General features: G+C 70.7%; 100 protein-coding genes and 1 tRNA gene (1 of these 101 only partly in view). 69 read left to right on the top strand and 32 right to left on the bottom strand.

Annotated features, from left to right (window positions below; all coding sequences use genetic code 11):
* The 5 genes from ACX9GQ_RS04555 to ACX9GQ_RS04575 form a co-directional block, all read left to right on the top strand.
* Positions 1-326 carry the 3' end of an ABC transporter substrate-binding protein gene (locus tag ACX9GQ_RS04555; RefSeq protein WP_459628350.1) on the top strand. Its footprint begins 928 nt before the window's first position, so only the last 326 of its 1,254 coding nucleotides appear in the window; its start codon lies off the left edge, out of view; its stop codon occupies positions 324-326.
* 64 nt (positions 327-390) lie between these two features.
* A complete protein-coding gene (locus tag ACX9GQ_RS04560; protein WP_459628351.1) occupies positions 391-1,272 on the top strand; it encodes a carbohydrate ABC transporter permease in 882 nt (293 codons plus the stop codon).
* Positions 1,265-2,098, top strand: coding sequence for a carbohydrate ABC transporter permease (locus ACX9GQ_RS04565; protein ID WP_459628352.1), 834 nt, complete (start codon positions 1,265-1,267; stop codon positions 2,096-2,098). The genes ACX9GQ_RS04560 and ACX9GQ_RS04565 overlap by 8 nt, the downstream gene beginning before the upstream one ends.
* An 89-nt stretch (positions 2,099-2,187) precedes the next feature.
* On the top strand, positions 2,188-3,171 hold the full coding sequence (gene lipA, locus ACX9GQ_RS04570; RefSeq protein ID WP_459628353.1) for a lipoyl synthase: 984 nt from the start codon (positions 2,188-2,190) through the stop codon (positions 3,169-3,171).
* A gap of 4 nt (positions 3,172-3,175) precedes the next feature.
* Entirely contained in the window at positions 3,176-3,658 is a 483-nt protein-coding gene (locus tag ACX9GQ_RS04575; protein ID WP_459628354.1) for a type II toxin-antitoxin system RatA family toxin, read from the top strand.
* Positions 3,659-3,660: 2 nt separating this feature from the next.
* Here ACX9GQ_RS04575 and ACX9GQ_RS04580 read toward each other — a convergent pair whose 3' ends face one another.
* Both ACX9GQ_RS04580 and ACX9GQ_RS04585 read right to left on the bottom strand, forming a co-directional pair.
* Positions 3,661-4,155, bottom strand: a complete 495-nt coding sequence (locus tag ACX9GQ_RS04580; RefSeq protein WP_459628355.1) for a CinA family protein — start codon at positions 4,153-4,155, stop codon at positions 3,661-3,663.
* Complete coding sequence (locus ACX9GQ_RS04585) at positions 4,155-5,381, bottom strand: bifunctional 2-C-methyl-D-erythritol 4-phosphate cytidylyltransferase/2-C-methyl-D-erythritol 2,4-cyclodiphosphate synthase (RefSeq protein WP_459628356.1); 1,227 nt, start codon at positions 5,379-5,381, stop codon at positions 4,155-4,157. The genes ACX9GQ_RS04580 and ACX9GQ_RS04585 overlap by 1 nt, the downstream gene beginning before the upstream one ends.
* Positions 5,382-5,525: 144 nt before the next feature.
* On the opposite strand from ACX9GQ_RS04585, the gene dusB reads away from it, so the two are divergent.
* The 3 genes from dusB to ntrC are packed head-to-tail and all read left to right on the top strand — an operon-like array spanning position 5,526 to position 9,147.
* Positions 5,526-6,575: a tRNA dihydrouridine synthase DusB gene (gene dusB, locus ACX9GQ_RS04590; RefSeq protein ID WP_459628536.1), complete on the top strand. Its 1,050-nt coding sequence runs from the start codon at positions 5,526-5,528 to the stop codon at positions 6,573-6,575.
* Positions 6,572-7,684, top strand: coding sequence for a two-component system sensor histidine kinase NtrB (locus tag ACX9GQ_RS04595; RefSeq protein ID WP_459628357.1), 1,113 nt, complete (start codon positions 6,572-6,574; stop codon positions 7,682-7,684). The genes dusB and ACX9GQ_RS04595 overlap by 4 nt, the downstream gene beginning before the upstream one ends.
* Before the next feature lie 11 nt (positions 7,685-7,695).
* Positions 7,696-9,147 (top strand): nitrogen regulation protein NR(I), encoded by a 1,452-nt coding sequence (gene ntrC, locus ACX9GQ_RS04600; RefSeq protein WP_459628358.1) that lies wholly within the window; start codon positions 7,696-7,698, stop codon positions 9,145-9,147.
* Positions 9,148-9,157: 10 nt separating this feature from the next.
* Here the strand turns inward: ntrC and ACX9GQ_RS04605 are convergent, their stop codons facing one another.
* The 3 genes from ACX9GQ_RS04605 to purM form a co-directional block, all read right to left on the bottom strand.
* A complete protein-coding gene (locus ACX9GQ_RS04605; protein ID WP_459628359.1) occupies positions 9,158-9,310 on the bottom strand; it encodes a hypothetical protein in 153 nt (50 codons plus the stop codon).
* 121 nt (positions 9,311-9,431) lie between these two features.
* Positions 9,432-10,097: a phosphoribosylglycinamide formyltransferase gene (gene purN, locus ACX9GQ_RS04610; RefSeq protein WP_459628360.1), complete on the bottom strand. Its 666-nt coding sequence runs from the start codon at positions 10,095-10,097 to the stop codon at positions 9,432-9,434.
* Positions 10,094-11,164: a phosphoribosylformylglycinamidine cyclo-ligase gene (purM, locus tag ACX9GQ_RS04615; RefSeq protein WP_459628361.1), complete on the bottom strand. Its 1,071-nt coding sequence runs from the start codon at positions 11,162-11,164 to the stop codon at positions 10,094-10,096. The genes purN and purM overlap by 4 nt, the downstream gene beginning before the upstream one ends.
* A 108-nt stretch (positions 11,165-11,272) precedes the next feature.
* On the opposite strand from purM, the gene ACX9GQ_RS04620 reads away from it, so the two are divergent.
* From ACX9GQ_RS04620 to ppx, 5 genes are all read left to right on the top strand, one after another.
* Positions 11,273-11,809: a CDP-alcohol phosphatidyltransferase family protein gene (locus tag ACX9GQ_RS04620; protein ID WP_459628362.1), complete on the top strand. Its 537-nt coding sequence runs from the start codon at positions 11,273-11,275 to the stop codon at positions 11,807-11,809.
* A gap of 31 nt (positions 11,810-11,840) precedes the next feature.
* A complete protein-coding gene (locus ACX9GQ_RS04625) occupies positions 11,841-12,938 on the top strand; it encodes an AI-2E family transporter (protein WP_459628363.1) in 1,098 nt (365 codons plus the stop codon).
* Positions 12,939-12,956: 18 nt separating this feature from the next.
* Positions 12,957-13,655: a P-loop NTPase family protein gene (locus ACX9GQ_RS04630; RefSeq protein WP_459628364.1), complete on the top strand. Its 699-nt coding sequence runs from the start codon at positions 12,957-12,959 to the stop codon at positions 13,653-13,655.
* 79 nt (positions 13,656-13,734) lie between these two features.
* On the top strand, positions 13,735-15,951 hold the full coding sequence (locus tag ACX9GQ_RS04635) for an RNA degradosome polyphosphate kinase (protein ID WP_459628365.1): 2,217 nt from the start codon (positions 13,735-13,737) through the stop codon (positions 15,949-15,951).
* A 76-nt stretch (positions 15,952-16,027) separates the two neighbouring features.
* Entirely contained in the window at positions 16,028-17,560 is a 1,533-nt protein-coding gene (gene ppx / locus ACX9GQ_RS04640) for an exopolyphosphatase (RefSeq protein ID WP_459628537.1), read from the top strand.
* Positions 17,561-17,567: 7 nt separating this feature from the next.
* Here ppx and ACX9GQ_RS04645 read toward each other — a convergent pair whose 3' ends face one another.
* Together ACX9GQ_RS04645 and rnd are read right to left on the bottom strand one after the other, a co-directional pair.
* Entirely contained in the window at positions 17,568-18,755 is a 1,188-nt protein-coding gene (locus tag ACX9GQ_RS04645) for an acyltransferase family protein (RefSeq protein ID WP_459628366.1), read from the bottom strand.
* 276 nt (positions 18,756-19,031) lie between these two features.
* Positions 19,032-20,177, bottom strand: coding sequence for a ribonuclease D (gene rnd / locus ACX9GQ_RS04650; RefSeq protein WP_459628367.1), 1,146 nt, complete (start codon positions 20,175-20,177; stop codon positions 19,032-19,034).
* A 156-nt stretch (positions 20,178-20,333) separates the two neighbouring features.
* Here rnd and aspS point away from each other — a divergent pair, with 156 nt between their 5' ends.
* Together aspS and ACX9GQ_RS04660 are read left to right on the top strand one after the other, a co-directional pair.
* Positions 20,334-22,106, top strand: a complete 1,773-nt coding sequence (gene aspS / locus ACX9GQ_RS04655; protein WP_459628368.1) for an aspartate--tRNA ligase — start codon at positions 20,334-20,336, stop codon at positions 22,104-22,106.
* Between the two features lie 4 nt (positions 22,107-22,110).
* Entirely contained in the window at positions 22,111-22,887 is a 777-nt protein-coding gene (locus ACX9GQ_RS04660) for an FkbM family methyltransferase (protein WP_459628369.1), read from the top strand.
* 9 nt (positions 22,888-22,896) lie between these two features.
* Here ACX9GQ_RS04660 and ACX9GQ_RS04665 read toward each other — a convergent pair whose 3' ends face one another.
* The gene (locus ACX9GQ_RS04665) at positions 22,897-23,997 is read right to left on the bottom strand and encodes a glycosyltransferase family 4 protein (protein WP_459628370.1); all 1,101 of its coding nucleotides are present in this window, start codon (positions 23,995-23,997) and stop codon (positions 22,897-22,899) included.
* A gap of 152 nt (positions 23,998-24,149) precedes the next feature.
* Between ACX9GQ_RS04665 and ACX9GQ_RS04670 the strand changes: the two genes are divergently transcribed.
* Together ACX9GQ_RS04670 and ACX9GQ_RS04675 are read left to right on the top strand one after the other, a co-directional pair.
* Positions 24,150-25,226 (top strand): acyltransferase family protein, encoded by a 1,077-nt coding sequence (locus ACX9GQ_RS04670; protein WP_459628371.1) that lies wholly within the window; start codon positions 24,150-24,152, stop codon positions 25,224-25,226.
* A 93-nt stretch (positions 25,227-25,319) separates the two neighbouring features.
* Positions 25,320-27,611, top strand: coding sequence for an NADP-dependent malic enzyme (locus ACX9GQ_RS04675; RefSeq protein WP_459628372.1), 2,292 nt, complete (start codon positions 25,320-25,322; stop codon positions 27,609-27,611).
* Positions 27,612-27,649: 38 nt separating this feature from the next.
* Here the strand turns inward: ACX9GQ_RS04675 and ACX9GQ_RS04680 are convergent, their stop codons facing one another.
* Both ACX9GQ_RS04680 and erpA read right to left on the bottom strand, forming a co-directional pair.
* Entirely contained in the window at positions 27,650-29,620 is a 1,971-nt protein-coding gene (locus ACX9GQ_RS04680) for a hypothetical protein (protein ID WP_459628373.1), read from the bottom strand.
* A gap of 106 nt (positions 29,621-29,726) precedes the next feature.
* Positions 29,727-30,080 (bottom strand): iron-sulfur cluster insertion protein ErpA, encoded by a 354-nt coding sequence (erpA, locus tag ACX9GQ_RS04685; RefSeq protein ID WP_459628374.1) that lies wholly within the window; start codon positions 30,078-30,080, stop codon positions 29,727-29,729.
* 104 nt (positions 30,081-30,184) lie between these two features.
* Between erpA and ACX9GQ_RS04690 the strand changes: the two genes are divergently transcribed.
* The 14 genes from ACX9GQ_RS04690 to ACX9GQ_RS04755 all read left to right on the top strand — a co-directional run bounded on the left by ACX9GQ_RS04690 (position 30,185) and on the right by ACX9GQ_RS04755 (position 44,087).
* Positions 30,185-31,411: a deoxyguanosinetriphosphate triphosphohydrolase gene (locus tag ACX9GQ_RS04690; RefSeq protein WP_459628538.1), complete on the top strand. Its 1,227-nt coding sequence runs from the start codon at positions 30,185-30,187 to the stop codon at positions 31,409-31,411.
* Between the two features lie 71 nt (positions 31,412-31,482).
* Positions 31,483-33,240 carry an arginine--tRNA ligase gene (argS, locus tag ACX9GQ_RS04695; RefSeq protein ID WP_459628375.1) on the top strand — a complete coding sequence of 586 codons (1,758 nt, stop codon included), beginning with the start codon at positions 31,483-31,485 and terminating at the stop codon, positions 33,238-33,240.
* A 151-nt stretch (positions 33,241-33,391) separates the two neighbouring features.
* Positions 33,392-35,107 (top strand): SPOR domain-containing protein, encoded by a 1,716-nt coding sequence (locus ACX9GQ_RS04700; RefSeq protein ID WP_459628376.1) that lies wholly within the window; start codon positions 33,392-33,394, stop codon positions 35,105-35,107.
* Positions 35,108-35,183: 76 nt separating this feature from the next.
* Positions 35,184-36,203 carry a beta-N-acetylhexosaminidase gene (nagZ, locus tag ACX9GQ_RS04705; protein WP_459628377.1) on the top strand — a complete coding sequence of 340 codons (1,020 nt, stop codon included), beginning with the start codon at positions 35,184-35,186 and terminating at the stop codon, positions 36,201-36,203.
* Between the two features lie 51 nt (positions 36,204-36,254).
* Entirely contained in the window at positions 36,255-37,037 is a 783-nt protein-coding gene (locus tag ACX9GQ_RS04710; protein ID WP_459628378.1) for a segregation and condensation protein A, read from the top strand.
* 18 nt (positions 37,038-37,055) lie between these two features.
* Positions 37,056-37,847, top strand: a complete 792-nt coding sequence (gene scpB, locus ACX9GQ_RS04715; protein WP_459628379.1) for an SMC-Scp complex subunit ScpB — start codon at positions 37,056-37,058, stop codon at positions 37,845-37,847.
* Positions 37,844-38,947, top strand: coding sequence for an ABC transporter ATP-binding protein (locus tag ACX9GQ_RS04720; protein WP_459628380.1), 1,104 nt, complete (start codon positions 37,844-37,846; stop codon positions 38,945-38,947). Before scpB ends, ACX9GQ_RS04720 begins: the two co-directional genes overlap by 4 nt.
* A gap of 66 nt (positions 38,948-39,013) precedes the next feature.
* Positions 39,014-39,253, top strand: a complete 240-nt coding sequence (locus ACX9GQ_RS04725; RefSeq protein WP_459628381.1) for a twin-arginine translocase TatA/TatE family subunit — start codon at positions 39,014-39,016, stop codon at positions 39,251-39,253.
* An 87-nt stretch (positions 39,254-39,340) separates the two neighbouring features.
* Positions 39,341-39,919 carry a Sec-independent protein translocase protein TatB gene (gene tatB, locus ACX9GQ_RS04730; protein WP_459628382.1) on the top strand — a complete coding sequence of 193 codons (579 nt, stop codon included), beginning with the start codon at positions 39,341-39,343 and terminating at the stop codon, positions 39,917-39,919.
* Positions 39,916-40,713, top strand: a complete 798-nt coding sequence (gene tatC, locus ACX9GQ_RS04735; protein ID WP_459628383.1) for a twin-arginine translocase subunit TatC — start codon at positions 39,916-39,918, stop codon at positions 40,711-40,713. Before tatB ends, tatC begins: the two co-directional genes overlap by 4 nt.
* A 66-nt stretch (positions 40,714-40,779) precedes the next feature.
* Positions 40,780-40,980, top strand: a complete 201-nt coding sequence (locus ACX9GQ_RS04740; RefSeq protein WP_459628384.1) for a hypothetical protein — start codon at positions 40,780-40,782, stop codon at positions 40,978-40,980.
* A gap of 365 nt (positions 40,981-41,345) precedes the next feature.
* Positions 41,346-42,635 (top strand): serine--tRNA ligase, encoded by a 1,290-nt coding sequence (gene serS / locus ACX9GQ_RS04745; protein ID WP_459628385.1) that lies wholly within the window; start codon positions 41,346-41,348, stop codon positions 42,633-42,635.
* Entirely contained in the window at positions 42,635-43,402 is a 768-nt protein-coding gene (gene surE, locus ACX9GQ_RS04750; RefSeq protein WP_459628386.1) for a 5'/3'-nucleotidase SurE, read from the top strand. The genes serS and surE overlap by 1 nt, the downstream gene beginning before the upstream one ends.
* Positions 43,403-43,424: 22 nt before the next feature.
* On the top strand, positions 43,425-44,087 hold the full coding sequence (locus tag ACX9GQ_RS04755) for a protein-L-isoaspartate(D-aspartate) O-methyltransferase (protein WP_459628387.1): 663 nt from the start codon (positions 43,425-43,427) through the stop codon (positions 44,085-44,087).
* A gap of 150 nt (positions 44,088-44,237) precedes the next feature.
* Here the strand turns inward: ACX9GQ_RS04755 and ACX9GQ_RS04760 are convergent, their stop codons facing one another.
* On the bottom strand, positions 44,238-44,552 hold the full coding sequence (locus ACX9GQ_RS04760; RefSeq protein WP_459628388.1) for a hypothetical protein: 315 nt from the start codon (positions 44,550-44,552) through the stop codon (positions 44,238-44,240).
* 16 nt (positions 44,553-44,568) lie between these two features.
* Here ACX9GQ_RS04760 and ACX9GQ_RS04765 point away from each other — a divergent pair, with 16 nt between their 5' ends.
* Positions 44,569-45,552 (top strand): peptidoglycan DD-metalloendopeptidase family protein, encoded by a 984-nt coding sequence (locus ACX9GQ_RS04765; RefSeq protein ID WP_459628389.1) that lies wholly within the window; start codon positions 44,569-44,571, stop codon positions 45,550-45,552.
* Positions 45,553-45,627: 75 nt separating this feature from the next.
* Here ACX9GQ_RS04765 and ACX9GQ_RS04770 read toward each other — a convergent pair whose 3' ends face one another.
* Positions 45,628-46,527, bottom strand: a complete 900-nt coding sequence (locus ACX9GQ_RS04770; protein WP_459628390.1) for an ATP-binding protein — start codon at positions 46,525-46,527, stop codon at positions 45,628-45,630.
* Between the two features lie 288 nt (positions 46,528-46,815).
* Here ACX9GQ_RS04770 and yajC point away from each other — a divergent pair, with 288 nt between their 5' ends.
* The 5 genes from yajC (at position 46,816) to ACX9GQ_RS04795 (ending at position 51,097) form a co-directional block, all read left to right on the top strand.
* Positions 46,816-47,142 carry a preprotein translocase subunit YajC gene (gene yajC, locus ACX9GQ_RS04775; RefSeq protein ID WP_459628391.1) on the top strand — a complete coding sequence of 109 codons (327 nt, stop codon included), beginning with the start codon at positions 46,816-46,818 and terminating at the stop codon, positions 47,140-47,142.
* Between the two features lie 73 nt (positions 47,143-47,215).
* Positions 47,216-48,829 (top strand): protein translocase subunit SecD, encoded by a 1,614-nt coding sequence (gene secD / locus ACX9GQ_RS04780; protein ID WP_459628392.1) that lies wholly within the window; start codon positions 47,216-47,218, stop codon positions 48,827-48,829.
* Positions 48,830-48,842: 13 nt separating this feature from the next.
* Positions 48,843-49,835 carry a protein translocase subunit SecF gene (gene secF / locus ACX9GQ_RS04785; protein ID WP_459628393.1) on the top strand — a complete coding sequence of 331 codons (993 nt, stop codon included), beginning with the start codon at positions 48,843-48,845 and terminating at the stop codon, positions 49,833-49,835.
* Positions 49,832-50,218 (top strand): Mth938-like domain-containing protein, encoded by a 387-nt coding sequence (locus tag ACX9GQ_RS04790; protein ID WP_459628394.1) that lies wholly within the window; start codon positions 49,832-49,834, stop codon positions 50,216-50,218. The genes secF and ACX9GQ_RS04790 overlap by 4 nt, the downstream gene beginning before the upstream one ends.
* A gap of 3 nt (positions 50,219-50,221) precedes the next feature.
* Positions 50,222-51,097 (top strand): phytoene/squalene synthase family protein, encoded by an 876-nt coding sequence (locus ACX9GQ_RS04795; RefSeq protein ID WP_459628395.1) that lies wholly within the window; start codon positions 50,222-50,224, stop codon positions 51,095-51,097.
* A 54-nt stretch (positions 51,098-51,151) separates the two neighbouring features.
* On the opposite strand, the gene trmFO is transcribed toward ACX9GQ_RS04795, so the two are convergent.
* The 3 genes from trmFO to uvrA form a co-directional block, all read right to left on the bottom strand.
* Complete coding sequence (trmFO, locus tag ACX9GQ_RS04800) at positions 51,152-52,573, bottom strand: methylenetetrahydrofolate--tRNA-(uracil(54)-C(5))-methyltransferase (FADH(2)-oxidizing) TrmFO (RefSeq protein WP_459628396.1); 1,422 nt, start codon at positions 52,571-52,573, stop codon at positions 51,152-51,154.
* 219 nt (positions 52,574-52,792) lie between these two features.
* Positions 52,793-52,948, bottom strand: coding sequence for a DUF1127 domain-containing protein (locus ACX9GQ_RS04805; RefSeq protein ID WP_459628397.1), 156 nt, complete (start codon positions 52,946-52,948; stop codon positions 52,793-52,795).
* Positions 52,949-53,723: 775 nt separating this feature from the next.
* Complete coding sequence (gene uvrA, locus ACX9GQ_RS04810) at positions 53,724-56,648, bottom strand: excinuclease ABC subunit UvrA (protein WP_459628398.1); 2,925 nt, start codon at positions 56,646-56,648, stop codon at positions 53,724-53,726.
* Between the two features lie 292 nt (positions 56,649-56,940).
* On the opposite strand from uvrA, the gene ssb reads away from it, so the two are divergent.
* The 3 genes from ssb (at position 56,941) to ACX9GQ_RS04825 (ending at position 59,969) form a co-directional block, all read left to right on the top strand.
* Positions 56,941-57,456, top strand: coding sequence for a single-stranded DNA-binding protein (ssb, locus tag ACX9GQ_RS04815; RefSeq protein ID WP_459628399.1), 516 nt, complete (start codon positions 56,941-56,943; stop codon positions 57,454-57,456).
* A gap of 490 nt (positions 57,457-57,946) precedes the next feature.
* Complete coding sequence (locus ACX9GQ_RS04820; RefSeq protein WP_459628400.1) at positions 57,947-58,780, top strand: DUF2189 domain-containing protein; 834 nt, start codon at positions 57,947-57,949, stop codon at positions 58,778-58,780.
* A gap of 70 nt (positions 58,781-58,850) precedes the next feature.
* Positions 58,851-59,969 carry a M20 family metallopeptidase gene (locus tag ACX9GQ_RS04825; protein ID WP_459628401.1) on the top strand — a complete coding sequence of 373 codons (1,119 nt, stop codon included), beginning with the start codon at positions 58,851-58,853 and terminating at the stop codon, positions 59,967-59,969.
* A gap of 3 nt (positions 59,970-59,972) precedes the next feature.
* Here the strand turns inward: ACX9GQ_RS04825 and ACX9GQ_RS04830 are convergent, their stop codons facing one another.
* Entirely contained in the window at positions 59,973-60,602 is a 630-nt protein-coding gene (locus ACX9GQ_RS04830) for a MarC family protein (RefSeq protein WP_459628402.1), read from the bottom strand.
* A 136-nt stretch (positions 60,603-60,738) separates the two neighbouring features.
* Here ACX9GQ_RS04830 and ACX9GQ_RS04835 point away from each other — a divergent pair, with 136 nt between their 5' ends.
* Together ACX9GQ_RS04835 and gyrA are read left to right on the top strand one after the other, a co-directional pair.
* Positions 60,739-61,134 carry a DUF2306 domain-containing protein gene (locus ACX9GQ_RS04835; RefSeq protein WP_459628403.1) on the top strand — a complete coding sequence of 132 codons (396 nt, stop codon included), beginning with the start codon at positions 60,739-60,741 and terminating at the stop codon, positions 61,132-61,134.
* 136 nt (positions 61,135-61,270) lie between these two features.
* Positions 61,271-64,051 (top strand): DNA gyrase subunit A, encoded by a 2,781-nt coding sequence (gene gyrA, locus ACX9GQ_RS04840; protein ID WP_459628404.1) that lies wholly within the window; start codon positions 61,271-61,273, stop codon positions 64,049-64,051.
* Positions 64,052-64,744: 693 nt separating this feature from the next.
* Here the strand turns inward: gyrA and ACX9GQ_RS04845 are convergent.
* Positions 64,745-66,532 carry a potassium/proton antiporter gene (locus ACX9GQ_RS04845; protein ID WP_459628405.1) on the bottom strand — a complete coding sequence of 596 codons (1,788 nt, stop codon included), beginning with the start codon at positions 66,530-66,532 and terminating at the stop codon, positions 64,745-64,747.
* Between the two features lie 148 nt (positions 66,533-66,680).
* Here ACX9GQ_RS04845 and coaD point away from each other — a divergent pair, with 148 nt between their 5' ends.
* From coaD to mfd, 7 genes are all read left to right on the top strand, one after another.
* Entirely contained in the window at positions 66,681-67,199 is a 519-nt protein-coding gene (gene coaD, locus ACX9GQ_RS04850) for a pantetheine-phosphate adenylyltransferase (protein WP_459628406.1), read from the top strand.
* A 32-nt stretch (positions 67,200-67,231) separates the two neighbouring features.
* A complete protein-coding gene (locus ACX9GQ_RS04855) occupies positions 67,232-67,795 on the top strand; it encodes a peptidylprolyl isomerase (RefSeq protein WP_459628407.1) in 564 nt (187 codons plus the stop codon).
* Positions 67,796-67,811: 16 nt separating this feature from the next.
* Complete coding sequence (locus tag ACX9GQ_RS04860; RefSeq protein ID WP_459628408.1) at positions 67,812-68,279, top strand: peptidylprolyl isomerase; 468 nt, start codon at positions 67,812-67,814, stop codon at positions 68,277-68,279.
* 573 nt (positions 68,280-68,852) lie between these two features.
* Positions 68,853-69,944, top strand: a complete 1,092-nt coding sequence (gene queA / locus ACX9GQ_RS04865) for a tRNA preQ1(34) S-adenosylmethionine ribosyltransferase-isomerase QueA (protein WP_459628409.1) — start codon at positions 68,853-68,855, stop codon at positions 69,942-69,944.
* Positions 69,941-71,074, top strand: coding sequence for a tRNA guanosine(34) transglycosylase Tgt (gene tgt / locus ACX9GQ_RS04870; RefSeq protein WP_459628410.1), 1,134 nt, complete (start codon positions 69,941-69,943; stop codon positions 71,072-71,074). Before queA ends, tgt begins: the two co-directional genes overlap by 4 nt.
* Positions 71,075-71,511: 437 nt before the next feature.
* On the top strand, positions 71,512-71,808 hold the full coding sequence (locus ACX9GQ_RS04875) for an FAD assembly factor SdhE (protein WP_459628411.1): 297 nt from the start codon (positions 71,512-71,514) through the stop codon (positions 71,806-71,808).
* A gap of 32 nt (positions 71,809-71,840) precedes the next feature.
* Positions 71,841-75,395, top strand: coding sequence for a transcription-repair coupling factor (mfd, locus tag ACX9GQ_RS04880; RefSeq protein WP_459628412.1), 3,555 nt, complete (start codon positions 71,841-71,843; stop codon positions 75,393-75,395).
* 52 nt (positions 75,396-75,447) lie between these two features.
* Here the strand turns inward: mfd and ACX9GQ_RS04885 are convergent, their stop codons facing one another.
* Genes ACX9GQ_RS04885 through ACX9GQ_RS04895 form a run of 3 tightly spaced genes read right to left on the bottom strand, consistent with a single transcriptional unit; the run spans position 75,448 to position 79,253 of the window.
* Positions 75,448-76,122: a DsbA family oxidoreductase gene (locus ACX9GQ_RS04885; RefSeq protein WP_459628413.1), complete on the bottom strand. Its 675-nt coding sequence runs from the start codon at positions 76,120-76,122 to the stop codon at positions 75,448-75,450.
* 28 nt (positions 76,123-76,150) lie between these two features.
* Entirely contained in the window at positions 76,151-77,404 is a 1,254-nt protein-coding gene (locus ACX9GQ_RS04890) for a hypothetical protein (protein ID WP_459628414.1), read from the bottom strand.
* Between the two features lie 46 nt (positions 77,405-77,450).
* Positions 77,451-79,253, bottom strand: coding sequence for an extracellular solute-binding protein (locus ACX9GQ_RS04895; protein ID WP_459628415.1), 1,803 nt, complete (start codon positions 79,251-79,253; stop codon positions 77,451-77,453).
* 241 nt (positions 79,254-79,494) lie between these two features.
* On the opposite strand from ACX9GQ_RS04895, the gene ACX9GQ_RS04900 reads away from it, so the two are divergent.
* Positions 79,495-80,286 carry an invasion associated locus B family protein gene (locus tag ACX9GQ_RS04900; protein WP_459628416.1) on the top strand — a complete coding sequence of 264 codons (792 nt, stop codon included), beginning with the start codon at positions 79,495-79,497 and terminating at the stop codon, positions 80,284-80,286.
* 351 nt (positions 80,287-80,637) lie between these two features.
* On the opposite strand, the gene hspQ is transcribed toward ACX9GQ_RS04900, so the two are convergent.
* The 3 genes from hspQ to ACX9GQ_RS04915 all read right to left on the bottom strand — a co-directional run bounded on the left by hspQ (position 80,638) and on the right by ACX9GQ_RS04915 (position 83,098).
* Positions 80,638-80,967 (bottom strand): heat shock protein HspQ, encoded by a 330-nt coding sequence (gene hspQ, locus ACX9GQ_RS04905; RefSeq protein WP_459628417.1) that lies wholly within the window; start codon positions 80,965-80,967, stop codon positions 80,638-80,640.
* 91 nt (positions 80,968-81,058) lie between these two features.
* Entirely contained in the window at positions 81,059-82,099 is a 1,041-nt protein-coding gene (locus ACX9GQ_RS04910; RefSeq protein ID WP_459628418.1) for an HpcH/HpaI aldolase/citrate lyase family protein, read from the bottom strand.
* A gap of 87 nt (positions 82,100-82,186) precedes the next feature.
* Positions 82,187-83,098 (bottom strand): lysophospholipid acyltransferase family protein, encoded by a 912-nt coding sequence (locus ACX9GQ_RS04915; protein WP_459628419.1) that lies wholly within the window; start codon positions 83,096-83,098, stop codon positions 82,187-82,189.
* 210 nt (positions 83,099-83,308) lie between these two features.
* On the opposite strand from ACX9GQ_RS04915, the gene ACX9GQ_RS04920 reads away from it, so the two are divergent.
* Positions 83,309-84,271: an AEC family transporter gene (locus ACX9GQ_RS04920; protein ID WP_459628420.1), complete on the top strand. Its 963-nt coding sequence runs from the start codon at positions 83,309-83,311 to the stop codon at positions 84,269-84,271.
* Positions 84,272-84,274: 3 nt separating this feature from the next.
* On the opposite strand, the gene ACX9GQ_RS04925 is transcribed toward ACX9GQ_RS04920, so the two are convergent.
* A complete protein-coding gene (locus ACX9GQ_RS04925; RefSeq protein WP_459628421.1) occupies positions 84,275-85,441 on the bottom strand; it encodes a UbiH/UbiF family hydroxylase in 1,167 nt (388 codons plus the stop codon).
* 430 nt (positions 85,442-85,871) lie between these two features.
* On the opposite strand from ACX9GQ_RS04925, the gene ACX9GQ_RS04930 reads away from it, so the two are divergent.
* A complete protein-coding gene (locus tag ACX9GQ_RS04930; RefSeq protein WP_459628422.1) occupies positions 85,872-86,714 on the top strand; it encodes a DUF2182 domain-containing protein in 843 nt (280 codons plus the stop codon).
* Positions 86,715-86,858: 144 nt separating this feature from the next.
* A complete protein-coding gene (locus ACX9GQ_RS04935; RefSeq protein ID WP_459628423.1) occupies positions 86,859-87,596 on the top strand; it encodes a CDP-alcohol phosphatidyltransferase family protein in 738 nt (245 codons plus the stop codon).
* A 4-nt stretch (positions 87,597-87,600) separates the two neighbouring features.
* On the opposite strand, the gene ACX9GQ_RS04940 is transcribed toward ACX9GQ_RS04935, so the two are convergent.
* Positions 87,601-89,304, bottom strand: coding sequence for a SulP family inorganic anion transporter (locus ACX9GQ_RS04940; RefSeq protein WP_459628539.1), 1,704 nt, complete (start codon positions 89,302-89,304; stop codon positions 87,601-87,603).
* Between the two features lie 148 nt (positions 89,305-89,452).
* Between ACX9GQ_RS04940 and ACX9GQ_RS04945 the strand changes: the two genes are divergently transcribed.
* The 5 genes from ACX9GQ_RS04945 (at position 89,453) to ACX9GQ_RS04965 (ending at position 95,423) form a co-directional block, all read left to right on the top strand.
* Positions 89,453-90,424, top strand: a complete 972-nt coding sequence (locus tag ACX9GQ_RS04945) for a quinone oxidoreductase family protein (RefSeq protein ID WP_459628424.1) — start codon at positions 89,453-89,455, stop codon at positions 90,422-90,424.
* A 292-nt stretch (positions 90,425-90,716) separates the two neighbouring features.
* Positions 90,717-92,264 (top strand): ABC transporter ATP-binding protein, encoded by a 1,548-nt coding sequence (locus ACX9GQ_RS04950; protein WP_459628425.1) that lies wholly within the window; start codon positions 90,717-90,719, stop codon positions 92,262-92,264.
* The gene (locus ACX9GQ_RS04955) at positions 92,254-93,318 is read left to right on the top strand and encodes an ABC transporter permease (RefSeq protein WP_459628426.1); all 1,065 of its coding nucleotides are present in this window, start codon (positions 92,254-92,256) and stop codon (positions 93,316-93,318) included. The genes ACX9GQ_RS04950 and ACX9GQ_RS04955 overlap by 11 nt, the downstream gene beginning before the upstream one ends.
* 1 nt (position 93,319) lies before the next feature.
* Complete coding sequence (locus tag ACX9GQ_RS04960) at positions 93,320-94,234, top strand: ABC transporter permease (protein WP_459628427.1); 915 nt, start codon at positions 93,320-93,322, stop codon at positions 94,232-94,234.
* A 118-nt stretch (positions 94,235-94,352) separates the two neighbouring features.
* Positions 94,353-95,423, top strand: coding sequence for a BMP family ABC transporter substrate-binding protein (locus tag ACX9GQ_RS04965; RefSeq protein ID WP_459628428.1), 1,071 nt, complete (start codon positions 94,353-94,355; stop codon positions 95,421-95,423).
* A 203-nt stretch (positions 95,424-95,626) separates the two neighbouring features.
* Here ACX9GQ_RS04965 and ACX9GQ_RS04970 read toward each other — a convergent pair whose 3' ends face one another.
* Positions 95,627-96,310 carry a CatB-related O-acetyltransferase gene (locus tag ACX9GQ_RS04970; RefSeq protein ID WP_459628429.1) on the bottom strand — a complete coding sequence of 228 codons (684 nt, stop codon included), beginning with the start codon at positions 96,308-96,310 and terminating at the stop codon, positions 95,627-95,629.
* 50 nt (positions 96,311-96,360) lie between these two features.
* Positions 96,361-97,677 (bottom strand): 30S ribosomal protein S12 methylthiotransferase RimO, encoded by a 1,317-nt coding sequence (gene rimO / locus ACX9GQ_RS04975; protein ID WP_459628430.1) that lies wholly within the window; start codon positions 97,675-97,677, stop codon positions 96,361-96,363.
* Between the two features lie 146 nt (positions 97,678-97,823).
* On the opposite strand from rimO, the gene ACX9GQ_RS04980 reads away from it, so the two are divergent.
* The 5 genes from ACX9GQ_RS04980 to ACX9GQ_RS05000 all read left to right on the top strand — a co-directional run bounded on the left by ACX9GQ_RS04980 (position 97,824) and on the right by ACX9GQ_RS05000 (position 104,125).
* Positions 97,824-99,359, top strand: a complete 1,536-nt coding sequence (locus ACX9GQ_RS04980) for an OpgD/OpgG family glucan biosynthesis protein (protein ID WP_459628431.1) — start codon at positions 97,824-97,826, stop codon at positions 99,357-99,359.
* A gap of 159 nt (positions 99,360-99,518) precedes the next feature.
* Entirely contained in the window at positions 99,519-100,526 is a 1,008-nt protein-coding gene (locus ACX9GQ_RS04985) for a BMP family protein (RefSeq protein ID WP_459628432.1), read from the top strand.
* Between the two features lie 19 nt (positions 100,527-100,545).
* Positions 100,546-102,117, top strand: coding sequence for an ABC transporter ATP-binding protein (locus ACX9GQ_RS04990; protein WP_459628433.1), 1,572 nt, complete (start codon positions 100,546-100,548; stop codon positions 102,115-102,117).
* A complete protein-coding gene (locus ACX9GQ_RS04995; RefSeq protein WP_459628434.1) occupies positions 102,114-103,184 on the top strand; it encodes an ABC transporter permease in 1,071 nt (356 codons plus the stop codon). The genes ACX9GQ_RS04990 and ACX9GQ_RS04995 overlap by 4 nt, the downstream gene beginning before the upstream one ends.
* The gene (locus ACX9GQ_RS05000) at positions 103,181-104,125 is read left to right on the top strand and encodes an ABC transporter permease (protein ID WP_459628435.1); all 945 of its coding nucleotides are present in this window, start codon (positions 103,181-103,183) and stop codon (positions 104,123-104,125) included. The genes ACX9GQ_RS04995 and ACX9GQ_RS05000 overlap by 4 nt, the downstream gene beginning before the upstream one ends.
* Before the next feature lie 6 nt (positions 104,126-104,131).
* Here the strand turns inward: ACX9GQ_RS05000 and kynA are convergent, their stop codons facing one another.
* From kynA to kynB, 3 genes are read right to left on the bottom strand one after another with little or no spacing between them, the layout of a single operon-like run.
* Complete coding sequence (gene kynA, locus ACX9GQ_RS05005) at positions 104,132-104,980, bottom strand: tryptophan 2,3-dioxygenase (RefSeq protein WP_459628436.1); 849 nt, start codon at positions 104,978-104,980, stop codon at positions 104,132-104,134.
* 17 nt (positions 104,981-104,997) lie between these two features.
* Positions 104,998-106,233, bottom strand: coding sequence for a kynureninase (gene kynU / locus ACX9GQ_RS05010; RefSeq protein WP_459628437.1), 1,236 nt, complete (start codon positions 106,231-106,233; stop codon positions 104,998-105,000).
* Positions 106,230-106,874 carry an arylformamidase gene (kynB, locus tag ACX9GQ_RS05015; protein ID WP_459628438.1) on the bottom strand — a complete coding sequence of 215 codons (645 nt, stop codon included), beginning with the start codon at positions 106,872-106,874 and terminating at the stop codon, positions 106,230-106,232. The genes kynU and kynB overlap by 4 nt, the downstream gene beginning before the upstream one ends.
* Positions 106,875-107,109: 235 nt before the next feature.
* Between kynB and ACX9GQ_RS05020 the strand changes: the two genes are divergently transcribed.
* A complete protein-coding gene (locus ACX9GQ_RS05020) occupies positions 107,110-107,430 on the top strand; it encodes a hypothetical protein (RefSeq protein WP_459628439.1) in 321 nt (106 codons plus the stop codon).
* Between the two features lies 1 nt (position 107,431).
* Complete coding sequence (locus ACX9GQ_RS05025; RefSeq protein WP_459628440.1) at positions 107,432-108,652, top strand: serine hydrolase domain-containing protein; 1,221 nt, start codon at positions 107,432-107,434, stop codon at positions 108,650-108,652.
* 7 nt (positions 108,653-108,659) lie between these two features.
* Here ACX9GQ_RS05025 and ACX9GQ_RS05030 read toward each other — a convergent pair whose 3' ends face one another.
* Positions 108,660-108,809 carry a hypothetical protein gene (locus ACX9GQ_RS05030; RefSeq protein WP_459628441.1) on the bottom strand — a complete coding sequence of 50 codons (150 nt, stop codon included), beginning with the start codon at positions 108,807-108,809 and terminating at the stop codon, positions 108,660-108,662.
* A gap of 319 nt (positions 108,810-109,128) precedes the next feature.
* Between ACX9GQ_RS05030 and ACX9GQ_RS05035 the strand changes: the two genes are divergently transcribed.
* Together ACX9GQ_RS05035 and ACX9GQ_RS05040 are read left to right on the top strand one after the other, a co-directional pair.
* On the top strand, positions 109,129-109,281 hold the full coding sequence (locus ACX9GQ_RS05035; protein WP_459628442.1) for a hypothetical protein: 153 nt from the start codon (positions 109,129-109,131) through the stop codon (positions 109,279-109,281).
* 156 nt (positions 109,282-109,437) lie between these two features.
* Positions 109,438-110,526 carry an aromatic ring-hydroxylating dioxygenase subunit alpha gene (locus ACX9GQ_RS05040; protein WP_459628443.1) on the top strand — a complete coding sequence of 363 codons (1,089 nt, stop codon included), beginning with the start codon at positions 109,438-109,440 and terminating at the stop codon, positions 110,524-110,526.
* Between the two features lie 192 nt (positions 110,527-110,718).
* On the opposite strand, the gene ACX9GQ_RS05045 is transcribed toward ACX9GQ_RS05040, so the two are convergent.
* Positions 110,719-110,808: transfer RNA gene (locus ACX9GQ_RS05045), tRNA-Ser, on the bottom strand.
* A 163-nt stretch (positions 110,809-110,971) separates the two neighbouring features.
* Here ACX9GQ_RS05045 and ACX9GQ_RS05050 point away from each other — a divergent pair.
* Together ACX9GQ_RS05050 and ACX9GQ_RS05055 are read left to right on the top strand one after the other, a co-directional pair.
* Complete coding sequence (locus ACX9GQ_RS05050; protein WP_459628444.1) at positions 110,972-111,448, top strand: hypothetical protein; 477 nt, start codon at positions 110,972-110,974, stop codon at positions 111,446-111,448.
* 56 nt (positions 111,449-111,504) lie between these two features.
* A complete protein-coding gene (locus ACX9GQ_RS05055; protein WP_459628445.1) occupies positions 111,505-111,924 on the top strand; it encodes a hypothetical protein in 420 nt (139 codons plus the stop codon).
* Positions 111,925-111,973 lie beyond the last annotated feature (49 nt).

Genomic DNA, 111,973 nt, shown 5'->3' on the forward strand with positions numbered 1-111,973 from the left:
AGGAGCTGGTGTGGAAGCTCATCCAGCTGGCCGCGACGCCGAAGTGGCAGGGCCAGTACGTGCTGATGTCCGCTTCGCCTGCGCCGCGCCGGGACTCGCTGCCAGCGGACGCGGCGCAGAAGCTCCCGCACCTCAAGCTCGTGATGGATTCCGCCGCGACCGCGGTGTCGGTCTTCCCGACGCAGCCGGCGCTCATGGAGAGCTACAACGAGTACGCGACCATCTTCGGCCGTGCGATGCTCAAGTTGCAGTCGACGCAGGACCCGACCGAGAAGGTCCTCGGCGACCTGCAGAAGGAACTGGAGCGCGCCGTGCCGCTGAAGTGACGGCGGGTTCGGCGAGGGGGCCCGCCCCTTGGCGCGCTCCGCAATCCCATCCAGCGGACGCGGCATGAGGCCGCGCCGGGAGACCGTCATCGCGTGGGGCCTGCTCACGCCGGCGCTCGTGCTGGTGGCGGGGCTCGTCGCCTATCCGCTGTACAGCATCGTCGCCACGAGCCTGAGGGTCGGCCGCGCGCCCAACATCGCGCGGCTCGACCGGCTCCCCATCGGCCTCGGGAACTTCGAGCGGGCGCTCACGGACGAGGTGGTGTGGGCGGCGGCGGGGCGGACTGCGTTCTTCGCCGTCGGGGTGATCGGGCCGGCCTTCCTGATCGGCCTCGGCCTCGCGCTGCTCCTGAACCGCGACTTCCCGGGCCGTCGCGTCGTGCGCAGCCTGATGCTCTTGCCCTGGGCCGTGCCGGGCGTCGTGGCCGCCATCTCGTTCTTGTGGATGTTCGACGCGTCCTACGGCGTCGTGAACGCCGGGCTGCGTGGCCTCGGCTGGGGCGGCGGCGACATCGCTTGGTTCACGGAAGCGCGGACCGCGCCGTGGGCGGTGCTGCTGCCCGCGATCTGGAAGTGCTTTCCCTTCTTCGTGCTGACCCTGCTCGCCGCGCTCCAGTCGATCCCCGTGGCGCTCTACGAGGCGGCACGGATGGACGGGGCCGGGCGCCTCCAGCTCTTCCGCTACGTCACGTGGCCCGGCATCCGCGGCGCGGCGGCGTTGTCGCTGGTGCTGCAGACGCTGTGGGTGGTGAAGGACTTCGACATCATCTTCGCCACGACGGGGGGAGGGCCCTCGCGCGCGACCCAGACGCTCTCGCTGCTGGTCTACGAGGAGGCCTTCCAGTTCTTCAGGCTCGGCATGGCGTCCGCCATCGGCCTCATCCTGCTGGCCGGATGTGCCGTGCTGTCGTGGCTCAGCCTTCGCCGGGAGCCGGCCCATGGCTGACAGGCGCCGCCGTCTCCTGCTCCTCCTCGGCGCGCTGGCCGCCATGGGCATCGCGCTCTTCCCGATCTACTGGATGGTGCTCACCTCCGTGCTGCCGACGAGCCTGATGCTGTCGCGCTCGCCGCCGATCCTCCCGCCCGTCTCGGCGATGTCGTGGGACGCCTACGCCACGGTGCTCCTGCGCAAGCCGCTGCTGACCTGGATCGCCAACAGCACCCTCGTGATGCTCGGCACGCTGGCGGTGACGCTCGTCGCCTCCGCCATGGCCGGCTATAGCCTGTCGCGCTACCGAACGGCGGCGCAGCGGGCGATGGGCCTCGGGCTGCTGCTCAGCAAGATGCTGCCCGGCGCGCTGGTGGTGATCCCCTTCTTCATCCTGTTCTCGACCATCGGGCTGATCGAGACGCGCCTCGGGCTCGTGCTCGCCAACAGCGCGGTCGCCGTGCCCTTCGCCACCTGGCTGCTCAAGGGGTTCTTCGACGCCATCCCGCGGGAACTGGAGGAGGCGGCCTTCCTCGACGGCTGCAACGAGATCGGCGCCTTCCGCCACGTCGTCCTGCCGCTGTCGCGGCCCGGCATTGCCGCCTGCGCGGCCTACGTCGCGATCGTGACCTGGTCGGACCTCGTCTTCGCCCGCACGCTGATGAGCAAGCCCGACAACTGGCTCGTCACCGTGGGGCTCCAGTCTTTCACCGGCGAGTATCTCGTCGAGTGGTCGAGCCTGATGGCCGCCGCGACCCTCTCGGTGCTGCCGATGCTGGTCCTGTTCGTCCTGCTGGAACCCTTCCTCGTGAAGGGAATGACGCAGGGCGCCATGGCCAATTGATCCGCTTGCAACCATCGTCGCGCCTTGTCCGGGGCGCCGAAAGTGACTAGTTCCGTGGGACCCGGCGGCGCCCGGGCGAGGAGACCGCGATGGCCCTGCTGATCGACACGCTTGGACCCGACCCGCGCAAGTCGGGCGACGGCGAGGCGAAGCCCCGCCACCCGGAGAAGGCCCATCGCCCCGACCAGCCCGTGCTGCGCAAGCCCGACTGGATCCGCGTCAAGGCGCCGGGCTCCCCGCAATGGGCGGAGACGCACCGCATCGTGCGCGACAACAAGCTCGTGACGGTGTGCGAGGAAGCCGGCTGCCCCAACATCGGCGAGTGCTGGGAGAAGAAGCACGCCACTTTCATGATCATGGGTGACACGTGCACGCGCGCCTGCGCCTTCTGCAACGTCAAGACGGGCCTGCCGGCGCCGCTCGACGCGGGCGAGCCGGACAGCGTCGCCCGCGCCGTCGCCAAGCTCGGGCTGTCGCACGTCGTCATCACCTCTGTCGACCGCGATGATCTCGCCGACGGCGGGGCGGAGCACTTCGCGCAGGTGATCCGCGCCATCCGCCGCGACAGCCCCGGCACCACGATCGAGGTGCTGACGCCCGATTTCCTGCGCAAGGACGGGGCGCTGGAGGTGGTGGTCGAGGCGCGGCCCGACGTGTTCAACCACAACCTCGAGACGGTGCCGTCGAACTACCTGACCGTGCGCCCCGGCGCCCGCTACTTCCACTCCATCCGCCTGCTGCAGCGCGTGAAGGAGCTCGACCCGACCATCTTCACCAAGTCCGGCATCATGGTCGGCCTCGGCGAGAAGCGGAACGAGGTGTTGCAGCTGATGGACGACCTGCGCTCGGCCGACGTCGACTTCCTCACCATCGGCCAGTACCTGCAGCCGACGCGCAAGCACCATCCGGTCGTCGGCTTCGTCACGCCGGACGAGTTCAAGTCCTACGAGACGATCGCGCTGACGAAGGGGTTCCTGCTCGTCTCCTCCTCGCCGCTGACGCGCTCGTCGCACCACGCGGGCGAGGATTTCGCGAAGCTGAAGGCGGCGCGGCTCGCCCGGCAGGCGCGCTGACCGCATGCCGAGCTTCCGTTCCACGCGCCGGGTCCGGCACAGCGCGTCCGACATGTTCGACCTCGTGGCGGACGTGGAGAAGTACCCGCTGTTCCTGCCGCTGTGCGAGGGTCTCTCCATCCGCCGCCGCTCGCGTACCGACGAGGGCGTCGAGGTGCTCGTGGCGGAGATGACGGTCGGCTACAAGGCCATCCGCGAGACCTTCACGAGCCGCGTCACGCTGGACCGACCGCGCCTGAAGATCCTCGTCGAGTATGTCGACGGGCCGTTCCGGCACCTGGAGAACCGCTGGAGCTTCACGACCGTCGACGGCGCCTGCGACGTCGGCTTCTTCATCAACTACGAGTTCCGCAGCCGCACGCTGGGCTTGCTGATGGGCGCCATGTTCGAGCGCGCCTTCCGCAAGTTCTCCGAGGCGTTCGAGGAGCGGGCCGACCTCGTCTACGGGGTCGGCGGCCGGCGGATCGCCTCCCAGCCTGCCCCCTGACGTCAGCCTGACGCCTGCTCGATCAGGTCGAGCGCGTCCCGGAGCGCCGCCTCGCGGATGCCGGCCCGGCCGAGGTCGCCGTAGCGCCTTTCGAGATGCAGCGTTGCGCCACTCCGTCGCGCCGCCGCGAGGTGGACGAGGCCGACGGGCTTCTGGGGGCTGCCGCCGCCGGGGCCCGCGATGCCTGTCAGGGCCACGGTGACGCCGGCTCTGGAGCGGGCCAGCGCCCCTTCCGCCATGGCCCGGGCCACCGGTTCGCTCACGGCGCCATGCGCCGCGATGACCGCGGCGGGCACGCCGAGCATGTCGGTCTTGGCCTCGTTGGAGTAGGTCACGAACCCGCGGTCGACGACATCCGACGAGCCCGGGATGGCGGTGAGGGCCCCGGCGACGAGGCCGCCGGTGCAGCTTTCGGCTGTGGCCACCATTAGTCCGCGCGTGCGCAGGTGGCCGAGAAGGGCGGCGACGCGGGCTTCGAGACCTGGATCGTCCAGCATCACTGCGGCTCCTCGTCGACGACGCGGGGCAGTTCGATGGTCGCCGTCGCCTGAGCGACGATGCCCTCGCGCCGGCCGGTGAAGCCCATCTGCTCGGAGGTCGTCGCCTTCACGGCGACGCGGGACGGGGAGATTCCGCAGATCTGGGCGATCCGTGCGCGCATGGCCTCCCGGTGCGGGCCGATGCGCGGGGCCTCGCAGACGACCGTGACGTCGACGAGCACGAGGCGCCCGCCGCGCCGGCGCATGCGCTCGACGGCGAAGGCGAGGAAGCGGTCGGACGAGGCGCCCTTCCACTGCGGGTCGCTGGGCGGGAAGTGCTGGCCGATGTCGCCGTCGACCAGCGCGCCGAGCACCGCGTCCGTGATCGCGTGCAGGACGACGTCGGCGTCCGAGTGGCCGAGGACGCCGCGATCGTGCGGAATCTGCAGGCCGCCGAGGGTGACGAAGGTGCCATCGGTGAAGGCATGGACGTCGAAGCCGGAGCCGACGCGGGTCTCTGTCATGCCTGTGCTCCCGGCGAGGCGGCGCTCGCCCTCGGCGATGTCGGCCGTCGTGGTGATCTTGGTGTTGCCGGGATCGCCCTCGACGACGACCACGGTTTCGCCCACCCATTCCATGATGGCGGCGTCGTCGGTGAGGGTCGTGACGCCGGCGGCCGCCGCGCGGCGATGGGCGTCGACAAGGCGGGTGAAGGGGAAGCCCTGCGGCGTCTGGACTGCGCGCAAACGGCCGCGCTCGGGCGTCTCGGCGATACGCCCATCCGCCTCCACGCGCTTGATCGTGTCCGTCACCGCGATTCCCGGGATGGCGCCGCCCCGCGGGGCCGCCGCCATGACGGCCGAGACCGTCGCGGGCGTGACGAAGGGGCGGGCGGCGTCGTGGATCAGGACGATGCGCGGGACAGGGGCGAGGCGCTCCAGCGCCTCGAGCCCCGCGCGGACGGACGCCTGGCGGGTGGCACCGCCTGCAACCGGTTGCACGAGCCGCTTCCGGACGCCGGCCGGAAGGTCGGTGACCGCCGCGTCGTACAGGGCCGCGTCGGCAGGATTCCAGACGACGAGCAGCGGTCCGCCTGGAACAGCCCGCGCCATCGCCTCGATGCTGCGGGTGAGGATCATCCGGCCGGCGAGGCGGAGGTACTGCTTGGGGACGGCGCCGCCGACGCGTTCGCCGCGTCCGGCGGCGACAAGGATCACGGCGACGTCGGAAAGGGGATTGTCCATCGCCTTCGTGTCGCGCAACTCGCCCGGCCGGTCAAATGGCGCGTGTTCCCACTGCCGGCCCTGTCGAATTGCCGCGTCAGCGCTTGTTGTTGCGCTGCAAAAAAAGACTAAGATAAAGGCACTGCGTGTTCGTGCTGAAAAATGATGCAATATCCCCCTGAGCCTGCCGGACGGCGTGACACCGGCTCCGCCCCGGCCCTGTTGATCGGCGACGTGCCCATCGACGGGCGGGCCTTTCTCGCGCCGATGTCGGGCGTGACCGACGCCGGCATGCGCCGGATCGCGCGCCGCTTCGGCGCGTCGCTGGTCGTCTCGGAGATGGTCGCTTCGGACGAGCTCGTGAAGGGCTCGGCGGAGGCGCGGCTCAGGGCCGAGGGGGAGGGGATCGACCCCCACGTCGTCCAGCTTGCGGGCTGCGATCCCGCATGGATGGCGGAGGCCGCGCGCGTGGCCGAGGGCGCGGGGGCCGCGATCATCGACATCAACATGGGCTGCCCGGCGAAGAAGGTGACGGGCGGCATGGCGGGCTCCGCGCTCATGCGCGACCTCGACCATGCGCTCTCGCTCATCGAGGCCACCGTGGCGGCGACATCGCGGCCGGTCACGGTGAAAATGCGCCTGGGCTGGGACGAGAACAGCCTGAACGCGCCCGAACTGGCACGCCGCGCCGAAGCGGCGGGGGTGAAACTGGTCACCGTTCACGGACGCACCCGCTGCCAGTTCTACAAGGGCCAGGCGGACTGGTCTGCCGTCCGCCGCGTGCGCGAGGCGACGCGACTTCCGCTCGTCGTGAACGGCGACGGGAGTTCGCTGGCCGACGCCCGTGCCATGCTGGCGGCCTCGGGGGCGGACGCGGTGATGATCGGGCGGGCAGCGACCGGTCGGCCGTGGCTGGTCGGCGCCATTGCGCGCGGCTTGCGCGGCGGCGCTGCTGCGGCGGACGAGCCGGACTTCGGCCTGCGCGCGGCGGCCGCCGCGGAGCACTACGAGTCCCTCCTCTCCGCCTACGGGATCGACGTGGGGGTCCGCCATGCCCGCAAGCACCTCGCGGCCTATGCGGACGATGCCGCCGCGTCCGGCCTCGCCGTTCCGGAGGCGCTGCGCCGCATGCTCGTGACCAGCGTGGCGCCGCGGGAGGTCCTCGACGGTCTCGCGCGCCTCTACGATCCGTCCCGACGGGAACTTGCCGCATGAACACTGTCGCGCCGATCGCCTCCGCCGACGCGATCCTCAACGCGCTGCCACTCCCGGTGCTCCAGGTCGACGAGCGCAATCGCGTCATCGAGGCCAACGCCAGCGCCGAGAGCTTTTTCCAGGCGTCGCGCTCCGTCCTGCGGCGCAACCGCCTCGCGGACCTGCTGCCGTTCGGATCGCCGGTCATCGCGCTCGTCGACGAGGCGCGCCGGCGCGGCGGCAGCATGAACGAGTACCGGGTCGACATCGGCACGCCGCGCACCGGGACGGACCGGATTGTCGATGTTTTCGTCACCCCGACGGGCGAAGGTGACCAATCCATGGTCATCATGCTTCAAGAACGGACGATTGCCGAAAAAATAGACAGACAACTGACGCATCGTGGAGCAGCGCGATCCGTGGGCGCGCTGGGGTCCATGCTGGCGCACGAGATCAAGAACCCGCTGTCGGGCATCCGTGGCGCCGCCCAGCTTCTCGAGGGTGGCCTCGGCGACGGCGACCGGATGCTCACCCGCCTCATCATCGACGAGACCGACCGCATCGTGAAGCTCGTCGACCGGTTCGAGCACTTCGCCGACGGGCGGCCGGTCGAGCGGGAGGCCGTCAACATCCATGCCGTGCTGGAGCACGTGAAGCGACTGGCCGGCAGCGGCTTCGCCCGACACATACGCCTTATCGAATCCTATGATCCGTCGCTGCCTCCGGTCTGGGCGAACCGTGACCAACTGGTGCAGGTGTTCCTCAACCTGGTGAAGAACGCGGCCGAGGCGATCGGGCCGGACGCGCTCGACGGGGAGATCGAGCTCACCACCGCCTTCCGCCCGGGCGTGCGCATCAGCGTGCCGGGCTCTCCCGACCGCGTGAGCCTGCCGCTGGAGTTCTGCGTCCGGGACAACGGCCCCGGCGTGCCGCCAGACCTCATGCGCAACCTCTTCGATCCGTTCGTCACGACCAAGGCCTCGGGCAGTGGCCTCGGTCTTGCAATGGTTGCGAAAATCGTGGGCGACCACGGAGGTGTCGTCGAATGCGAGTCCCTGCCCCGCAGGACCACGTTCCGCGTGCTGATGCCGATGCACGCGGCTCGTGACGGCCGCGCCTCCGAAGCATAGAGGTCCATTACATGGCCAATGCCACCATTCTCGTGGCCGATGACGATGCAGCGATCCGGACGGTTCTGAACCAGGCCCTCGCGCGGGCGGGCTACGAGGTCCGCTCCACCGGAACCGCGTCCGGGCTCTGGCGCTGGGTCGCGGCCGGCGAGGGCGACCTCGTCGTCACCGACGTGGTGATGCCGGACGAGAATGCCTTCGACGTCCTGCCGCGGATCAAGAAGCTCAGGCCCGACCTGCCGATCATCGTCATGAGCGCCCAGAACACGTTCATGACCGCCATCAAGGCGTCGGAACGCGGCGCCTACGAGTACCTGCCGAAGCCGTTCGACCTGAAGGAGCTGATGGCCATCGTGGCCCGGGCCCTGTCGCGGCCCAAGGCGCCGGTGACGGCGCCCCAGAGCGAGCATCCGGACGACATCCCGCTCGTGGGCCGCTCGCCGGCCATGCAGGAAATCTACCGGGCACTCGCCCGCCTGATGCAGACGGACCTGACGGTGATGATCACCGGCGAGTCCGGGACCGGCAAGGAACTGGTCGCCCGCGCGCTTCACGACTACGGCAAGCGCCGCAAGGGCCCGTTCGTCGCCGTGAACATGGCCGCGATCCCGCGCGATCTCATCGAGAGCGAGCTGTTCGGCCACGAGAAGGGCGCCTTCACCGGGGCGTTGCAGCGCGCCTCCGGCCGCTTCGAGCAGGCGGAAGGCGGCACGCTCTTCCTCGACGAGATCGGCGACATGCCGATGGAGGCACAGACGCGCCTTCTGCGCGTGCTGCAGCAGGGCGAGTACACCACCGTGGGCGGCCGCACGCCTATTCGCACCAACGTGCGCATCGTCGCCGCCACCAACAAGGACCTGCGGATCTCGATCCAGCAGGGGCTGTTCCGAGAGGACCTGTTCTTCCGGCTGAACGTCGTGCCGCTGCGCCTGCCGCCGCTGCGCGAGCGGGCCGAGGACGTGCCCGACCTCGTGCGGCACTTCTTCGCGCTCGTCGAGAAGGAGGGCCTGCCGCGCAAGCAGATCGACGGCGAGGCGCTCGAGCGGCTGAAGAAGTACCGCTGGCCGGGCAACGTCCGCGAGCTCGAGAACCTCGTTCGGCGGCTTGCCGCCCTCTATCCGCAGGAGACGATCGGCGAGGCGCAGATCGAGGCCGAACTGGCCGAGCCGTCGCTCTCGCCCTCGGGTCTGGTGAAGGCGGACGCCCATCCCCACGAGGACACGCTGTCGGGCTCGGTCGAGCGGCATCTCGCCGACTACTTCGCCCAGTTCAAGGGCGACCTGCCGCCGCCCGGGCTCTATCACCGCATCCTGAGGGACATCGAGGAGCCCCTGATCGGCGCCGCGCTGGCGGCGACGCGGGGCAACCAGATCAAGGCCGCGGAGCTGCTCGGGCTCAACCGCAACACGCTGCGCAAGAAGATCAGGGACCTGGAGATCCAGGTGATCCGCAGCAGCCGCTGAGGCGCCTCGATCAGCGGATGATGGTGGGCAGCTTCGCCTTGTAGACGGCGACGCGCGGCTCCGGCCGCGGCGTGCTGAGTCCGTCGATGACGAGATAGAGGCCCAGCGTCACCGCGAGCATCGCGCAGAGCAGGGCACCGAAGGACGATCTGCTGCCGGTCATGGGGGACCCCGAATCGCGTCGTTTCATGGGTCCAGTTCCGCCTCCAATGCCGGCGGAACCTTGACCTGATCCGTGCGCGATCGTGGCGGGTCTGCCACAATCCGGACGTTCCGACCGCGCCTCAGGCGCCGGGAGACGGTGCGATCAAGGGTGGACCGGCGTAGCCGCCATCGGCGAGGACGACGCGGCCTTCGACGAGCCTGGCACGGCCCGATGCGACCAGTGCCAATCCATGCGGGTAGAGCCTGTGCTCGGCTGAGAGCACCCGCGCGGCCAGGGTGTCCGCGGTGTCGTCGGGAAGCACCGGCACGGCGGCCTGGGCGATGATGGGTCCGGCGTCGAGTTCCGGCACCACGTAATGAACCGTCGCTCCGTGGATGCGGACGCCGGCCTCCAGCGCCCGCTCGTGGGTGTGCAGGCCCCGGAACGACGGCAGCAATGAGGGGTGGATGTTGAGAAGCCGCCCGTCCCACCGGCCGATCAGCCATGGGGTCAGCACCCGCATGAAGCCGGCGAGGCAGACGAGGTCGGCCCGCGCGTCCTCGAGATGGCGCTGGATCGCGTGCTCGAAGCTTTCCCGATCGGCATGGGCCTTGTGGTCGACGACCGCCGTCGCGACCCCCGCGGCCGCAGCGCGGTCGAGGCCTGCGGCGCCGGGCCGGTTGGAGAGCACGAGGACGGGTTCGGCGGGAAAAGCCGGGTCGCGAGCCGCATCCAGCAGGGCCGTCATGTTCGACCCGCGGCCGGAGATCAGGATGGCGACGCGCCGCCGCCCGGTGCCGCTCATAGGCTGAGCGAGCCGACCGTCACCACGGCGGGGCCGCCGTCGCGGGGGATGACGGAGCCGAGCCGGACCGGTTTCTCGCCGGCCGCCTGCAGCGCCGCCTCGACTTCGTCCGCGCGGGGGGCGGCCACGACGGCGACCATCCCGATGCCGCAGTTGAAGGTTCGCAGCATCTCCGCCTCGGCGACGCCGCCGGCCTGCGCCAGCCAGCGGAAGACCGGCAGCACGGGAATGCGGGCGAGGTCGAGCCGGACCGCGACCTCGGCCGGCAGGACGCGGGGGATGTTGTCGGGAAAGCCGCCGCCGGTGATGTGGGCCAGCGCCTTGATGCCGGAGGTGGCGCGAAGGGCCGCGAGGAGCGGCTTCACGTACAGCCGCGTCGGCTCGAGCAGCGCGTCCGCCAGCGAGCGCGACGGATCGAAGGGCGCGGGATCGGCGAGCTTCGCACCGCTCGCCGCGACGATGCGCCGGACGAGTGAGAAGCCGTTGGAGTGGACGCCGGAGGAGGGCAGGCCGAGCACGACGTCGCCCGGCAGCACGTCCGGGCGGGGCAGCATCGTCCCGCGCTCGGCGGCGCCGACGGCAAAGCCGGCGAGATCGTAGTCGCCGGCCTTGTAGAGGCCCGGCATCTCGGCGGTCTCGCCGCCGATCAGGGCGCAGCCCGCCTCGACGCAGGCCTGGGCAATGCCCTTCACCACCTCGGCCCCCACGGCGGGCTCCAGCTTGCCGGTCGCGAAATAGTCGAGGAAGAACAGCGGCTCGGCGCCCTGCACCACGAGGTCGTTGACGCTCATGGCGACGAGGTCGATGCCGATCGTGGCATGGCGGCCGCTCTCGATGGCGATCATCACCTTGGTGCCGACGCCGTCGTTGGCGGCGACCAGGACCGGATCCTTGAAGCCGGCGGCGCGCAGGTCGAAAAGGCCGCCGAAGCCGCCGATCTCGGCGTCGGCCCCCGGGCGTCGCGTGGCCCGCACGAGCGGCTTGATGACGTCCACCATCGCATTGCCGGCATCGATGTCGACGCCCGCGTCCGCGTAGGTCAGCCCGTTCCGGGGTGTCTCGGCCATCGGCAGCCCTCCTGTCCCGGTGGGAGTAAGCCGGGCGCCGGGACGGCGCAAGCCGTCTCGCACAACGCGACGGGCCGTCCTACATTTCGTGGTGGAGGAGTCGTCGCCTTGCCGGTCAACCTGCCCAACATCATCACCATCGGCCGGCTGTTCCTCGTGCCCTTCGTCGTGGCGATGATCGCGCGCCAGAACTGGCAGCTCGCCTTCTTTGCCTTCGTGCTCGCGGGTGTCTCGGACGCGATCGACGGCTACATCGCCCGGCGCTTCGACATGCGCTCCGAACTCGGGGCCTATCTCGACCCGCTGGCGGACAAGGCGTTGCTGGTCTCGATCTACGTCACCCTGGCCATCGTCGGGGTGCTTCCGAGCTGGCTCGCCATCGTCGTCGTGTCGCGCGACATCATGATCATGGGCGCGGTCGTCCTGTCGTGGCTGCTGGACAATCCGGTGGCCATCAACCCGTCCCGCCTCTCCAAGATCAACACGGCGGCCCAGATCGGCCTCGCGGGGCTGGCGCTGGGCGCGCATGCGTTCAATCTGGAGGACTACGTTCTCCAGTGGGAACTCCTGGTGGTGGTCGCCGCCTTGACGATCGCTTCCGCCGCCGCCTATCTCGGTCAGTGGCTGCGGCACATGACGTCCTGAGGCGTCGTCCGCGGCGGGCGGGGGCAGGGCGATGGCGCTCGAACGGCAGGTCGGCTTCTGGATCGGCGCGCTCGTCGCCACCATCCTCGGCCTGTGGCTCTTCAGCGACATCCTGCTCCCCTTCGTCGCGGGGCTCGTCCTCGCCTATTTCCTCGATCCGCTGGCCGACCGGCTGGAGAAGATCGGGTTCAGCCGCCTCTGGGCCACGCTGCTCATCCTGTGCGTGTTCGTTCTGCTCTTCGTGGTGGCGCTGCTGGTCGTCGTGCCGGTGGTCGGCTCCGACCTGATGCGGTTCATCGCCAAGGTGCCCGAGTACACGAAGTCGCTGCAGGAGCTGCTGGCCAACCGCGGCATGCCCTACCTGGAGAAGCTCGGCATCAACCCGTCGCTCTCCGACCTGCAGGGCCAGCTCGGCGGCGTGATCAGCCGCGGCGCCACGTGGCTGGGCGACGTGCTGACCCGCCTGTGGACGGGAGGCCAGGCGCTGGTCGGCGTCGTGTCGCTCGTCGTCGTCACGCCTGTGGTCGCCTTCTACCTCCTGGTCGACTGGGACCACATGATCGCGACGGTCGACTCCTGGCTGCCGCTGCGCCACCGCGAGACGATCCGCGGCCTTGCCCGCGAGATCGATGCCGCCATCGCGGGTTTCATCCGCGGGCAGGCGATGGTCTGCCTCATCCTCGGCACATGGTACGCCGTCGGCCTCTCGGTGGTGGGCCTCAACTTCGGCTTCGTCATCGGGCTGCTCGCGGGGTTCCTGACCTTCATCCCCTATGTCGGGTCGATGACGGGGCTCGTGCTGTCGGCGGGCGTGGCGATCGTGCAGTTCTGGCCGGACCCGGTGATGATCGGCGCCGTGCTGGCGGTGTTCTTCACGGGCCAGTTCCTGGAAGGCAACATCCTGTCGCCCAAGCTCGTCGGCGAGGCGGTGGGCCTGCACCCCGTGTGGCTGATGTTCGCCCTGTTCGCCTTCGGCTCGCTGTTCGGGTTCGTCGGACTGCTGCTCGCCGTGCCGCTCGCCGCGACGGTGGGGGTGCTGGCGCGCTTCGCGCTGCGGCAATATCTGTCGAGCCGGTTGTACTCGGACGGCGCGTCCCTGCCGGCGCCCGGTCCCGAGACGGATGGTTGAAGCGGATCGGGGCGTCCCATGTCCGATACGCCGCGGCAGCTGGCCTTGGACCTGCCGGTCCAGGACCGGCTCGATGCCGAGGACTTTCTCGTCAGCGCCTCCAACGAGGCGGCGTATGCCGCGCTCGAGGCGTGGCCGGCCTGGCCCGACCCGGTGCTGGTGCTCACCGGGCCGCCGGGCTCCGGCAAGAGCCACTGCGCGGCGATCTGGGCGGCGCGCGCCCATGCCTGGCGGGTGTCCCGCCGGATGCTGCGGGACGAGGACGTGCCGCGGCTCGTCTCGGCCGGAGCGCTCGTGGTCGAGGACTGCGACGACGCCGGGGGCGGGGAGGCGGCGTTGTTCCACCTGCTCAACCTCGCGCGCGAGCGCGGCACCTCCGTGCTGCTGACGGCCCGCCGCGAGCCCGACGAATGGGGGCTCGTGACGCCCGACCTGCTGTCGCGGCTGCGGCTCGCACCCCATGTGGCGCTGGAAAGCCCGGACGACGGCCTGCTGCGCGCCGTGCTGGTGAAGCTCTTCGTGGAGCGCCAGCTCGTCGTCGACATCAGCGTCGTCGACTATCTCGCCCTGCACCTCGACCGGTCGATCGCGCAGGCGCGCGAGGTCGTCGACAGGCTGGACCGCCTGGGACTGGAGCGCGGGCGGCGGATCACGCGGGCGCTCGCGGCCGAGGCGCTGGCGGCTTCACGGGACCCTGACGGCGCGGCTCAGGCTTGACCGCGCCCCGTCGTTGTTCTGTCGTGATGTCCTGAGACAAGGCGCACCGCGGCGGCGGCGCTGCCCGAGGGAGGAACCCGTGGCACTCAAGGACGAGGCGGTGGCCCGCAAGGCCGGCACGCAGACGACGGCGCCGGTCCCGGCGGCCGGGACGCCGGCCCCGAACGAGCTGCGCCATTCGCCCGACCGGTTCTTCAACCGGGAGCTGTCTTGGCTCCACTTCAACCGCCGCGTGTTCGAGGAGGCCTCGAACCGCAGCCATCCGCTTCTCGAGCAGCTGCGGTTCCTCTCGATCTCGGCCAACAACCTCGACGAGTTCTTCATGGTTCGCGTCGCGGGCCTGAAGGGTCAGGTCCGGACGGGTGTCGCCCAGCTCTCGCAGGACGGGCTGACGCCGGCCGAGCAGCTGGCCAGGATCGCCGACGCCGTCTCCGTGCTGGCGAGCGACCAGCAGCGCCGCTGGACGGAGCTGCGCGACCAGTTGCTGGAGGTGGGCCTCGTGCTCGTCGACGGCCCGCAGCTCACCAAGGCCGAGCTCGCCTGGCTCGACGACTACTTCCTCCTGCACGTCTTCCCGGTGCTGACGCCGCTCGCCGTCGACCCGGCGCATCCGTTCCCGTTCATCCCGAACCTCGGCTTCACGCTGGCGCTGGAGCTGTTCCGTCCCACCGACGGGCGCACGCTCAATGCGCTGATCCGCATGCCGAACCGGATCGACCGCTTCATCCGGCTGCCCGACATCGCGGAGACCGGCGCGGCCCGCTTCATCGCGCTGGAGCAGGCCATCGCGCTGTTCACCGGGCGCCTGTTCCCCGGCTACACGGTGCGCGGCCTCGGGGGCTTCCGGGTCATCCGCGACAGCGACATCGAGATCGAGGAGGAGGCCGAGGACCTCGTGCGGCTGTTCGAGACGGCGCTGAAGCAGCGGCGCCGCGGCTCGGTCATCCGCCTGGAGGTTGAGGCCTCGATGCCCGAGAGCCTCGCCAACTTCGTGGCCGACGAGTTCGACGTGCCCGCCGACGAGCTCTTCCTCGTCGAGGGGATGCTGGCGCTCAACGACCTGTCGCAGCTGGTGGGCCTGGAGCGCCCGGATCTCAAGTTCACGCCCTACAACCCCCGGTTCCCCGAACGCATCCGCGACCATGGCGGCGACTGCTTCTCGGCCATCCGGCAGAAGGACATCATCGTCCACCACCCCTACGAGTCCTTCGACGTGGTGGTGCAGTTCCTCCACCAGGCCGCCCGCGACCCGAACGTCATCGCCATCAAGCAGACGCTCTACCGCACCTCGTCCGACAGCCCGATCGTCAAGGCCCTGGCGGAGGCGGCGGAGGCCGGCAAGTCGGTGACGGCGCTGGTCGAGCTCAAGGCCCGCTTCGACGAAGAGGCGAACATCCGCTGGGCGCGGGATCTCGAGAAGGCGGGCGTGCAGGTTGTGTTCGGCTTCATCGAGCTGAAGACGCACGCCAAGCTCTCGATGGTGGTGCGGCGCGAGGCAGGGCAGCTGATGGCGTTCTGCCACGTGGGCACCGGCAACTACCACCCGATCACGGCGCGCATCTACACCGATCTCAGCTTCTTCACGGCCGACCCGGTGATCGCGCGCGACGTGGCGCGCATCTTCAACTTCATCACCGGCTACGCCGAGCCGGCGGAGCTGGAGCGGATGGCGGTGTCGCCGCTGACGCTCAAGAAGCGGCTGCTGCAGCACATCGCCGAGGAGATCGAGCACGCGAAAGCGGGCCGGCCGGCCGCGATCTGGGGAAAGTGCAACGCCCTCGTCGACCCCGTCATCATCGATGCGCTCTACGACGCCAGCGCGGCGGGCGTGCAGATCGACCTGGTGGTGCGCGGCATCTGCTGCCTGCGGCCCGGGATCAAGGGACTGTCGGAGAACATCCGCGTGAAGTCCATCGTCGGGCGCTTCCTGGAGCACTCCCGCGTCTACGCGTTCGGCAACGGCCACGGCCTGCCGAGCGCCAAGGCGCATGTCTACATCTCGTCGGCGGACCTGATGCAGCGCAACCTCGACCGCCGGGTCGAGGCGCTGATGCCGATCCTCAACCCGACCGTCCACCAGCAGGTGCTGGACCAGATCATGCAGGCCAACCTCCTCGACAACGAGCAGAGCTGGGAGGTGCTGCAGGACGGGTCGAGCCGCAGGATCGCGCCAAGGAAGGACGACAAGCCCTTCAACGCGCACAAGTATTTCATGACGAACCCGAGCCTCTCCGGACGCGGGAAGTCGCTCAAGAGCTCCAGCCCCAAGAGCCTCGCCTCCCAGAAGAGCCGGTGAGGCCGGCCGCTCAGCCCACGGTGGAGAAGCGCGCCGTCGCGTTGACACGCGCCGCGTGATCCGCAAGACGAAGGACATGCCGCAACATCCGCAGGGCCGGCTCCGGGTCGGCGAACCGATCGCCATCATCGACATCGGCTCGAACTCCGTCCGACTGGTCGCCTACGAGGGCCTGACGCGGGCGCCGACGCCGATCTTCAACGAGAAGGTCCTGGCCGGCCTCGGCCGCGGGGTCCTCTCGACCGGTCGCCTCTCCGAGGACGCCATGGCCAAGGCGCTCGCAGCGCTGCGGCGCTTCCGTGTGCTGTGCCAGGCGATGGGCATATCGGATGTCCGGGTGCTGGCCACGGCGGCGGCCCGCGACGCCAGCAACGGCCCGGATTTCCTCGCGGAATGCGAGCGGGAGGCCGGCGCCCCGGTGCACCTCATCTCCGGCAAGCGCGAGGCCAAGCTCTCGGCGCTCGGCGTCGTGTCGGGCATCTGGAGGCCGGACGGGATCGTCGGCGACATGGGCGGCGGGTCGCTGGAGCTTATCGACGTCCGCGGCCACAAGCTGACCGGCGCGGTGTCGCTGCCGCTGGGCGGCCTCGCCCTGCAGGACCAGTCGGGCGGGAACCTCAAGAAGGCGGTCAAGATCGTCCGCAAGGCGCTGGAGGAACAGCCGCTCATCCAGAACGCGAAGGGGCGGGCCTTCTACGCGGTGGGGGGCACGTGGCGCTCGCTCGCGCGACTCCACATGAAGCAGCGCGGCTATCCCCTTCACGTGATGCACAATTACGTAATCCCGGCAGCCGACGCCGCGGACTTCGCGCGCCTCGTCGAGCGGGTCGAGGCCGAGACGCTGATGTCGATCGAGAGCGTCTCCGCCCAGCGCCGGCCGCTGCTGGCCTACGGCGCGCTCATCATGGAGCAGTTCATCAAGCTCGCGCGGCCGAGCGAGATCGTGGTCTCCGCGCTCGGCGTGCGCGAGGGCCTGCTCTACGAGATGCTGGACGCCGACAGGCGCCACCAGGACCCGCTCATCGCCATGGCGCGGGAGCTCAACGTCCTGCGCTCGCGCGATCCGGTGCACGGCGAGGAGCTGTGCGAGTGGACCGACCGGTTCATGCACTCGACGGGCCTCGACGAGACGCCGGAGGAGCGCCGGCTGCGACACGGGGCGTGCCTGCTGGCCGACATCGGATGGCGGGCGCATCCGGATTACCGCGGCGAGCAGTCGCTCAACATCATCGCCCATGCCGGCTTCATCGGCATCGATCACCCGGGCCGCGCCTATCTCGCGCTCGCCGTCGCCTACCGCCACATGGGCCTCAACGACGACGAGGTGAGCCCGCGCCTGCGCGAACTGGTGTCGACGCGCATGCTCGATCGGGCGCGCATCCTCGGTGCCGCCATGCGCGTCGCCTACCTGATCAGCGCCGCCTCGCCCGGCATGCTGCCGCGCGTGCCCATGCAGTGCGCGCACGGCCTGCTGGAGCTGGAGTTCCCGGCCGACCTTGCGCCGCTCTCCAACGACCGGGTCTTCAACCGGCTGAAACAGCTCGCCCGCATCGTCGGCCGGACGCCGAACATCGTCATCGCCCCGGCCCCGCGGGTGGCCAGCGCCTGAGTTTCCGTCAGGCGATGCGCCGGACGGCGGGGATGGCGAGCAGCAGGCCTGCAAGGACGTAGCTCAGTGCGGTCGCGACCGCACCGGCCACGACGAACTTCGCCCATGCCGGCGCCGCCACCGCTGTGAGCGCCAGCGAGACGGCGACCAGCACCGGCGGGTGGACGATGAACATCAGGTAGGCCCGCCGGACGAGACGACTCCACGCCGGGCCCAGGGTCGCGAACCGCTGCTGGAAGCCGAGGAGCAGGGAGAGATTGACGCCCCAGGCGAACAATGGCTCCCAGAAGGCGTAGAAAGCCGCGAGCCACGACCAGCCCCCGCTGGCGGCTTCGACGTCACCGCCCGCGGCGCGCAGTGTGACGAGCACGGCGGGCAGGGCGAGCCCGGCCACCAGCGAAAGCTTCAGCCACCGGGCTGCGGTGGTCGCCGGGACCCTTTCGATCCAGCGGCCGCGGGCGCCGAGGCAGCCGGCGAGGAACAGCACGACATAGCTGGCGCAGTAACCGAGCTGCAGCGCCAGCACGGACGTGCCCACCGGCCACCGCAGCCGAAGCAGGAAGGCGGCGGCCCCGACGCCCACCGCCGCGGCGGCCAGCGCGCGGTCCGAGGGGAAGGGGCGGGCCGCCTCGACGCGGTCCGCGCCCGCGACTGCACGCAGCACGACGTAACCGACCGACAGGATCAGCAGCGCCTCGACGAACCACATCGGTCCCGGCACCAGCCAGCCGCTTCGCGCGAGCCGCGACAGCGTCTCGCCGGCCGGAACGCCTGCGCCCAGTCCGCCCAGCACGTCCGTCAGGGGGCCGATCAGCACCGCGAAGACGACAAGGGGTATACCGAGGCGCAGGAAACGCTCCGTCAGGAAAGCCCGCGTCCCGCGGCGCGCCAGCGCGGCCGGGGTCATGGCGCCCGCAAGGAGGAAGAACAGGCCCATGAAGAAGGCCTGGTTGAGGGTGCAGAAGACGGTCAGCAGCAACGCCGTCCCGGATCCGGCCGGCGCGGGGTCCCGGTAGAACCAGCTGCCGCTCGCCCCATAGGCGATGGCGGCGTGGTGGAACACCACCAGCACCGTGAGGGCGGCCCGCAGAGCGTCGATCCCGACGTTGCGGGCCTCGACCTGCGCTGTCGCCTGTGCGCTGATGGGAACGACCTCCGCTGGTGCCCGACGTGAGCTCGGCCGTGACGATGGCATCCGTCGTCCGGGGTGTCCACGGAGGTTGGTGTCCTGTGTCGCCGTGGCTCGTTGGCGCCTGCGAACGGCAGCCGCATCCGGCGCCCGCTGGCGTTCCGCCGTCATCCCCGGCCGGAGCCGCGGAGGGGATGGGGATCCACAGGACGCCCGAGTGCGCCTCGTCGATGGCACGCGGGGTGCGCGGATGCCTTGCGGGTCGGGATCCCCCTCCCGGCCGGCTGCGCCGGTCACCCGGGATTGCGGAGGGGAGGTCAGGCGCTCCTTCAGGGACGTCTCCTACCGCGGCAGGGCGACGACCTTCCCGTGTTCGACGGCCAAAGCGACGCGGCCGTGCTTGAGGCCGATGGCCTTGTCGCCGAAGACGTCGCGGCGCCAGCCGCGCAGGGCGGGCACGTCGGCGTTGTCGTCGGCGGCGATGGCCTCGAGGTCGTCGACCGTCGCGAGGATCTTGGCCGCGACGCCCTCCGCCTCGGACACCATCTTCAGGAGCACCTTGAGTAGGTCGACCGTCGCCGGGTTGGCGGCCTTGCGATGGTTGCGTTCCAGCGGCGGCAGTTCCTTCGGGTCGCGGGCGAGCCCCCGCTCGACGGCGGCGACGATGTCCCCGCCGGCCCGTGAGCGCTCGAAACCGGAGGGGATCGAGCGCAGGTGACCGAGCGCCTCGGCCGAGCGCGGCGCGGCCGTCACGATGTCCATGACGGCGTCGTCCTTCAGCACGCGGCTGCGCGGAACGTCGCGCGACTGGGCCTCGCGCTCCCGCCATGCGGCGAGCTCCATGAGGATGGCCAGTTCCTTCGGCTTGCGGATGCGGCCCTTGAGTCGCTGCCAGGCGTCCTCCGGGTGGGAGGTGTAGGTGGCCGGCGACGTCAGGATGGCCATCTCGTCCGCGAGCCAGGGCAGCCGGCCGGTCTTCTCCAGCGTCTTCGCCAATTCGGCATACACGAGACGCAGGTGGGTCACGTCGGAGCGGGCGTAGGCGAGCTGCGCCTCCGACAGCGGCCGCTTGGACCAGTCGGTGAACCGGGAGGACTTGTCGATCCGCGCCTTGGCGAGGTCGTGGGCCAGCTGCTCGTAGGAGACGCTGTCGCCGTAGCCGCAGACCATTGCCGCGACCTGAGTGTCGAACAGCGGCCGGGGGATGCACTGGTCGAGGTTCCACAGGATCTCGAGGTCCTGCCGCCCGGAATGCACGACCTTCATGACCTTCTCGTTCCGCATCAGGGCGAAGAAGGGTGCAAGGTCGATGCCCGGTGCCAGGGGATCGACGAGGACGACGTCGTCCGCCGAGGCGAGCTGGATCAGACACAGCTTCGGGTAATAGGTCGTCTCCCGCATGAACTCCGTGTCGAAGGTGACGAACGGATGGCGGGCGAGCCTGTCGCAGGCGTCGGCAAGGGCGGCGGTGGAGGCAATCAGAGGCATGGAGGACTGTTATCCGAATCGCGGCGGGGGCGCCACGCCCCCGGACGACGCAGGATGCGGGCCATGTTGGAGGTCCGGCGGCACGGGCCCGTGCTTGACAAGTCCGGGCGGTGCATGCGTTCTCCGCCCCTGCTTGTGACCGAGGACGTGCCGACCATGCACCGCTATCGCACCCACACCTGCGGCGCGCTGCGCGCCACCGACATCGGCTCCGAGGTGCGCCTGTCGGGCTGGTGCCACCGGATCCGCGACCATGGCGGCGTGCTGTTCATCGACCTGCGCGACCACTACGGCATGACGCAGTGCGTGGTGGACCCGGATTCTCCGGCCTTCCGCGACGCCGAGAAGCTGCGCGCCGAGTGGGTCGTGCGCTTCGACGGCAAGGTGCGGGCGCGTCCGGAGGGCACCAGCAACGCCGACCTCGCCACCGGTGAGATCGAGATGTTCGTCACTGGAATCGAGGTTCTGGGCGTGGCGGCGGAGTTGCCGCTGCAGGTGTTCGGCGACCAGCCCTATCCGGAAGAGACGCGGCTGCGCTACCGCTTCCTCGACCTGCGCCGCGAGCAGCTGCACCGCAACATCATGACCCGCGTCGCGGTCATCGACAGCCTGCGCCAGCGGATGAAGGGGCAGGGTTTCAACGAATTCCAGACGCCCATCCTCACGGCGTCCTCGCCGGAGGGCGCGCGCGACTTCCTCGTGCCGTCCCGCCTGCACCCGGGCAAGTTCTACGCGCTGCCGCAGGCGCCGCAGCAATACAAGCAGCTGCTGATGATGGCGGGCTTCGACCGCTATTTCCAGATCGCGCCCTGCTTCCGCGACGAGGATCCCCGGGCCGACCGCCTTCCGGGCGAGTTCTACCAGCTCGATCTCGAGATGAGCTTCGTCACGCAGGAGGACGTCTTCGCCGCCGTCGAGCCGGTGCTGACCGGCGTCTTCGAGCAGTTCGGCGAGGGCAAGCCCGTCACGCCGATGCCGTGGCCGCGCATCCCCTACGCCGAGGCGATGCGCAAGTACGGCTCCGACAAGCCGGACCTGCGCAACCCGCTGGTGATGCAGGATGTCTCCGAGCACTTCCGCGGCTCGGGCTTCAAGGTGTTCGCCCGCCTGCTGGAGGATGCGAAGAACCAGGTGTGGGCGATCCCGGCGCCGACCGGCGGCTCGCGCGCCTTCTGCGACCGCATGAACGCCTGGGCGCAGGGCGAGGGCCAGCCGGGCCTCGGCTACGTGATGTGGCGCGAGGGCGCGGGCGCCGGCCCGATCGCCAACAACATCGGCCCCGAGCGCACCGCCGCCATCGGCGCGCAGCTCGGCCTCAAGGACGGCGACGCTGCTTTCTTCGTGGCCGGCGACCCGGAGAAGTTCGTCAAGTTCGCGGGTCTGGCGCGCAACAAGGTCGGCTTCGACCTCAAGCTCGTCGACGAGAACCGCTACGAACTCGCCTGGATCGTCGACTTCCCGATGTTCGAGTGGAACGAGGACGACAGGAAGGTCGACTTCTCGCACAACCCCTTCTCGATGCCGCAGGGCGGGCTGGAGGCGCTGCAGACGCAGGATCCGCTGACGATCAAGGCGTTCCAGTACGACATCGCCTGCAACGGCTACGAGATCGCGTCGGGCGGCATCCGCAACCACCGCCCCGAGGCGATGGTGAAGGCCTTCGAGATCGCCGGCTACGGCGAGCAGACGGTGGTCGAGCGGTTCGGCGGCATGTACCGGGCCTTCCAGTACGGCGCGCCGCCGCACGGCGGCATGGCGGCCGGCATCGACCGCATCGTCATGCTGCTCGTCGGCGCGCAGAACCTGCGCGAGGTCGCGCTGTTCCCGATGAACCAGCAGGCGCTCGACCTGCTGATGGGCGCTCCCAGCGAGGCGACGCCCAAGCAGCTGCGCGAACTGCACCTGCGGCTCAACCTGCCGGAGAAGTGACGCCATGTGGCCGCCGCCCCGCGCCCTGATGGTGATCCACCCGCTGGATCGCTGGGTGGCGAGCCTGTGGAAGCGCTGGGCCGAGCTCTTCAAGCACCGCTACAGCGTCGAGAAGCGCCTCGGCGCCTTTTTCCTGCTCGACCGGAAGAACTCGGTCGACCGCAATCTGCTGATCAAGGGCCAGTGGGAGCCGCGTCAGCTCGAGACCTTCGAGCGGCTGATCCGCGAGCGGCGGGGCAGCGGCCGGCCGACGATGTTCCTCGACATCGGCGCCCATGGGGCGCTGTACTCCATCCTCTTCAAGCAGGCGGGCCTCCTCGACGAGGTGATCGCCTTCGAGCCGGACCCCGTGAACGTCGCGCAGCTTCGCGGCAACCTGTTCCTCAACGGGCTCGTCGAGGACATCCGGGTCATCCAGGCGGCGGCGTCGGACGCGCCGGGGCGCATCACCTTCCACATGGCGTCCGAGACCAACCGCGGCGGCTCGCGGCTCGGTGAGCAGGGCGAGGCGCAGTGGGTGCGTACCGTCGAGGTCGAGGCCGTCCGGGTCGACGACGCGATCCCGGCCAAGGGCGCCTTCATCGCCGCCAAGATCGACGTTGAGGGCTACGAGCTGCTCGTCCTCTCCGGCATGACGCGCATCCTCGCCGAGAACGACTGCCTGCTTCAGATCGAGAGCTTCGAGCACAAGGCCGACGAACTCATCGCCTGGATGGACGGGCACGGCTACGGGCTGATCGGCAAGGTGGTCCACGACCACTACTTCGCGCCGAAGCGGTAGGCCGGTCGGTCAGCGGCGCGGCATCCGCAGCGTTTCCAGCACGTCGGCGGCGTATTTCGGCGCGATGCGCGGCAGGATGTAGTTCTCCCCGCAGTCCCGCCAGCCCGCCTCGGCCAGCCGGGCGGCGAGGGCAGGGTCCGCGACCAGCCGGTCGATGGCGTCCGCCATGGCGGACGGATCCTCGGGCGGCACGAGCAGCCCCGTGATCCCGTCCTTCACGATGCGCAGCGGGCCGAGGCAGGCCGTCGAGACGACCGGAAGGCTCGCCGCCTGTGCCTCGACGATGCCGATGCCCCATTCCTCGGCGCGGGAGGGCAGCACGTAGAGGTCGAGGCTCGCGTAGAACGCGTCCTTGTCGTCGATCCAGCCGGCGAAGTCGATCAGGTCCGCGACGCCGCGCTCCTTCGCCAGCGCCCGCAGCTTCGCCTCCTGGCTGCCGGTCGAGCCGATGCGGGTCCGCAGCCGCCGGCCGCGCCCCGCCAGCAGGGCGATCGCCTCGATGAGCGTGTCCACGCCCTTGGCGGGCTCCAGCAACCGCAACGTGCCGACCACGGGGTTCGCCGTCGCGGGGCGCGGCCGGAACGGCGGCATTTCCTCCACCGGGAGGGCGTTGTCGACCACCGTGACCCGCTCGGCCGGATACCCCCTCTCGATCAGAAGGTCGCGCTGCGGTTCGTTGATCGTGATGATCCGGTCGGCGCCCATGAAGCGCTCCACCTTGCCGCCGTGGTAGATGGTCAGCACCGGAATGCGCAGCAGGCGCTTCAGCGCGCCGACGAAGCGCCCGTTGTTGACCATGACGAGGTCGGCGCCGGCGTCCCGCGCAATCCTCGCCAGCCGCCAAGCCTGCAGGGGGATGAAGGCGGCGCCGCCGGCGGATAGGCCCGGCACGGCGTGGACGGGGATGCCCGTGGCGCGCATCCGGTCGAGGAACAGGAAATCCGACGGCACGGCAGCGACCGTCTCGACGCCGGCCCGACCGAGCATGTCGATGGCGGTGAACACCGATTCGGTGACGCCGCCGCCCGATGCGATCGACGTGACCACGAGGCACCGGGCCGGGCGGCCGACCGTGCGGGCGTCAGAAGTGGCGGGCGTCTCGGCGGCCATGCGGTTCTCTCGGGCGTCGGGCCGGTCCCGGGCGGGGAGGGTGCCGACATCGGGGCTGGGCGAGGAAGCACGTTTCCCTTTCCCGCGTCATGCTCTAGACGCTGCCTCGCGGCCGCTCGTCAAGCGGCGGCCTCCCGGGGACGGCAGGACGGATGACGATCGGCGAGGCCCTCAAGGGGCCGCACAACAATTTCGGGCTGCTGCGGCTGGTGCTCGCCGCGCTCGTCATCGTGTCGCACGCCTTCAGCCTGACGACCGGAAACCCGCAGGACGAGCCGCTGGCGCACCTCACCGGGCTGCGGCTCGGGGAGCACGCGGTCAACGGCTTCTTCGTCATCTCGGGCTTCCTGGTGACGATGAGCCTCGATGCCCGGGGCACCCGGGACTACCTCGTCTCCCGCCTGCTGCGGATCGGGCCCGGCGTGGTGGTCGCCACCCTCTTCGTGGCGCTCGTGATCGGGCCGCTGCTCACGACGCTGACGCTGTCGGCCTATTTCGGCCATCCCGGCGTCGGGCGCTTCATCGTCGAGACGCTCACTCAGTTCCGCTCCAACACCCGCCTGCCGGGGCTGTTCGAGAGCAATCCGTACCGGTTCCCGATGGGGACGGTGTGGACGCTGCGCTACGAGAGCCTGTTCTACCTCGCGCTCGCCGGCCTCGGCCTCGTGGGCCTCATGCGAGCCCCGCGCCTCGGGCTGGCTCTGGCGGCCGCGCTGTTCGTGGCGCTCGTGGTCGTGGAGGGCTTTTTCCCGCAGGCCGGGATGGGGCTGCGCACGGCGCTGCGGCTGGCATTCCTGTTCACGGCCGGGGGCGTCCTCTACCTCGAACGGCACCGCGTCCGGCTGTCGCTGGCCGTGGTGCTGGGGCTCGCCGCCGCCGCGTGGGCGGTGCATGGCACGGCGCTGACCTTCGCCGTCATGTTCGCGGCGCAGGCCTACGGCATCCTTTGGCTGGCGCTGGCGCCGCCCGTCGTGCGCCCGGAGTTCGAGTTCCGCGACGACCCGTCCTACGGCATCTACCTCTACGGCTGGCCGATCCAGCAGTCGCTCTACGCGCTGTTCCCGACGGCGTCGGCGGTCGTGCTGCTCGTGCCGTCGCTCGTCCTGTCGTGGATCGTCGGCATGGCGTCGTGGCGGCTCGTCGAGCGCCCGGCGCTGGGCTGGAAGGCCCGCCTGTGCCGGCCCGTCGCGCCCCGGACGGGCACGCCGGAGGCTCCGGGACCGGCCTGACGACTGGACGGGCCCCGCGCCCGGGCGATAGACAGGGAACCAGGCGCCGGTCACGGGCGCGACGAGACCAGTCACCGGCGCGGGGGGTGTGCCATGGCATCGAACATGTCCGAGGACCTGCGCTCGGGGGCGCTGGTCTACCATCAGGTTCCGAAGCCCGGGAAGCTGGAGATCCAGCCGACCAAGCCGCTCGGCAACCAGCGCGACCTCGCGCTCGCCTATTCCCCCGGCGTCGCCGCCCCCTGCGAGGCGATCGCCGCCGATCCCGGCAAGGCCGCGGACTACACCGCCCGCCAGAACCTCGTCGCCGTGGTCTCCAACGGCACCGCCGTGCTCGGGCTGGGCGACATCGGGCCGCTCGCGGCGAAGCCGGTGATGGAGGGCAAGGCCGTCCTCTTCAAGAAGTTCGCAGGCATCGACGTCTTCGACATCGAGGTGGCCGAGAAGCAGGTCGACCGCCTCGTCGACGTCGTGGCGGCGCTGGAGCCGACCTTCGGCGGCATCAACCTCGAGGACATCAAGGCGCCCGAGTGCTTCGAGGTCGAGGCACGGCTGCGCGAGCGGATGGCGATCCCGGTCTTCCACGACGACCAGCACGGCACCGCGATCATCGTCGGCGCCGCCGTGCTCAACGCCATGGCGATCTCCGGCAAGCAGATCGGCGACGTGAAGATCGTCGCCTCCGGGGCCGGTGCCGCCGCGCTCGCCTGCCTCAACCAGCTGGTGGCGCTCGGCGCCCGGCGCGAGAACATCTGGGTCACCGACATCGAGGGCGTCGTCTACGAGGGCCGCACGGCTTTGATGGACCGCTGGAAGGCGGCGTTCGCGCAGCGCACGGACAAGCGGACGCTGGCGGACGTGATCCCCGGCGCGGACATCTTCCTCGGTCTTTCGGCCGGCGGCGTGCTGAAGCCCGCCATGGTGCAGGCGATGGCGCCGCACCCGCTGATCCTGGCGCTGGCCAACCCCAACCCGGAGATCATGCCGGAGGATGCCAAGGCGGTGCGGCCCGACGCGATGATCTGCACCGGGCGCTCGGATTATCCCAACCAGGTCAACAACGTCCTGTGCTTCCCCTACATCTTCCGGGGTGCGCTCGACGTCGCTGCGACGACGATCAACGAGGCGATGAAGCTCGCCTCGGTCGAGGCCATCGCACGGCTCGCCCGCGAGGCTCCCTCTGACGTCGCGGCGCGGGCCTATGGCGGCGAGGTGAAGACCTTCGGCGCCGAGTCGCTGATCCCCAGCCCCTTCGACCCGCGGCTGATCCTGCGCATCGCCCCCGCCGTGGCGAAGGCGGCGATGGATTCGGGCGTCGCGACGCGGCCGATCGCCGATTTCCGCGCCTACGAGGAGCAGCTGTCGCGCTTCGTCTTCCGCTCGGGCTTCATCATGAAGCCGCTCTTCGCGCAGGCCAAGGACGCGCCGAAGCGGGTGATCTACGCGGACGGCGAGGACGAGAGGGTGCTCCGTGCGGCGCAGGTCGCCATCGAGGAGGGCATCGCGGTGCCGATCCTCGTCGGCCGCCCCGCCGTCATCGAGGCGCGCTGCGAGCGCTACGGCCTGGGTATCCGGCCGGGCCGCGACCTCGCCGTGGTGAACCCCGAGGACGATCCGCGCTACCGCGACTATGTCGCGACCTTCGTCGAGCGCTCCGGCCGGCGCGGTATCACGCCGGATGCGGCGCGCGCGCTGGTGCGCACCTCGACCACCGTCATCGCCGCCGTCGCCGTCGTCCGCGGGGACGCGGACGCCATGATCTGCGGGCTGGAGGGGCGTTTCCAGTCGAAGCTGCGGCTCATCCGCGACATCATCGGCCTTGCGCCGGGGGTGCGCGGCCTGTCGTCGATGACGCTGCTCATCACCTCGAAGGGCAACTACTTCCTGGCCGACACGCATGTCCGCACGGACCCGTCGGCGACAGAGATCGCCGACATGACGGTGCTGTGCGCCTCGCACGTCGCCCGCTTCGGCATCACGCCCAAGATCGCGCTGGTCAGCCACTCCGACTTCGGGGAGGCGGATACGCCGTCCTCCACCAAGATGCGGGAGGCGCTGGCGCTGATCCGCGACCGGGCGCCCCAACTCGAGGTGGACGGCGAGATGCAGGGCGACACGGCGCTCTCGCAGGTGATCCGGGACCGCAAGCTGCCGGCCTCCTCGCTGAAGGGCGAGGCGAACCTGCTGGTGATGCCCAACCTCGACGCGGCGAACGTCGCCTACCAGTTCATCAAGGTGCTGGCGGACGCGCTGCCCATCGGCCCGATCCTCCTCGGCCCGGCCCTGCCGGCGCACATCCTGACGTCCTCGGTGACGGCGCGGGGCGTCGTCAACATGACGGCGCTGGCGGTGGCCGAGGCGCAGGCGCGGTCGGCCGCGGGCTGAAAACGCAGGCCGCCTGAGCGGCCGCCTGCGCCCGGCCGTTACTCCGCCGATGCCGTCAGGTCGATCTGCGACAGGATGTCGGCGGGCGAGCCGCCGGCCATCAGCAGGTCGCCGGCGCCGAGGCCGGACGGGTTCTTCGCCTTGGCCGTCACCACCAGCCGGTTCGGCTTGGCGATGAATTTCGCCACCGCGGCCGCGACGGCCTTGCTGGACGGCGTGTTGCCCAGCATGGCGGGGATCATCATCTGCGCCGCGCCGCCGAGCTCCTTGCGCAGCTGGTCGGGCGTCTTCTTCTGGCGCCTGGCTTCCCGGTCGAGCAGCCGCTCGGCGAGGCCCTTGTTGTCGATGGTCAGGGCCACCTGCTTCACGGTCGCGCCGAAGAGGGCGATCTGCGCCATCGTCGCGTCGCCGGTGAAGACATCCTTCGTGACGTTTCCGACCGTGCCGCGCAGCGCGACGGCGCCCATGTTCACGCCCTGCACGCCGACATTGCCGATGGTGAGGTCGTTGTCGGCCTCGCGCCAGCGCGCGTCGAGGCCCATCGAGAGGTCGACGTCCTTGTAGCCGAGCGCGACGAGGTCCTTCAGGCCGTCCTCGGTGGGCTGCGGGGGCAGGGCCATCGTCAGCCGGTCGACGCTGAAGCGCAGCGCCGTCGGGATGCCGCCGAGCGGTTCGGTGGCCGACACCTCGAAGGTCTTGACCCCGACCCGCGAGGGCGCGGCGCCCTTGGCGCCGGGCGCGTCGATGTCCACGTCGCGGATCGAGAAGGTGCCGAGCTCCGGCACCAGCTTGCGCGGGTCGAAGTCGGTCGGGTCGAAGTCCGGGCTGCCGAGCGTCTCGCGCAGGCCCTTCAGCGTGTTGGAGAACGAGAAGCCGGAGTGGACGATGGTGCCGATGCGCCCCTTCACGTCCTTGCCGGTGATCTCGAGCCCTTCCATCCGCATCTCGGCGGGGCGCCCGACGGCGGCGCCGGCGTAGGACATGCGGGCGATCCGGGCATTGCCGTCGCTGCCGGCGCCGGCGAAGCGCATGTCCGTCGCCTCGACCAGAGCGACGTCGCTCGCCTCCATCATGTCGACCATGGCGGTCACGAGGCGGCTGCGCTCGGCGGGAGGCAGGCTGTCCACGTCCTTGCCCTGGCGGCTCGCCAGCGACTGGACGACGCCCAGCCACGGCTCGCGCGTCGGCTTTGTCCTGAAGTCACGGCCGACGATCCGGCTTACGCTGAACGTGCCGAGGTCCTCGCCGGAGGCGGACTTCGACGTGGCGGTGATGCCCTCGATTGAGACGGTGGCATAGGCGACGCGCGCCTCCTTGTCCTGCGGGCCGGCGGGCTCGAGGTACGACTTCGCGATCCAGGGCAGGTCGACGGCCGTCGCCGATGACGGGCCGAAGGCGCCCTTGCTGGAGGGGGCGTCGGTGGCCTGGCTCTCGAAGGTGCCGCCGGCGCTGGCGATGGAGCGCACGACCCCGGCCTTCACGCCCACGAAGCGCACGTCGTTGTAGACGAAGCGGGAGGTGATGCCGCCGCTGCTGGAGGTCGCCAGCATCTGCGGGATGACGATCGATTCGGCATCGAGGCGCGCGACGCGCTGGGACATCGGCGTCGTCGCGGCCGTGTCGAAGAGGGCGCGGATGTCGGCCGGGGTCATGCTGCCGGCCACCACGTCGAGCCGCGGGATCCCGTAGCTGATGCCGTTGCCGCTGATGGCGAGGTTCTCGACGCTGAAGTTCTCGGCGGCAAGCGCGGCCCCTACGAGGCCGGGGCGCTGCAGCGTCACCGCGCCGATGCGCACCGTCCAGCCGTCGCCGGCGGGGACGACGATGTCGCGCAGCACGACCCGGCCCGAGAGCAGGTCGACGTCGGAATGGCCGGGCGCGACGCCGATCGCGTCGGCAAGAGCCGCTTCCGCCCCGGCGGCGACGACGCGGTGGCCGGCATATCCGCCGGCGGCACCGAGGAGCGCGAGGGCCGAAACGGTGCAAGCAAGACGCCTTCTGGCGGACATCATCCAATCCTCGCCTGTAGAAATACGGCCGCGACCGGCCTCCGACTGGAGCCGACCTCTATCACGCACGAGGTAAACAACGTTTTCGGCCAGCCGGGGCCGATCGTCAGATGGTAAAGCTCGTCCCGCAGCCGCAGGAGGCCGTCGCGTTCGGGTTCTGCATGCGGAACGACTGGCCCATCAGGTCGTCCACGAAGTCGAGCGTCGAGCCCTGCAGGAAGGGCAGGGACACGGTGTCCACCAGCACGCGCACGCCGTCATGCTCGATGACGAGGTCGTCCTCCTGCACCGCCGTGTCGAAGGAGAAGCCGTACTGGAAGCCCGAGCAGCCGCCGCCGCTGACGCTGACCCGCAGCATGGCGCCCGGCGCCTCGCCCGCGGCGATCTGCCGGATGCGGCGCGCGGCGCTGTCGGTGACGGCGAGGGGGGCGAGCGGGGAAACGTCGGACGCGATCGACATGACTTCTCCAGGCGAATGGCGCTCTTCCGGCGAAAGGCGCTTGCCACGGCGCGAGACCGGAACGTAAGTGCGTGACCGGCGAACTTCAACCGGAGTCGAACCGCGTGGACCCGACGGGGCAGGACGGCCGCTTCGACCGCTGGCGCGCAGCCTGGGCCGCCGATCCGGCGCAGAGCCGGGGCCGCCTCGTCCCGGAGCCGACCTCGCCGACCCGCAGCGAATTTCAGCGCGACCGCGACCGGATCGTCCACGCCACGGCGTTCCGCCGGCTGAAGCACAAGACGCAGGTCTTCGTCTACCACGAGGGCGATCACTTCCGCACGCGCCTCACGCACACCATCGAGGTGGCGCAGGTGACGCGTTCCATCGCCCGCGCGCTCGGCCTCGACGAGGACCTCGCCGAGGCGCTGGCCCTGTCGCACGACCTTGGCCACACGCCTTTCGGACACACGGGCGAGGATGCGCTCGATGCGTGCATGGCGGCCTATGGCGGGTTCGACCACAACGCGCAGGCGCTGCGCATCGTCACGGTCCTCGAGCACCGCTATGCGGCTTTCGACGGGCTCAACCTGTCGTGGGAGACGCTTGAAGGGCTGGTGAAGCACAACGGCCCGCTGGTCGATGGCGAGGGGCGGCCGGTCGGGCGCTACGCCGCGCGAGGCGTCCCGGCGGCCATCGCGGCGTATGACGGGGTGCAGGACCTCTGGCTCTGGTCGCACGCGAGCGCCGAGGCGCAGGTTGCAGCCGTCGCCGACGACATCGCCTACAATGCGCACGACATCGACGACGGTCTGCGCGCCGGCCTGTTCGACCTCGAGGGGCTTCGTGCCGCCGTGCCCTTCGTCGCGGGCCTTCTCGACGAGATCGCGGCGCGATGGCCGGGCCTGGAGCGCGGGCGGGTCATCCACGAGCTCGTCCGGCGCATCATCACACGCTTCGTCGAGGACGTGATCGGCGAGACGCAGCGGCGCATCGGCGCGCTCAAGCCGCGCCACGCCGACGACATCCGCAGGGCGGGGCATCCCGTCGCCTGCTTCAGCGAGGCCATCGCGTCGGCCGACTTCGACATCAAGTCGTTCCTCTTCGCCAACATGTACCGGCACCCGTCCGTGGTGACGGTGCGCCGGCAGGCCGACCAGGTCGTGCACGACCTGTTCGACCGCTTCCTGCGCGACCCCGGCGCGATGCCGCCGGAATGGGCCCTGGGGCTGGAAGGCGCCGACGAGGCCGCGCGGGCGGGCCGGGTGGCCGACTACATCGCCGGCATGACCGACCGCTACGCCCTGCTGGAGCACCGGCGCCTGTTTGACGAGACCCCGGAATTGCGTTAGGCGCGCCCAGCCGCCACGGCCGGAAAGGGCCCGGCGCTCGCGGTCGGCGGCACGGGCAGGACGGGAACGGCATGAACCTTTTCAACGACTTCCAGCGGCGCGTCGCCACCGCGGTCGAGGCGCTGGCGCAGGCGGGACGCATCCCGGCCGGGCTCGACACCTCCCGCATCGTCGTCGAGCCGCCGAAGGATGCCGCCCACGGCGACCTCGCCACCAATGCCGCCATGGTGCTCGCCCGCGACGCCGGCATGAAGCCGCGCGACCTCGCCGAGATGATCGCGGAACGGCTGCGCGGCGAGGACGGCGTCGCCGCGATCGAGATCGCCGGCCCCGGCTTCATCAACATCCGGTTGCAGGAAGACGTGCTCCGGTCGGTCCTGCGCGCCATCGTCGGGCTGGGCTCGGCGTATGGCCGCCCGGCCGATCCCGACGTTTCGCCCGTCAACGTGGAGTACGTCTCGGCCAACCCGACAGGCCCCATGCATGTCGGCCACGGCCGCGGCGCCGTGTTCGGCGACGCGCTCGCCAACCTGCTGGCCTTCGCCGGGCGGGCGGTCACGCGCGAGTACTACATCAACGACGCCGGCGCGCAGGTCGACGTGCTGGCCCGCTCTGCCTACCTGCGCTACCGCGAGACGCTCGGCGAGGTCGTAACCATCCCGGAAGGGCTCTATCCGGGCGACTACCTGAAGCCGGTCGGCGCAGCGCTGGCCGAGCGTTTCGGGGCGGCTCTCCTGTCCCGGGACGAATCGCAGTGGCTGCCCGTCGTCCGCGAGACGGCCATCGCCATGATGATGGACCGCATCCGCGACGACCTCGCGGCGCTGGACATCCGCCACGACGTGTTCTTCTCCGAGCGGTCGCTTTCGGCGGGGCCGGACGACCGGATCGCGGCATTGATCGCCGACCTGCGGGCGCGCGACCTCGTCTACGAGGGGCGCCTTGCGCCGCCCAAGGGCCAGCCCGTCGAGGACTGGGAGGACCGCGAGCAGACGCTGTTCCGCGCGACCGCCTTCGGCGACGACGTCGACCGCCCGCTGTTGAAGTCGGACGGCTCCTACACCTACTTCGCCTCGGACATCGCCTACCACGCCTCGAAGTTCGCCCGCGGCTTCGCCGAGATGATCGACGTGTGGGGCGCGGACCACGGCGGATACGTGAAGCGCATGAACGCGGCCGTCCAGGCCGTGACGGCCGGACAGGGGAGGCTCGACGTCAAGCTGTGCCAGCTGGTGCGGCTGCTGCGCAACGGCGAGCCGGTGAAGATGTCCAAGCGGGCCGGCGAATTCGTCACCCTGCGCGACGTCGTCGACGAGGTTGGCCGCGACGCCGTGCGGTTCATGATGCTGTTCCGCAAGAACGACGCGACGCTCGACTTCGACCTCGCCAAGGTCATCGAGCAGTCGAAGGACAATCCCGTCTTCTACGTCCAGTATGCGCATGCGCGCTGCAAGTCGGTCTTCAGGCAGGCGAGGGACGCTTTCGGCGACACGACGTTCGATGCGTCGACGCTCGCGGCGGTTGATCTTTCGGCGCTGGCCGATGCGGCTGAGCTCGATGTCGTGCGGCGCATGGCGCAGTTCCCGAGAATCATCGAAGGCGCCGCGGCCGCGCACGAGCCACATCGCGTCGCGTTTTATCTGTACGATCTGGCCAGTGACTTCCACAGCCTCTGGAACAAAGGCAAAGAAGCGCCGCATTTACGCTTTGTTATCGAAACTGATCGAATGTCGTCACATGCGAGACTCGCGCTTGTCTGGACGGTCATGACGGTGCTCGCAACGGGTCTGGAGCTCCTCGGAGTGTCCGCTCCCGACGAGATGAGATGAGGGGCGGACGCTCGCCGAAGCGAGCTTGGACGGGGCCCGGCGCGCCACTAATGTGGCCTGCCGGCTTCGGATGGATCCGGGACCCTTGGCATTGATCGCCCGAAGGCCAGAGAACGGGCCGCGGGCTGGGCGGTGAACGGTGGGTGCGTCCATGACAGAGCAGAACAGATCCCGGCCGGTGATCGACCTCGACGAACTGGAGCGCCAGCTGCGCGAGGCGGCGGCCGCGCCGCGTCGGGCCGACGCCTCCGGACGTGACGACCCGCTGGCAGAGCTGGCCCGCATCGTCGGTCAGGACGATCCCTCCCGCGGCTCCTGGCGGCAGTCCCGCCCGGCTGCTCCGGCGGCGCAGGCGCCTCAGGCACCTGCCGCGGCGGCACCGCGGGCCGACGAACCTTTCGATGATTTCGAGGCGGAACTCGCTGCCCTGACCCGGGGCGAGCGCTTCACGCCTCCAGAGCAGCCCATGCGGGTGGAGCCGGAGATGGGCCGTGCGCCGTCCCCCGAAATGGGCCGTGCTCCGGCGCCCGACACCGTTCCCTTCGACGATCCGCAGGACTGGCAGCTGCGGTCCACCGGATCTCCGGCGCCCGAGCCGGCGTCCGATCGCTACGCGGATCCGGTGTCCGAGCGCTATCCCGAGAACGTCGTGCCGTTCGATCCGCGGGCGCCCGAGCCTGCGGCCTATCGCGACACGGATCCGGTCTACGAGGCCGAGGGGCGCCTGCCGCCCCATGAGGAGATCGCCGAGGAGATCGCCCCGAGGCCGCGCCGCAAGGGCGTGCTCGCGGTGGCGACCGTGCTCGGCGTCGCCGCGGTCGGCGTGGCGGCCGCGCTCGCCATGCGGGGCCTCGGTTCTTCGAATTCGGCCGTGCAGACTGCCGGGGCTCCTCCGGTCATTAAGGCCGAGCCCGGCCCGATGAAGGTGCAGCCCGCCAATCCGGGCGGGGTCGAGGTGCCGAACCAGGACCGCGCCATCTATACCCGCAAGGCCGAGGACCCGAAGGGTGCCAAGGTGGTGGGCGGCGAGGAGCAGCCGGTCGACGTCGCGGCCAAGGTGCAGGCGCCGCGCGTCGTGCTGCCCAACGGCAGCGGCGACGCCACGTCCACCACGGCGGGCGCCGTGCCGACCGCCGCGCAGGTCGAAGTGCCGAAGCCGCCGCAGGCTTCCCAGGCAGTCGCCGGCCTCGGCGAGCCGCGCCGGGTCCGGACCGTGTCGGTCCGTCCGGATGGAACCATCATCGACGCGGCGACGGAGGCCACCCTCGGCCGCACGGCGGCGCTCGGGTCGCCGCAGGCGGTGCCGGTCGCCGCCCCAGCGCCGGCTCCCGTGCCTGCGTCTCCCGTGACGACCGGCACGACGCCGGCCGCCCCGGCCGCCAGCGGCGGTACCGTCCTGCCGCCACGCCGCATGGAGGCGCCGGCCATCGTCAATGCGCCGCCCGGCGCCCCGCCCAAGCCGGTCGCCGCCCCGTCGACGCCTCCGGCCAGGCCTGCCGTCGCCGCGCCCGCCGCCGGCACGACGCCTGCAGCGCCGCCCAAGCCGGCGCAGGTCGCCGCCTTGGCGCCCGTTGCTGCGCCGGCCACTCCTGCGGCCGCGGCATCCACGTCGGACACGCCGGGATCGGGCTTCTCGGTCCAGCTCGCCGCTCCGGCGAGCGAACAGGAGGCCAAGGACACGGCGGCCCGGCTGCAGCGGCGCTTCGCTGGCGAGCTCGGCGGCATGCAGCCGGTGATCCGCAAGGCCGAGGTGAACGGCAAGACGATCTACCGGGTCCGCGTCGGCTCTCTCCCCCGCGACGAGGCGACTTCGCTCTGCGAGCGGCTCAAGTCGGCCGGCGGGCAGTGCTTCGTCGCCAAGAACTGACGCGGCCACCCTTCGATCCCGCCGCCCCCCTCGCGGGGGCGGTCCTTTTCCAGCCCATCTCAGGCCGGCCGACCCCATGAGCGTGCGCGCCTTCGTCACCGGTTGCGCGGGCCTTTCCTTGTCACGCGACGAGGTGGCCTTCATCCGGGAGGCCCAACCCTGGGGCCTCATCCTGTTCCGCCGCAACGTCGAGACGCCGGAGCAGGTCCTGTCCCTGACGACGGCGTTCCGCGAGGCCGCCGGCCGGGCGGATGCTCCGGTCCTCGTCGACCAGGAGGGGGGCCGCGTGCAGCGGCTCGGCCCGCCGCACTGGCCGCGCTATCCCGCCGCGCGCCGCTACAACGAGGCCCGCTTCAACGATCCGTTCGCCGTTCGCGAGATGGTGCGGCTCGGCGCGCAGCTCATCGCGAGCGACCTCGCCGCGGTCGGCATCACCGTCGACTGCCTGCCGGTGCTCGATGTCCCCGTGCCGGGAGCGCACGGCATCATCGGCGACCGCGCCTATGCGGAGGATCCCCGCACGATCGCCGTTCTCGGCCGGGCTGCCGCGGAGGGGCTCCTGGCGGGTGGCGTCCTTCCCGTGATCAAGCACATGCCGGGCCATGGCCGGGCCCGGGTCGACAGCCACGAGCACCTGCCAACCGTCGACACCCCGCACGCCGAGCTTGCCTCCCGGGATTTCCTGCCGTTCCGGATCCTGGCCGACATGCCGGTGGCGATGACGGCGCACGTGGTGTTCACCGACCTCGACCCCTCGGCGCCGGCGACGACGTCCCGCACCGTGTTCCGCCGGATCATCCGGGGGGAACTCGACTTCCGCGGCCTGGTGCTGTCGGACGACCTGTCGATGAAGGCGCTGTCGGGGTCCCTGCGCGAGCGGGCCGAGGCAGCCTTCCGGGCCGGCTGCGACATCGGCCTGCACTGCAACGGCGATCTCGCCGAAATGCGCCAGGTGGCGGAAGCCGCTCCGCGCCTCGCCGGACGCCGGAAGGTGCGGGCCGAGGCGGCGCTGGCACGGCTGCGGCACCTGCCGGAGCCGTTCGATCCTGTGGACGCGCGGGCGCGGCTCGACAGTCTGCTTGCGGTCCCTGCCTGAGGCGGCCAGTGTGACGCCCGTTGCATCCGGCAGGGGCGAATCACCGGCAGCATGGCGCAGCAGCTCGATTTCGAGGATCCGGCGGCGGTCGAGCGGGGCGAGTCCGAGCCCGCGCTGATCGTCGACGTGGACGGTTTCGCGGGGCCGCTCGACCTGCTTCTGGAACTCGCCCGGCGCCAGAAGGTGGACCTGCACCGCATTTCCGTGCTGGCGCTGGCCGAGCAGTATCTCGCCTTCGTCGAGCAGGCCCGCCACTACCGGCTGGAACTCGCCGCCGACTATCTCGTCATGGCGGCGTGGCTCGCCTACCTCAAGTCCCGCCTGCTTCTGCCCGAGCCGCCCAAGGGCGAGGAGCCGTCGGCGCAGGATCTCGCCGGCCAGCTCGCCTTCCGGCTGCAGCGGCTGGAGGCCCTGCGGCAGGCCTCGCGGCTGCTGGTGGAGCGCAACCGGCTGGGCCGGGACGTCTTTGCCCGCGGCATGCCCGAGCCGGTTCTGGTGACGAAGACCGCGCAGTGGGAGGCCTCGCTCTACGACCTGCTGTCGGCCTATGCCCGCGAGCGCCAGAAGCACGCCCACTCCCGCATGACCTTCCGCAAGCGGCACTTCTGGTCGCTGGTGGATGCGCGCCAGGCGCTTGAGCGCCTTGTCGGCATGGCGGTGGACTGGACGGTGCTCGATGACTATCTGAACCGCTTCGTGGTGGAGCCGGGGATGCGGGCGACGGTAAGGGCCTCTTCCTTCTCGGCCACGCTGGAAATGGTCCGGGAGGGCCTGATCGAGGTCCAGCAGGAACGGCCCTTCGCGCCGATCTACGTGAAGGCGAGGGCCGCCTGACGGGCGGGATGGAGCGGAATGGACGACGGCATGCGACAGGTGCGCGCCATGGCGGACGCGGATGACGGGGCCGAGCGGGCGCTCGAGGCCCTCGAGGCGTCGGCGCGGGCGCTGGCGGAGGATGCCGCGGGCGTGCGGTCGTTCGCCGAGGCCTGCCGGATCGCCGAGGCGCTTCTTTTTGCGTCCGCCGAGCCGCTGTCGGCCGAGGCCATCGCGAGCCGGCTTCCGGGCGACGTGGCCGTCGCGACCGTCCTTCGTGCGCTCGTCGACGAATACGCCCCGCGCGGGGTGAACCTCGTCCAGATCGCCGGAAAATGGGCGTTCCGGACAGCGGAGGACCTCGGCTACCTCCTCTCCAAGGAGGCCGTGGAGCCGCGCCGGCTGTCGCGGGCGGCCCTGGAGACTCTGTCCATTGTCGCCTACCACCAGCCGGTGACGCGTGCCGAGATCGAGGACATCCGCGGCGTCTCGCTCTCCAAGGGCACGCTCGACGTGCTGCTGGAGACGGGCTGGATCCGTATCCGTGGCCGGCGCAAGGCCCCCGGCCGGCCGGTGACCTACGGCACGACCGAGGCGTTCCTCGTCCATTTCGGGCTCAACCGCATCGACGACCTGCCGGGCCTGGAGGAGCTCAAGGGCTCCGGCTTCCTCGAAGGCCGCCTGCCGCCGGGCTTCGGCGTGCCCGTGCCTTCGGACGACCCGACGCTGCGCCCCGACGAGGAGCCGCTCGGCGAGGACCTGTTCACGGAACTCACGGAAGAGCGCATCAACCGGGCCGACGAGCCGCTGCGCGAGGACGGCGGGGCGTGAGCGATCCGTCGGCCGCCCTCCCGCGTCGCTGGGGGCAGCGCGGGACGGCGGGAGCCGCGATCCCCGCGAGGCTGCGCCTGCAGGGCGTCACCCACGGCTACGGCGCCGTCACCGTGCTGCGCGACATCGACCTCGACGTCGAGCCCGGCGAGGTCGTGTGCCTTCTGGGGCAGTCCGGGTGCGGCAAGACCACGCTGCTTCGGCTCGCCGCCGGCGTCGAGGCACCCCTCCAGGGGTCGATCTTCCTCGACGGGCGCGAGGTCGCCGGGCGCCAGTTCGTGCCCCCGGAGGAGCGGGGCGTGGGCCTGATGTTCCAGGACTACGCGCTGTTTCCCCACCTGACCGTGCGCCAGAACGTGCTGTTCGGTTTGCGCCAGCTCTCGGCGGCCGACGCCCAGACGGCGGCGGGGCGGGCGCTGTCGCGCGTGGGGCTGGAGGGGAGGGGCGACGCCTATCCCCACATGCTGTCGGGCGGCGAGCAGCAGCGCGTGGCGCTCGCCCGCGCCGTGGCGCCGCGTCCGGGCGTGATCCTGATGGACGAGCCGTTCTCCAACCTCGACCGGCGCATGCGCGACGCCGTGCGCGAGGAGACGGTCGCCCTGCTGCGCGAGATGGGGGCGACCACCATCATCGTCACTCACGATCCGGAGGAGGCGATGCGGATCGCCGACCGGGTGGTGCTGATGCGCGCCGGCCGGATCGTGCAGGCGGGACCGGCCGTCGATCTCTACCGCCGCCCCGTCGATCTCGCCGCGGCACGGTTCTTCTGCGATTTCAACGAGGTCGATGCTGTGGTCCGGGCCGGGCGGGCGGACTCTCCGCTCGGCGTGTTCCCGGCGCCGGGCCTGCCCGACGGGCCGGGCGTGGTGTGCGTGCGCCCGCAGGCCATCCGACTGCGCGCGGCGGGATTCTGCCTGCCCGGAAGGGTGCTCTCGCGCCGGTTCCTCGGCGAGGTCGACCTGCTGGAGCTCGCGGTCCAGGGCCTCGATGCGCCGGTGCGCGCGCGCCTGCGAGGCGGGATTGCCGCCGTGCAGGGTCAGGACGTCGGAGTCGACATCGACTCGGACGAGGTTCTTGTTTTTGCCTCAACGGCGTCCTAGGTTCCCGGCCATATCGCAAGGTCGGGTATCGGGCAGGCTGCCCGCCCCGCGCTCTGGAGTTGAACAATGGGTGGCGTCAGCATCTGGCACTGGATCGTCGTCGGTATCGTGGTGCTGCTGCTCTTCGGGCGCGGCAAGGTCTCCGAGCTGATGGGCGACGTGGCGAAGGGCATCAAGGCCTTCAAGAAGGGCATGAGCGAGGACGAGACCGCCGAGGCGGCGAAGCCGGCCGAGCCCATGAAGTCGATCGAGGACCAGCGGGCCGCCGGCGTGCAGACGCCGGCCGGCGAGCGCAAGGCATCCTGACGCGGCCGACGACGGTGCGGAGGCCCGGCCTCCGCGGGGGACGGAGTGGTCCGGCCGAGAGCGACCGGACCCGTTGATCGGTACGTCATGTTCGACATCGGATGGAGTGAACTCGTCGTCATCGGCGTCGTGGCGCTTGTGGTGATCGGGCCGAAGGAACTGCCCGGCGTGCTGCGCACGGTGGGCGGAGCCGTGGCCAAGATCCGCAGGCTCGCGGGCGAATTCCAGTCGCAGTTCCAGGAAGCGATGCGCGAGGCCGAGATCGACGAGGCCCGCAAGTCGGTCGAGAACCTCAACCAGGCCGCGAGCTTCAACCCGATCCAGACGATCCGGGACGAGATCAAGGGCGCTGTCGAGAGCGTGACGGCCGATCGCAAGCCCGATCCCGTCATCAGCGTGCCCGAGCCGCCGCCGGTTCCTGACCTGACGCCGGAGCAGATCAAGGCAGCCTTCGAGCCTGTTCCGCAGGAGACGCCTCCCGCCGTTCCGACCGTGCCGGTCGAGACGGCGGCGCTGCCCGAGCCGCTTCCGCCCCCGCCTGCGACGGTGCAGGCGCCGGAAGCCGAGGCGGAACCGGAGGCCGAGCCGGTTCCGGTCATCCGCAGCAAGACCAAGGCGGCCGCCCGCAAGCCCAAGGCGTCCGACGCCGGAGAAGAGCCGGCATGACGCACGACGACATCGAGGCGACGAAGGCGCCGCTGATCGAGCACCTGATCGAGCTGCGTTCGCGGCTGATCAAGTCCATCGCGGCCTTCATGGTCATGTTCGTGATCTGCTTCGCCTTCGCCAAGCAGATCTACAACGTCCTCATCTTCCCCTATGTGCTGGCGGCGGGCGACGCGGCCTCCGTGAAACTCATCTACACGGCTCCGCTTGAGTACCTGTTCACGCAGATCAAGCTCGCCGTGTTCGGCGCGTCGTTCTTCTCGTTCCCCGTCGTGGCGACGCAGCTCTACAAGTTCGTGGCGCCGGGCCTCTACAAGAACGAGCGCGAGGCCTTCCGGCCGTATCTCATCGCGACGCCGCTGCTGTTCACGCTGGGCGCGGCGGTCGTGTTCTTCATCGCGATGCCGATCGTGATGCGGTTCTCCATCGGCCAGCAGCAGCTGGTGCCGGGCGAGGCGGCGATCGAGCTGCTGCCGAAGGTCAGCGAGTACCTGTCGCTGATCATGACCCTGATCTTCGCCTTCGGCATCTGCTTCCAGCTGCCGGTGGTCCTGACGCTGCTGGCCCGCGCCGGCTTCATCGATGCGAAGTTCCTGCGCGAGAAGCGGCGCTACGCCATCGTCATCGTCTTCATCATCGCCGCCGTGCTGACGCCGCCCGACGTGATCAGCCAGCTCGCGCTCGCGATCCCGACGCTGCTGCTCTACGAGGCGTCGATCTTCGCCGTGCAGATGGTCGAGAAGAAGATGGCGGACAAGAAGGCCCAGGAGGACGCCGAAGAGGCGGCGAGCTGACGGCGCGGGGCGGGTTTTTTCCGCCTCGCGGGGTTATGTGATAGTCTTTTTATGATGGAGATTTCGATGACGGAGCCCGAGAACCTCGTGCTCATCCAGCTGCGGCGGATGGCCGAACAGCTCGAGGCGCTGCACGAGGACAACCGCGAGATCAAGACGCGGCTGGGTCTGCTCGAGCAGACGACCGCCTCCATCTCCCGCCGCATCGACCGCGTGGAACTGCGGCTCGACCGCATCGAGCGCCGGCTCGACCTCGCCGACGCGTGACGGTTGCTTGTCCGGCCGGACACTGCGCCGCCCGAAAGAGGCGACCGCCAGCCCCACAACCCTGACGCCTCCCCACAAGGGGGGGGAACGCCAGTTCGGCACCATACTTCCGTTGACGGCATCATCCCGTCGTCGTTGACCCCGTGGGATCCTCGTGACGGCCGCCATGGGCCTCCCTCCCCCTCGTGGGGAGGATCGAGGGTGGGGGGGTACCGCCGACCGGCAGGAGTATCCGCTGGCGTGCTCGGAGCGGACATCGCCCGTCCCTTGCGAAGGGGCCGAGGCTCCTCTACCAAGCCAGCGTCATGGCCGCGCGGCGTCCGCCCGAAACCGGCGGATCGTCCGTGCCGGCAACGGGGACGCGCATGTACGACATCAAGTGGATCCGCGACAACGCCGCGGCCTTCGACGCCGGGCTCACGAACCGGGGCGCGCAGCCCCTTTCGGCGCAACTGATCGCGCTCGACGACCGCCGGCGCGCCGCGATCCAGACCGCGCAGTCCTCGCAGGAGCGCCGCAATGCGCTGTCCAAGGAGATCGGCCAGGCGATGGCCGCGAAGGACACCGCGCGCGCCGACGCGCTGAAGGCCGAGGTCGCCGCGCTGAAGGACGCACTCGCCGCCGCCGAGGCGGAGGAGAAGGCGCTCGTCGAGGACCTCGAGATGTCGCTCGCCGCGATCCCGAACACGCCGATGGCGGACGTGCCCGTAGGGGCCGACGAGCACGGCAACGTCGAGGTGCGCCGCTGGGGCGCCCCGCGGACCGCCGAGACCATGGGGTTTGCGCCGAAGCAGCACTTCGAGATCGGCGAAGGGCTCGGGCAGATGGACTTCGAGGCCGCATCGCGCATGTCTGGCGCCCGCTTCGTCGTCAACCGCGGGCCGCTCGCGCGGCTGGAGCGCGCGCTCGGGCAGTTCATGCTGGACCTGCACACCGGCGAGCACGGCTACACCGAGGTGAACCCGCCGCTGCTGGTGAGGGACCAGGCCGTCTACGGTGTCGGGCAGTTGCCGAAGTTCGAGGAGGACCTGTTCCGCACCACGAACGGGTTCTGGCTCATCTCGACGTCGGAGGTGTCGCTCACCAACCTCGTGCGCGAGCAGATCGTCGAGGAGAAGGAACTGCCGTTCCGCTTCACGGCGCAGACGCCCTGCTTCCGCTCGGAGGCCGGCGCGGCGGGGCGCGACACGCGCGGCATGATCCGCCAGCACCAGTTCACCAAGGTCGAACTCGTCTCGGTGACGACGCCCGAGACCTCGCTCGCCGAGCACGAGCGCATGACCGCGGCGGCGGAGGAGGTGCTGAAGCGCCTCGGCCTCGCCTATCGCACGGTGCTCCTGTGCACGGGCGACATGGGCTTCGGCTCGCAGAAGACCTACGACATCGAGGTCTGGCTGCCCGGGCAGAACGCCTATCGCGAAATCTCGTCCTGCTCGGTCTGCGGCGACTTCCAGGCCCGCCGGATGCAGGCGCGGTTCCGGCCCGCCGAGGGTAAGGGCAACCGCTACGTGCATACGCTCAACGGCTCGGGCGTGGCGGTCGGCCGCGCGCTCGTCGCCGTGCTGGAGACCTACCAGAACGCCGACGGCAGCGTGACGGTGCCGGACGTGCTGGTGCCCTACATGGGTGGGGTCACGCGGATCGAGAGGGCCTGATGCGCATCCTGGTCACCAACGACGACGGCATCCACGCACCCGGCCTGAAGGTCTGCGAGGCGATCGCGCGGGCGATCGGCGACGACGTCTGGGTCGTGGCGCCCGAGACGGACCAGTCCGGCGTGGCCCACTCGCTGTCGCTCAATGACCCGCTGCGCCTGCGCGAAATCTCGCCCCGGCACTTCGCCGTGAAAGGCACGCCGACCGACTGCGTGATCATGGGCGTGCGCCACATCATGAAGGACGCGGCGCCCGACCTCGTGATCTCCGGCGTGAACCGCGGCCAGAACATCGCCGAGGACGTCACCTATTCCGGCACGGTCGCCGGCGCCATCGAGGCGACGCTGCTCGGCATCCCGGCCTTCGCGCTGTCGCAGGCCTACGGGCCGGAGACGCGGCACGCGATCCCGTGGACCTGCGCCGAGACGCTGGCGCCCGACGTGATCCGCGCCGTGCTGAAGGAGGGCGTGCCGGAGGGCGTGCTCGTCAACGTCAACTTCCCCAACTGCCCGCCGGAGCAGGTCGTCGGCACGACGGTGGCCATGCAGGGGCGCCGGGCGCAGAACCTCTTCACCATCGAGGAGCGGCGCGACGGGCGCTACAACCCCTACTACTGGCTCGGTTTCGCCCGCGAGCCGTTCGCGCCGGCCAACGGCACGGACCTCGCGGCGCTGGCCTCGCGGCGAATCGCGGTCACGCCGCTGCGCATCGACATGACCGACGAGCCGACGCTGACGCGCTACGCGCAGTTGTTCGGGCGCCACTGACCCGGCGGGCGGGGCGGCGTCGATGTCCGTCGTCACCGACCACGAGGGGGCCGAAGCCCGCGTCGCCTTCCTGCTCGCGCTTCGGGCGCAGGGGCTGCGGGACACGGCGGTGCTGCGGGCCTTCGAGACGGTGCCGCGCAGCCGATTCGTGCCGCGGCGGTTCATCGATGTCGCCCTGACTGACATCGCGCTGCCCATCGGCTGCGGCCAGACCATCCTCGCCCCGTCCTTCATGGCAGCCATGTACGTCGCGCTCGACGTGCGGCCGGAGCACCGCGTGCTGGAGATCGGCACCGGGTCGGGCTACGGCACCGCGATTCTCTCGCGGCTCGGGGCCAGCGTCGTCTCGGTGGAGCGGTACAGGAGCCTCTGCCTCGAGGCGTCGACCCGGCTGGATGCGCTCGGCTTCGCCAATGTCCGCGTAGTGCATGCGGACGGCCGCGGCGGCCATGCGGCCGGCGCGCCCTACGACCGAATCGTCATCGATGCCTCCGTCGAGGCCGTGCCGCCGGCGCTGGCGTCGCAGCTCGTCCCCAGCGGGCGAATCGTCACCGTGCTGCGCTCGGGGGAGGGGCCGCAGCGCCTCGCAAAGCTCTCGCGGGCCACAACCCACGATTTCAACATCGAACTGATGCAGCCGTTTCCCGGCGCACCGCTCGCCGAGGGTGTCGCTGCCGCCCTTTGATGGATCAGGGTGAACGAAACGGCGCTTTCGAGCGGTCCGTCAAACCATTCCTTAACCCCAACGACCCTTTAATGGCCTCGTGAATTTCCGGGGCATCTGTCGCGTTCGGGTCGGGTCCAACATGAGTCAGCGTCAGCGTTTCTCCCTTCATCAGTCGGTCGCCCGCGTCGCCTTCGTCTGCGCCATCGGCAGCCTCTCGGCCGCCTGCAGCTCCGACACGATGCGGTTCGCCGAGAGCCCGTTCGGCAACCCCTTCGGGACCTCGGCGCGGGTCGAGCCCCAGTCGACCGCCTCGGTCACGGCGGCGCCCACCCAGCCTGTGCAGGCCGCGTCGCTCCCGCCGGTCACGCCGGTGGCGTCAAGCCCGCTGCCGCCGGTCTCCGCCGCTCCCGTCGCCACGGCTTCGGCCCTCCCGTCCTCGGGTCGCGCGCCGGTTTCGCTGCCCGGCGCGAAGGGCTGGACCACGGAGGGTGGATCGGCCGTGACCGTCGCCGCCGGCGAGTCGGTGAAGACGCTCTCCAACCGCTACGGGGTCCCCGAGACCGCGATCCGCGCCGCCAACGGCCTTGCCGGCAGCGCCCAGCCGTCTCCAGGCGCCCGGGTCATCATCCCCGTCTACCACGCCACCGCCGTCGAGGCGCCGGCCTCGACACCCGCGGCCGTGTCGGCTCCTGCCGCGAAGATGGTGGCGCAGTCGGGTCCGGTCGCCATCGAGCGCCCGGCGCCCGTGGGCAGCGCGCGCATGCAGCTCGTGAAGGGCGCGCAGCCCGTCGCCACCACGAAGACGGCAGCCGCACCGGCCCCCGCGGCGAAGCCCGAGCCCGTGAAGACCGCGAAGGTCGAACCGACGAAGGCCGAGCCCGCCAAGGTCGAGGCGAAGAAGCCGGCCGAGGTGGCGAAGGTCGAAAAGCCCAAGGCCGAGCCGGTCAAGCCCTTGCAGACGGCCAAGGTTGAGCCCGCGAAGCCGGAGCCCGCCGCCGAGCCCGTGAAAGCAGCGGCCGCGCCGGCTGCCACCGCCCAGAAGGCGCCGGCGGCTCCCGCGGCAGAGCCGCAGGAGACGGCGTCGATCGCTTCCGGCGGCAAGGCCGCGCTGACCGACTTCCGCTGGCCGGCCCGTGGCCGGGTCATCACCGGCTTCGGCGGCAAGGGCGGCACGCAGAACGACGGCATCAACATCGCGCTGCCGGAGGGCACCCCGGTGAAGGCTGCCGAGTCGGGCACGGTCGCCTATGCCGGCAACGAGCTGAAGGGCTATGGCAACCTGGTGCTCATCCGCCACGACAACGGCTACGTCACCGCCTACGCCCACAACGGCGAGTTGAAGGTGAAGCGCGGCGACACGGTCCAGCGCGGCCAGACGATCGCCACTTCCGGCCAGACCGGCAACGTCTCCTCGCCGCAGCTGCACTTCGAGATCCGCAAGGGCTCGACCCCGGTCGACCCGCTGCCGCACCTCGGTTCCTGACGGCGCAGTCCCTGAAATGACGAAGGGCGGCCTCCGGGCCGCCCTTTTTGCTGTGTCGGCAGATTGGGAGCGCGCTCAGCCCAGCGGCCGCCCCAGCCGGCCCGCGAGGTCCTGGATGAACTGCCACGCCGTGCGACCTGAACGCGAGCCGCGGGTCGTCGACCACTCCAGCGCCGCGTGGTGCATGGCGTCCCGGTCCTCGACCGGCAGGCTGAAGTGCGCGACGTAGCCGTCGACCATGGCGAGGTACTCGTCCTGGCTGCAGCGGTGGAAGCCGAGCCACAGGCCGAAGCGATCGGACAGGGAGACCTTCTCCTCCACCGCCTCGCCGGGGTTGATGGCGGTCGCGCGCTCGTTGTCCATCATGTCGCGCGGCAGCAGATGGCGGCGGTTGGACGTGGCGTAGAAGATCACGTTGTCCGGCCGCCCCTCGATCCCGCCCTCCAGCACCGCCTTCAGCGACTTGTAGGAGGTGTCGGCGCCGTCGAAGGAGAGGTCGTCGCAGAAGACGAGGAAGCGGAACGGCGCCGGGCGCAGCAGCGCCATCAGGCCCGGCAGGCTCTCGATGTCCTCGCGATGGATCTCGACGAGCTTCAGCGGCGGGGTCCCGGCCGCGCGGCCGGCGTTGACCTGCGCGTGCGCTGCCTTCACGAGCGACGACTTCCCCATGCCGCGCGCGCCCCACAGCAGCGCGTTGTTGGCGGGCAGGCCGGCGGCGAAGCGGGCGGTGTTGTCGACCAGCATGTCGCGCACGCGGTCGATTCCCTTGAGCAGCACCATCTCGACCCTGTTGACGCGTGGCACCGCGGCGAGGGACGGCGGCCGCGGGTGCCAGACGAAGGCGTCGGCGGCGTCGAAGTCCGGGGCAGGGGCCCTGGCGGGGGCGATGCGCTCCAGCGCGTCGGCGATGCGGGCCAGGAGGACGCTGGTTTCGGGCGCGGTCGTGTCGGGCGCGGTCGTGTCGGGCGTGGTCATGCGGGCGATCCGGGGCGGGGGCGGCTGCGCCACGGCCCTTGCCGCGGCGCCCGCGCCTCATTATCTGCGGTCACGCGACAAGTCACGTGGCCCGCTTCCCCTGAAGCATGGCCGCCGGCTGGGCGCGACGGCGGTGGTCCGCCGGCAGGGGCAGCCGGCGACGGCTGAGCGGGCCGGCCGGGTCGGCGTCGAAATTTGCTTTCCCACCCGCGCTGGCTATAGTCCGCGCCACTTTCGGAGGCCCCTGCCGCGGCAACGGGCTTTCCCAACCCTTGCGGAGGCTTCCCCGTGATCACGCCTGCATTCGCCCAGAGCGCGGCCGCGCCCGGTGGCGTCGACATGTTCGTGCAGCTGGTTCCCTTCATCCTCATCTTCATCATCATGTACTTCCTGATCATCCGGCCGCAGCAGAAGCGGGCGCGGATGCACCAGGAGATGATCAAGAACGTGAGGCGGGGAGACACCGTGGTCACGACCGGCGGGATCATCGCCAAGGTCACCAAGGTCACCGACGACGCCGAGATCGAGATCGAGATCGCCGAGGGCGTGCGGACACGCCTGCTGCGCGGCATGATCTCCGAGGTCCGCGCCAAGGGCGAACCCGTCAAGGCCTGATTCCTCGTCCGATCCGCCATCGGGCGCATGGCCGGCGACCGCCGGCAGCCGCAATCCGGGACCGTTCGACACGATGCTGCGTTTCTCCCGACTGAAGACCATCGGCGTGCTGCTGCTCACCCTGGCGGGGTTCCTCTACGCCATGCCGAGCCTGCTCTCGCCGGAGACCCGCAAGAGCATCGAGCAGTCGATCCCGGGCTTCATCCCGCGCTGGATCGTGCCGCACCAGGCGATCGTGCTGGGCCTCGACCTGCAGGGCGGGTCCCACGTCCTCCTCGAGGTCGACACGTCGTCGGTCATCCGCGCCCAGGTGAACGGGCTGCGCGACGACGTGCGCCGCATCCTGCGCGAGCAGCGCGTGTCGCTGTCAGGCGGCATCGGCGTGCAGGCGCGCGGCGTCTCGATCCGCGTCCAGGACGCGGCCGAGCGCCAGAAGCTGCTGCCGGAGCTGCGCAAGCTCGCCCAGCCGGTGGGCGGCGCGCTCGGCATGGGCGGCGGCCAGCCCACCATCGAGCTCTCCGAGCAGCCTGACGGGCTGATCCAGCTCACCGTCACCGACGTCGGCATCAACGAGCGGGTGCGCAAGGCCGTCGACCAGGCCATCGAGGTGCTGCGCCGGCGCATCGATGCGCTCGGCACGACCGAGCCCAACATCCAGCGCCAGGGCGCCGACCGGATTCTGGTGCAGGTCCCCGGCCTGCAGAACCCGCAGCGCCTCAAGGAAATCCTCGGCACCACGGCGCAGCTCGAGTTCCGCCTCGTGGCGGAACCCGGCGCCAACCCGAGCGAGGTCGAGACGCTCCCGTCCTCCGAGGAGGGCGGCGCGCCGATGCAGATCGAGCGCCGGGTCATCGTGCAGGGCGAGGACCTCATCGACGCGCAGCCGGCCTTCGACAGCCGCACGTCCGAGCCGATCGTCAACTTCAAGTTCAACATCCGCGGCGCGCAGCGCTTCGGGCAGGTGACGACGGAGGCCGTGGGCCGGCCGCTCGCCATCGTGCTCGATCGCAAGGTCATCTCGGCGCCGCGCATCCTGCAGCCGATCACCGGCGGGTCGGGCCAGATCTCGGGCCGGTTCACCGTCGAGCAGGCCAACAACCTCGCCATCCTGCTGCGCGCCGGCGCGCTGCCGGCGCCGCTCACCATCGTGGAGGAGCGCACGGTGGGTCCGGGCCTCGGCCAGGACTCGATCGACGCCGGCAAGAAGGCCTCGTGGGTCGCCGCCGTCCTCGTCGTCGCCTTCATGCTGATCTGCTACGGGCTGTTCGGCCTCTTCGCCAACATCGCCCTGCTCGTGCACGTCGTGCTGATCTTCGCGCTGATGTCGATGCTCGGCTCCACGCTGACGCTGCCCGGCATCGCCGGCATCGTGCTCACCATCGGCACGGCGGTCGACTCGAACGTGCTCATCTACGAGCGCATCCGCGAGGAGGCGCGGCTCGGGAGATCGATGGTCTCGTCGCTGGAGGCGGGCTTCCAGCGCGCCTTCGCGACCATCATCGACTCCAACGTCACGATGTTCATCGCCGCGGCGATCCTGTTCTTCCTCGGCTCCGGGCCGGTGAAGGGCTTCGCCGTCACCCTCATCCTCGGCATCGTCACGACCGTCGTCACGGCCGTCACCATGACGCGGATGATGATCGCGCTCTGGTACCGGTGGGCCAAGCCCACCAAGCTGCCGTTCTGATCGGAGACCGGACATGAAGCCCCTGCGGATCATCCCGGACGACACGAAGTTCGGATTCATGCGCGCCCGGCGCATCAGCTTTCCGTTCTCCGCACTCCTGTCGGTCGTCGCCATCGTCTGCTTCTTCGGCGTGTCGATGAACTTCGGCATCGACTTCACCGGCGGCACGCTGATCGAGATGCAGTCGAAGGCCGGAAAGGCCGACATCGCGGCCGTGCGCGAGGCCTCCGTCGACCTTGCCGTGGGCGAGATCGAGGTGCAGGAGTTCGGCGACAAGGGCGAGGTGTCGATCCGCTTCGGCCTGCAGCCCGGGGCCACACAGCAGGAGCGCGAGCGCTCCCAGCAGCAGGCGCTGGAGCGCTTCCGCGAAACCTTCGGCAAGGACTACGACTTCCGACGCGTCGAGGTGGTGGGCCCGCGCGTCTCGGGCGAGCTCGTGCAGTCCGGCACGCTGGGCGTCGTGCTCGCCATCGTCGGCGTGCTTGTCTACCTGTGGTTCCGCTTCGAGTGGCAGTTCGCCGTCGGCGCCGTCATCGCGACGATGCATGACCTCGTGCTGACCATCGGCTTCTTCGCCATCTCGCAGCTCGAGTTCAACATGACGGCGATCGCCGCGATCCTGACGATCGTCGGCTTCTCGCTCAACGACACCGTCGTCGTGTTCGACCGCATCCGCGAGATGCTGCGCAAGTACAAGCGCATGCCGATCGAGGAGCTGCTCGACATCGCCATCAACACCACGCTCTCGCGCACGATCTACACGTCGCTGACGACGATGCTCGCGCTGCTGGCGCTGGTGCTGTTCGGCGGCTCGGTGATCCAGAGCTTCTCCTACGCCATGATGTTCGGCGTGATCGTGGGCACCTACTCGTCCGTGTTCATCGCCGCGCCGGTGCTCATCTACCTCGGCCTGAAGACCGGGACCGAGACGGCCAGCGACACGGAGGCCGCGCCGGCGGCCGCGACGGGGCGGCGCAAGGGACCGAGCGAGAGCCCGGCGCGATGAGCGGACGACCCCGCTACGAGGGGTTCGTCCCGGGTCGCCACCTGATCGACGCCTACGGCAACGGCGGCTTCCGCTTCGCGGACATGTCCCACCGGGGGTCCATCCTCGCGCTGCCGGGCGGCATCCACGCCTGGCCGGTGACGTCGGCCGCGGACTTGACCCCCGCCGTCTTCGCGCCAGTTGTCGCGGAGGCGGGGGCCGTCCGGATCCTGCTCGTCGGCACGGGGCGCGAGGTGGCCATGCTGCCTCCCGACGTGCGCGAGACGCTCCGGGCGGCGGGAATCGGGGTGGACGTCATGCAGACCGGGGCGGCGGCTCGCACGTACAACATTCTTCTCGCCGAGGACCGCGCCGTCGGCGCCGCCCTGATCGCGGTCGACTGAGGCATGGGCGCGCCCGTGCCCGCCATCGAACCGGTGGCGGCAGACCCCTCGCTGGCGGTCGATCTCAAGGAGCACGACCGGGACCGCTGGATTTCGACGCTGTTCGTCACCGGCGACCGCCGCGACGCGCTCGTCGCCCTCTACGCGTTCAACCTCGAGATCGCGCGGGTGCGCGACGTGGTGTCGGATCCGCTGCCGGGCGAGATGCGCTTCCAGTGGTGGCGGGACCTCCTGTCGGGTCAGGCGCGGGGGGATGCGAACGCCCATCCGGTCGCGGCCGCGCTCATGCGCGCCATCCGCCGCTACGGGCTGCCGGTCCCCGCGCTGCAGGCGCTGATCGAGGCGCGGACCTTCGACCTCTACGACGACCCGATGCCGACGCTCACAGACCTCGAGGGCTACTGCGGCGAGACGTCGTCCGTCCTGATCCGGCTGGCGACGTTCATCCTCGCCGACGGCGCCGATCCGGGCGGGGCCGACGTCGCCGGCCATGCCGGCGTCGCCTACGCCCTGACGGGACTGCTGCGGGCGCTGCCGTTCCACGCCGCGCGGGGGCAGGTGTTCCTGCCGGCGGACCTGATGGCCCGGCATGGCGTGGAGCGCGAGGACGTTCTGTCCGGCAAGGAGACGCCGGCCCTGCGGTCGCTGCTGGCGGAACTGCGCGCCCTGGCGCGCCACCACCTCGATGCGACGCGGCGCGGGATCGCGGCGCTACCACCCTCCGTCGCCCCGGCATTGCTGCCTGTGTCGCTCGTCGAGCCGTATCTCCGGCAGATGGAGCGCCCGCGCTACCGCGTCTTCGCGACGCCGGTCACGTTGCCGGCGTGGCGGGCGATCTGGGCCGTCTGGCGCGCCGCCCGGCAGGCGCGCTTCGCCTAGGGCATCGTCCCGCCGGATGGAAACCGGCGGGGAGGGCCGGACGGTGCTCCGGCGTCACGCGGCGGCGCCGCGATCCTCGGTATCCTGCGCGGCAAGCCACGCCTCGAGGTCGCCCCCGGCCCGCGCCGTCAGCGCCATCTTGCGGGCGATGGCCTTCTCCGCGCCGCGCAGGCGCTTGCCGTCCGGGCTCTTCGGGGCGCTGGCGAGCGGCGGGAACAGGCCGAAATTGACGTTCATCGGCTGGAACGAGCGCGGTCCCTCGTCGATGGTCTCGATGTGGCCGCCGGTGATGTGGTTGAGCAGCGCCCCCATCGCCGTCGTGGGCGGCGGCGCGGCCGGCGCGCGGCCCAGCCGCTCGGCGGCGGCGAAGCGGCCGGCCATCAGGCCCACGGCGGCGCTTTCCACATAGCCCTCGCAGCCCGTGATCTGCCCGGCGAAGCGCAGGCGCGGCAGGGCCTTGAGGCGCAGCAGCGGGTCGAGCAGGCGAGGGGAGTTGAGGTAGGTGTTGCGATGCAGGCCGCCGAGGCGGGCGAACTCGGCGTTGGCGAGGCCGGGGATGGTGCGGAACAGGCGCACCTGCTCGGCGTGCTTCAGCTTCGTCTGGAAGCCGACGAGGTTGTAGAGCGTCCCCAGTGCATTGTCCTGACGCAGCTGGACGACAGCGTAGGGCTTCACGCCCGGCGTATGGGGGTTCGTGAGCCCGAAGGGCTTCATCGGACCATGGCGCAGGGTCTCGCGGCCGCGCTCCGCCATCACCTCGATGGGCAGGCAGCCGTCGAAGTAGGGGGTGTTCGCCTCCCACTCCTTGAACGAGGTCTTGTCGCCGGCGATGAGCCCGTCGACGAAGGCCTCGTACTGCGGCTTGTCGAGCGGGCAGTTGATGTAGTCGGCGCCCGTCCCGCCCGGGCCGGCCTTGTCGTAGCGCGACTGGAACCAGGCGACGGAGAGGTCGACGCTCTCGCGGTAGACGATGGGGGCGATGGCATCGAAGAAGGCGAGCGAGGTCTCGCCCGTGAGCGCCAGGATGGCGTCGGCAAGCGGGCGGGAGGTGAGGGGGCCCGTGGCGACGATGACGCTGTCCCACGTCTCCGGCGGCAGCGAATCGACTTCGCCGCGCTCCACCGTCACGAGCGGATGGGAGGCCAGCGCCGCCGTCACGGCGTCCGAGAAGCCGTCGCGGTCCACGGCGAGCGCGCCGCCCGCCGGGACCTGGTTGCGGTCGGCGCTCGCCATGACGAGCGAACCGAGCCGCCGCATCTCGGCGTGCAGCAGGCCGACCGCATTGGTTCGCGCGTCGTCGGAGCGGAAGGAATTCGAGCAGACGAGTTCGGCGAGGCCGTCGGTCTTGTGCGCCTCGGTGCCGCGCACCGGCCGCATCTCGTGGAGCACCACGGGAACGCCGGCGCTGGCGAGCTGCCAGGCGGCCTCGGAGCCCGCGAGCCCCCCGCCGACGACATGAACGGGCCGTGTGGCCATGCAACGCACTCCCTCGCTGGCGCCGCCGGCATGCCGCTTCAGGGGCCCGCCACGAAGGGGACCGTCAGGCGGGCGCGGCAGCCGATCGTTGCCGTTGCTCTAGCGCACGGCCCCTGAAACGCAAAGCGCCCGCCAAGGGGGCGGGCGCTGCGTCCTTCCGGCCGAGGGAGGGGATACGGCCGTCCGGAGTTCCTGCTGTCAACTCGCGCGAGGCGAGGCTCAGCGGGCGTTCTTCTTCGCGATGAAGCGGATGTCGCTGCGCGAGATGCCGAGATCGTTCAGGTCGCGGTCCGTGAGCTGCGAGAGCTCACGCACCGTGGTGCGATAGCGGTTCCAGGAGCGAAGGCGCTTGGCGAGCTTGTCGACGGTCAGCATGGTGGTCTCCATTCGTTGCTGCAGTGCGGTAACGTCCTGGCCGACTGGCGGTTTCGCCTTTGGTCAGCGGCGTTGGCCGCGTTCATTTGTTGCACTGCATATACGTCGGGGACCCCAGCTGGACCAGAAGCGTGTCAACACTCCTGACCTAACGAAAATGCATGGCTCGGTCATGAAGATTTAACGGATCGGGGAGGCCGGGATTGACCCGCTCTGCTTGGGTTCCTTGAAAAGCATGATAATTCATGGCCTTGATGGCTTTCACGGGTCGGGTCGCGTCAACCGGCAGCTGACACAGATCATCCGGCCATCTGCGTAGGACACATGGCGAAGGCGGTGCCAGTCCAGGGTGAGGCCCACCGCTGTGTGCTGCACTGCGACATCGCTGGATCCCCTTCCCGCGCCTGCGGCGCGCCGGGGATGACGGTGAAGAGGCAGCCCCGTCTCGAAGGATGACGCCGCGTGGCGGAACGGCCCGGCGAGGGGTCCTGCCGTGGAAGCTGCTGGGGAAGCGGCAGGGAAAGCTGAAGGGGAAGCGTCCGGGAGAGGGGACTTCACTGGTTGCAGAGGGGCTCCAGCGCGGCCGTTGCGGCAGTGTGTCGTTCCTCAGCAACCGCTTCGTCCGGGCGGGAAAGGACGGACGGCTGCCTCCGCCGTCGTTCCCGGCTCCATCCTCCGTCATGGCCGGACCCGTCCGCCGTCCTCGCCGGGCCCGTTCGGCCGTCGCTGCGGCCTTCGGCGGACGGCGCGGGATGACCCCGCAACGCCTGCGCTCTCACTCCGCCGCCTGCGAACGCGCCTTCAACGGCCGCCGCGCCAGGACCTCGCGCAGGAAGCGGCCGGTGTGACTGGCCTCGACCTTGGCGATGTCCTCCGGGCGGCCCTGGGCGACGATGATGCCGCCTCCGTCGCCGCCCTCGGGACCCATGTCGATCACCCAGTCGGCGGTCTTCACCACCTCGAGGTTGTGCTCGATGACGACCACCGTGTTGCCCTGCTCGACGAGCTCGTGCAGCACCTCGAGCAGCTTGGCGACATCGTGGAAGTGCAGGCCCGTCGTCGGCTCGTCGAGGATGTAGAGGGTGCGGCCCGTGGAGCGGCGCGAGAGCTCCTTCGACAGCTTCACGCGCTGCGCCTCGCCGCCCGAGAGGGTCGTGGCCTGCTGGCCGACCTTGACGTAGTCGAGGCCGACGCGCGCCAGCGTCTCCATCTTCTCGCGGATCGCCGGCACGGCCTTGAACAGGTCGCCCGCTTCCTCGACGGTCATGTCGAGCACGTCGGCGATCGACTTCTCCTTGTACTTCACCTCCAGGGTCTCGCGGTCGTAGCGCTTGCCCTTGCAGACGTCGCAGGTGACGTAGACGTCGGGCAGGAAGTGCATCTCGATCTTGATGACGCCGTCGCCCTGGCAGGCCTCGCAGCGCCCGCCCTTGACGTTGAAGGAGAAGCGGCCCGGCTGGTAGCCGCGCGCCTTGGCCTCCGGCAGGCCGGCGAACCACTCGCGGATCGGCGTGAAGGCGCCGGTGTAGGTCGCCGGGTTGGAGCGCGGCGTGCGGCCGATGGGCGACTGGTCGATGTCGATGACCTTGTCGAGGTGCTCCAGCCCCTCGATCGTGTCGAAGGGCGCCGGGTGCTCCAGCGCGCCGTTGAGGCGGCGGGCGACCGCCTTGTAGAGCGTGTCGATGACGAGCGTCGACTTGCCGCCGCCCGAGACGCCGGTGACGCAGGTGAAGGTGCCGAGTGGGATCTCCGCCGTCACGCCCTTGAGGTTGTTGCCCCGCGCCCCGGTGATGCGCAGCATGCGGCCCTTCTGCGGCTTGCGGCGCTTGGGCGGCACGGGGACGGCGAGGTCGCCCTTGAGGTACCGGCCGGTGAGGGAGCGCTTGTCGGCGAGGATCTCCTGCGGCGTGCCCTGCGCGACGATCTGCCCACCGTGGATGCCGGCGCCGGGGCCCACGTCCACCACGTAGTCGGCCTGCAGGATGGCGTCCTCGTCGTGCTCGACCACGATGACGCTGTTGCCGAGGTCGCGCAGCCGCTTCAGCGTCTGCAGCAGGCGCTCGTTGTCGCGCTGGTGCAGGCCGATGGAGGGCTCGTCGAGCACGTAGAGCACGCCGGTGAGGCCGGAGCCGATCTGCGAGGCGAGGCGGATGCGCTGGCTCTCGCCGCCGGACAGCGTGCCGGAGGCGCGCGACAAAGTGAGGTAGTCGAGGCCGACGTCGAGCAGGAAGGAGAGGCGCTCGCGGATCTCCTTGAGAATGCGGCCGGCGATCTCCTGCTGCTTGGGGTCGAGTGACGCAGGCAGGTCGCCGAACCAGCGGTGCGCCTCGCGCACCGAGAGCCGCGCCACGCCGCCGATGTGCTCGCCGGCGATCTTCACCGCCAGCGCCTCGGGCTTCAGCCGGTGCCCGCCGCAGGCGGCGCAGGGCGTCTCGGACATGAAGCGGCCGATCTCCTCGCGCGCCCAGTCGCTCTCCGTCTCCTTCCACCGCCGCTCGAGGTTGCGCACCACGCCCTCGAAGGGCTTGTTGACCTCGTAGGCGCGCAGGCCGTCGTCGTAGGAGAAGCGGACCTTCTCGTCGCCCGTGCCGTAGAGGATGACGTCCTTCGCCTTCTGCGGCAGGTCGGCCCACTTCACGGTGAGCTTGAAGCCGAAGTGCTGGCCCAGCGCCGCCAGCGTCTGCCCGTAGTAGGGCGAGGTGGAGCGCGCCCACGGCGCGACGGCGCCGCCGCGCAGCGTCAGCGTCTCGTCCGGCACCACCAGCATCGGGTCGATGGCCATCTCGTGGCCGAGGCCGTCGCAGGAGGGGCAGGCTCCGAAGGGGTTGTTGAAGGAGAACAGCCGTGGCTCGATCTCGGGGATCGTGAAGCCGGAGACCGGGCAGGCGAACTTCTGCGAGAAGATGAGCCGGCGCGCCTCGCCCTTGTCCGTCTTCTCGTCGGCGAATTCGATTACGGCGATGCCGTCGGCCAGTTCCAGCGCCGTCTCGAAGCTCTCGGCGAGGCGCGAGCCGATGTCGCCGCGCACGACGATGCGGTCCACCACCACGTCGATGTCGTGCTTGAGCTTCTTGTCGAGCGCCGGCGCGTCGGCGATCTCGTGGAAGGCACCGTCGATCTTGACGCGCTGGAAGCCGCGCTTCTGGAAATCGGCGAGCTCCTTGCGGTACTCGCCCTTGCGCCCGCGCACCACCGGGGCGAGCAGGAACAGGCGGGTCTTCTCGGGCAGCGCGAGCACGCGGTCGACCATCTGCGAGACGGTCTGGCTCTCGATGGGCAGGCCGGTGGCCGGCGAGTAGGGGATGCCGACGCGCGCCCACAGCAGGCGCATGTAGTCGTAGATCTCGGTCACCGTGCCGACGGTGGAGCGCGGGTTCTTCGAGGTCGTCTTCTGCTCGATCGAGATCGCCGGAGACAGGCCGTCGATCTGGTCGACGTCCGGCTTCTGCATCATCTCGAGGAACTGGCGGGCGTAGGCCGACAGGCTCTCCACGTAGCGCCGCTGGCCCTCGGCATAGATGGTGTCGAAGGCGAGCGAGGACTTGCCCGAGCCCGAGAGCCCGGTGAACACCACCAGCCTGTCGCGCGGGATCACGAGGTCGACGTTCTTCAGGTTGTGTTCGCGCGCCCCGCGAATGGCGATGACGCGGGTGTCCCCGGGACGCGCGGCCCGGTCGAAGAGGTCGTCGATGGATGCCATGTCGGTCTCTGGATGATCGGCGCGGGCGATGGCGCGGCGGCGGCAGCTGCCCTGGCCCGGCCGCCATGCCCATCGGCATTACCTAGTGCGACACGGGACGCGACAACAGGGCAAACCGTCACTTGCTCGTGTAGCAGCCGGGTGATAAGAACACAACAGGAACAAACGGGACCTCGGCCGGTGGGCCGCTGTGGATAACCCGGCAGTGGATAACCGGGGCGCGGGGGCCTGCACGCCGTCCCCGACCTGTATTGTGTCGACCGATTTTCCAGGAAAGCGTCAGGAGAGCGTCATGGCTGGCAGCGTCAACAAGGTGATCCTGGTGGGCAATCTCGGGCGGGACCCCGAGGTGCGCCGCCTCGGCAGCGGCGAGCCGGTCGTCAACTTCAGCGTCGCCACCTCCGAGACGTGGCGCGACAAGGCCAGCGGCGAGCGCAAGGAGCGCACCGAGTGGCACAACGTCGTCATCTTCAACGAGAACCTCGCCCGCGTGGCCGAGCAGTTCCTGAAGAAGGGGTCGAAGGTCTACATCGAGGGCCAGCTGCAGACCCGCAAGTTCACGGACAAGACGGGCGCCGAGCGCAGCACGACGGAGGTGGTGCTGCAGCGCTACCGCGGCGAACTCACGCTCCTCGACGGCCGCGGCCAGGGCGGCGGCGACGACGACTACGGCGGCATGTCCGGCGGGCGCAGCATGGGCGGCGGCAGCGGCGGCGGGGACTTCGGCCGCTCCTCGCCCATGGAGCGGCGCCCGGCCCCGGCCTCGAGCCGCCCGGCGGGCGACCTCGACGACGACATCCCGTTCTGAGGACGCTGGCGCCGGGCATCGATCCCGGAGCGGCAGGCCTCGCCGGAACGCGTTCCCCCTGAAGCACGCCGGCAATGGCGCGCCGGCGCATCGATGGTTGTCGGGAAGCGATTCCTCTCCCCCTTGTGGGGAGGTGTCGGGGGTGGGGTTCTGTCGACGGCCGCGCGCCTCACCGGTCGGTGGGTGGCCCGTTGCACCGGCCTACACCTTCTTGCATCGACCCCCACCCTCAATCCCTCCCCACAAGGGGGAGGGAGGCTGCAAACCGCCCGGCATATTGCGTTGGCGCGCGAAAGCGGTTCGGGTGACGACCCCGTGGGGCGTCCTGCCGGTGAGGGCCGTGGGGCGCCATGCCGGAGCGGCCCTGCGGCGCCCGCGCGGTGAACGCTCGCCCGCCCCTTGATCCCCCGCCGTGTCATGGCATCCTTCCGTCATGCGCGAAAACGCGCCGCCGGCCCCCGAACGGCGTCCATGAGGAGAGGAGATGGCCATGAGCGAGGGGCGGGGCGTGGAGATCGCCGGCGAGGCGCCGGGCGCCGGTACGGACGGCACGGCGGCCCTGCGGCCCGATCCGGTCATCCGGCGGATCACCCGCCAGGACGTGGCCGAGGCCTTTGCCGCGGGGCTGCGGGACTTCCAGGCCCAGCCCGTCTACGGGCTCTTCTTCGGGGGCATCTACGCCGTCGGCGGACTGGTGATGCTGCTCGCCACCGCATCGTGGGGGCTGCTCTACCTCGTCTATCCGCTGGCGGCGGGCTTCGCGCTCATCGGGCCGTTCGTCGCGGTCGGCCTCTACGAGGTCTCGCGGCGCCGGGAGACCGGGGAGTCGATCACCTGGGGCGCGATCCTCGGCGTCGTCTTCGCGCAGAGCCGCCGGGAACTGGGCTGGATGGCATTCGTCTGCGTCTTCCTGTTCATCCTGTGGATGTATCAGATCCGCCTGCTGGTGGCCCTGTTCTTCGGCTTCCAGCCCATGGCGATGAACGATTTCCTCAGCAACCTGCTCGGCACGCCCGAGGGCCTGCTGTTCCTGCTCATCGGGCACGTCGACGGGGCGATCCTGTCGCTGGTGCTGTTCTCGCTGACGGTGGTCTCGTTCCCGCTGCTGCTCGACCGCGACGTCGACTTCATCACCGCGATGATCACCAGCGTGCGCTCGGTCGTCACCAACCCGGCGCCGATGGTCGGCTGGGCCGCGGTCGTCGTCGTCGCGCTCATCATCGGCTCGCTGCCGGCCTTCCTGGGCCTCGCCGTGGTCCTGCCGGTGCTCGGCCACACCACGTGGCACCTCTACCGCAGGCTCGTGGCACCCCTGCCGGGATGACGCTGGCGCCGGTCCTCGGCCCGTCGCAGGATTTCGGCCCCCTCGAATCCCCTTGCCGCCGGAGTGCCCGATGCCCCATCCCGATCTCGACGCCATGCTGGCCGGCATCGTCCGCTGGGTGGAAATCGAGAGCCCGACGAGCGACAGGGACGCCGTGAACCGCATGGTCGACGCCGTCGCGGCGGACGCGGCGGCGCCCGGCATCGGCATCGAGCGCATCCCCGGGCGCGACGGCCTCGGCGACGTGCTGGTGCTGCGCGCGGGGCCCCGCAATGGCCGGCCGGGCCCGCTGGTGATGTCGCACATCGATACCGTGCACCCGGTCGGCACGCTTGCGCGCGACCTGCCCGTGCGCCGGGACGGGGACCGGCTCTACGGGCCGGGGGTCTACGACATGAAGGGCGGCGCCTTCATGGGCCTCACGGCCTTCCGCGCCGCTGCGGCGTCGGGCCGGTCGCCGGTGCCGCTGACCTGGCTCGTCACGCCGGACGAGGAGATCGGCTCGCCGACGACCCGCGAGATCATCGAGCAACTGGGGCGCGAGGCGTCGCGCGTGCTGGTGACGGAGCCGGCGCGCGACGGCGGGCGCTGCGTCACCGGCCGCAAGGGGGTGGGGCGGTTCGACGTGCGGGTCGAGGGCCGGCCGGCGCACGCGGGCTCGCGCCATGCCGACGGCCGCAGCGCCATCCGCGAGGCGGCGCGGCAGATCCTCGCGGTCGAGGGTCTCACCGACTATGCGAGCGGCGTCACCACGACCGTCGGCCTCATGTCGGGCGGCACGGCCGCCAACGTGATCCCGCAGCACGCGCAGTTCGCGGTCGACCTGCGCGTGACGTCGGTCGCGGACGGCGAGCGCCTGTCGGCAACCATCCTCGGGCTCAGGCCCGTCCATCCGGACGTCCGTGTCACGGTGACGGGCGGCATGAACCGCCCGCCCTACGAGAAGTCGCCGGCCGTGGCGGCGCTGCTGGCGGAGGCGCAGGCCCATGCCCGCGACCTCGGCTTCGCGCTGGAGGACGTGCCGATGACCGGCGGGGGAAGCGACGGCAACTTCACCGCGGCGCTCGGCGTGCCGACGCTGGACGGGCTCGGCATCGACGGCGACGGCGCCCACACGCTGCACGAGCATGGGTTCGTTTCGTCGATCGTGCCGCGGACGCTGCTGATGGAGCGCCTGCTTCTGCCGTGACGCTCAGGCGGCGATGATCGCCTTCACGCCGTCGGCCACGAACTGCACGGCCAGCGCCGCGAGGATGACGCCGAGGAGGCGCGTCAGCACCACGTTGCCCGTGATGCCCAGCCACTTCGAGATGCGGCCGGCGGCCAGGAAGACCGCGAGGCACGACACCATCACCGCGATGATGACGGCCATCAGGATGCCGAGCTTCACCGGGTCGCCCTGGGCGCGTCCCGCCAGCAGGATCGTGGCCGTGATGGCGCCGGGGCCGGCCATCAGCGGGATGGCGAGGGGGAAGGCCGCGACGTTGCGGATGTGATCGATCGTCACCGCCTGCTCGGCGTGCTCGGTCTTCCGCTCGTTGCGGCGGGCGAAGACCATCTCGAAGGCGATCCAGAACAGCAGCAGGCCGCCGGCGATCCGGAACGCCGGCAGCGTGATGCCGAGCGCGGTGAGGAGCTGCGCCCCTGCGATCCCCGACGCCGCCATGATCAGCCCCGCAATGACGACGGCCCGCTTCGCCACCTGCCGGCGCGCGTCGTCGGACATGCCGGGCGTGATGCCGAGGAAGATCGGCGCGAGCCCCGGCGGGTCGACCGTGACCATGAGCGTGACGAGGGCGGAGGTGAGGTAGTCCGTGAGCATGATCCGGTCCGGGGGCGGGAAGGGCCGGCGAGGGCGGCGGCGGGGGACTCTGCCGTTGCAGAACCTCGGCCGGGGGTGTAGGGAGGTCAATGTAAATTCAATTCACATCTTCGAACCCGCACCGAAAGCCGCCGGAATGACGCTCGCGCCGTTGCTCTCTGCCTCGCCGGTCATCCAGGGGCATGCCTTCGCGGCGCTCGGCGCCCTGGCGCTCTCGGCGCACCAGTTCCTGGGGCGGCCGGGAACGCCGGTCCACCGCGCCGTCGGCATGGTGTGGGTGGCGCTGATGGCGGCCACCGCCCTGTCCTCGTTCTGGATCCACGACCTGCGCATGCTGGGGCCGTTCAGCGTCATCCACCTGCTGTCGGTGTTCGTGCTGACGCAGCTGGTGCGGGGCGTGCTCGCGGCGCGGGCCGGACGCATCGAGGAGCACCGGCGCACGATGCGCGGCCTGTTCCTCTACGGGCTTGTGGTCGCTGGGCTTTTCACCCTGCTGCCGGGGCGGATCATGCATGCCGTCGTGGCGGGCTGAGGCGGACCATCCCGGCCTGTCCACAACCCATTGAAAAAGCGACGGAAAAAAGCCATCCACAGGGGTGCTGCGGGGTGGCTTCCGGGAGCGGAATCGGGTAAGGACGACGCACCTCGAACGTCCATGGACGAATCAGTTGGCCGACGACGACAAGACGACGCCTCCCGGCTCCGGTGAGGGGCAGGACATCCGCCCCGTCTCGATCACCGACGAGATGAAGCGCAGCTACCTCGACTACGCGATGAGCGTGATCGTGAGCCGCGCGCTGCCGGACGCCCGCGACGGCCTCAAGCCGGTGCACCGGCGCATCCTCTACTCGATGAACGAGAACGGGTACTTCCCGGACCGGCCGTACCGCAAGTCGGCGCGCGTGGTCGGCGACGTCATCGGCAAGTACCACCCGCACGGCGACCAGTCGATCTACGACGCGCTGGTGCGCATGGCGCAGGACTTCTCGATGCGCCTGCCGCTGGCCGACGGCCAGGGCAACTTCGGCTCTGTCGACGGCGATCCCGCGGCGGCCATGCGCTACACCGAGGTGCGCCTCGCCAAGCCCGCGATGGCCTTGCTCGAGGACCTCGACAAGGACACGGTCGACTTCCAGCCCAACTACGACGGCTCCGAGAAGGAGCCGACCGTCCTGCCGGCGCGCTTCCCGAACCTGCTGGTCAACGGGGCGGGCGGCATCGCCGTCGGCATGGCGACCAACGTGCCGCCGCACAACCTCGGCGAGGTTGTGGACGCCTGCATCGCCTATGTCGACGATCCGGGCCTCACCATCGAGCAGCTGATGGAGCACGTGCCGGGGCCGGACTTCCCGACCGGCGGCAGCATCATCGGCAAGGGCGGCATCCGCAACGCCTACACGACGGGCCGCGGCTCGATCATCATGCGGGCCAAGACGAGCGTCGAGCAGATCCGCAAGGACCGCGAGGCGATCATCGTCACCGAGATCCCCTACCAGGTGAACAAGGCGACGCTGATCGAGAAGATCGCGGAGCTGGTTCGCGAGAAGCGGATCGAGGGCATCTCGGACCTGCGCGACGAATCCGACCGCGACGGCATGCGCATCGTCATCGAGATCAAGCGCGACGCCATGGCCGACGTGGTGCTGAACCAGCTGTGGCGCTACACGGCGCTGCAGACGAGCTTCGGCGCCAACATGGTCGCGCTCAACGGCGGCCGGCCCGAGACGATGAACCTGAAGGACCTCATCCGGGCCTTCGTGGAGTTCCGCGAGGAGGTCGTCAGCCGCCGCACGCGCTTCCTGCTCGGCAAGGCGCGCGACCGGGCCCACGTGCTGGTGGGCCTCGCCATCGCGGTCGCCAACATCGACGAGGTGATCCACACGATCCGCTCCTCGCCGGACGCCAATGCCGCACGCGAGGCCCTGATGGCGCGCGACTGGCCGGCGAAGGACGTGGCGCCGCTGATCGCGCTCATCGACGACCCGCTGCACAGGGTGGCCGAGGACGACACCTACCGCCTCTCGGAGGCGCAGGCCCGTGCCATCCTCGACCTGCGCCTGCAGCGCCTCACCGCCCTGGGGCGGGACGAGATCGCCGACGAGCTCAACAAGCTCGCCGCCGAGATCGCGGACTACCTCGACATCCTGCGCTCGCGCGTGCGGATCCTCGGCATCGTCAAGACCGAGCTCGCCGAGGTGAAGGCGGCGCACGCGACGCCGCGGCGCACGATCATCACCGAGTGGGACAGCGACGTCGACGACGAGGACCTGATCCAGCGCGAGGACATGGTCGTCACGGTCTCGCACGCCGGCTACATCAAGCGCGTGCCGCTCTCGACCTACCGGGCGCAGCGGCGCGGCGGCAAGGGCCGCTCGGGCATGTCGACGCGCGACGAGGATTTCGTCGCCCGGCTGTTCGTCGCGTCCACCCATGCGCCGGTGCTGTTCTTCTCGTCGCACGGGCAGGTCTACAAGGAGAAGGTGTGGCGGCTGCCGCTGTCGGCGCCGCAGGCGCGCGGCAAGGCGCTCATCAACATGCTGCCGCTGGAGGCGGGCGAGCGCATCACCACCATCATGCCGCTGCCGGAGGACGAGGCGGCGTGGGAGACGCTCGACGTCATGTTCGCCACGGCGACGGGCAGCGTGCGGCGCAACAAGCTGTCGGACTTCGTCAACGTCAACAAGGCCGGCAAGATCGCCATGAAGCTCGACGAGGGCGACAGCATCGTCGACGTGCAGATCTGCACGGCCGAGGACGACGTGCTGCTGACCACGGCGCTCGGCCAGTGCATCCGCTTCTGCGTCGACGACGTGCGCGTCTTCAAGGGCCGCGACTCGACCGGCGTGCGGGGAATCTCGCTGGCGTCGGGCGACACGATCATCTCGATGGCGATCCTGCGCCACGTCGACGCCACCCCGGACGAGCGCGCCGCCTATCTGCGCATGCGCCGTGCCGTCCAGGGCGAGGGGATCGGCGAGGAGGCCGGCGTGCCGGAGGCCGAGGATGCGGAGGCCTCGGTCGAGGCCGCGGCGGACGACGCCACGCTGTCGCAGGAGCGCTACAGCGAGCTCTCCGCCCGCGAGCAGGTGGTGCTGACCATCTCGCAGAACGGCTACGGCAAGCGCACCTCCGCCTATGAGATCCGCGTCACCAACCGGGGCGGCAAGGGCATCGTCGCGATGGCGATGAACGACCGCAACGGGCCGCTGGTGGGCGCGTTCCCGGTGGAGGAGACGGACCAGATCATGCTCGTCACCGACGGCGGGCAACTGATCCGCTGCCCCGTCGCGGGCATCCGCGTCGCGGGCCGGAACACGCAGGGCGTCATCGTCTTCAAGACGGACGGCGAGAAGGTCGTCTCGGTCGAGCGCATCAGCGACGAGGGCGAGGACGAGGGCGATGCCGGCGACGGCGAGGGAGCCGCCGGGACGGAGGTCGCGCCCGAGTAAGCGGCAACGCCCCTGCGGAGTGGCAGGCCGGACGATGCATGCTTGACAGCGCATGCGATGCGAGGCAAATATTCCTCGTCTCGCGAGCGTCCGAAACCGGATCGGGTGGTGCGGGACCGGATCGCGAAGCATGGGCCCGTGCTTCGTCCCGACGGCGGAAGATGGGTTGTGACGACGCCCTGACGCCATCCTGACCGACGCCCGCCGCGCGTGGCGGACGACCGGAACCCAGGCCCGACCGCGGACCGCGCCGACGAGCGCGGGTCCGCGGACAAGGCCGGCGCGGGAGGCGGTCCACGCCTTCCCACCTTTCCACCCGCATCCCGGACCGCGTCCCGCGTCCGTGCCTACCTCGCCAGCGGAGCCCGACACGGGCGGCCGATGGCCTCGCGCGTCGCGCTTCGTGTGTCCCCGTGCGCGCACGCCTTGCCGTCGTGTCTGCGCCGCACCGGCCCTGCCGAACTTGCCGCGCCGTCGCTCATCACCATTGCTCCAAACCGTCCGCCGTCATCCCCGGCGGTCCGCGCAGCGGACCGGGAAGGGGATCCAGCGTCGGGTGCGATCCTATGGACCCCCTTCCCGCGCCTGCGGCGCACCAGGGATGGCGGCGGGGCGGGGAGCGATGTGCGGCGGGCACCAGTATGGCCTTGGCGGCTGCCGGAACCGGGGCCGCGGGCCAGGCTTTGGCCCTGTTCACGCGGGCGACAGCAGCCCCTTTAGCCTGGCCCTGATGGCCGCCAGCCCGGTGGGAGGCGGGCCTTCGTCGTCCTCGGGCGTCGCCTCCAGCAGAAGGCCGGCGAGGCGGACGCGGTCGTCGGCGACGTCGTGGGCGATGAGGATGGCGTCGCCGAAGTCCAGCCGGTCGCCTTCCTGCGGGGCGCCGTCGAGCCGGTCGGCGAAGAGGTCGGCGATCGACATGCCGCGCTCCTCGGCGTCGATCTCCAGCCCGTAGAGGTCGGCCACGGCGCCGGCGCTGAGGCCGGCGTCGAACGGGAACTCGGGAACGGCGTCGGGCGCCGGAATGGTACCGTCGACCGCGAAGAAGCGGTCGAGGCGGGCGAGGCGCTGCGTCGGGGCCAGGAAGTAGCCGTAGTCGCCCTCCTTGAGCGGCCCGGCCTCGGCGGGCTCCAGGATGCTCTCGTTGCGGATGACGAGCACCGGCTTCACCCAGCGCGGCAGGGCGCGGTGGCGGGTCGCGGGGCTGGGGTCGACGAGCGGGTAGCCCACGAGCTCGGCGTCCAGCTGGCCGGGGAGGTCGATGTCGATGCGCTTCACCTCGGGCGCGCTGTCGCGCAGCGCCACCCCGGTGCGCCGCGCGGCATAGCCGATGGTCCAGCCCTGGACGACGAGCGAGACGACCACCACGACGAAGGCGACGTTGAAGAAGATCTCCGCGTTCGGCAGGCCCGCCAGCGTCGGGATGGTCGCGAGGAAGATGGAGACGCCGCCGCGCAGGCCCACCCAGGAGACGAAGGTCATCTCCCGGCGCGAGAAGCGGAACGGGATCAGGCACATGAAGACCGCGAAGGGCCGCCCGACCAGCATCAGGAACACGGCGATGGCGATCGCCGGCGCCAGCACCGGCACGATCTTGGACGGCGTGACGAGCAGGCCCAGCAGGGTGAACAGGATGATCTGGCAGAGCCAGGTCGCGGTGTCGTGGAAGGTGATGATCGAGCCGTAGGCGCGGATCGGCCGGTTGCCCAGCACGAGGCCGGCGACGTAGGCGGCGAGGAAGCCGCTGCCGTCGAGCGACTGGGCGAGGGCGAACATCACCACCGCCGCCGTGACGACGAAGGCCGGATGCAGGCCGGTGGGCAGGGTGAGCCGGTTGAGGGCCGACACCAGCGCGAAGCCGCCGGCGACGCCGACCGCGACGCCGATGGTGACCGCCCGCAGGATGGCGGCGACGACGTGGCCCCAGTCCTCGCCGGGCATGCCGAGGGCGATCTCCACCAGCACCAGCGTCAGCAGCACGGCCACGGGGTCGTTGGTGCTCGATTCGACCTCCAGGGTGGCGCCGACGCGCCGGCGCAGCTGCAGGCCGCCCGTGCGCAGCAGGAAGAAGACCACGGCGGCGTCGGTGGAGGCGACGATGGCGCCGATGAGCAGGCCCTGCACCACGTTGAGCTTGAGCAGCATCATCGCGACGAGGCCTGTCGCCGCCGCCGTGGCGAGCACGCCGACGGTCGCGAGGGTTCCCGCAGGCCCGATGGCCGAGCGCACCGTGGCCGAGCGGGTGCGCAGGCCGCCGTCGAACAGGATGATCGCCAGCGCGGCCGAGCCGATGATGTAGGTCAGGCGGTAGTCGCTGAAGAGCACGCCGCCCAGGCCGTCCTCGCCCGCCAGCATGCCGATGCCCAGGAAGACGAGCAGGATGGGCACGCCGAAGCGCGAGGCGGCGAGGCTCGACAGGATGCCGACGAGGGCAAGGGCCGAGCCGAACAGGAGCGTCAGGTGGGCATGCAGCAGTTCCAGCATGCCGCCAGTATTCGGGTGCTAGCCGCACGCCGCAACCGCCCGCAGGCCACATGAAGCGAGGGCTTGCGCTTTTTCCCGCCCGCATTTGCGGATTGCATCGTCCACCGCCTCGCTTGCGGGGGCCTCGGGCACCCTGTAATCACGCGCCATGGTTTCACCGCGCGCGCCCCGCACCGCCTTCTACGCCGGCTCGTTCGATCCGCTGACGAACGGGCACGTCGACGTCATCCGGCAGGGGCTGCGGCTGTTCGACCGCGTCGTCGTCGCCATCGGGGTGCATCCGGGCAAGACGCCGGTGTTCTCGGCCGAGGAACGCGCGGAGATGATCATGGCCGAGTGCGGCGCGATCGCCGCCGGCGCCGGCTCGGCGGTCGAGGTGACGACCTTCGCCGACCTCGCCGTGGACGCGGCGCGGCGGGCGGGCGCGACGGCGCTGCTGCGCGGCCTGCGCGACGGCACCGACCTCGACTACGAGATGCAGCTCGCCGGCATGAACGGCACCATGGCCCCCGACGTGCTGACGGTGTTCTGCCCCGCGTCCCCCGCGGTCCGCCCCATCACGGCCACGCTCGTGCGGCAGATCGCGGCGATGGGTGGCGACGTCACCCCCTTCGTCCCCGCCGGGGTCGCGGCGCGCCTTGCGGCGCGTGCGGCGAAGCCGCGGTGAGGCCACCTCGAACGACCTGAACGGGAGGATCCATGCTTCGTACCCTGGCCCTTGCCACGCTGGCCCTCGCGGCCGTGCTCGTCGCCGGCCTTTCGCCCGGCCACGCCCAGCAGCCGCCGCTCGACCCCGAGAACACGCTGGTGCTGACGCTGAAGGACGGCAAGGTGATGATCCGCCTGCGTCCGGACCTCGCGCCCAAGCACGTCGAGCAGGTGAAGACGCTGGTGCGCCGCGGCTTCTACGACGGCATCGTGTTCCACCGCGTCATCCCCGGCTTCATGGCGCAGACGGGCGATCCCAAGGGCGACGGCACCGGCGGCTCGGACATGCCCAACATCCCGGCGGAGTTCACGCCGCAGCCGTTCCAGCGCGGCACGCTGGGCATGGCGCGGTCGAGCTCGCCGAACTCGGCCAACTCGCAGTTCTTCATCTGCTTCGACGCGGCGCCACACCTGACCGGCAACTACACCGCCTTCGGGCAGGTGGTGTCGGGCATGGAGTTCGTCGACAAGATCAAGAAGGGCGATGGCCCCAACGGACAGGTGCGGGGTCCGGACAAGATCGTCTCCCTGCGCGTACTCGCCGACGTGAAGTGATCGAAAGGATCCGGACGTGACCTCGACAGACGACAACACCCTCGTGCTCGAAACCACCCAGGGGCGCGTGGTCATCCAGCTGCGGCCGGACCTCGCCCCCGGGCACGTCGCGCGCATCAAGCAGCTCGTGTCGGAAGGCTTCTATGACGGGGTGGTGTTCCACCGCGTGATCGACGGCTTCATGGCCCAGGGCGGCGACCCGACCGGCACCGGGATGGGCGGCTCGAAGTACCCGAACCTCAAGGCCGAGTTCAACGCGGAGCCGCACGTGCGCGGCGTCTGCTCGATGGCCCGCTCGCAGAACCCCGACTCGGCGAACTCGCAGTTCTTCATCTGCTTCGACGACGCCCGCTTCCTCGACCGCCAGTACACGGTGTGGGGCAAGGTCGTCGAAGGCATGGAGAACGTCGACAAGTTCAAGCGCGGCGAGCCCGTGCGCGATCCCGACCGCATCGTCAAGGCAAGCCTCGGCGCCGCCGCCTGACACGCCACGCCGCTTCGGCGGAAACGATTTCGGCCGGATCGGTCTCCCGATCCGGCCGTTTTCGTTGTCGCCCTGACCCTCGAAATGAATGGCCTGAAATGAGGCTCCGGAGTGCAATCTCCGTCTTCACGCCGTCCTTATGGCACGCACCGTCGAGGGTGTAACGCTTTGCTCAAGGTTGAGGCAAAACGGTGGTATCGGCGATCGCGGGATTTTCGCGGCATCGGGCGTTAAGCCGCATTCATCATGAGCCCCCACAGCAAACGGCCGGCTTGGGGAGCCGGCCGCCGCAGTTCGGGAAAATGATACTGAAAACTGATTCTGAAACGGGACGTCATGCCTCAATGGCGGGGTTGAGTATTCGCCGTTTCCACTCCGGATCAATTCGGATTCGATGCAACGGCTCCGGACATTCTGCGTTGATCGGGCAATATACAACTGCTGGTTAGTTGCTCTGGACTTTCCGCCTCATAGGGCGCGTGCATCCGACGGGAGGGCACGCTTGCCGGTTGCGGGCGCCGCGGTTGCAATCCCGGCGGAGCCCCGCCATACCGGCGACCCGCGGAGACCATCATGCGCGTCGACCTGTTCGATTTCGACCTGCCGGAGGAGCGGATCGCCCTGCGGCCCGTGGAGCCACGGGACCGGGCCCGCCTGCTCGTCGTGCCGGCGGCGCCGGCGCCGATGGCGGACCGGATCGTCGCCGACCTTCCGGACTGCCTTTCCCCGGGCGACGTCCTCGTCGTCAACGACACGAGGGTGATCCCGGCCCGGCTCGACGGGGTGAGGGTGCGCGGCGAGACGCAGGTGCGGGTCGAGGCGCTGCTGCACCAGCGCGAGGCGCCCGACCGCTGGCGCGCCTTCGCCCGGCCGGGCAAGCGCCTCGCCCCCGGCGACCGCATCCGCTTCGGCGCGACGAGCGACATGGCCTGCAGCCTGGGCGAGCTCGACGCCACCATCGAGGCCAAAGGGGAGGGCGGCGAGATCACGCTGCGCTTCGACCTCTCCGGACCGCTGCTCGACGAGGCCATCGCCCGGCTCGGCCACATGCCGCTGCCGCCCTACATCGCCAGCCGCCGCCCCGAGGACGAGCGCGACCGGCTGGACTACCAGACGGTCTACGCCCGGCACGAGGGCTCGGTGGCTGCTCCGACGGCGGGCCTCCACTTCACGCCCGAACTCCTCGCAAGGCTCGAGGCCGCCGGCATTCCCACCGTCCGCGTCACGCTGCACGTGGGGGCAGGGACCTTCCTGCCGGTGAAGGCGGACGACACGGCCGAGCACCGGATGCATGCCGAGTGGGGCGAGATCGGCGCTGAGGCGGCGGCGACGCTGGACGCCGTGCGTCGCCGGGGAGGGCGCATCGTCGCCGTCGGGACCACGTCGCTTCGCCTGCTGGAGAGCGCCGTCGGGGAGGATGGCCGCTTCGCGCCGTGGCAGGGCTCGACCTCGATCTTCATCACGCCGGGCTACCGCTTCCGGGCGGTGGACGTGCTGATGACCAATTTCCACCTGCCGCGGTCGACGCTGTTCATGCTGGTCAGCGCCTTCAGCGGGCTCGAGCGGATGAAGGCGGCCTATGCGCACGCCATCGCGTCGGGCTACCGGTTCTACTCCTATGGCGACGCGTCCCTGCTGTTCCGGGCGCCGGAGACCGACGCATGACGACCCCCGACACCTTCGTCTTCACCGTCAGTGGCACGGACGGGCGCGCCCGCACCGGCGAGATCAGCATGCCGCGGGGCGTCATCCGCACGCCCGCCTTCATGCCGGTGGGCACCGCCGGCACGGTGAAGGCGATGTACGCCGACCAGGTGAAGGCGCTCGGCGCCGACGTCGTGCTCGGCAACACCTACCACCTGATGCTGCGCCCCGGCGCCGAGCGCATCGCCCGCCTCGGCGGCCTCCACGCCTTCATGCGCTGGCCCTACCCGATCCTCACCGATTCCGGAGGATTCCAGGTGATGTCCTTGGCGCAGCTCAGGAAAATGGACGAGCAGGGCGTCACCTTCCAGTCGCACATCGACGGGTCGAAGCACGTGCTCACGCCCGAGCGGTCGGTCGAGATCCAGGGGCTGCTCGGGTCCGACATCCAGATGCAGCTCGACGAATGCGTGAAGCTGCCGTGCAGCGACGAGGAGGCCGAGCGGGCCATGGAGCTGTCGCTGCGCTGGGCGCAGCGCAGCAAGGCCGCCTTCGGCGACCAGCCGGGCAAGGCGCTGTTCGGCATCGTGCAGGGCGGCGCGGTCGAGGCGCTGCGCATCCGCAGCGCCCGGGCGCTCGTCGACATGGACTTCAAGGGCTACTCCATCGGCGGGCTTGCCGTGGGCGAGCCGCAGGATGTGATGCTGGCGATGATCGACGTCGTCGAGCCGCACCTGCCGGCCGCCAAGCCGCGCTACCTGATGGGGGTGGGCACGCCCGACGACATCGTCGAGTCGGTGCGCCGGGGCGTCGACATGTTCGACTGCGTGATGCCGACGCGGGCGGGGCGGCACGGGCTCGCCTATACGCGGTTCGGCAAGATCAACCTGCGCAACGCACGCCATGCCGACGATCCGCGCCCGCTCGACCCGGAGTCGACGTGCCCGGCGGCGCGCGACTACAGCCGCGCCTACCTTCACCACCTCGTCAAGGCGGGCGAGATCCTCGGCATGATGCTGCTGACGTGGGTGAACCTCGCCTACTACCAGGACCTCATGGCCGGCCTGCGCCGCGCCATCTCCGAGAAGCGCTTCGACGCCCATGTCGAGGCGGTGAAGGAGGGCTGGGCCCGAGGCGACGCGGAGGGGTGAGGCACCCAGCGGGCTGGACCCCCTTCCCGCGCCTTCGAACCGCCGGGGGTGATCGGGGAGGGCGCGATGGTGCCGTTCCCCTTCGCCCCGCCTGCGGGGAGAAGGTGGCGCGAAGCGCCGGATGAGGGGCGGTGGCGGGCAACAGGCCGCGGCCGCACGCCGAGCTTGCTGTGGTCGCGCTCCCGAGGACTGCACCCGATACCCCCGGCAGCCCCTCATCCCCCTCCGCTGCGCTCCGGGACCTTCTCCCCGCATGCGGGGAGAAGGGGGCGACGGGCATCGCGGGTTGTCGTCGTTCGCACGATGGCGCCGCGTGCCCGCGCCCATGCCCGGGGCGCGACGCAGGTCTACCTGACAGCGGCGGCGGGGGCCGCTATATACGCGGCCTGGCGGCTGCGGCCGGCCCGAGAAGAGACCTCGTCCCCGGAGACCCGTCCATGACCGGCACGCGGCGCAGCAGCGCGGACCTCGACGTTCGCCGGCGGCGGATCCTGTTCCGCTCGTGGCACCGGGGCATCCGCGAGATGGACCTGATCATGGGCCAGTTCGCCGACGCCCACATCGCCGACCTCAGCGAGGCCGAGCTCGACGTCTACGAGCAGCTTATCGAGGTTCCCGACCGCGACCTCTTCGCCTGGCTCACCGACGCGGCGCCCGTGCCGGAGAACTACGACACGGACGTCTACCGCAAGGTGAAGTCGTTCCATACCCACATGGCGCCGATCCATATCTGAGGCGCGGGGGCGCGCGCCCCCGCCACGACCGCATGGCCAAGACCAATCCAGCCGCCCGCGCCGCCGACCTGCTGCGTCGGCGCGACAGCTTCACGCTCTCCTCGGTGCCGGACGGCGTCGACGCGATGGTGCTCGCCGACCTTGCCCGCGCCAGTGCGCGGGAGGGCGGGGAGGCTCCCGCCGCGGTCGTGTTCGTCGCCCGCGACGGGCAGCGCCTGCAACTGATGGAGAACGGCCTCGCCTTCGTGGCGCCGGACCTCGAGGTGCTGTCGATCCCGAGCTGGGACTGCCAGCCCTACGACCGCGTCTCCCCGAACGCCGCCATCGCCTCGCGGCGCATGACGGCGCTGGCGCGGCTCGCGCGCTCGCGCTCCGGCGAGGAGAAGCCGCGGGTGGTGCTCACCACCGTCAACGCGCTGCTGCAGCGGGTGCCGCGGCGGGCCAAGGTGGCCGGCGAGACGTTCTCGGCGGCGCCCGGCAACATGGTCGACACGCGCGACCTCGCCGCCTGGCTGGAGAACAACGGCTTCCTGCGCACCTCGACCGTGCGCGAGACGGGCGAGTACGCCGTGCGCGGCGGCATCGTCGACCTCTACGCGCCCGGCCTGCCGGCGCCCGTGCGCCTCGACTTCTTCGGCGACACGCTGGAGTCGATCCGCGCCTTCGACCCCGAGACCCAGCGCACGACGGGACAGCTGCGCGCGCTCGACCTCGTGCCGATGAGCGAGGTGCAGCTGACGACGGAGACGATCCGCCGCTTCCGGCAGGCCTACGTCACGCTGTTCGGCGCCGCGACGCGCGACGACACGCTCTACGAGGCAGTGAGCGAGGGGCGCCGGCATCCGGGGCTCGAGCACTGGCTTCCGCTGTTCCACGACGGGCTCGACACGCTGATCGACTATTTCGGCAGCGCGCCCGTCGCGCTCGACGCGCGGGTCGACGAAGCGGCGGGCGAGCGCCTGTCGCAGGTGCAGGACTACTACGAGGCGCGCAAGGCGGCGCTGGAGCGCACGGGCGCGGGGCAGGGGGCGCCCTATAAGCCGCTTCAGCCCGATGCGCTCTACCTCACGGCGAACGAGCTCAACGAGCGGCTCGCGACCGCCACGGTGGTGCGGTTCACGCCCTTCGCGCAGCCGGAGACGGCCGGGCGTGCCGTCATCGACGTCGGCGGGCGGCAGGGCCGCAGCTTCGCGGCGGAGCGGGCGCACGAGGGCGAGAGCGGGGCTGCCAACGTCTTCGACGCGGCCGTCACCCACATCCGCGCCCTGCAGGGGCAGGGCAAGCGGGTCGTCGTGGCATCGTGGTCCGAGGGCTCGCGCGAGCGCCTCTCCCACGTGCTGGCCGACCACGGCCTCAAGGGCGCGGTGCCGGTGGCGCAGCTCGCCCACGCGCAGGCGCAGCCGCGCAACGTCGCCACGCTGGCGATCTGGGGGCTGGAGACCGGTTTCGAGACCGAGGACTGGGCCGTCGTCGGCGAGCAGGACATCCTCGGCGACCGGCTGGTGCGCCGCACCCGCCGGGCCAAGCGCCCGCAGGACGTGATCGGCGAGGTCGGCAGCCTGACGCAGGGCGACCTCGTGGTGCATGTCGACCACGGCATCGGCCGGTTCGTGGGGCTCAAGACCATCGACGCCGCCGGGGCGCCGCACGACTGCCTCGAGCTGCACTATGCGGGCGGCGACAAGCTGTTCCTGCCGGTCGAGAACATCGAGCTCCTGTCGCGCTACGGCTCGGAGGACACCGAGGTCGCGCTCGACAAGCTCGGCGGCGGCGCCTGGCAGGCCCGCAAGGCCAAGCTCAAGCAGCGCATCCGCGAGATGGCGCACGCGCTCATCAAGGTGGCGGCGGCCCGCGCACTGCAGGATGCGCCGCGCTTCGTGCCGTCGGAGGGGCTCTACGACGAGTTCTGCGCCCGCTTCCCCTACGACGAGACCGAGGACCAGCAGAACGCCATCGATTCCGTGCTGTCCGACCTGTCGCAGGGCAAGCCGATGGACCGGCTGGTGTGCGGCGACGTCGGCTTCGGCAAGACGGAGGTGGCGCTGCGCGCGGCCTTCGCCGTGGCGCTCCAGGGCCGGCAGGTGGCGGTCGTCGTGCCGACGACGCTGCTCGCCCGCCAGCACTACAAGACGTTTTCCGAACGCTTCCACGGCCTGCCGGTGCGCGTGAGCCAGCTGTCGCGGTTCGTTCCGGCGGCGGAACAGAAGGCGGTGAAGGCGGGCCTCGCCGACGGCACGGTCGACATCGTCGTCGGCACGCACGCGCTGCTCGGCAAGGGGATCGCCTTCAAGGACCTCGCCCTGCTGATCGTCGACGAGGAGCAGCACTTCGGCGTCGGCCACAAGGAGCGGCTGAAGGAGCTGCGCGCCGAGATCCACGTGCTCACCCTGTCGGCGACGCCGATCCCGCGGACGCTGCAACTCGCCCTCACCGGCGTGCGCGAGCTGTCGATCATCGCGACGCCGCCGGTGGACCGCCTCGCCGTGCGCACCTTCGTGACGCCGTTCGACCCGCTGATCATCCGCGAGGCGCTGCTGCGCGAACGGTTCCGCGGCGGGCAGAGCTTCTACGTGTGCCCGCGCGTCGAGGACATCGCGGAGGCCCGCGCCTTCCTCGCCGCAGAGGTGCCGGAGGCGAAGGTCGCCGTGGCGCACGGCCAGATGGCCGCGACCGAGCTCGAGGACGTCATGACGGCGTTCTACGAGGGCAAGTACGACATCCTGCTGTCGACGGCGATCGTGGAGTCGGGCCTCGACATCCCCTCCGCCAACACGCTCGTGGTGCACAGGGCCGACATGTTCGGCCTCGGCCAGCTCTACCAGCTGCGCGGGCGCGTCGGCCGCGGCAAGACCCGCGCCTACGCGCTCTTCACCGTGCCGGCCAACCGGCAGCTGACGGCGCAGGCCGAGCGGCGGCTCAAGGTGCTGCAGTCGCTCGACACGCTGGGCGCGGGCTTCCAGCTCGCCAGCCACGACCTCGACATCCGCGGCGCCGGCAACCTGCTCGGCGACGAGCAGTCGGGCCACATCAAGGAGGTGGGCTACGAGCTCTACCAGCAGATGCTGGAGGAGGCCGTGGCGCAGCTGAAGGCCGGTATCTCGGACGAGGACGCGCGCGACGACCACTGGTCGCCGTCGATCACCATCGGCACGCCGGTGATGATCCCCGAGCACTACGTGCAGGACCTCCACCTACGGCTCGGCCTCTACAAGCGGCTGTCGATGCTCGACACCGACGCGGAGATCCAGGGCATCGCGGCCGAGCTCATCGACCGCTTCGGGCCGCTGCCTGAGGAGGTCGAGCAACTGCTCGACATCGTCGCGATCAAGGCGCTTTGCCGCCGCGCGAACGTCGACAAGGTGGATGCGGGCCCCAAGGGCGTCATCGTCTCCTTCCGCGACAACGCCTTCGCCAATCCGGAGGGGCTGGTGCGGTTCATCGGGCAGCAGGGCTCGCTCGCCAAGGTACGCCCCGACATGCGGATCGTGTTCGTGCGCGATTTCGACGAGCCGCGCGACCGGCTGAAGGGCACGGCCGTGATCCTGCGCGACCTCGCCGGCCTCGCCGAGAAGAAGAAGGCCGCCTGACAAGGGCGGCCTCGAACGTCTCCCGGCGCCGGCCTCCGCGCGCTGGTGGCGGTTAGGCCTGCGCCTCGGCCGCGGCCTGGTCCATGATGTCGGCCAGCACCTCGGGCGCCTCGGCGCCGGAGACGGCGTAGCGGCCGGCGATGATGAAGAACGGCACGCCCTGGATGCCGGCACGCTGCACGGCGGCGAGTTCGACGTCGATGTCCTGCGAGAGGTCGTCGCCGTCCAGCAAGGCCGCGGCGGTGTCGCGGTCGAGGCCGGCGTCGGCGGCGCAGTCGGCGAGGACCGCCTTGTCGCCGATGTCGCGACCCTGCTCGAAGTAGGCGCGGAAGAGGCCCTCCGCGAGGGCGTTCTGCACGCCCTCGATGGCGCCCCAGCGCAGCAGGCGGTGGGCGTCGCGCGTGTTGGGCGACCGCGAGATCGCGCCGAACGCGAAATCGATCCCCACCTCCGAGCCGATGGCCTCGAGCCGCTGGTGGATTTCGGCGAGGCGCCCGCCGGTGCCGAACTTGCGCTCCATGTACTCGCGCCGGTCCATGCCGCCGGCCGGGATGGTCGGGTCGAGCTGGAAGGGGTGCCAGCGCACGGCGACCGGGCGGCCGGGGCGGCTCGCGATGGCCTGCTCCAGCCGCCGCTTGCCGACGAAGCACCACGGGCAGACCACGTCGGAGACGACGTCGACCACGAGCGGGGTCGTTGCCGGGTCGGTCCTGGCGGGGTCGGTCATGGCAGTCTCCCGGACGTGCAGGCCGCGGTCAGGCGGCGGAGACGGCCACGATGCGCCGGCGCTGGTCCGTCCGGCAAGCGAAACCGCTGGCCGCGGCGCCGGCCGGCCGGTCCAGGGTGGCGAGCCGCGTGGCGACGGCCGGGCCGGCGAAGTAGAGCTGCCCGCCGGGCCCCGTCTCGACCCGGCTGACGACGCCGCCGCGCTGATCGGGGATCATGTCCTCGCCGAGCGCGAGCGCGACGCGCCCCTCCGCGTCGCGGACCGCCATCAGCACGGCATGGTCCGCACAGGACAGCACGTCGACGATGCGCTCGCCGGAGACCGCGATGGGCATGTCGAGGCGCACGGGCGGCCGGTGCAGCAGCACGACGGAGCGGTCCTTCATCAGGCCGGCGTCGCGCATCATGCGTTCAAGGCTGCCCGGCACCACGACGTGGCCGCCGCCCATGCCGTCGAGCGCGTCGAGGAAGGCGCGGCTCGAGAACTGCGGCACCTGCCACAGCGTGCCGCCGGTCAGCAGCGCCGGGACGAAGCCGGTGGCAAGGCCCGCGAGGCTGGTCGGCGCGATGGTGGTGAGGATCGATTCGGACGGGTTGATCCCGGCGCGAAGCACGAGCCACAGCCCGGCGGCGACGAGACCCTCCTGCTCGTGCCGGTAGATGTCGAGCCCCTCCGTCCCGGCCCGGACGGTGAGGACGGGCGGCTGGTCGCGCCGTCCCGCGCGGGGCGCGGTGAAGCCGGCGTCGGGCGCGGAGCCCAGCACCGGGGACACGGGCAGGACGCCGGCGGGAAGACGCTCGCCGAAGCCCATCACCGGCGTCGTGCGCGGCCAGCCGGAGGCGGCCGTGCGCCAGCGCTCGGCGGGCCGCAGGCTCCCGTGCGCGGCGACCGTCACCACTGCGGCGAGCGGAAGCCGCTCGGCCAGCGCATCGTAGTGAACGGGATCGAGGTCGACCGGCACGAGGCAGGGCGTGAGGCCCGCGCGGAGCGCCGCCAGCAGCGCGACCGGCGTCTCGACGACGCCGGGGAGGGCGATGGCGACGACGCCTTCGGACAGGCCGAGGTCGCCGAACTGCTCGCACAGGCGCTGCACGGCCCGCTCTGCTGCGGCGAAGGTGATGCTGCGCTGGCCCGACGCGTCGACCTGCCGGCCGGCGGTGGCGCCCGGCTGGGACTGCACGGAGAGCGAGAACAGGTCGAGCAGCGTGACGCCGCTCCACGGCGCGGCCGACGCGGATGCGGCATCGCTGGTCGAGACGGCTGCGGATTGGGCCTCGGTCACCAACGGCTCCGGACGGCAGGGCGCGGACGGCGGCATTGTGGCCGCGTCACGGCGATTCTCTCCAGAGGGTCTCCGGCTGAAATCCGAAGAGCGAGGCACGGTCGGGACGCTTCACCGCGGCGGAGCGGGCCACCCACTGCTCGGGCTGGTTGAAGAGCGGTACAACGTAGAAGCCGGAGAGCAGCACGCGGTCGAGCGCACGGGTGGCGGCGACGAAGTCCTCGCGCGACCGCGCGGCGAGCATGGCGTCGATCATCGCCTCGATGGCGGGCTCGCGGGCGCCGGCATAGTTGAGCGAGCCCTGCCGGTCGGCGGCGCGGGCGCTCCAGCGGCCGTACTGCTCGTTGCCGGGGGAGGGCGAGGCGCCCCAGGTGAACTGGATCATGTCGAAGTCGAAGGCGGACAGGCGGCGCCAGTACTGCACGTCGTCGACGAGGCGCACCTTCATCGCGATGCCGATGCGCTGCAGGGACTGGGCGAAGTTGAGCGCGAGCCGCTCCTGCACCCGGCTCGCGGCCAGGAACTCGAAGGCGAAGGGCTCGCCCGCGGCGTTGCGCAGCGCCCCGTCGCGCAGGGTCCAGCCCGCCTGTTTCAGGAGGTCGAGTGCCTGCCGTGCGAGGTCGCGGTCGCGGCCGCTGCCGTCGGCGGCGGCGGGAGCCCACCGCCCCTCGAGGATCTCCGGGCGCACCGCCCTTGCGTGCCCGGCCAGGAGCTCGCGCTCCCGCGCCGACGCGGGCTGCCCGGTGGAGGCGAGGTCGGAGCCGTGGAAGAAGCTCGTGGTGCGGGCGTAGAGGCCCTGGAACAGGTTGCGGTTGACCCAGTCGAAATCGAACAGCAGGCCGATCGCCTCGCGCACCCGCACGTCGCCGAAGATCGGCCTGCGGGTGTTGAAGACGAAGGCGTTCATGCCCTTGGGCGTGCGGATCGGGATCGGGTCGCGCACCACGCGGCCCTCCTGCACCGCGGGAAAGTCGTAGCCGGTGGTCCACCGGGTAGGGCTGTCCTCGGTGCGGATGTCGTAGAGGCCGCCCTTGAACGCCTCGAACAGGGTGTTCGCGTCGCGGAAATAGTCGAAGCGGATCTCGTCGGCGTTGTAGAGGCCGCGCGAGATCGGCAGGTCCTTTGCCCAGTAGTCGGGGTTGCGGCGGAAGGTGATGCTCTCGCCGGGGCGCACCTCGGCGACGACGTAGGGGCCGCTGCCGACGGGCGGCGTGAGGTTCGTCTCCTCGAAGCGTGCGGCGTCCGTCGCGTGCTTCGGCAGAACGGGCATCAGCGCCAGGATGAGCGGCAGCTCGCGGTCGCCGATGCCGGTGAGGTCGAAGCGGACCGTGCGCTCGTCCGGGGCCTCAGCCTTGACGACTTTCCCGTACCAGTTGCGGAAGTTGGGCTTTCCCTTCGCCTTCAGGAGGTCGAACGTGAAGAGCACGTCGGCCGAGGTGACGGGTTTGCCGTCCGAGAACTTCGCCTTCGGGTTGAGACGGAAGGTGACGGAGCTGCGGTCCTCCGGAGTCTCGATGCTCTCGGCGACGAGCCCGTAGAGGCTGAAGGGCTCGTCGTAGGAGCGGGCCATCAGCCCCTGTGTGACGAGACCCATCGGCGGCACGATTCCCTGCGCGGCGATCCCGCGGACGGAGAAGGTGTTCAGCGTGTCGAACGTGCCCTGCACGCCAAAGACGATGCGCCCGCCTTTCGGCGCGTCGGGGTTGGCGTAGGGCAGATTCGAGAATCCGGCGGGCAGGGCCGGTTCGCCGTGCATGGCGATGCCGTGCCGCGGCTCGGCGGTGGCCGGGCGCAGCGCCAGCAAGGTCAGCAGGAGGACCGCGACGATCCGCGGAAGGCGCAGGGGCATCGCCGTGTCCCGACTTGATTCGCGCGCGCGCATCTTACCATGGGCGACCGGGGCGGGCGGCGTCGCCGGCATCCGCTCGTCGAATTCGACTGGAAACCAAGCCGCCGAGCGGCTAAGAGCAAGCGCCGCGTCATCGTCCCGCCTCATTCGACCCCGAAGCAGCGGCGCTGGACGCGTCGCGGCGATACCGTCGGCCGGCGCCTCCGCCAGCCTGTCCGCCCTGCCAGAGGATTTTCCGTCCATGTCGTTCCACCGGTCGACCGCTTCGCACCTGGCCCTTGCCCTTGCGGCCGTGATGGCGGCGACGCCCGTCCTCGCCCAGACCACGCCGGCCCAGCCGCGCCCGGCCCAGCCGCGCCCCGCGCAGCCCGCCCAGCCGGCGCAGCCCGCGCAGCAGCCGGCGGCCCCGGCCCAGGCGGGCCCGACCGTGGTGCAGGTGAAGCCCGAGCCGTCCCAGCCCGACTGGGTGAAGGTGTGCGGCAAGGATCCGGGCAACGGCAAGGAGATCTGCTACACGACCCGCGACTTCGTGTCCGACCAGGGCCAGCCGGTGCTGGCGGTGGCGGTCTACGACATCAAGGGCGACCCGCAGAAGATCGTCCGCTTCCTGATGCCGCTCGGCCTGCTGCTGAACCCGGGCGTGCGCTTCGCCGTGGACAACGGCAAGTCCGAGGGCGGCAAGTACGCGATCTGCTTCCCGAACGGCTGCTTCGCCGAGTCGCAGGTCAACGACGCCATCATCAACCAGGTGAAGCGCGGCACGCTGCTGAACATCAGCGTGCAGAACCAGTTCGCCCGCGAGGTGACGTTCCAGGTGCCGCTGTCCGGCTTCGGCAAGGCCTTCGATGGCGCGCCGATCGACCCGGCCGTGCTGGAGCAGCAGCAGCGCCAGCTGCAGGAGCAGATGCAGAAGCAGGCCGAGGAGATGCGCAAGAAGCTGGAGGCCGGCGGTGGCCAGCCCGGCGCCGCACCCGCTCCCGGTGCCGCCCCGGCTCCGGCTCCCGGCGCCGCCCCGACCGCGCCGAAGCCCTGATCGGGCGGCCGGCTGCACGGCCTTGAATTCGAAGGGCCGGCTCCGCGAGGGGCTGGCCTTTTTCATGGGCGAGCCATCAGATGCGCCCTCGCCGTCATCCCCGGCCGCAGCGGCAAAGCCGCGGAGGGGAAGGGGACCCGGCGGACCCTCGCAGTCCGGCGTGCCCGACGACCATGACGGGCAGTGCGCTCCGCTCAAGGCTGGATCCCGTCCCGGCCTGCTGCGCAGGCCGACGGCGATGAGGGCAAGGGGGCGGACCCATGGAGGCTGGCTGCTGCCAGCCGAACTTCGCATCGACGGATGCCAACCCGGCAGGGCGCTTTCACGCGCTGCCCGCACCTCGGCGCGGGCTCAGTTCATCCGGCCGTTGCGGGTCTTGTAGGCGCCGTCCTCGGAGCGCACGAAGGTCTCGTCCACCTGCGGGTGGCGGATCGGCTCGCCCGAGGTGTCGGGGAGCAGGTTCTGCTCCGACACGTAGGCGATGTACTCCGTGTCCGCGTTCTCGGCGAACAGGTGGTAGAACGGCTGGTCCTTGGACGGGCGGACATTCTCCGGAATGGAGTTGTACCATTCCTCGGTGTTGTTGAACGTCGGGTCGACGTCGAAAACAACACCCCGGAACGGGTAGAAGCGGTGCTTCACCACCTGTCCGACGGAGTATTTGGCGACGCGGGACTTCATGACGGCAACAGGTACGCCTGCGTTCGAGGTGCTGTCAACGCTGCGTTGAGCATGGCCTTAAGCAGAGGCTGCACATGCTAAATCCGACAACCTAAAGCTTGTAAAGAGATGCCAGCTCGGGGTCCTTTGCCGACACGATCCGGGCAAGGTCGACAATCACCTTCGCCTGCTTCCACGTGGCGTCGTCCTGCATCTTTCCATCGATCATCACGGCGCCGCTGCCGTCGGGCATCGCCTCGAGGATGCGGCGGGCGAAGGCGACCTCGCCGGGATCCGGGCTGAACACGGCCTTGGCCACCGGAATCTGCGAGGGGTGCAGCGTCCACGCGCCGGCGCAGCCGAGCAGGAAGGCGTTGCGGAACTGGGCCTCGCAGGCGACCGGGTCGGAGAAGTCGCCGAACGGACCGTAGAAGGCCTTGAGGCCATTGGCCGCACAGGCGTCGACCATCCGTGCGATGGTGTAGTGCCACAAATCCTGCTGGGCGACCGCCCGCTCGCGGCCCTCCACCGGGTCGGCGATGACCTTGTAGTCGGGATGCCCGCCGCCGACGCGCGTCGTCTTCATGGCGCGGGAGGCGGCGAGGTCGGCCGGGCCGAGGCTCATGCCGTGCATGCGCGGCGAGGCGGCGGCGATCTCGTCGACGTTCTTCACGCCCTCGGCAGTCTCGAGGATGGCGTGGATGAGGATCGGCTTCTTCAGCCCGTGGCGCGCCTCCAGCTGCGCGAGCAGCTGGTCGAGGTAGTGGATGTCCCACACCCCCTCGACCTTGGGCAGCATCACGACGTCGAGCTTGTCTCCCACCTCGCCGACGATGCGGATGACGTCGTCGAGCATCCAGGGGCTGTTCAGCGCGTTGATTCGCGTCCACAGGCCGGTCGAGCCGAAGTCTGTGGCCTTCGCCATGGCGATGAAGCCGTCGCGGGCGGCCTCCTTGGCGTCGGCCGGGATCGCGTCCTCGAGGTTGCCGAGCACCACGTCGACCTGCGCGACGAGTTCGGGGACCTTGGCGCGGACCTTCTCCAGATGCGGCGGGACGAAGTGGATCATGCGCTCGAGCCGCACGGGAAGCTCGCGCCAGGGCGCCGGGGCGCCGATGGCCAGGGGCTTGAACATGTTGCGGGCGAGCTTCATCGGGACCTCCGTCGGCGCAGTGCTGCGGTGCAATATGGAGCAGGGCGCGGGGGCTGCCTAGCAAGGCTTATGACGGAGGGGAGGGCCTCAGCCCCAGCGGCGGTGGCCCCACATCCACTGCTCGGGCCGCTCGCGAATCCAGCGCTCGAAGACGGCGTGGAGCGCCGCCGTCGTCGCCTCGACGTCGGCCGACCGGTCGGCCGTCTGGCGCACGGGGACCTCCTCCGCCTCCACCGCGAAGCGCGCCCCGTCCAGCCGGATGACACGGACTGCGACGAGCGGGACGCCCTGGCTGCGGGCGATCAGCGCCGGGAAGGGGTTCGTCGGCGCCGGCCGGCCGAAGAAGGGCACCGCGATGCCCTTGTGCTCGCGCAGGTCCGCCAGCACCGCCAGCGTGCCGCCCCCGCGCAGGATGCGCATCAGGCGGAAGACCGTCTCGTGCCCCTTGGTGAAGAGGCCGAGGGGATAGAAGGGGGCGCGCATGCCGGTGACGGTGGCGTCGACCAGCGGGTTCTTCAGCGACTGGTAGACGCCGGCGATCGGGATGCCGGCCTTGCGGGCGGCGAGCGCGGCGACCTCCCAGTTGCCGCTGTGCATCGAGGCGAGCACCATCGAGCCGGCGCGCATGCGCCCCAGCAGGGCCGGGTCGATGCGCAGGTCGATCCGGTCCGGGTCGGCGGCGAGGACGTCGAGCTGGAAGGCCTCGGCGAAGGTGCGGCCGAGCACGGTCCACATGCCGGCGAGGATGCGGGCCCGTTCGTCCGGCCCGAGCTCCGGGATGGACGCGGCGAGGTTGCGGTCCGCCCGGCGGTGGCGGCGCAGCCACGGGGCGACGACGCGCCAGATGGCGCCCGACAGGGCCGAGGACGCGTCGAGCGGGAGGGACCGGAAGACGGCGGCGACGATGCGGAAGCCCACGTCCTCGAGGCGCGTCAGCAGCGGCGGGCCCGGCGGCCGGGCCACCCGGCTGCCGCCGTCCTGTTGGGTCTCGCTGCTCACCCGCCCTGGCCCGTCCCGTTGCCGCTCGTCCGCCGTCGCGGTTCGCTAGCACGACGGTCGCCGTGACGAAAGGCGGGGGTCTGGTGTGCCCGCCGCTCGGTTGACGGGGCGGATGGCGCGCTTTAGCAGCGCGGGGCGGCCCCGGAACGAGCCGCGCGCCGCCCGGCCAATCCGGGTCCGACACACCGCCCCGCCGCCACAGAGCCCCGCGTGACCAGCGTCCTGTCCCTCGCGATGCCGTTCTTCGGCCTGATCGCCCTCGGCTTCGCCTGCGGCAAGCTGATGCGCTATCCGGAGGCGGGCCTGCAGTGGATGAACTTCTTCATCGTCTACCTCGCGCTGCCGGCGCTGTTCTTCAAGCTCATCTCGGCGACGCCGTTCGAGCAGCTCGGCAACTGGCCCTACGTGGTGGGCACGACGCTGTGCACCTACGTCGCCTTCGCGGTGGCGTTCACCATCGGCACGCTGGCGACGCAGGGACGGCTGCGGGAGGCGACGATCCAGGGCGTGATCGGCTCCTATTCGAACATCGGCTACATGGGCCCGGGCCTGACGATCGCGGCGCTGGGGCAGGAGGCCATCGTCCCGACCGCGCTGATTTTCGTGTTCGACAACATCCTGCTGTTCACGCTGACGCCGTTCCTCATGGCGCTGGGCAGCGAGACGAAGCTGAACATCGGCGAGACGGCCTGGTACGTGGTGAAGCGGGTGGTCACCCACCCCTTCAACGTCGCGACGGCCGTGGCGGTGGCGGCCGCCTACGTCCAGTACGCGCCCCCGGCGCCGGTCGACGCGATGCTGAACTTTCTGAAGAACGCCGCAGCGCCCTGCGCGCTGTTCACGATGGGAGTCACCGTGGCGCTGAGGCCGGTGCGCAAGGTGCCGTGGGAACTGCCGCCGCTGCTTTTCGTGAAGCTGGTGATGCACCCGCTGCTCGTGTGGGTGGTGCTGTCATGGATCGGCAATTTCGAGCGCGAGTGGATGTTCACCGCCATCCTGATGGCGTCTCTGCCGCCGGCGCTGAACGTGTTCGTGCTCGCCAACCAGTATCAGGTCTATGTCGAGCGGGCCTCGACGGCGGTGCTGGTGGGCACGGTGGTGTCGGTCTTCACCGTGACGTGGCTGCTCTACGCCATCAGCCACGACGTGCTGCGCTACGACCTTTTCCCGTGACGCTCAGGCGCTGGCGCCGAGCCCCTGCCGCATCACGAAGCGACGCAGCGGCGTGATCGCGGAGAGGGCCATGAGCCCCACGCCCCGGGCGGCGTCGACCGGCAGGAAGCCCGCGAGCAGCGAGCGGTTCAGCGCGTCCACCGCCATGGTGCGGGTGCGGACGTCGCCGCGGCGTGCGCCGTCGTAGGCCTCCATCCGGCGGGGTTCGCCCGGGTCGCCTGCCGCCGGCCCGAGGGCCTTCGCCAGGGCGGCGACGTCGCGCAGGCCGAGATTGAGCCCCTGCGCGCCGATGGGCGGGAAGACGTGGGCGGCCTCGCCGACGAGCGCGGCGCGGCCGGCGGCGAAGCGGTCCACCGAGAGGCCTCCCATGGGCACGACGCCGCGCGGGCCGTCGAGCCGCATGCCGCCGAGCATGGACTTCGCCTGCCGCTCGACCTCGCGGGCGAAGGCCTCCTCCGGCAGGGCGACGAGTTCCTCGGCGCGCGCCGGCGCCGTGAGCCAGACGAGGCTGGAGCGCCGGCCTTCCAGCGGCACCAGCGTGAAGGGGCCCTGCCGCGTGTGGAACTCGGTCGAGGTGTCCCGGTGCGGCCGGTCGTGGGCGAGAATCGCCGTGACCGCCGACTGGTCGTAGCTCCACGTCTTCGTGGCGATGCCCGCCGCCTCGCGGACGCCGGAATGGCGCCCGTCGGCGCCGACGACGAGGGCCACGTCCAGGGTGCGGCCGCCCGCGAGGGCCAGCGTCGCGCCGCCCGGCTCGAAGGACAGCGTCTCGACGGTGTCGTCCACCAGTTCCAGCCCCGCCGTGGCGCGGGCGGTCTCCGCGATGGCACGCACCAGCGTCACGCTCTCCACGTTGTAGCCGAACGCGTCGAGGTCGAGCTCGGTCGCGTGGAAGGTGACGGGCGGGGCCCGCAGCAGGGAGCCGGTGTCGTCGATGATGCAGAGGCTGGCGAGCGGCGAGGCATGCGGGGCGACGCACTCCCAGGCGCCGATGGAGCGCAGGAATTCGACGCTGCCGGCCATCAGCGCGACGGTGCGGCCATCGGCGCGGGCGCCGGTCGGGCCGACGAGGGTGACCGGCCAGCCCTTCTGCGCCAGCGCGATGCCGGCGGCCAGCCCTGCCGCGCCGCCGCCCACGATCCCGATCCTGCCGCTGTCGCGTCCTGCCATGGTGTCCGTCCGCTTCCGTCCTCGTCCCTACCGCGTCCCGCGTCCGCCGCGAAGGGGGCACGCCACTCTATATCCCGGCCACGCGCCGATCCGTGAACCTGTTCTCCTCCCCCTCATGGGACAGGATCAGGGGAGCGCCCCGGCCGGGCGAATGGCGCGGCCAGCCTCCCGTCTCAATGCAACCCCGGCGCGCCCCCCGCCCTCGGTCCCTACCCAAAGGAGGAGGGACGGGCTCGCGACCTTTGCGACCCGTGTCACCGGCCGTCGCGATGCCCGGACGCCGCACGGCCAGGCGGTTCTGCTGTCGGGGACACGTCCCCCGTCTCAAGTCTCGGTTCCATCCTGCAACGTCGGACGCGGATACGGGCTCAGCAGTGATGCGGATTGCGCCCAGCGCGCCGATGTCGCATGGGACGACGAGGAACCCCGCATGTCGCTTGCCCAGACAGGACCCTCCGATGCCGTCCGTCGCCCCGGCCCCGAGGCCGTCGCGGCGGTGTCCGTCGCCGTCCTGACGCTCGCGGCCTGGATGGCGCTCTTCGCCGAGGCGGTGCTGCTGGCGCCCGACGGGGCGACGCCTTTCCTCGAGGCGCTGTGCCGGCCGCTGGGCGCGTCGGGCACAGATCTGCCCTCCGTCCTGCGCGACGTCGGCGTCGCGGCCGGCCTCTGGGCCGTGATGAGCGTCGCCATGATGCTGCCGACCGCGGTGCCAATGGTGTTCGCCTTCGTCGACCAGATGCCGGCAACCCGTCGCCGCGCATCGGCGCCGGTCTTCCTCGTGGCGGGGTACCTCGGCGTCTGGCTCGTCGTGTCCGTCGTCGCGGCGGTCCTCCAGGTGGGGACGGGGCTGGCGCTGCGGGTCGTGCCGCTGCCAGGGCCGCTGCCGTCGATCCTCGCCGGCGTGATGCTGGGCGCGGCCGGGTTCTACCAGTTCAGCGACCGGAAACTCGCCTTCCTGTCGGCGTGCCGGCACCCGTTCCCCGCCGGCATCGCCGACCCGCTGCCCCCGGCGGGGCGGGTCTTCGCGATGGGGGTCGAGCAGGGCCGACGGTGCCTGGGGTGCTGCGGGGCGATGATGGCGACGATGCTCGTCTCCGGCACCATGAACCTCGCCTGGATGGGCGGTTTCGCGGTGCTGATGACGGTGGAGAAGCTTGCCGGGTCCGTCCGGCTGAGCAGGGCGATCGGCATCCTGCTGGTTGCAGCGGGCCTCGCGGTGGCGGTGGCGGGGGTAGGGCCGGAGCGGGTGTGGCAGTGGGCGGTGAGCCGCTGAGGTTGCGGCACCGGTCACGCCGAAACTGCTGGCCTTGCCCGCCGCCGTGATGTTTTATCGCGCGGCGGACGTCCCGCCCGGCGGGAATCCCGAGATCCATCCACGAGCGGGCGCCCGGCCCGCAATCCGGTCGGTAGGCGGAGAGTGACGACAGAACCCGGTGACGCAGGCCCGTCCCGCAAGCCCTTCGGCACGCGTCTTCCTGCCTATCTCGTGCATTTCTTCACCGCGTCCGGCGGCGCGCTGGCGTTCCTATCGCTGTTTTCCGCCATCGACGGGCACTTCGCCACGGCCTTCGCCTGGCTCGGCGTGGCGCTGATCGTCGACGGAGTCGACGGCACCATCGCCCGGGCGCTCCACGTGCGCGACCGCGTGCCGAACATCTCCGGCGACGTGCTGGACCTCGTGATCGACTTCACGACCTACGTCTTCGTGCCGGCGGCGATCCTGGTCTTCTGCGAACTGTGGCCCCGGCCGCTGGCGATGGCGTGGGGCATCATCGTCATCGTCTCCGCGGCGCTCTATTTCGCCGACCTGCGCATGAAGACGCCGGACAACTGGTTCGCCGGCTTCCCGGCGGTGTGGAACGTCGTGGTCTTCTACCTCGTCGTCTATCAGCCGTCGGCCTTCGTCGCGACGGTGATCATCCTGGCGGCCGCGGTCGGGCAGGCGCTGCCCTTCGTCTTCGTGCACCCGTTCCGCGTCCAGCAGTTCAAGCCGCTGACGCTGGGCATGTGCGTCGTCTGGGCGATTGCGGGCTTCGCCTGCATCGCCGAGGGACTGAAGCCGGACCCGGTGACGAGCGTCGTGCTGCTGGGCTGCGCGGCCTACTTCACGGGGCTCGGCCTGCTGCGGCGCCGGCCCCAGCGCCCGCTCTCCTGACGGCTCAGGACGCGGGCGCCGTTTCCTCCAGCGCGGTCTCGACGTCGACGGCGTAGCGCACGTCGGGCTCGCGCAGGTCGTGCTTGATCAGTTCCGTGCGGACCGCCCGCGGGGCGCCCGCAAGCACCACCTTCGTCCCGCCCTTGTGGGCCTTGCGCACGAAGGCGTGCAGCGACTGGACGCCGGTCGAGTCGATGAAGGGCACCCCGGACAGGTCGAGGATGAAGGTCTGCGGCGTCTGGCCGATGCGGTCGAGGACGGCCGACACCTCCGCCGCCGCGCCGAAGAAGAACGGCCCCGTCATGCGGTAGACCGCGACGCCGTCGCGGCTCAGGGGGCCGGAATAGGGCGTGCGGGCCGCGCCGGCCGTGTCGGCCTGGTCGGTGTCGATGACGCTCGTCTGCGTCTGCACCTCCACGAGCTGCGCCATGCGGTGCATGAACATGACGGCGCCCAGCACCACGCCGACGGCGATGCCCTCGGTGAGGTCGCGGAACACGACCAGCAGGAAGGTGGCGAGAAGCACGACGGAATCACCGCGCGAGCGGCGCAGGATCGCTGCGAACTCGGCCTTCTCGGCCATGTTCCACGACACGACGGCCAGCACGGCGGCGAGAGCGGCCAGCGGGATGTAGGCGGCGAGCGGCGCGGCGACGAGCATCAGCACGAGCAGCGTCGCCGAGTGGATGATGCCCGAGATCGGGCCGCGCGCGCCGGCTCGCACGTTGGTCGCGGTCCGGGCGATGGTGCCCGTGGCGCAGAGGCCGCCGAAGAGGGCGGAGCCGATGTTCGCGAAGCCCTGAGCGACGAGTTCGCAGTTGGAGCGGTGGCGCCGCCCGCTCATGCCGTCGGCCACCACGGCCGAGAGCAGCGACTCGATGCCACCGAGCAGCGCGATGGCGGCGGCGTCGGGCAGCAGGACGGCCATGCGCTCCAGCGACAGCGGCGGCAGGGCGGGCGCCGGCAGGCTCGACGGGATGCCGCCGAACTTCGAGCCGATGGTGGCGACGGGGAGGCCGGCTCCGGCGAGGAGCAGGGCCAGCACGGATGCAACGGCGATGGCGATGAGGAAGCCCGGCCATGCCGGACGGTAGCGCCGCAGGACGAGGATCAGGCCGACCGAGACGGCGGCGACCGCGACGGCCGCGGGCACCGCCGTGCCGAGCGACGCCCAGATCATCTCGACCTTGGGGACGAGCGCCGCCGGCTCGCGTCCCGGGAGGCTGAGGCCGAGGAGGTCGGTAACCTGGCTGGCGAAGATGATGACGGCGATGCCGGACGTGAATCCCACCGTCACCGGGTGCGGGATGTACTTGATGTAGGTGCCGAGCCGCAGGAAGCCGATGGCGAGCAGGAACACGCCGGCCATCATGGTGGCGAGCAGCAGGCCGTCGATTCCGTGGCGCTCGACGACGGAGGCGACCAGCACGATGAAGGCGCCGGCAGGCCCCCCGATCTGGAAGCGGCTGCCGCCCAGCAGCGAGATGAGGAAGCCGCCGACGATGGCGGTGTAGAGCCCCCGGTCCGGCGTCGTGCCGGAGGCCTTGGCGATGGCCATGGAGAGCGGCAGCGCCACCATGGCGACGGTGACGCCGGCGATGAAGTCGGCCCGCAGCGCGGCCCAGCCGTAGCCCTCGCGCAGCACCGTCACGAGCTTCGGGGTGAAGAGCTCCGCGAAGCTCGGCTGCGGCCGCAGCGTCGGTCTCATGTCGTTCATGGCGCAACCCGGGGGAGGGGATTCAGGGCTGATGAATTACACATACAGGCGATGTGAAATTGGATCATGCCAGAAATCGTGCCCGTTGCCGAGTCGGTAAGGCCCCGTAAGATGCGGCCGAATCATCGGGAGGCCGGGCATGGTCAAGGGGATACGCATCCACAAGGTCGGAGGGCCGGAGGCCCTGTCCTACGAGGAGTTCGACCTGCCGCCGCCGGGGCCGGGCGTGGTGCGGATGCGCAACCGCGCCATCGGCCTCAACTTCATCGAGGTCTATTTCCGCAACGGCCTCTACCCGACGCAGACGCCCTTCGTGCCGGGCGGTGAGTCGGCGGGCGACATCGTGGCCGTCGGGCCGGGCGTGAAGGGCTTCAAGGTCGGCGACCGGGTGGCGCTGGCCGCCGGGTTCGGCGCCTACGCCACCGAACGCAACGTCTCGACGAACTTCCTCGTGAAGATTCCCGACGCCGTGTCCTACGAGACCGCGGCGGCGATGATGCTCAAGGGCCTGACGGTGCAGTACCTCGTGCGGCGCACCTACAAGGTGAAGCCCGGCGACGTCTGCCTGCTGCACGCCGCCGCGGGCGGCGTCGGCCTCATCGCCAGCCAGTGGCTGAAGCACCTCGGCGCCACCGTCATCGGCACCGTGGGCGACAAGGCGAAGGGGCGGCTGGCGAAGAAGCACGGCTGCGACCACGTCATCCTCTACCGCGAGGAGGACTGGGTGAAGCGCGTCGCCGAGCTCACCGGCGGCAGGAAGTGCGACGTGGTCTATGACGGAGTCGGCAAGGCCACCTATCCGGGCTCGCTCGACTGCCTGAAGCCCTTCGGCCTTTTCGTCAGCTTCGGCAACGCCTCGGGCGCCATCGACAACTTCAACATCCTGCACCTGTCGCAGAAGGGCTCGCTCTACGCGACGCGGCCGACGCTGTTCACGCACATGGCCGACCGCAAGGTGCTGAACGCGATGGCGAAGGACCTTTTCGATGTCGTCGTCAGCGGCGCCGTGAAGATTCCCGTGCGGGCGAGGTTCAAGCTCAAGGACGTCGCTGACGCCCACCGGGCGCTGGAGGCGCGCGAGACGACGGGGGCCACGGTCCTCGTTCCTTGAGGCGTCGCGAGGCGCCGCATCCGGCCGGCCCCTCATCCGGCGCTGCGCGCCACCTTCTCCCCGCCTGCGGGGAGAAGGGAAGGGCGCCGACCTCCCAGCTGGTGGGGACGTGCTCGCAGGGGTGCTGACGCGGAGGCTGTCCCCGCCGTCGGAAAAGAGGTGGACGACGCCGGAGACCGCTCGCAATCGGCGAGCGTTTCAGGCGAAACTCTGCGCTTCGGGGGACGGCCGGCCGCGGTCATGATCGGTGCGGGCGGGAGCGTGCGCGGCCCCCGCCGGGAGGGGGAGCGCAGTGGCCAGCGATGAAGCGTCGGCAACCGGGGGCGAGCCGCTCGTCTCGCTGCGGGGAATCGTCAAGCGGTTCGGCACCCTGACGGCGAACGACCACGTCGACCTCGACGTGCGCGCGGGCGAGATCCACGCGCTCCTGGGCGAGAACGGTGCCGGCAAGTCGACGCTGGTGAAGATCCTCTACGGGCTGCTCCAGCCCAACGAGGGCGAGATCCGCTGGGAGGGCCGGCCGGTCGAGCTGCCGCGGCCGGACGCGGCGGCGGCGCTGGGCATCGGCATGGTGTTCCAGCACTTCTCGCTCTTCGACAACCTGACCGTGGCCGAGAACATCGCCGTCGCCCTGCCGCCGGGCGAGGACCTGCGCAACCTCGACGCGCGCATCGCGGCCGTCGGCCAGCGCTACGGGCTGGCGCTCGATCCGGGCCGGCCCGTGTGGACGCTGTCGGCGGGCGAGCGCCAGCGCATCGAGATCGTCCGGGCGCTGCTGCGCCAGCCGAAGCTGCTGATCCTCGACGAGCCGACCTCGGTGCTGACGCCGCAGGAGGCGGACGTGCTGTTCGGGACGCTGGAGACGCTCGCGAAGGGCGGCTGCGGGCTGCTCTACATCACCCACCGGCTGGAGGAGGTACGGCGGCTCTGCGACCGCGCCACCATCCTGCGCGGCGGCAAGGTCGTCGCCGCCTGCGACCCGCGGCGCGAGACCGTGGCGACGCTCGCAGGCCTGATGGTGGGCTCCGAGGTCGCGGAGGTGCGGCCGGCCGCGGCACACGCCACTGGGCCGGTGCGCTTCGAACTGCGGCGCCTGACCATGGCTTCGCCGGACCTGCACGGGGTCGACCTCGTCGAGGTGTCGCTCGCGGTGCGCGGCGGCGAGATCGTCGGCATCGCCGGGGTCGCCGGCAACGGGCAGGCAGAGCTCTTCGCGGCGATGTCGGGCGAGGTCGAGGCGGATCGCGACGACGCCGTGCTGATCAACGGCACGCCGGTCGGCCGCACCGGCATCGACGGGCGCCGGCGGATGCGGGCAGGGTTCATTCCGGAGGAGCGCAACGGCCACGCGGCGGCCCCACGGCTGACGCTGTCGGAGAACGTCGTCCTGTCGCGCCATGCCGACGGCATCGCCCGCGGCGGCCTCGTCGACCTCGCGGCGGCGCGGGAGGCGGCGGCGGCGATCATCAAGGCGTTCGACGTGCGCAAGGGCAAGGTGGACCCGCCGGCGGGCACGCTGTCGGGCGGCAACCTGCAGAAGTTCGTGGTGGGGCGCGACATCCTGCGCGAGCCGGGCGTGCTGGTCGTCAACCAGCCGACATGGGGCGTCGATCCCGGCGCGACCGCGACGATCCGGCAGGCGCTGATCGACCTCGCGGCGCGCGGCAGCGCCGTCGTCGTCATCAGCCAGGACCTCGACGAAATCTACGCCATCGCCGACCGGATCGCCGTGATCCACGACGGCCACCTGTCGGAGGCGCATCCGGCGCGCTCGATCGGGCGCGAGGAGATCGGCCTGCTGATGGCCGGCAGCGGCCAGGGGGCGACCCATGCGGCTTGAGATCCTGCCGCGCACGGACGTCTCGCCGGTCGCCCGGCTGCTGTCGCCGCTCGCAGCGCTGGCCGCCGCCATCCTGATCGGCGGGATCATCGTGGCGCTGATGGGCCGTTCGCCGATGGCGGCGCTGCAGGTCTACTTCATCGAGCCGCTGACCGAGGAATGGGCGCAGCAGGAACTCGTCATCAAGGCGACGCCTCTGCTCATCATCGCCGTCGGGCTCTCGTTCTGTTTCCGCGCCAACCTGTGGAACATCGGCGCGGAAGGCCAGTTCATCGCAGGCGCGCTGGCCGGCAGCCTGCTGCCGCTGTGGCTGCACGGCACGGAGGCGGGCTGGTGGGTGATCCCGGCGAGCCTCATCATGGGCGCGGTCGGCGGGATGGCGCTGGCGCTGGTGCCGGCGATGCTCAGGGTGACGTTCGGCGTCAGCGAGATCCTGACGAGCCTGATGCTCGTCTACGTGGCCGACCTGACGCTCGACTACCTCGTGCGCGGGCCGTGGCGCGATCCCAAGGGCTTCAACTTCCCGCAGACGGTGACTTTCGACTGGACGCTGCCCTACATCGCCGAGGGCGGGCGCCTGCACGCGGGCGTGCTGATCGCGCCGCTGGTGGCACTGGCGGCGTGGTTCGTGATGAACCGGACGCTGTTCGGATTTGGCATTCGGGTGGCGGGGGAATCGCCCAAGGCGGCGCGCTTCGCCGGCTTCGACGCCAAGAGAATGGTGGTCGCCGCGTTCCTGATCTCCGGCGGGCTCGCCGGCCTCGCCGGCATGATCGAGGTGCTGGGGCAGATCCACCAGCTCAAGCCGGGCATCTCGCCGGGCTACGGCTTCACGGCCATCACCGTGGCGTTCCTCGGCCGGCTACACCCGCTCGGCATGATCTTCGGCGCGCTGGTCGTGGCGGTGACGGTGATCGGCGGGGAGAACGCGCAGATCGCGCTCAAGCTGCCGCTCGACCTGACGCGGGTGTTCCAGGGGGTGCTGCTGATGTGCGTGCTGGCGGCGGACGCGCTCGTGTCCTACCGCGTGCGGATCGTCGGGGGAGGGCGCTGAGATGGGTGTCTGGGAAGCCGTCCTCATCACCGTCATCACCGCCGCGACGCCGCTGCTGATCGCCGGCATGGGAGAACTCGTGGTCGAGCGGTCGGGCGTCCTCAACCTCGGGCTGGAGGGGATGATGGCGGTCGGCGCCGCCTGCGGCTTCGCGGCGGCGATCCTCAGCGGCTCCACGATCGTCGGCGTGACGGCCGCCATCGCGGCGGGGGTGGCGCTCTCCGCCGTCTTCGCGCTGCTGGTGCTCGGGCTCGCCACCAACCAGGTGGCGACGGGGCTGGCGCTGACGATCCTCGGGCTCGGCCTGTCCGGCCTCATCGGCGCCGGCTTCGTCGGCACGCAGCGCGACGCGGTGCCGTCGATCTTCATTCCCGGCCTGACGAACCTGCCGGGCGGGCACGTGCTCTTCGGGCAGAACCCATTCGTCTACGTGTCGCTGGCGCTGGCCTTCGGCACGCTGTGGTTCCTCAACCGCAGCCGGGCGGGCCTGACGCTGCGCTCGGTGGGCGAGAACCACGTCTCCGCGCATTCGCTCGGCCTGCCGGTGCTGAAGGTGCGCCTGCTGGCGATCCTCTTCGGCGGCGCCTGCGCGGGGCTCGCGGGGGCCTACCTCTCGCTCGTCTACACGCCGTTCTGGTCGCCCGGCATGACGGCCGGGCGCGGCTGGATCGCGCTGGCGCTGGTGGTGTTCGCCACGTGGCGGCCGCTGCGGCTTCTCTTCGGCGCCTACCTCTTCGGCGGCGCCACCGTGCTGCAGCTGCACGCGCAGGCGGCCTCCATCGGCGTGCCGGCGCAGCTGCTCTCGGCCTTTCCCTACCTCGCGACCATCGTGGCGCTGGTGGCGATGTCGATCGGCGGGCGGCGGGCGGGCTATGCACCGGGTTCTCTCGGGACCCCTTTTGTCCCCGACCGCTGATCTCTATCGTGCGCTGCAACGCCGGGAGGGACGGGCCGGCGCCACCGATCAAGGGACTGCGCCGCGGGTGGGCACGGCGCGGTTCCGAAAACCAAGAAGCCCCGCAGTGGAGAACAGGATGCGTCACATACTGAAGGCCGCGGCGATCGCCGCGCTGGCCGCCGGCCTTGCCGGGCCGGCTTCGGCCCAGGAGAAGCTGAAGATCGGCTTCATCTATGTCGGCCCGGTCGGCGACTTCGGCTGGAGCTACCAGCACAACCAGGGCCGCCTCGCCATCGAGAAGGCCTTCCCGGGCAAGGTGGAGACGACCTACCTCGAGAACGTGCCGGAGGCCGACAGCGAGCGCTCCATCGAGCAGCTCGCCCGCACCGGTCACAAGCTCATCTTCACCACCTCGTTCGGCTACATGGAGCCGACGCTGAAGGTGGCGAAGAAGTACCCGAACGTCATGTTCGAGCACGCCACCGGCTACAAGCGCGACAAGAACCTCGCCACCTACTCGGCCAAGTTCCACGAGGGCCGCTACGTCATCGGCCAGATCGCCGGCAAGATGACGAAGTCGAACATCCTGGGCTACGTCGCCTCGTTCCCGATCCCGGAGGTCGTGGCGGGCATCAACGCCTACTACCTCGGCGCGCTCTCGGTGAACCCGAACGTCAAGGTGAAGGTGGTGTGGGCGAACACCTGGTTCGACCCGGGCAAGGAGGCGGACGCCGCCAAGGCGCTGCTGGCGCAGGGCGCCGACGTCATCTCCCAGCACACCGACAGCCCGGCGCCGCAGCAGCAGGCCGAGGCCGCCGGCAAGATGGGCTTCGGCCAGGCGTCGGACATGATCAAGTTCGCGCCCAAGGCGCAGCTCACCGCCATCGTCGACTACTGGGACGCCTACTACATCGAGCGCGTGCGCCTGATGCTGGAGGGCAAGTGGGCTTCGAAGGACACGTGGGGCGGGTTCGCCGAGGACATGGTCCACATGGCGCCCTTCACCAACATGCCCGACGACGTGAAGAAGATGGCCGAGGCCACCCAGGCCGCCATCAAGGCCGGCACGCTGAACCCGTTCAAGTGCCCCGTCTTCGACCAGGACGGCAAGGAAGTGCCCTGCAAGGGCAACGGCGCGCTGTCCGACGAGCAGGTCGTCGGCATGAACTTCTACGTGAAGGGCATCGACGACAAGCTGCCGAAGTAAGGCGGTGATCGCGGGGCCCCCCGTCCTTCGGGCCGGGGGGCCTTTTTCGTTTCGAAGGTCTTCCGCCGTCATCCCCGGCGACCGGCGCAGCCGGTCGGGAAGGGGATCCAGACGGCGGTGGATAAGGGCTGGATCCCCTTCCCGGTTCGCTGCGCGAACCGCCGGGGATGACGCCGGGTGTTTTCTCGCAGGCGGCGTTTCGCCTACCGCCGCACCTCGACCACGGCCCCCGCCAGCGGCTGAACCGCGCCGCGGGCGACGAGGTCCTCCATGCGCGACACGGTCGCGGCGGGATCCGACCACGACAGGCCGGCGGCGTCGGGAGCGCCGGGCCAGTCGTAGTCCCACCACTGCAGGGCGGTGAGGCGCTGGCGCAGCACGTCGTCGAAGCGGTGGCGGACGAGGCGGGCGGGGTTGCCGACGACGATGGCGAAGGGCTCGACGTCCTTCGTCACGACGGACCCCATGCCGACGACCGCGCCGGCGCCGATTTTGACGCCGGGGAGCACCTTCACATGCGCCCCGAGCCAGACGTCGGGCCCGATCGTGACACGCTCGCCATTGCGGTCGAACGGGGCGGGGGGCCAGGCCTGCGGCCCGAACACGCCGTCGTAGAAGGCCGGCGAGGTCGAGACGTGGTCGAGCGGATGGTTCGACCCGCCCACCGCCACGTTGTTGCCGACGCTGCAGTAGCGCCCGACATCGGCGAAGAGGAGGTGGGCGTAGGGCGCGGCGTAGCTGTAGCTGCCGAAGGTGCAGTCGCGCACGGCCACGTTGTTGAAGAGCACGACCTTGCGCTCGAAGCGCACCGTGCCGTCGAGACGGGCGGTGGGGTTCACGGTGACGCCGAAGGCGGCGAGTTGGTCCAGACCCTGCGTCTGCGCCATTTGCCGGCTGATGCTCCGCCCCTCGTGCCGTGCAGCCTAGCTCCGGCCGGTCAGACCGCCACGCCGTGAAGGTCGTAGGCGTCCGCCCGCTCGACCTTGACGGTGACGATGTCGCCGACGCGCAGCGGACGCCGCGAGGAGACGTAGACCGCGCCGTCGATCTCCGGCGCGTCCCACTGCGAGCGTCCCTTGGCCACGGTGGGGCCGGCCTCGTCGACGATCACCTTGATGCGGCGCCCGACGCGGGACTGGAGCCGCCTCGCGCTGATCGCCTGCTGGGTCGCCATGAAGCGCTCCCAGCGGGCCTGCTGGACCTCCGGCGGCACCGGGGGGAGGCCGAGGTCGTTGGCGGTCGCGCCCTTCACCGGCTCGTACTTGAAGCAGCCGACGCGCTCGAGCTTCGTCTCGGCGAGCCACTGCAGGAGGAACTCGAAGTCCTCCTCCGTCTCGCCGGGGAAGCCGACGATGAAGGTGGAGCGGATGGCGAGGTCAGGGCAGATCTCCCGCCAGCGACGGATGCGCTCGGCCGTCTTCTCCTGCGAGGCGGGGCGGCGCATGGCCTTCAGCACCGTGGGCGAAGCATGCTGGAAGGGAATGTCGAGGTAGGGGAGCACCGTCCCCTCCGCCATCAGCTGCACCACCTCGTCGACGTGCGGGTAGGGGTAGACGTAGTGCAGCCGCACCCACGCCCCGAGCGAGCCGAGCTCGCGCGAGAGGTCGAGGAAGCGGGCGCGGACCTCGCGGTCCTTCCACGTCGAGGCCGCGTACTTGATGTCGATGCCGTAGGCGGAGGTGTCCTGCGAGACGACGAGCAGCTCCTTCACGCCGGCGGCCACCAGCTTCTCGGCCTCGCGCAGCACGTCTCCGGCGGGGCGGGACACGAGGTCGCCGCGCAGCTTCGGGATGATGCAGAAGGTGCAGCGGTTGTTGCAGCCCTCGGAAATCTTCAGGTAGGCGTAGTGGCGCGGCGTGAGCTTGACGCCCTGCGGCGGCACGAGGTCGAGGAACGGGTCGTGCGCCGGCGGCACGGCGTCGTGGACGGCGCCCATGACGCTCTCGTAGGCCTGCGGGCCGGTGATGGCGAGCACGGCGGGGAACCGCTCCCGGATCTGCTCGGGCTCGGCGCCCATGCATCCGGTCACGATGACCTTGCCGTTCTCCGCCAGCGCGGCGCCGATGGCCTCCAGCGACTCCGCCTTGGCGCTGTCGAGGAAGCCGCAGGTGTTGACGATGACCGCATCGGCGCCCTGGTGCGACTTGACGAGGTCATAGCCCTCGGCGCGCAGGCGCGTGATGATCCGCTCGCTGTCGACCAGCGCCTTGGGGCACCCGAGGGACACGAACGAGATCTTCGGCTGGGCCGTCATGCTGCATCCTGGCGTGAAGAGGGGCGCCCTGGCCGCAGGCGGGCGCTTTCGCGACGCTGATAGCCGCTCGCGCGCCGGGCGTAAACCGGGCGGCTGGAACGCCGGGCTCGGCCGTGTCGTTTCCGTGGAGACACGGGAGCGACGCGATGATCCTCACCAGACGCCTGATGCTGGCGCTCGTCTCCGCCGCCGCGGCCGGCGCGGCGGGTGGCGCGCGGGCGCAGCAGCACGCCTTTTCCTTCGACGACGTGGTGGAGCGCGCGCGCCGGCTGGCGGCGTCGCCGTTCCGGCCCGACCACAAGACGCTGCCGCCGGCCCTCGCCGCCATCGACTACGACGCCTGGCGCGACATCCGCTTCCGGCCGACGGAGGCGCTGCTGACGGGCGCGTTCCGGATGCACATGTTCCATCCGGGGTTCCTGTACCGGAACCCGGTCGACATCGCCGTCGTGCGCAACGGCGTCTCCGAGCCCGTGGCCTACGACCCGCGGCTGTTCGATCCAGGCCGCAACGTCTTCCGCTCTCCACTGCCGGCGGACCTCGGCTTTGCCGGCTTCCGGCTGCACTTTCCGCTCAACGACCCCGGCGTCATGGACGAGGTCGCCGTGTTCCTGGGCGCGAGCTACTTCCGCGTGCTGTCGCGCGACCAGCGCTACGGCATCTCGGCGCGCGGGATCGCGCTCGGGTCAGGCCGCGAGGGCGAGGAGTTTCCCGCCTTCACCGACTTCTGGGTGGAGGACCCGCCGGCGGGATCGGGGTCGATCACCATCCACGCCATTCTCGACGGCCCGTCCGTCGCGGGCGCGTACCGCTTCGTCCTGTGGCCCGGGGCGGCCACGGGCGTGGAAGTCACCTGCCGGCTTTTCCCTCGGCGCGAGCTGAAGGCCGTCGGCATCGCCCCGATGACGTCGATGTTCTTCGTCAGCGAGAACGACCGGCGCTTCACGACGGAATTCCGGCCGGAGGTGCACGACAGCGACGGGCTGCTGCTGCAGACCGGAACGGGCGAGTGGCTGTGGCGCCCGCTGCGCAACCCTGCGTCGGTCGGCATCTCCAGCTTCCTGGACCGCGATCCGAAGGGGTTCGGGCTCCTCCAGCGCGAGCGCGACTTCGACCGCTACGAGGACCTCGAGGCGCGCTACGACCTGCGGCCGAGCTACTGGATCGAGCCGACGGGCGAGTGGGGAGAGGGGCACGTGGAACTTGTCGAGCTGCCGGCGCGCGACGAGACGGAGGACAACATCGTCGCCTTCTGGGTGCCGAAGGAACCGCTCGCCGCCGGCAGCGACACCACGTGGACGTGGCGCATGCGCGTCATCGGCGCCGGGCTCGACCTGCACGCCGGCGGCCATGTCGTGTCGACCTTCCAGGGCGAGGCCCGGCCGGCGGGCGCCCGCGGCGCGGCTCCCGCCGGGACGCGTCGTTTCCTCATCGATTTCGCGGGCGGCGACCTCGGCTACTTCCTTCGCGAGCCGGAGACCGTGGAGATCGCCGCCTCGACCTCGAAGGGCGAGATCGCCAGGACCTTCCTCGTCCCGCACCCCGTCATCCGCGGCTTCCGCGCGGGCATCGACGTGCGGCTGAAGGAGGGGGAGACCGCCGACCTGCGGGTCTACCTGCGCTCGGGCGAGCGGGCGCTCACGGAGACCTGGACCTTCCCCTGGACCCACGCGCTGGCCTGACCGGCGACGGGGCCGTTTCCCTGTTCACGAGCGGTGCGGCCGTCTGGCGCAGGCGGTCGCGGCTGGCATATCGTTTGCCAAGACGGCTGGCATCGGGCGGGACAATCGCCGGCCCGCGCATGCCTTTGCCCAAGTCTTTCCGGAGGGGAGTTCAGGACCATGACCGATTTTTCGGCAATCGACCGCCGCAAGCTGCTTTGGATGGGCAGCGGCCTCGCCGCGGTGGCGGCTGGCGCCGGCCCCGCGTTCGCGCAGAAGGCGAAGCCCATCAAGGTGGCCGCGATCTACACCGTCCCGGTCGAGCAGCAGTGGGTGTCGCGCATCGACAAGGCGCTGAAGGCGGCGCAGGCGCGCGGCGACGTGACCTACAAGTTCTCCGAGAACGTCGCCAACACCGACTATGAACGGGTGATGCGCCAGTACGCGCAGGAGGGCAACGACCTGGTCGTCGGCGAGGCCTTCGCCGTGGAGCGCGCGGCGCGCAAGGTGGCGGCGGACTATCCGAAGACCGCCTTCCTGATGGGCTCGTCCTTCGGGCCGACGAAGCCGAACTTCGCCGTCTTCGACAACTGGATCCACGAGCCGTCCTACCTGACGGGCATGGTGGCCGGGAAGGCGACCAAGTCGAACGTCATCGGCATGGTCGGCGGATACGCCATCCCCGAGGTGAACCGGCTGATGTTCGCCTTCATGGACGGTGCCAAGGCGGTGAACCCGAACGTCAAGTTCATCGTCTCCTTCATCAACTCCTGGTACGACCCGCCGAAGGCGAAGGAAGCGGCCTTCGCCATGATCGACAAGGGCGCGGACATTCTCTACGCGGAGCGCTTCGGCGTCACCGACGCGGCCAAGGAGCGCGGGGTGAAGGCGATCGGCAACGTCATCGACACCGCGTCGCAGTACCCGGGCGTCGTGATCGCCTCGGCGCTCTGGCACATGGAGCCGACGATCGACCGGGCCATCAAGAACGTCATGGCCGGCACCTTCGAGGCGGCCGACTACGGCCAGTACAGCTACATGGCCTATGGCGGCGCCTCGCTCGCGCCGCTCGACCCGGCGCTCGTCCCGCAGGCGACCATCGACCTCGTCAAGGCGAAGGAGAAGGAGATCGCCGACGGCGTGTTCCGGGTCGACGTGAACGACGCGGAGCCGAAGTCGACGCTCTGATCGCGGCGCGGACGGGCCGATGGCGGACGGCATCCCGGGCAGCGGGACGGCCGGCGGGGCAGGGGCCCCGCCGGTGCTGCGCCTGCGCGGGATCACGAAGCGGTTCGGCCCGCTCGTCGCCAACGAGGCGATCGACATCGACCTCGCCCGCGGCGAGATCGTCGCGCTGCTCGGCGAGAACGGCGCCGGCAAGACGACGCTCATGAACATCCTCTTCGGCCATTACGTGGCCGACGAGGGCGAGGTGCTGGTGGAGGGCGGCGGCGCGCTGCGGCCGCTCGAACCCGGCTCCTCGGATGCCGCGCTGAAGGCCGGCATCGGCATGGTGCACCAGCACTTCACGCTGGCGGAGAACCTGACCGGCTTCCAGAACATCGTGCTCGGCACACGGCCGCTCTGGGCCTTCGGCACCGGCGGACCCGGCGCCCGCGAGAAGGTGGAGCGCATCGCGCGTCAATCGGGCCTCGGCGTCGACCTCGACGTGCCGGTGGCGCGCCTCTCGGTGGGCGAGATGCAGCGCGTCGAGATCCTCAAGGCGCTCTACCGCGACGTGAAGGTGCTCATCCTCGACGAGCCGACGGCCGTGCTCACGCCGCAGGAGGCGGAGGGGCTCGCCGCCGTCGTGCGGCGGCTGGCAGAGGGCGGGCTCGCGGTGATCTTCATCAGCCACAAGCTCGCGGAGGTCGTGGCGCTGTGCCACCGGGTGGTCGTTCTGCGGCAGGGCCGCAAGGTCGCCGACCGGCCGACGGCCGGGGCCGACAAGGCGACGCTTGCCGAACTGATGGTGGGGCGCTCCGTCGAGACCCGGCGGCCCGAGCCGCGGGCGGCGGGCGAGCCGTTGCTGACGCTGGAGGCCGTGACGGCCGGCCGGGGCGGCCGGGATCGCGTCTCGGAGCTGTCGCTCATGGTGCGCGCAGGCGAGATCGTCGGCATCGCGGGTGTGTCCGGCAACGGGCAGGGGGCGCTGGCGGCGCTCGTCGCCGGGCTGCTGGCGCCGCAGGCGGGACGCCTGGTCGTCCTCGGCGGCGAAGTGCGTCGCGCCGATCCTGCCGCCATGGTGGCGCGCGGCGTCGGCCGGGTGCCGGAGGACCGCCACAAGGACGGAGCGGTCGGTCCCATGTCGGTGGCCGAGAACCTCGTGCTGGAGCGTCTCTGGGACCCGGACGTCCAGTCCCTCGGCTTCCTGCGCCTTTCCGCCATGCGGGAGCGGGCGGTGGATGCGATCGCCGCCTACGACGTGCGCTGCCCTGGCCCGGACGCGCCGATCCGGCTGCTCTCGGGCGGCAACATGCAGAAGGTGATCCTGGCCCGCGCTCTCGGCCACGCGCCGCGGATCGTGCTGGCCAACCAGCCGACGCGCGGCCTCGACGTCGCCGCGACCGCGGCCGTCCACCGCCGCCTCATGGAAGCGCGCGACCGGGGCGCCGGCGTGCTGCTGATCTCGGAGGACCTCGACGAAATCTTCGCTCTGTCCGACCGCATCGCCGCCATCCACCACGGGCATCTCAGCGCGGCGTTTCCCGCCGCGCGCCTCGACCAGCGCAGCGTCGGCCTTATGATGGCCGGGCAGGACCCGGGGATCGCCGCGTGATCCGCTTCGTCCGCCGCGACCATCCGCCCCTGTGGCTCTCGGTCGGCGCGCCGGTCGCCGCCGGCCTCGCCGCGCTGGCGCTCACCGCCGTGCCGCTCGCCATCTCGGGCGCGCCGCTCGGGCGGGCCTACGCCATGCTCGTCGAGGGCTCCGTCGGGTCGGTGTTCGCGCTGACGGAGACGCTGTCCCGCGCCACGCCGCTCATCTTCACTGGCCTCGCCGCCGCCGTCGCGTTCCGGGCGCGGCTGTGGAACATCGGCGCGGAGGGTCAGCTCTACGCCGGCGCGCTGGCCGCGGTGGCGGTGGGCACCGGGGCGGTTTCGTTGCCGGCCTGGGCGCTCGTGCCGCTGGTGCTGGCGGCGGGGGCCGCCGCGGGGGCCCTGCTGCTGCTGGGGCCGGTGCTGTTCAAGACCCGCTTCGGCGCCGACGAGGTGGTGACGACGCTGCTCCTCAACTTCATCGTGCTGCTCTTCGTGCAGATGATGCTCGAGGGGCCGCTGAAGGACCCGATGGGCCTCGGCTGGCCGCAGTCGGAGCCGCTCCTCGACGAGGCGACGCTGCCCAAGCTCGTCGACAAGATGCGCGTCCATGCTGGCCTGCTGATCGGCGTCGCGGCGGCACTCGTCGTGCACGTGCTGCTGGCGCGAACCGTGTGGGGCTTCCAGATCCGCGCCGTGGGCGAGAACGCCGCCGCGGCGCGCTTCGCGGGCCTGCCGATGACGGGGACCTACCTGCGCGTCGGCCTGCTCTCGGGCGGCCTCGCGGGTCTCGCGGGCGCCTGCGAGGTGGCGGGGCTGAAGGGGTATCTCACCGCCGACCTGTCGCCGGGCTTCGGCTATGCCGGCATCGTCGTCGCCATGCTGGCCGGCCTCTCGCCCCTCGGGGTCGTGCCGGCCGCCGTGTTCGTCGCCGGCGTCTTCGTCGGGGCCGACACGATGAGCCGCAGCATCGGCGTGTCGAACTACCTCGCCGACCTCGTCGTGGCGCTGTCGCTGCTGTGCGTCATCGTCGGAGGGCTCTTCGTGCAGTTCGAGGTGCGGATCGTGCGCAGGGGGAAGCCGGCATGATGACGGCGCTCGACATCCTCGCGCAGCCGAGCTTCTGGGCCGCCGCGATCCGCATCGCGACGCCGCTGATCTTCGGCGTGCTGGGGGCGCTCATCTGCGAGCGCGCCGGCGTGCTGAACCTCGGCATCGAGGGCATCTTCGTCGCGGGCGCCATGGCGGGCTGGCTCGCCGTCTATGCGGGCGCGCCGCTGTGGACCGGGGTCGCGGTGGCGGCGGCGGTCGGGGCCGGGTTCGGTCTGCTGCATGCCATCCTCACGGTGCCGCTGGGCCTGTCTCAGCACGTCACCGGCATCGGCATCACGCTGCTGGCCACCAGCGCGAGCTATTTCGGCTACCGGGTCGCGTTCCCCAACGTGACGCAGCCGCCGCGGATCGAGCCGTTCCGGCCGCTCGACATCGGGCCGCTGCGCGATATTCCCTTCGTCGGCGACGTGCTGGCGCAGCAGACGGCGCTCACCTGGGTCGCCTTCGCCTGCGTCGCCGTGGTGGCCGTCGTGCTGGGCCGCACCCAGCTGGGGCTCGCGGTGCGGGCGGTCGGCGACAACCCCGCGGCGGTGGAGTCGCAGGGCCTCTCGGTGACGGGGCTTCGCATCGGCGCGGTGATGGCCGGCTCGGCGCTGATGGCGGTGGGCGGAGCGTTCCTCACCATGTCGGCGTTCAACGCCTTCTTCTTCGGCATGATCAACGGTCGCGGCTGGGTGTGCATCGCGCTCACGGTCTTCGCCTCGTGGCGGCCGGGGAAGGCGCTGGTCGGCGCGTTGCTGTTCGGGGCGTTCGACGCCTTTCAGTTGCGGCTGCAGACGAGCGCAGGCGGGGTCGTGCCCTCGCAGGTCTTCCTGATGCTGCCCTACGCCTTCTCGATCGCCGCCCTGCTGGTCGCGGCGCGGCGCGCCGACTATCCGCGCGCCCTGATGCAGCCCTACTTCAAGGGGCAGCGGTGAATTCGACTAGAGTTCCGTGCGGACCGCCCAGAGCTCCGGGAAGAAGCAGTAGTCGAGCGCCCGCTTGAGGTAGGCGACGCCCGCGGTTCCGCCGGTGCCGCGCTTGTGGCCGATGATGCGGGTCACCGTGCCGAGGTGGCGAAACCGCCACTGCTGGAAGGCATCCTCGAGGTCGACGAGCTTCTCGGCGAGCTCGTAGAGGTCCCAGTGGCCCTCCGGCTCGAGGTAGACCTGCTTCCACGCCGCCAGCACGCTGGCGTTCTCCTCCCACGGGCGCCGGGTATCGCGCTCCAGCACGGCGGCGTCGATGGAAAAGCCCCGGCGGGCGAGCGCGCGGATCGCCTCGTCGTAGAGGCTGGGGGCGGCGAGCACGCCTTCGAGGTGCGCCAGCACGTCGGGCTGGTGGCGGAAGGGCGAGAGGAACGCCTCCCGCTTGTTGCCCATGATGAACTCCAGCTCGCGGTACTGGTGCGACTGGAAGCCGGAGGCGGGACCGAGCTTGTGGCGGAAGCGCAGGTAGTCGGACGGGGTCATGGTCGACAGGATCGACCAGCTCTCGATGAGGATCGCCTGGATGCGCGACACGCGCGCCAGCATCTTGAAGGACGGGCCCAGCTCGTCGCGGGCGATGGAGGCGGAGGCGGCGGCGAGCTCGTGCAGCATCAGGCGGATCCACAGCTCGCTCGCCTGGTGGATCACGATGAAGAGCATCTCGTCGTGCTCGTCGCTGACCGGGCGCTGCAGGTCGAGCAGCTCGTCGAGCGCGAGGTAGCGGCCGTAGGTGTGGGCCGCGCGGTCGAAGCGGGTGTGGGCGCCCTCCGGCAGGCCGCCCGTCGGATCGTCGCCGTAGGCCATGCGCTCCTCCCGGGTTCTCAGGTCACCTTGGCCCGCATCCGGAACCGCTCCTGCTCGTATTCGCGCGTCAGCATGACCTGCAGGAGGTGGTCGGTGAGGTCCCAGACGTCGGTGTAGCGGGCGTAGAGCGGGCAGAAGCCGAAGCGCAGCACGTCGGGGGCGCGGAAGTCGCCGATGACGTTGCGGGCGATCAGCGCCTGCATGATGGCGTAGCCCTCCTCGTGGCGCAGCGACACCTGGCTGCCGCGCTCGCGCCCGTCGCGCGGGGCGCCGAGCGTGAAGCCGAGTTCCCCGCAGCGCTGGTCGACGAGGGCGATGAAGAGGTCGCCGAGCTTGACGCTCTTGGCGCGCACCTCCTGCATGTCGATGCCGTCGAACGCGTCGAGCGCGGCGTCGAGCGCGGCGAGCGAGAGGATGTTCGGCGTGCCGCAGATGAAGCGGGCGATGCCCTCGGCGGGGCGGAAGTCGAGGTCGAAGGCGAAGGGCGCGGCGTGGCCGAGCCAGCCGGTGAGGGGCGAGCGGGCGGCGGCCTGGTGGCGCGGCGCGACGTAGAGCCAGGCCGGCGCGCCGGGGCCGCCGTTCAGGTACTTGTAGGAGCAGCCGACGGCGAGGTCGACGCGGCAGGCGGCGAGGTCCACCGGCAGCGCGCCGGCGGAATGGGCGAGGTCCCACAGCATCAGCGCGCCGGCGGCGTGGGCGCGGGCGGTGATCGCCTCCATGTCGTGGACGCGCCCGGTGCGGTAGTCGACATGGGTCAGCATGACGAGCGCGGTGTCGGCGTCGATCGCCTCGGCGACGCCCTCAGGCGCCACGACCCGCACGTGCACGCCCTTGTCCATCACCTCGGCGGCGCCCGAGGCGACGTAGACATCGGTCGGGAAGTTGCCGCTGTCGGTGAGGACGACGTGGCGGCCGGGGTTCAGCGCCAGCGCCGCGCAGACGAGCTTGTAGAGGTTCACCGACGTGCTGTCGGCGGAAATGACGCTGCCGGGCTCCGCTCCGACGAGCGCTCCGATGCGGGCGCCCACCCGGGACGGCAGGTCTATCCAGCCATTGGTGTTCCAGCTGCGGATGAGGTCCTGCCCCCACTGGCGGCGGACGACGTCCTCCATCCGCGAAGCCACGTTGCGCGGCAGCGGCCCCAGCGAGTTGCCGTCGAGGTAGATCACGCCCTCGGGCAGGTTGAACAGGTCGCGCCGGGCGGCCAGCGGGTCGCGGGCGTCGAGCGCGGCGAGGTCGGAGCGGGTGATCATGGCTGGCCTCGGTCGGGCAGGGGGAGAGGTCTGAGGACGGCACGCACCGGCGCCGCGTCGCAACCGGCGATGCGCAGGGGGAGGGCGACGAGCTCGTAGGCGCCCGGCGTGACATGGTCGAGCACGAGGCCCTCGAGGATCCGGATGCCCGCCGCCTGGATCGCGTGATGGGCGGCGAGGTCCTTGGAATTGGACGGGTCCACGGAGGCGGCGTCGACACCTACGAGGACGGCGCCACGGGCGGCCAGCGCCTCGATCAGCGAGGGCGACAGCCCCTTCAGGCCGGCATCCCAGGCGTCGGGATAACGGTCGTACTGGCGGATCAGCACCCGTTCCACGCGCTCCGGCAGGGAGGGCAGTACGTCCGCCTCGGCGATCACCTCGCCGGCCGACCGCGCATCGACGACATGGCAGGGGCCGAGGAATGGCTCGAGCGGAAGCGCGTCGATGGCCGCGCCGGCGGCATCGAAGTGCAGAGGCGCGTCGGCATGGGCGCCGACGTGGCTCGACAGGACGATGCGGGACACGTTGACCGGGCAACCCGGGCCGATGCTCCACGTCGGCGCGACTTCGAAGGGCGTGTCGCCGGGCCAGCCCGGCATGCCGGCGCGAAACGGTGGGCTGATGTCGATGATCGCCACGGCGGCGGTTCCGCTCCGGGATTCGCTGACGCATTCCCGCGGGAGCCTACGCAAGCAACCCGGGCGTGTCATGCGCGGCGGTGTCGCCCCGCCGACCTACACGAACGTGTAGATGCGGGCCGTGTTTCCGGGCGCTACCATGGTCGAGATCCGGTTCGGCGCGGGTCTCCCATGCAATCTGCGAACTGGTGCGGCGCCGATGTGTTAGGACAATGCGCTGCGAAAGGATCCAGCCGTGCGTTCCCCGACGAAGAAGAACCAGCCGCTGCCGCCCCTGAAGGTCCGGCAGGAACCTCCCACGCTCGAGGAGGCCATCATCGCTGCGCGCTGCCTCGCGGACGACGACGAGCAGATCGCCGAGATCGCGGCGGGGCTGATGGGCGTCTCCGTGCAGGAGGCGATGGCCAAGATCGCCGCCTCCAGCAAGCGCACCGTGATGTCGGCCGCGACCACGGCGCCTGCGCCCCGCGGCGCCGGCACCTTCGTGGTGGAGCGCCGCCGCTCGATCGTGAAGCCTGCCGGAGGCCCGGCGCGTCCGCCCCTCAAGCGCCCCTGAGATGGCGCTCCCCGTCATCGCCGACCCGCGCGCGGTCGGGCTCTGCCCGGATCGCCTGTCGCGCATCGTCCCGTGGATGCGCCGTTACGTGGACGAGGGGAAGCTGCCCGGACTGCTGACGCTGGTGATGCGGCGCGGCGAGATCGCGTGGCTCCACGTGGAAGGGCGGGCGGATGTCGGGCGCGGCGTTCCGCTGCGCGAGGACGCGATCTTCCGCATCTACTCGATGACCAAGCCGCTGACGAGCGTGGCGGTCATGATGCTGTACGAGCGGGGCCTCTTCCAACTCGACGACCCCATCCACCGGTTCCTGCCGTGCTTCCGCGACATGCGCGTGTTCGTCGACGGCAGCCCCGCGAAGTGGGACAGCGTGCCCGCGCAGCGGCCGATCACCTTCCGCGACCTGCTGACCCATACCTCCGGCCTGACCTACGGGTTCATGGAGGCGCATCCGGTCGATGCCCTTTACCGCGCGAGGGACATCAACTTCAGCGCTTCGACGGAGGACCTGGGCGTCCTCGTGGAGCGCCTCGCCGCCCTGCCGCTGCTTTCGCAGCCGGGCACGCGGTGGAACTACAGCGTGGCGACGGACGTGCTGGGGCACCTCGTGGCCGTGATCTCGGGGCGTCCGTTCGAGGCTTTCCTGCACGAGGAGGTCCTGTCGCCGCTAGGCATGGTCGACACCGGATTCACGGTCCCGGAGGCCTCGCGCGGGCGGCTGACGGCCAACTACGCGCCCGGTCCCGCGGGCCTGACGCTGATCGACGACCCGGCCGACAGCCTCTTCAGCCGGGAGGGGCGCACGCCTTCGGGCGGGGGAGGGCTCGTCTCGACGGCTGCCGACTATGCGCGCTTCTGCCGTTTCCTGCTGAACAAGGGCGAACTCGACGGCACCCGGCTCCTCGGGCGCAAGACCGTCGAACTGATGATGGCGAACCACCTGGACGGCGACATCGCCGACATGGGCAAGTCGCGCTTCAGCGAGTCGACCTATGTGGGGATCGGCTTCGGCCTGGGCTTCTCGGTGATGCTGGATCCGGCACGGGCGCAGATCCTGGGCACGCCCGGAGAGGTGGCCTGGGGCGGCGCTGCGAGCACGGCCTTCTGGGTGAATCCGGCCGAGGACATGGCCGTGATCATGCTCACACAGCTGATGCCGTCGTCGACCTGGCCGATCAGGCGCGAACTGCGCGTCCTGACCTACCAAGCCATCGTGGACTGACCGCGACCTACCAGCGGCGCCGGCCCGACATCATCTCGGCGGCCTGAAGCCGTTCCTCCGGCGTCCGCCAGTCGCCCTCGGCCCACAGGGCGAGCAGCACCACCGGCACCGTCACAGCAAACTGAGCCATGTCGATCAGCCCCGACAGGAGCATCACCTCCATGCTCGCGAGCGTGGCTGCACACGCTCCGCAGACTCCCACAACCCTCGACATCCTGTGAGCCTTTGTTTCTCACTCGACAGTGCGTCGAGCTTGGCCCCGTTTCGTTAACATTAGCCTGTTGTCGCGCCCGCGCCATGGGCGAACAGCCAAGATTCGGTCGTGGCCTGAAGTCCCCCGGAAACGCGGCTGATTCGCGGCGATGGCATGGACGATGGTCCAATCTCTTTTTTGAAGATGATGGGGCCGAGGGCCGATGCCGCATTGACGGTAATCCGTTTAGGGTACGGCAACCATGAAGCCGGCGAGGTGCATCGTGACACGGTTCGGACTCTTCGTCGGCGGCCTCGGCGGCGCCCTGTTCGTGGGCGTGTCGGCCTTGTCGGGCCTGCTGACCCAGCGGTTCGATCCGCATTCCTTCCTCGCCGCAGCGATCATCGCCGTGGGCGTCGCCGCCGTCATCCGATAGGCGCCCCTCCGTCCTTCATCCTCGCGCTTGCGTCCGTTCGGGCGCGGCGTTACCGTCGGCACAATTCTTACAACCGTTAGAAAAAGCCGAGGACGCCGGGCCACCCGCGGTCATCGCGCGGTGCCGCTCCCGTCGCGGCGGCAAGGGGAGGCCGGCATGTTCATCCGCGACACGTGGTACGTGGCCGCCTGGCACTACGAGGTCGGGCGCTCGATCCTGGCGAGGACCATCCTCGGTGTCCCGCTCGTCTTCTTCAGGCGGCGGGACGGCTCCGTCGCGGCGCTGGAGGACACCTGTCCCCACAAGTTCATGCCGCTCTCGGGCGGCTTCCTGCAGGACGACACCGTCGTCTGCGGCTACCACGGGATGACCTTCGACGGCAGCGGGCGCTGCGTCCGCGTGCCGGGCCAGGACCTGATCCCGCGCAACGCGCGCGCCCGCAGCTTTCCGGTCGTGGAGCGGTACGGCTGGGTCTGGATCTGGATGGGCGACGCCGAGCGCGCCGACCCCGGCCTCATCATCGACATCCCCCAGCTGTCCGACCCGGCATGGGCGCCCTCGCGCGGCGAGCGCATGCACTATCGCGGCAGCTACCACCTGATGACGGACAACCTCATCGATCCGTCGCACGTGACCTACGTGCACGCCAAGACACTGAGCAACGCCACCGAGGTCGAACTTCCGCTCGAGACCAAGGTGTACGACGACCACGTCGCCGTGAGCCGCATCGTGAGGGACGGGCCTCCGGCGCCGTTCTTCCAGGCCTTCGGGAAATACTCCGGCAACGTCCACCGCTGGCAGGTGTACCGGGTGTCGCCGCCCTCGCTGTGCATCATCGACACCGGCACGGCGCCGGCCGACAGCGTCGATCCCGACGACATCGATCTTGCCGCGGACTCTCTCACCCGCTCCGTCAGCCTGCGCAGGGGCGACCCGTCGAAGCTTCTCTCGATCCGCGGCATCGACTTCCTCACGCCCGAGACCGAGCGCACGACGCACTACTTCTGGCAGCTGCTGCGCAACTTCGCCGTCGACGACCGCACCTGCGAGCGCAACGTGACGGAGGCGGCGACGGTGGCCTTCAACGAGGACCTCGTCGTGGTCGAGGCCGTGCAGCGGCGCGTCGACATGGGCCAGCTGCCGCCGCAGGCGATCCTCAAGGCCGATGCCGGCTCCGTGCACGTCCGCCGCATGTTCCAGCGCAAGCTCGATGCCGAGCAGGCCCGGACGAAGGCGGCGGAATAGGGAGGCGGCGAGGGCGGCTGGTCCCGTCGAGGGCCAGCCGGCCACGCGAGATCAAAGCCCAAGCCCAACTTGAGCCCGCTGCCCGACGCCCGCCTGAGAGGGGTGCCCGCGGCCGGATGTGCGGTCCATCGGCGGCGTCCCGGGATCCCACGCGAGGCGTCACGATGGCCAGGCTTGTCGCCGCAAAGTCTGTGGCGGAAGGGGTGGGATTCGAACCCACGGTGAACTTGCGCCCACGGCGGTTTTCAAGACCGCTGCCTTAAACCACTCGGCCACCCTTCCGCGAGGCGTCGCCTGCATCCGGACGCCTTCCGGGTGCATACAGACAGCGGGGGTCGGCGTCCATGGTCTTCGCGGGGACGCTTCGGCATGATCGGGCGTTGAGCCCCGGACAGGGCCCCGCGCGGGCGGCTCCGCGTCCGGCCCGCTGGCGATGGAGACGACGATGGCGATGCGCTGGGCCTGCATGAACGTGGCTGCGGGGATGACGGTTCGGGTCCTCGAAGCGCCGCAGACGCGGCGATGGGGCTCTGGGAGGCAGGGAGGCTGGTCGGCACCCGCCCCGGTCGGGCGTGCGTCGGGCGTCCGGTTCGTGCGAGAGCACTTCCTGTCGGTCTTCGGGGGGCGCAGCATCGTGCTCGGTTGCGTCCTGGCCGGCGCTCTCGCGTCGCCGGGCACCGCGCTGGCGCAGGCGCGGCCGGACTCCCTGCGCATGACCTGCGCGCAGGCGCGGTCGATTGTCGCAACGAGGGGGGCGGTCGTGATCGGGACCGGACCCTATATCTACGACCGGTTCGTCGCCGACCGCCGGTTCTGTTCGCTGAACGAGTTTGCACGCCCCGCGTTCATCCGCTCCCGGGACACCCCGCAGTGCATGGTCGGGTACAAGTGCACGCCGATCAGCGACGGCTGGTGGTGGTGACCGTCCGGCGGCCGGAGGCCGGTCGCCGGCAGGCGCAAGAAGTGGAGGCATCGGTGATGACAAGGACCGTATTCTCGGCCTGCGTTGCCGCCGGACTGGCGTGCGGCGCGATCGGCCTGATGGCGGCAGCGTCCGAGGCCGCGGCGAACGAGCCGCCGGTCATGGACGGCAAGACGGTGCGTGACACCGTCGCCGGGCGGCGGATCTACCTCTCGGTTCCGTTCGGCGGCGAACTGCCGCTCTACTACCGCAAGGACGGCCGCGTGGACGGCAGCGGGGAGGCCGCGGGCCTCGGCCGCTTCCTGAAGCCGTCCGACAGCGGTCGCTGGTGGGTGGACGGCAACCGCCTCTGCCAGCAGTGGACGTCGTGGTACGACGGACGGACCTTCTGCTTCCGTCTCGCCCCCGCCGGCCCGAATCGGGTGGCCTGGTTCCGCGACGACGGCGAGAAGGGCGTGGCGCGCGTCGGCGACTGACGCCCCGGAGCCGGCGGCTCCGCACCCCGATGATCCTGCCTGTCCGGCG

It is taken from the genome of Alsobacter sp. R-9 (assembly GCF_054612375.1).

Excerpts from the sequence above, each read along its gene's own strand:
- ACX9GQ_RS04560 (WP_459628351.1), top strand. The coding sequence starts at position 391 with ATGAGGCCGCGCCGGGAGACCGTCATCGCGTGGGGCCTGCTCACGCCG.
- ACX9GQ_RS04565 (WP_459628352.1), top strand. The coding sequence starts at position 1,265 with ATGGCTGACAGGCGCCGCCGTCTCCTGCTCCTCCTCGGCGCGCTGGCC.
- lipA (WP_459628353.1), top strand. The coding sequence starts at position 2,188 with ATGGCCCTGCTGATCGACACGCTTGGACCCGACCCGCGCAAGTCGGGC.
- ACX9GQ_RS04575 (WP_459628354.1), top strand. The coding sequence starts at position 3,176 with ATGCCGAGCTTCCGTTCCACGCGCCGGGTCCGGCACAGCGCGTCCGAC.
- ACX9GQ_RS04580 (WP_459628355.1), bottom strand. The coding sequence starts at position 4,155 with ATGCTGGACGATCCAGGTCTCGAAGCCCGCGTCGCCGCCCTTCTCGGC.
- ACX9GQ_RS04585 (WP_459628356.1), bottom strand. The coding sequence starts at position 5,381 with ATGGACAATCCCCTTTCCGACGTCGCCGTGATCCTTGTCGCCGCCGGA.
- dusB (WP_459628536.1), top strand. The coding sequence starts at position 5,526 with ATGCAATATCCCCCTGAGCCTGCCGGACGGCGTGACACCGGCTCCGCC.
- ACX9GQ_RS04595 (WP_459628357.1), top strand. The coding sequence starts at position 6,572 with ATGAACACTGTCGCGCCGATCGCCTCCGCCGACGCGATCCTCAACGCG.
- ntrC (WP_459628358.1), top strand. The coding sequence starts at position 7,696 with ATGGCCAATGCCACCATTCTCGTGGCCGATGACGATGCAGCGATCCGG.
- ACX9GQ_RS04605 (WP_459628359.1), bottom strand. The coding sequence starts at position 9,310 with ATGACCGGCAGCAGATCGTCCTTCGGTGCCCTGCTCTGCGCGATGCTC.
- purN (WP_459628360.1), bottom strand. The coding sequence starts at position 10,097 with ATGAGCGGCACCGGGCGGCGGCGCGTCGCCATCCTGATCTCCGGCCGC.
- purM (WP_459628361.1), bottom strand. The coding sequence starts at position 11,164 with ATGGCCGAGACACCCCGGAACGGGCTGACCTACGCGGACGCGGGCGTC.
- ACX9GQ_RS04625 (WP_459628363.1), top strand. The coding sequence starts at position 11,841 with ATGGCGCTCGAACGGCAGGTCGGCTTCTGGATCGGCGCGCTCGTCGCC.
- ACX9GQ_RS04630 (WP_459628364.1), top strand. The coding sequence starts at position 12,957 with ATGTCCGATACGCCGCGGCAGCTGGCCTTGGACCTGCCGGTCCAGGAC.
- ppx (WP_459628537.1), top strand. The coding sequence starts at position 16,028 with ATGCCGCAACATCCGCAGGGCCGGCTCCGGGTCGGCGAACCGATCGCC.
- ACX9GQ_RS04645 (WP_459628366.1), bottom strand. The coding sequence starts at position 18,755 with ATGCCATCGTCACGGCCGAGCTCACGTCGGGCACCAGCGGAGGTCGTT.
- rnd (WP_459628367.1), bottom strand. The coding sequence starts at position 20,177 with ATGCCTCTGATTGCCTCCACCGCCGCCCTTGCCGACGCCTGCGACAGG.
- aspS (WP_459628368.1), top strand. The coding sequence starts at position 20,334 with ATGCACCGCTATCGCACCCACACCTGCGGCGCGCTGCGCGCCACCGAC.
- ACX9GQ_RS04660 (WP_459628369.1), top strand. The coding sequence starts at position 22,111 with ATGTGGCCGCCGCCCCGCGCCCTGATGGTGATCCACCCGCTGGATCGC.
- ACX9GQ_RS04665 (WP_459628370.1), bottom strand. The coding sequence starts at position 23,997 with ATGGCCGCCGAGACGCCCGCCACTTCTGACGCCCGCACGGTCGGCCGC.
- ACX9GQ_RS04670 (WP_459628371.1), top strand. The coding sequence starts at position 24,150 with ATGACGATCGGCGAGGCCCTCAAGGGGCCGCACAACAATTTCGGGCTG.
- ACX9GQ_RS04675 (WP_459628372.1), top strand. The coding sequence starts at position 25,320 with ATGGCATCGAACATGTCCGAGGACCTGCGCTCGGGGGCGCTGGTCTAC.
- ACX9GQ_RS04680 (WP_459628373.1), bottom strand. The coding sequence starts at position 29,620 with ATGTCCGCCAGAAGGCGTCTTGCTTGCACCGTTTCGGCCCTCGCGCTC.
- erpA (WP_459628374.1), bottom strand. The coding sequence starts at position 30,080 with ATGTCGATCGCGTCCGACGTTTCCCCGCTCGCCCCCCTCGCCGTCACC.
- argS (WP_459628375.1), top strand. The coding sequence starts at position 31,483 with ATGAACCTTTTCAACGACTTCCAGCGGCGCGTCGCCACCGCGGTCGAG.
- ACX9GQ_RS04700 (WP_459628376.1), top strand. The coding sequence starts at position 33,392 with ATGACAGAGCAGAACAGATCCCGGCCGGTGATCGACCTCGACGAACTG.
- nagZ (WP_459628377.1), top strand. The coding sequence starts at position 35,184 with ATGAGCGTGCGCGCCTTCGTCACCGGTTGCGCGGGCCTTTCCTTGTCA.
- ACX9GQ_RS04710 (WP_459628378.1), top strand. The coding sequence starts at position 36,255 with ATGGCGCAGCAGCTCGATTTCGAGGATCCGGCGGCGGTCGAGCGGGGC.
- scpB (WP_459628379.1), top strand. The coding sequence starts at position 37,056 with ATGGACGACGGCATGCGACAGGTGCGCGCCATGGCGGACGCGGATGAC.
- ACX9GQ_RS04725 (WP_459628381.1), top strand. The coding sequence starts at position 39,014 with ATGGGTGGCGTCAGCATCTGGCACTGGATCGTCGTCGGTATCGTGGTG.
- tatB (WP_459628382.1), top strand. The coding sequence starts at position 39,341 with ATGTTCGACATCGGATGGAGTGAACTCGTCGTCATCGGCGTCGTGGCG.
- tatC (WP_459628383.1), top strand. The coding sequence starts at position 39,916 with ATGACGCACGACGACATCGAGGCGACGAAGGCGCCGCTGATCGAGCAC.
- ACX9GQ_RS04740 (WP_459628384.1), top strand. The coding sequence starts at position 40,780 with ATGACGGAGCCCGAGAACCTCGTGCTCATCCAGCTGCGGCGGATGGCC.
- serS (WP_459628385.1), top strand. The coding sequence starts at position 41,346 with ATGTACGACATCAAGTGGATCCGCGACAACGCCGCGGCCTTCGACGCC.
- surE (WP_459628386.1), top strand. The coding sequence starts at position 42,635 with ATGCGCATCCTGGTCACCAACGACGACGGCATCCACGCACCCGGCCTG.
- ACX9GQ_RS04755 (WP_459628387.1), top strand. The coding sequence starts at position 43,425 with ATGTCCGTCGTCACCGACCACGAGGGGGCCGAAGCCCGCGTCGCCTTC.
- ACX9GQ_RS04770 (WP_459628390.1), bottom strand. The coding sequence starts at position 46,527 with ATGACCACGCCCGACACGACCGCGCCCGACACGACCGCGCCCGAAACC.
- secD (WP_459628392.1), top strand. The coding sequence starts at position 47,216 with ATGCTGCGTTTCTCCCGACTGAAGACCATCGGCGTGCTGCTGCTCACC.
- secF (WP_459628393.1), top strand. The coding sequence starts at position 48,843 with ATGAAGCCCCTGCGGATCATCCCGGACGACACGAAGTTCGGATTCATG.
- ACX9GQ_RS04790 (WP_459628394.1), top strand. The coding sequence starts at position 49,832 with ATGAGCGGACGACCCCGCTACGAGGGGTTCGTCCCGGGTCGCCACCTG.
- ACX9GQ_RS04795 (WP_459628395.1), top strand. The coding sequence starts at position 50,222 with ATGGGCGCGCCCGTGCCCGCCATCGAACCGGTGGCGGCAGACCCCTCG.
- trmFO (WP_459628396.1), bottom strand. The coding sequence starts at position 52,573 with ATGGCCACACGGCCCGTTCATGTCGTCGGCGGGGGGCTCGCGGGCTCC.
- ACX9GQ_RS04805 (WP_459628397.1), bottom strand. The coding sequence starts at position 52,948 with ATGCTGACCGTCGACAAGCTCGCCAAGCGCCTTCGCTCCTGGAACCGC.
- uvrA (WP_459628398.1), bottom strand. The coding sequence starts at position 56,648 with ATGGCATCCATCGACGACCTCTTCGACCGGGCCGCGCGTCCCGGGGAC.
- ssb (WP_459628399.1), top strand. The coding sequence starts at position 56,941 with ATGGCTGGCAGCGTCAACAAGGTGATCCTGGTGGGCAATCTCGGGCGG.
- ACX9GQ_RS04820 (WP_459628400.1), top strand. The coding sequence starts at position 57,947 with ATGAGCGAGGGGCGGGGCGTGGAGATCGCCGGCGAGGCGCCGGGCGCC.
- ACX9GQ_RS04825 (WP_459628401.1), top strand. The coding sequence starts at position 58,851 with ATGCCCCATCCCGATCTCGACGCCATGCTGGCCGGCATCGTCCGCTGG.
- ACX9GQ_RS04830 (WP_459628402.1), bottom strand. The coding sequence starts at position 60,602 with ATGCTCACGGACTACCTCACCTCCGCCCTCGTCACGCTCATGGTCACG.
- ACX9GQ_RS04835 (WP_459628403.1), top strand. The coding sequence starts at position 60,739 with ATGACGCTCGCGCCGTTGCTCTCTGCCTCGCCGGTCATCCAGGGGCAT.
- ACX9GQ_RS04845 (WP_459628405.1), bottom strand. The coding sequence starts at position 66,532 with ATGCTGGAACTGCTGCATGCCCACCTGACGCTCCTGTTCGGCTCGGCC.
- coaD (WP_459628406.1), top strand. The coding sequence starts at position 66,681 with ATGGTTTCACCGCGCGCGCCCCGCACCGCCTTCTACGCCGGCTCGTTC.
- ACX9GQ_RS04855 (WP_459628407.1), top strand. The coding sequence starts at position 67,232 with ATGCTTCGTACCCTGGCCCTTGCCACGCTGGCCCTCGCGGCCGTGCTC.
- queA (WP_459628409.1), top strand. The coding sequence starts at position 68,853 with ATGCGCGTCGACCTGTTCGATTTCGACCTGCCGGAGGAGCGGATCGCC.
- tgt (WP_459628410.1), top strand. The coding sequence starts at position 69,941 with ATGACGACCCCCGACACCTTCGTCTTCACCGTCAGTGGCACGGACGGG.
- ACX9GQ_RS04875 (WP_459628411.1), top strand. The coding sequence starts at position 71,512 with ATGACCGGCACGCGGCGCAGCAGCGCGGACCTCGACGTTCGCCGGCGG.
- mfd (WP_459628412.1), top strand. The coding sequence starts at position 71,841 with ATGGCCAAGACCAATCCAGCCGCCCGCGCCGCCGACCTGCTGCGTCGG.
- ACX9GQ_RS04885 (WP_459628413.1), bottom strand. The coding sequence starts at position 76,122 with ATGACCGACCCCGCCAGGACCGACCCGGCAACGACCCCGCTCGTGGTC.
- ACX9GQ_RS04895 (WP_459628415.1), bottom strand. The coding sequence starts at position 79,253 with ATGCCCCTGCGCCTTCCGCGGATCGTCGCGGTCCTCCTGCTGACCTTG.
- ACX9GQ_RS04900 (WP_459628416.1), top strand. The coding sequence starts at position 79,495 with ATGTCGTTCCACCGGTCGACCGCTTCGCACCTGGCCCTTGCCCTTGCG.
- hspQ (WP_459628417.1), bottom strand. The coding sequence starts at position 80,967 with ATGAAGTCCCGCGTCGCCAAATACTCCGTCGGACAGGTGGTGAAGCAC.
- ACX9GQ_RS04910 (WP_459628418.1), bottom strand. The coding sequence starts at position 82,099 with ATGAAGCTCGCCCGCAACATGTTCAAGCCCCTGGCCATCGGCGCCCCG.
- ACX9GQ_RS04925 (WP_459628421.1), bottom strand. The coding sequence starts at position 85,441 with ATGGCAGGACGCGACAGCGGCAGGATCGGGATCGTGGGCGGCGGCGCG.
- ACX9GQ_RS04930 (WP_459628422.1), top strand. The coding sequence starts at position 85,872 with ATGTCGCTTGCCCAGACAGGACCCTCCGATGCCGTCCGTCGCCCCGGC.
- ACX9GQ_RS04940 (WP_459628539.1), bottom strand. The coding sequence starts at position 89,304 with ATGAGACCGACGCTGCGGCCGCAGCCGAGCTTCGCGGAGCTCTTCACC.
- ACX9GQ_RS04945 (WP_459628424.1), top strand. The coding sequence starts at position 89,453 with ATGGTCAAGGGGATACGCATCCACAAGGTCGGAGGGCCGGAGGCCCTG.
- ACX9GQ_RS04955 (WP_459628426.1), top strand. The coding sequence starts at position 92,254 with ATGCGGCTTGAGATCCTGCCGCGCACGGACGTCTCGCCGGTCGCCCGG.
- ACX9GQ_RS04960 (WP_459628427.1), top strand. The coding sequence starts at position 93,320 with ATGGGTGTCTGGGAAGCCGTCCTCATCACCGTCATCACCGCCGCGACG.
- ACX9GQ_RS04965 (WP_459628428.1), top strand. The coding sequence starts at position 94,353 with ATGCGTCACATACTGAAGGCCGCGGCGATCGCCGCGCTGGCCGCCGGC.
- ACX9GQ_RS04970 (WP_459628429.1), bottom strand. The coding sequence starts at position 96,310 with ATGGCGCAGACGCAGGGTCTGGACCAACTCGCCGCCTTCGGCGTCACC.
- rimO (WP_459628430.1), bottom strand. The coding sequence starts at position 97,677 with ATGACGGCCCAGCCGAAGATCTCGTTCGTGTCCCTCGGGTGCCCCAAG.
- ACX9GQ_RS04980 (WP_459628431.1), top strand. The coding sequence starts at position 97,824 with ATGATCCTCACCAGACGCCTGATGCTGGCGCTCGTCTCCGCCGCCGCG.
- ACX9GQ_RS04985 (WP_459628432.1), top strand. The coding sequence starts at position 99,519 with ATGACCGATTTTTCGGCAATCGACCGCCGCAAGCTGCTTTGGATGGGC.
- ACX9GQ_RS04990 (WP_459628433.1), top strand. The coding sequence starts at position 100,546 with ATGGCGGACGGCATCCCGGGCAGCGGGACGGCCGGCGGGGCAGGGGCC.
- ACX9GQ_RS05000 (WP_459628435.1), top strand. The coding sequence starts at position 103,181 with ATGATGACGGCGCTCGACATCCTCGCGCAGCCGAGCTTCTGGGCCGCC.
- kynA (WP_459628436.1), bottom strand. The coding sequence starts at position 104,980 with ATGGCCTACGGCGACGATCCGACGGGCGGCCTGCCGGAGGGCGCCCAC.
- kynU (WP_459628437.1), bottom strand. The coding sequence starts at position 106,233 with ATGATCACCCGCTCCGACCTCGCCGCGCTCGACGCCCGCGACCCGCTG.
- ACX9GQ_RS05025 (WP_459628440.1), top strand. The coding sequence starts at position 107,432 with ATGGCGCTCCCCGTCATCGCCGACCCGCGCGCGGTCGGGCTCTGCCCG.
- ACX9GQ_RS05040 (WP_459628443.1), top strand. The coding sequence starts at position 109,438 with ATGTTCATCCGCGACACGTGGTACGTGGCCGCCTGGCACTACGAGGTC.
- ACX9GQ_RS05050 (WP_459628444.1), top strand. The coding sequence starts at position 110,972 with ATGGCGATGCGCTGGGCCTGCATGAACGTGGCTGCGGGGATGACGGTT.
- ACX9GQ_RS05055 (WP_459628445.1), top strand. The coding sequence starts at position 111,505 with ATGACAAGGACCGTATTCTCGGCCTGCGTTGCCGCCGGACTGGCGTGC.